Annotated in this window: 109 protein-coding genes, 1 tRNA gene, 2 pseudogenes and 1 riboswitch (1 of these 113 running past the window's edge); of the genes and pseudogenes, 40 read left to right on the top strand and 72 right to left on the bottom strand. The window is 39.6% G+C overall.

Annotated features, from left to right (window positions below; all coding sequences use genetic code 11):
* Nucleotides 1-425, top strand: partial view of a DMT family transporter gene (locus tag AC0L3Y_RS09030; RefSeq protein ID WP_473460969.1) — the final stretch only. 469 nt of this gene lie to the left of the window's left edge; the window shows 425 of its 894 coding nt (coding positions 470-894); its start codon lies off the left edge, out of view; the stop codon is at nucleotides 423-425.
* A gap of 11 nt (nucleotides 426-436) precedes the next feature.
* On the top strand, nucleotides 437-1,348 hold the full coding sequence (locus tag AC0L3Y_RS09025; RefSeq protein WP_473460965.1) for a DMT family transporter: 912 nt from the start codon (nucleotides 437-439) through the stop codon (nucleotides 1,346-1,348).
* A 40-nt stretch (nucleotides 1,349-1,388) separates the two neighbouring features.
* Here AC0L3Y_RS09025 and AC0L3Y_RS09020 read toward each other — a convergent pair whose 3' ends face one another.
* The 7 genes from AC0L3Y_RS09020 to hldE form a co-directional block, all read right to left on the bottom strand.
* The gene (locus AC0L3Y_RS09020; RefSeq protein WP_473460962.1) at nucleotides 1,389-2,087 is read right to left on the bottom strand and encodes a thiamine ABC transporter ATP-binding protein; all 699 of its coding nucleotides are present in this window, start codon (nucleotides 2,085-2,087) and stop codon (nucleotides 1,389-1,391) included.
* Complete coding sequence (locus tag AC0L3Y_RS09015) at nucleotides 2,074-2,505, bottom strand: hypothetical protein (RefSeq protein WP_473460959.1); 432 nt, start codon at nucleotides 2,503-2,505, stop codon at nucleotides 2,074-2,076. The genes AC0L3Y_RS09020 and AC0L3Y_RS09015 overlap by 14 nt, the downstream gene beginning before the upstream one ends.
* The gene (locus AC0L3Y_RS09010; RefSeq protein WP_473460956.1) at nucleotides 2,442-3,665 is read right to left on the bottom strand and encodes an ABC transporter permease subunit; all 1,224 of its coding nucleotides are present in this window, start codon (nucleotides 3,663-3,665) and stop codon (nucleotides 2,442-2,444) included. Before AC0L3Y_RS09010 ends, AC0L3Y_RS09015 begins: the two co-directional genes overlap by 64 nt.
* A gap of 11 nt (nucleotides 3,666-3,676) precedes the next feature.
* On the bottom strand, nucleotides 3,677-4,690 hold the full coding sequence (gene thiB / locus AC0L3Y_RS09005) for a thiamine ABC transporter substrate binding subunit (RefSeq protein WP_473460953.1): 1,014 nt from the start codon (nucleotides 4,688-4,690) through the stop codon (nucleotides 3,677-3,679).
* A gap of 71 nt (nucleotides 4,691-4,761) precedes the next feature.
* Nucleotides 4,762-4,880: riboswitch (TPP riboswitch) on the bottom strand.
* 22 nt (nucleotides 4,881-4,902) lie between these two features.
* The gene (locus AC0L3Y_RS09000; protein ID WP_473460950.1) at nucleotides 4,903-6,174 is read right to left on the bottom strand and encodes a 3-deoxy-D-manno-octulosonic acid transferase; all 1,272 of its coding nucleotides are present in this window, start codon (nucleotides 6,172-6,174) and stop codon (nucleotides 4,903-4,905) included.
* Nucleotides 6,131-7,915, bottom strand: coding sequence for a lipid A export permease/ATP-binding protein MsbA (gene msbA, locus AC0L3Y_RS08995; RefSeq protein ID WP_473460946.1), 1,785 nt, complete (start codon nucleotides 7,913-7,915; stop codon nucleotides 6,131-6,133). The genes AC0L3Y_RS09000 and msbA overlap by 44 nt, the downstream gene beginning before the upstream one ends.
* A complete protein-coding gene (gene hldE / locus AC0L3Y_RS08990) occupies nucleotides 7,916-9,343 on the bottom strand; it encodes a bifunctional D-glycero-beta-D-manno-heptose-7-phosphate kinase/D-glycero-beta-D-manno-heptose 1-phosphate adenylyltransferase HldE (RefSeq protein WP_473460941.1) in 1,428 nt (475 codons plus the stop codon).
* Nucleotides 9,344-9,441: 98 nt separating this feature from the next.
* On the opposite strand from hldE, the pseudogene AC0L3Y_RS08985 reads away from it, so the two are divergent.
* Nucleotides 9,442-10,574 (top strand): annotated as a pseudogene (locus AC0L3Y_RS08985) (AGE family epimerase/isomerase).
* Between the two features lie 84 nt (nucleotides 10,575-10,658).
* The gene (locus tag AC0L3Y_RS08980; RefSeq protein WP_473460937.1) at nucleotides 10,659-11,471 is read left to right on the top strand and encodes a glycosyltransferase family 2 protein; all 813 of its coding nucleotides are present in this window, start codon (nucleotides 10,659-10,661) and stop codon (nucleotides 11,469-11,471) included.
* 56 nt (nucleotides 11,472-11,527) lie between these two features.
* On the opposite strand, the gene AC0L3Y_RS08975 is transcribed toward AC0L3Y_RS08980, so the two are convergent.
* Genes AC0L3Y_RS08975 through AC0L3Y_RS08955 form a run of 5 tightly spaced genes read right to left on the bottom strand, consistent with a single transcriptional unit; the run spans nucleotide 11,528 to nucleotide 16,114 of the window.
* Complete coding sequence (locus AC0L3Y_RS08975) at nucleotides 11,528-11,941, bottom strand: FAD synthase family protein (protein ID WP_473460934.1); 414 nt, start codon at nucleotides 11,939-11,941, stop codon at nucleotides 11,528-11,530.
* A 14-nt stretch (nucleotides 11,942-11,955) separates the two neighbouring features.
* A complete protein-coding gene (locus tag AC0L3Y_RS08970) occupies nucleotides 11,956-13,023 on the bottom strand; it encodes a CDP-glycerol glycerophosphotransferase family protein (protein WP_473470556.1) in 1,068 nt (355 codons plus the stop codon).
* Between the two features lie 25 nt (nucleotides 13,024-13,048).
* A complete protein-coding gene (locus AC0L3Y_RS08965) occupies nucleotides 13,049-14,401 on the bottom strand; it encodes a sulfatase-like hydrolase/transferase (protein ID WP_473470555.1) in 1,353 nt (450 codons plus the stop codon).
* A gap of 32 nt (nucleotides 14,402-14,433) precedes the next feature.
* Nucleotides 14,434-14,889 carry a DUF3413 domain-containing protein gene (locus AC0L3Y_RS08960; RefSeq protein ID WP_473470554.1) on the bottom strand — a complete coding sequence of 152 codons (456 nt, stop codon included), beginning with the start codon at nucleotides 14,887-14,889 and terminating at the stop codon, nucleotides 14,434-14,436.
* A gap of 55 nt (nucleotides 14,890-14,944) precedes the next feature.
* The gene (locus AC0L3Y_RS08955) at nucleotides 14,945-16,114 is read right to left on the bottom strand and encodes a nucleotide sugar dehydrogenase (protein ID WP_473470553.1); all 1,170 of its coding nucleotides are present in this window, start codon (nucleotides 16,112-16,114) and stop codon (nucleotides 14,945-14,947) included.
* Between the two features lie 169 nt (nucleotides 16,115-16,283).
* Between AC0L3Y_RS08955 and AC0L3Y_RS08950 the strand changes: the two genes are divergently transcribed.
* Entirely contained in the window at nucleotides 16,284-16,601 is a 318-nt protein-coding gene (locus tag AC0L3Y_RS08950) for a hypothetical protein (protein ID WP_473470552.1), read from the top strand.
* Between the two features lie 61 nt (nucleotides 16,602-16,662).
* On the opposite strand, the gene AC0L3Y_RS08945 is transcribed toward AC0L3Y_RS08950, so the two are convergent.
* On the bottom strand, nucleotides 16,663-17,499 hold the full coding sequence (locus tag AC0L3Y_RS08945; protein WP_473470551.1) for a sulfurtransferase: 837 nt from the start codon (nucleotides 17,497-17,499) through the stop codon (nucleotides 16,663-16,665).
* Between the two features lie 147 nt (nucleotides 17,500-17,646).
* On the opposite strand from AC0L3Y_RS08945, the gene AC0L3Y_RS08940 reads away from it, so the two are divergent.
* Entirely contained in the window at nucleotides 17,647-18,411 is a 765-nt protein-coding gene (locus AC0L3Y_RS08940) for a TlyA family RNA methyltransferase (RefSeq protein ID WP_473470550.1), read from the top strand.
* Nucleotides 18,412-18,423: 12 nt separating this feature from the next.
* On the opposite strand, the gene AC0L3Y_RS08935 is transcribed toward AC0L3Y_RS08940, so the two are convergent.
* Both AC0L3Y_RS08935 and lon read right to left on the bottom strand, forming a co-directional pair.
* Nucleotides 18,424-19,803: an MATE family efflux transporter gene (locus tag AC0L3Y_RS08935; RefSeq protein ID WP_473470549.1), complete on the bottom strand. Its 1,380-nt coding sequence runs from the start codon at nucleotides 19,801-19,803 to the stop codon at nucleotides 18,424-18,426.
* Between the two features lie 129 nt (nucleotides 19,804-19,932).
* Nucleotides 19,933-22,363, bottom strand: a pseudogene (lon, locus tag AC0L3Y_RS08930) (endopeptidase La).
* 248 nt (nucleotides 22,364-22,611) lie between these two features.
* Between lon and upp the strand changes: the two are divergent.
* The gene (gene upp / locus AC0L3Y_RS08925) at nucleotides 22,612-23,268 is read left to right on the top strand and encodes a uracil phosphoribosyltransferase (protein WP_473470547.1); all 657 of its coding nucleotides are present in this window, start codon (nucleotides 22,612-22,614) and stop codon (nucleotides 23,266-23,268) included.
* Nucleotides 23,269-23,394: 126 nt separating this feature from the next.
* Here upp and AC0L3Y_RS08920 read toward each other — a convergent pair whose 3' ends face one another.
* The 3 genes from AC0L3Y_RS08920 to AC0L3Y_RS08910 all read right to left on the bottom strand — a co-directional run bounded on the left by AC0L3Y_RS08920 (nucleotide 23,395) and on the right by AC0L3Y_RS08910 (nucleotide 26,187).
* Complete coding sequence (locus tag AC0L3Y_RS08920; RefSeq protein ID WP_473470546.1) at nucleotides 23,395-24,012, bottom strand: LysE family translocator; 618 nt, start codon at nucleotides 24,010-24,012, stop codon at nucleotides 23,395-23,397.
* On the bottom strand, nucleotides 24,009-24,659 hold the full coding sequence (locus AC0L3Y_RS08915; protein ID WP_473470545.1) for a TetR family transcriptional regulator C-terminal domain-containing protein: 651 nt from the start codon (nucleotides 24,657-24,659) through the stop codon (nucleotides 24,009-24,011). The genes AC0L3Y_RS08920 and AC0L3Y_RS08915 overlap by 4 nt, the downstream gene beginning before the upstream one ends.
* 442 nt (nucleotides 24,660-25,101) lie before the next feature.
* On the bottom strand, nucleotides 25,102-26,187 hold the full coding sequence (locus AC0L3Y_RS08910) for a GGDEF domain-containing protein (protein ID WP_473470544.1): 1,086 nt from the start codon (nucleotides 26,185-26,187) through the stop codon (nucleotides 25,102-25,104).
* A 392-nt stretch (nucleotides 26,188-26,579) separates the two neighbouring features.
* Here AC0L3Y_RS08910 and AC0L3Y_RS08905 point away from each other — a divergent pair, with 392 nt between their 5' ends.
* Nucleotides 26,580-27,446: a glucosaminidase domain-containing protein gene (locus AC0L3Y_RS08905; RefSeq protein WP_473470542.1), complete on the top strand. Its 867-nt coding sequence runs from the start codon at nucleotides 26,580-26,582 to the stop codon at nucleotides 27,444-27,446.
* A gap of 150 nt (nucleotides 27,447-27,596) precedes the next feature.
* A complete protein-coding gene (locus tag AC0L3Y_RS08900) occupies nucleotides 27,597-29,513 on the top strand; it encodes a beta-ketoacyl synthase (protein ID WP_473470541.1) in 1,917 nt (638 codons plus the stop codon).
* Between the two features lie 116 nt (nucleotides 29,514-29,629).
* Here the strand turns inward: AC0L3Y_RS08900 and AC0L3Y_RS08895 are convergent, their stop codons facing one another.
* The 8 genes from AC0L3Y_RS08895 to AC0L3Y_RS08860 form a co-directional block, all read right to left on the bottom strand.
* On the bottom strand, nucleotides 29,630-30,388 hold the full coding sequence (locus AC0L3Y_RS08895) for an iron ABC transporter ATP-binding protein (protein ID WP_473470540.1): 759 nt from the start codon (nucleotides 30,386-30,388) through the stop codon (nucleotides 29,630-29,632).
* Nucleotides 30,385-31,347, bottom strand: coding sequence for an iron chelate uptake ABC transporter family permease subunit (locus AC0L3Y_RS08890; protein ID WP_473470539.1), 963 nt, complete (start codon nucleotides 31,345-31,347; stop codon nucleotides 30,385-30,387). The genes AC0L3Y_RS08895 and AC0L3Y_RS08890 overlap by 4 nt, the downstream gene beginning before the upstream one ends.
* Complete coding sequence (locus tag AC0L3Y_RS08885) at nucleotides 31,340-32,302, bottom strand: ABC transporter permease (protein ID WP_473470538.1); 963 nt, start codon at nucleotides 32,300-32,302, stop codon at nucleotides 31,340-31,342. The genes AC0L3Y_RS08890 and AC0L3Y_RS08885 overlap by 8 nt, the downstream gene beginning before the upstream one ends.
* 46 nt (nucleotides 32,303-32,348) lie before the next feature.
* Complete coding sequence (locus AC0L3Y_RS08880; RefSeq protein WP_473470537.1) at nucleotides 32,349-33,254, bottom strand: siderophore ABC transporter substrate-binding protein; 906 nt, start codon at nucleotides 33,252-33,254, stop codon at nucleotides 32,349-32,351.
* A gap of 196 nt (nucleotides 33,255-33,450) precedes the next feature.
* Nucleotides 33,451-33,876, bottom strand: a complete 426-nt coding sequence (locus AC0L3Y_RS08875; protein WP_473470536.1) for a hypothetical protein — start codon at nucleotides 33,874-33,876, stop codon at nucleotides 33,451-33,453.
* A 44-nt stretch (nucleotides 33,877-33,920) separates the two neighbouring features.
* Nucleotides 33,921-34,796 carry an SDR family oxidoreductase gene (locus tag AC0L3Y_RS08870; protein ID WP_473470534.1) on the bottom strand — a complete coding sequence of 292 codons (876 nt, stop codon included), beginning with the start codon at nucleotides 34,794-34,796 and terminating at the stop codon, nucleotides 33,921-33,923.
* A complete protein-coding gene (locus AC0L3Y_RS08865; protein ID WP_473470533.1) occupies nucleotides 34,793-35,572 on the bottom strand; it encodes a TatD family hydrolase in 780 nt (259 codons plus the stop codon). The genes AC0L3Y_RS08870 and AC0L3Y_RS08865 overlap by 4 nt, the downstream gene beginning before the upstream one ends.
* 111 nt (nucleotides 35,573-35,683) lie before the next feature.
* Nucleotides 35,684-37,240: a phosphoenolpyruvate carboxykinase gene (locus tag AC0L3Y_RS08860; protein ID WP_473470532.1), complete on the bottom strand. Its 1,557-nt coding sequence runs from the start codon at nucleotides 37,238-37,240 to the stop codon at nucleotides 35,684-35,686.
* A 518-nt stretch (nucleotides 37,241-37,758) separates the two neighbouring features.
* On the opposite strand from AC0L3Y_RS08860, the gene gndA reads away from it, so the two are divergent.
* Complete coding sequence (gene gndA, locus AC0L3Y_RS08855) at nucleotides 37,759-39,282, top strand: NADP-dependent phosphogluconate dehydrogenase (protein ID WP_473470531.1); 1,524 nt, start codon at nucleotides 37,759-37,761, stop codon at nucleotides 39,280-39,282.
* A gap of 125 nt (nucleotides 39,283-39,407) precedes the next feature.
* On the opposite strand, the gene AC0L3Y_RS08850 is transcribed toward gndA, so the two are convergent.
* Complete coding sequence (locus tag AC0L3Y_RS08850) at nucleotides 39,408-40,130, bottom strand: RNA methyltransferase (protein WP_473470530.1); 723 nt, start codon at nucleotides 40,128-40,130, stop codon at nucleotides 39,408-39,410.
* A 290-nt stretch (nucleotides 40,131-40,420) separates the two neighbouring features.
* Between AC0L3Y_RS08850 and AC0L3Y_RS08845 the strand changes: the two genes are divergently transcribed.
* Nucleotides 40,421-41,215, top strand: coding sequence for an inositol monophosphatase family protein (locus tag AC0L3Y_RS08845; protein ID WP_473470529.1), 795 nt, complete (start codon nucleotides 40,421-40,423; stop codon nucleotides 41,213-41,215).
* Between the two features lie 77 nt (nucleotides 41,216-41,292).
* Here AC0L3Y_RS08845 and AC0L3Y_RS08840 read toward each other — a convergent pair whose 3' ends face one another.
* From AC0L3Y_RS08840 to AC0L3Y_RS08820, 5 genes are all read right to left on the bottom strand, one after another.
* The gene (locus AC0L3Y_RS08840; protein WP_473470528.1) at nucleotides 41,293-42,333 is read right to left on the bottom strand and encodes a Gfo/Idh/MocA family protein; all 1,041 of its coding nucleotides are present in this window, start codon (nucleotides 42,331-42,333) and stop codon (nucleotides 41,293-41,295) included.
* 89 nt (nucleotides 42,334-42,422) lie between these two features.
* Nucleotides 42,423-43,115, bottom strand: a complete 693-nt coding sequence (locus tag AC0L3Y_RS08835; protein ID WP_473470527.1) for a YceH family protein — start codon at nucleotides 43,113-43,115, stop codon at nucleotides 42,423-42,425.
* A gap of 54 nt (nucleotides 43,116-43,169) precedes the next feature.
* Nucleotides 43,170-43,976, bottom strand: a complete 807-nt coding sequence (locus AC0L3Y_RS08830; RefSeq protein ID WP_473470526.1) for a sterol desaturase family protein — start codon at nucleotides 43,974-43,976, stop codon at nucleotides 43,170-43,172.
* A gap of 88 nt (nucleotides 43,977-44,064) precedes the next feature.
* Complete coding sequence (locus AC0L3Y_RS08825; protein WP_473470525.1) at nucleotides 44,065-44,433, bottom strand: DUF1801 domain-containing protein; 369 nt, start codon at nucleotides 44,431-44,433, stop codon at nucleotides 44,065-44,067.
* Nucleotides 44,434-44,498: 65 nt separating this feature from the next.
* Nucleotides 44,499-45,644 carry a MalY/PatB family protein gene (locus AC0L3Y_RS08820; RefSeq protein ID WP_473470524.1) on the bottom strand — a complete coding sequence of 382 codons (1,146 nt, stop codon included), beginning with the start codon at nucleotides 45,642-45,644 and terminating at the stop codon, nucleotides 44,499-44,501.
* A 346-nt stretch (nucleotides 45,645-45,990) separates the two neighbouring features.
* On the opposite strand from AC0L3Y_RS08820, the gene betI reads away from it, so the two are divergent.
* The 6 genes from betI (at nucleotide 45,991) to AC0L3Y_RS08790 (ending at nucleotide 51,352) form a co-directional block, all read left to right on the top strand.
* Nucleotides 45,991-46,578, top strand: coding sequence for a transcriptional regulator BetI (betI, locus tag AC0L3Y_RS08815; RefSeq protein WP_473470523.1), 588 nt, complete (start codon nucleotides 45,991-45,993; stop codon nucleotides 46,576-46,578).
* A gap of 126 nt (nucleotides 46,579-46,704) precedes the next feature.
* Nucleotides 46,705-47,640, top strand: coding sequence for a choline ABC transporter substrate-binding protein (locus AC0L3Y_RS08810; protein ID WP_473470522.1), 936 nt, complete (start codon nucleotides 46,705-46,707; stop codon nucleotides 47,638-47,640).
* Nucleotides 47,641-47,709: 69 nt separating this feature from the next.
* Nucleotides 47,710-48,555 carry a choline ABC transporter permease subunit gene (gene choW / locus AC0L3Y_RS08805; RefSeq protein WP_473470520.1) on the top strand — a complete coding sequence of 282 codons (846 nt, stop codon included), beginning with the start codon at nucleotides 47,710-47,712 and terminating at the stop codon, nucleotides 48,553-48,555.
* A gap of 3 nt (nucleotides 48,556-48,558) precedes the next feature.
* Nucleotides 48,559-49,749 carry a choline ABC transporter ATP-binding protein gene (gene choV, locus AC0L3Y_RS08800; protein ID WP_473470518.1) on the top strand — a complete coding sequence of 397 codons (1,191 nt, stop codon included), beginning with the start codon at nucleotides 48,559-48,561 and terminating at the stop codon, nucleotides 49,747-49,749.
* 320 nt (nucleotides 49,750-50,069) lie between these two features.
* Nucleotides 50,070-50,708, top strand: a complete 639-nt coding sequence (locus tag AC0L3Y_RS08795; RefSeq protein ID WP_473470517.1) for an MFS transporter — start codon at nucleotides 50,070-50,072, stop codon at nucleotides 50,706-50,708.
* Nucleotides 50,709-50,722: 14 nt separating this feature from the next.
* Entirely contained in the window at nucleotides 50,723-51,352 is a 630-nt protein-coding gene (locus tag AC0L3Y_RS08790) for an MFS transporter (protein WP_473470515.1), read from the top strand.
* Between the two features lie 39 nt (nucleotides 51,353-51,391).
* Here AC0L3Y_RS08790 and AC0L3Y_RS08785 read toward each other — a convergent pair whose 3' ends face one another.
* Nucleotides 51,392-52,000, bottom strand: a complete 609-nt coding sequence (locus AC0L3Y_RS08785) for a LysE/ArgO family amino acid transporter (RefSeq protein WP_473470514.1) — start codon at nucleotides 51,998-52,000, stop codon at nucleotides 51,392-51,394.
* A 95-nt stretch (nucleotides 52,001-52,095) separates the two neighbouring features.
* On the opposite strand from AC0L3Y_RS08785, the gene AC0L3Y_RS08780 reads away from it, so the two are divergent.
* Nucleotides 52,096-52,977: an ArgP/LysG family DNA-binding transcriptional regulator gene (locus AC0L3Y_RS08780; protein WP_473470513.1), complete on the top strand. Its 882-nt coding sequence runs from the start codon at nucleotides 52,096-52,098 to the stop codon at nucleotides 52,975-52,977.
* 221 nt (nucleotides 52,978-53,198) lie between these two features.
* Nucleotides 53,199-54,026 carry a UTP--glucose-1-phosphate uridylyltransferase GalU gene (gene galU, locus AC0L3Y_RS08775; protein WP_473470512.1) on the top strand — a complete coding sequence of 276 codons (828 nt, stop codon included), beginning with the start codon at nucleotides 53,199-53,201 and terminating at the stop codon, nucleotides 54,024-54,026.
* Between the two features lie 97 nt (nucleotides 54,027-54,123).
* Here galU and AC0L3Y_RS08770 read toward each other — a convergent pair whose 3' ends face one another.
* Nucleotides 54,124-55,068 (bottom strand): AEC family transporter, encoded by a 945-nt coding sequence (locus AC0L3Y_RS08770; protein ID WP_473470511.1) that lies wholly within the window; start codon nucleotides 55,066-55,068, stop codon nucleotides 54,124-54,126.
* A 78-nt stretch (nucleotides 55,069-55,146) separates the two neighbouring features.
* Nucleotides 55,147-56,055, bottom strand: coding sequence for a LysR family transcriptional regulator (locus AC0L3Y_RS08765; protein ID WP_473470510.1), 909 nt, complete (start codon nucleotides 56,053-56,055; stop codon nucleotides 55,147-55,149).
* Nucleotides 56,056-56,187: 132 nt separating this feature from the next.
* On the opposite strand from AC0L3Y_RS08765, the gene AC0L3Y_RS08760 reads away from it, so the two are divergent.
* Nucleotides 56,188-56,904 (top strand): pirin family protein, encoded by a 717-nt coding sequence (locus AC0L3Y_RS08760; protein ID WP_473470509.1) that lies wholly within the window; start codon nucleotides 56,188-56,190, stop codon nucleotides 56,902-56,904.
* A gap of 76 nt (nucleotides 56,905-56,980) precedes the next feature.
* Here the strand turns inward: AC0L3Y_RS08760 and AC0L3Y_RS08755 are convergent, their stop codons facing one another.
* On the bottom strand, nucleotides 56,981-57,790 hold the full coding sequence (locus tag AC0L3Y_RS08755) for a siderophore-interacting protein (RefSeq protein ID WP_473470508.1): 810 nt from the start codon (nucleotides 57,788-57,790) through the stop codon (nucleotides 56,981-56,983).
* Nucleotides 57,791-58,161: 371 nt separating this feature from the next.
* Here AC0L3Y_RS08755 and AC0L3Y_RS08750 point away from each other — a divergent pair, with 371 nt between their 5' ends.
* A complete protein-coding gene (locus AC0L3Y_RS08750) occupies nucleotides 58,162-59,358 on the top strand; it encodes an amino acid aminotransferase (RefSeq protein ID WP_473470507.1) in 1,197 nt (398 codons plus the stop codon).
* A 95-nt stretch (nucleotides 59,359-59,453) separates the two neighbouring features.
* Here AC0L3Y_RS08750 and AC0L3Y_RS08745 read toward each other — a convergent pair whose 3' ends face one another.
* Complete coding sequence (locus AC0L3Y_RS08745) at nucleotides 59,454-60,068, bottom strand: UPF0149 family protein (protein ID WP_473470506.1); 615 nt, start codon at nucleotides 60,066-60,068, stop codon at nucleotides 59,454-59,456.
* A gap of 618 nt (nucleotides 60,069-60,686) precedes the next feature.
* Between AC0L3Y_RS08745 and AC0L3Y_RS08740 the strand changes: the two genes are divergently transcribed.
* Complete coding sequence (locus tag AC0L3Y_RS08740) at nucleotides 60,687-62,267, top strand: methyl-accepting chemotaxis protein (RefSeq protein ID WP_473470505.1); 1,581 nt, start codon at nucleotides 60,687-60,689, stop codon at nucleotides 62,265-62,267.
* Between the two features lie 257 nt (nucleotides 62,268-62,524).
* Here AC0L3Y_RS08740 and parE read toward each other — a convergent pair whose 3' ends face one another.
* From parE to AC0L3Y_RS08715, 5 genes are all read right to left on the bottom strand, one after another.
* Complete coding sequence (gene parE, locus AC0L3Y_RS08735; protein WP_473470504.1) at nucleotides 62,525-64,423, bottom strand: DNA topoisomerase IV subunit B; 1,899 nt, start codon at nucleotides 64,421-64,423, stop codon at nucleotides 62,525-62,527.
* 130 nt (nucleotides 64,424-64,553) lie between these two features.
* Nucleotides 64,554-65,135 carry a YqiA/YcfP family alpha/beta fold hydrolase gene (locus AC0L3Y_RS08730; protein ID WP_473470503.1) on the bottom strand — a complete coding sequence of 194 codons (582 nt, stop codon included), beginning with the start codon at nucleotides 65,133-65,135 and terminating at the stop codon, nucleotides 64,554-64,556.
* A 40-nt stretch (nucleotides 65,136-65,175) separates the two neighbouring features.
* Nucleotides 65,176-65,667 carry a DUF1249 domain-containing protein gene (locus AC0L3Y_RS08725; protein WP_473470502.1) on the bottom strand — a complete coding sequence of 164 codons (492 nt, stop codon included), beginning with the start codon at nucleotides 65,665-65,667 and terminating at the stop codon, nucleotides 65,176-65,178.
* Nucleotides 65,664-66,662 (bottom strand): acetyltransferase, encoded by a 999-nt coding sequence (locus AC0L3Y_RS08720; protein ID WP_473470501.1) that lies wholly within the window; start codon nucleotides 66,660-66,662, stop codon nucleotides 65,664-65,666. The genes AC0L3Y_RS08725 and AC0L3Y_RS08720 overlap by 4 nt, the downstream gene beginning before the upstream one ends.
* 4 nt (nucleotides 66,663-66,666) lie before the next feature.
* Entirely contained in the window at nucleotides 66,667-67,287 is a 621-nt protein-coding gene (locus tag AC0L3Y_RS08715) for an NUDIX domain-containing protein (protein ID WP_473470499.1), read from the bottom strand.
* 132 nt (nucleotides 67,288-67,419) lie between these two features.
* Between AC0L3Y_RS08715 and AC0L3Y_RS08710 the strand changes: the two genes are divergently transcribed.
* Nucleotides 67,420-67,983, top strand: a complete 564-nt coding sequence (locus tag AC0L3Y_RS08710; protein ID WP_473470498.1) for a DNA-3-methyladenine glycosylase I — start codon at nucleotides 67,420-67,422, stop codon at nucleotides 67,981-67,983.
* A gap of 87 nt (nucleotides 67,984-68,070) precedes the next feature.
* Here AC0L3Y_RS08710 and AC0L3Y_RS08705 read toward each other — a convergent pair whose 3' ends face one another.
* The 21 genes from AC0L3Y_RS08705 to AC0L3Y_RS08605 all read right to left on the bottom strand — a co-directional run bounded on the left by AC0L3Y_RS08705 (nucleotide 68,071) and on the right by AC0L3Y_RS08605 (nucleotide 93,428).
* On the bottom strand, nucleotides 68,071-70,179 hold the full coding sequence (locus AC0L3Y_RS08705; protein WP_473470497.1) for a motility associated factor glycosyltransferase family protein: 2,109 nt from the start codon (nucleotides 70,177-70,179) through the stop codon (nucleotides 68,071-68,073).
* Nucleotides 70,169-70,465 carry a hypothetical protein gene (locus AC0L3Y_RS08700; RefSeq protein WP_473470496.1) on the bottom strand — a complete coding sequence of 99 codons (297 nt, stop codon included), beginning with the start codon at nucleotides 70,463-70,465 and terminating at the stop codon, nucleotides 70,169-70,171. Before AC0L3Y_RS08700 ends, AC0L3Y_RS08705 begins: the two co-directional genes overlap by 11 nt.
* Nucleotides 70,465-70,899, bottom strand: a complete 435-nt coding sequence (gene fliS, locus AC0L3Y_RS08695; protein ID WP_473470494.1) for a flagellar export chaperone FliS — start codon at nucleotides 70,897-70,899, stop codon at nucleotides 70,465-70,467. Before fliS ends, AC0L3Y_RS08700 begins: the two co-directional genes overlap by 1 nt.
* Before the next feature lie 38 nt (nucleotides 70,900-70,937).
* Entirely contained in the window at nucleotides 70,938-72,557 is a 1,620-nt protein-coding gene (fliD, locus tag AC0L3Y_RS08690) for a flagellar filament capping protein FliD (protein ID WP_473470493.1), read from the bottom strand.
* Between the two features lie 40 nt (nucleotides 72,558-72,597).
* Nucleotides 72,598-73,020 (bottom strand): flagellar protein FlaG, encoded by a 423-nt coding sequence (locus AC0L3Y_RS08685; protein WP_473470492.1) that lies wholly within the window; start codon nucleotides 73,018-73,020, stop codon nucleotides 72,598-72,600.
* Between the two features lie 69 nt (nucleotides 73,021-73,089).
* Nucleotides 73,090-73,974, bottom strand: coding sequence for a flagellin N-terminal helical domain-containing protein (locus AC0L3Y_RS08680; RefSeq protein WP_473470490.1), 885 nt, complete (start codon nucleotides 73,972-73,974; stop codon nucleotides 73,090-73,092).
* 2,915 nt (nucleotides 73,975-76,889) lie between these two features.
* Nucleotides 76,890-77,774 (bottom strand): flagellin N-terminal helical domain-containing protein, encoded by an 885-nt coding sequence (locus AC0L3Y_RS08675; protein ID WP_473470489.1) that lies wholly within the window; start codon nucleotides 77,772-77,774, stop codon nucleotides 76,890-76,892.
* A gap of 625 nt (nucleotides 77,775-78,399) precedes the next feature.
* Nucleotides 78,400-79,977 (bottom strand): HD-GYP domain-containing protein, encoded by a 1,578-nt coding sequence (locus AC0L3Y_RS08670; RefSeq protein ID WP_473470488.1) that lies wholly within the window; start codon nucleotides 79,975-79,977, stop codon nucleotides 78,400-78,402.
* A 22-nt stretch (nucleotides 79,978-79,999) separates the two neighbouring features.
* Nucleotides 80,000-81,301 carry a flagellar hook-associated protein FlgL gene (gene flgL / locus AC0L3Y_RS08665; protein ID WP_473470487.1) on the bottom strand — a complete coding sequence of 434 codons (1,302 nt, stop codon included), beginning with the start codon at nucleotides 81,299-81,301 and terminating at the stop codon, nucleotides 80,000-80,002.
* Nucleotides 81,302-81,305: 4 nt separating this feature from the next.
* A complete protein-coding gene (flgK, locus tag AC0L3Y_RS08660) occupies nucleotides 81,306-83,282 on the bottom strand; it encodes a flagellar hook-associated protein FlgK (RefSeq protein WP_473470486.1) in 1,977 nt (658 codons plus the stop codon).
* A 108-nt stretch (nucleotides 83,283-83,390) separates the two neighbouring features.
* A complete protein-coding gene (gene flgJ, locus AC0L3Y_RS08655; protein ID WP_473470485.1) occupies nucleotides 83,391-84,374 on the bottom strand; it encodes a flagellar assembly peptidoglycan hydrolase FlgJ in 984 nt (327 codons plus the stop codon).
* Nucleotides 84,375-84,382: 8 nt separating this feature from the next.
* Nucleotides 84,383-85,471 carry a flagellar basal body P-ring protein FlgI gene (locus AC0L3Y_RS08650; protein WP_473470607.1) on the bottom strand — a complete coding sequence of 363 codons (1,089 nt, stop codon included), beginning with the start codon at nucleotides 85,469-85,471 and terminating at the stop codon, nucleotides 84,383-84,385.
* Nucleotides 85,472-85,519: 48 nt separating this feature from the next.
* Nucleotides 85,520-86,368, bottom strand: coding sequence for a flagellar basal body L-ring protein FlgH (locus tag AC0L3Y_RS08645; RefSeq protein ID WP_473470484.1), 849 nt, complete (start codon nucleotides 86,366-86,368; stop codon nucleotides 85,520-85,522).
* 13 nt (nucleotides 86,369-86,381) lie between these two features.
* Nucleotides 86,382-87,167 (bottom strand): flagellar basal-body rod protein FlgG, encoded by a 786-nt coding sequence (gene flgG / locus AC0L3Y_RS08640; protein WP_473470483.1) that lies wholly within the window; start codon nucleotides 87,165-87,167, stop codon nucleotides 86,382-86,384.
* Nucleotides 87,168-87,213: 46 nt separating this feature from the next.
* Nucleotides 87,214-87,957 carry a flagellar basal-body rod protein FlgF gene (gene flgF / locus AC0L3Y_RS08635; protein WP_473470482.1) on the bottom strand — a complete coding sequence of 248 codons (744 nt, stop codon included), beginning with the start codon at nucleotides 87,955-87,957 and terminating at the stop codon, nucleotides 87,214-87,216.
* A 139-nt stretch (nucleotides 87,958-88,096) separates the two neighbouring features.
* Nucleotides 88,097-89,794 carry a flagellar hook-basal body complex protein gene (locus tag AC0L3Y_RS08630; RefSeq protein WP_473470481.1) on the bottom strand — a complete coding sequence of 566 codons (1,698 nt, stop codon included), beginning with the start codon at nucleotides 89,792-89,794 and terminating at the stop codon, nucleotides 88,097-88,099.
* Between the two features lie 13 nt (nucleotides 89,795-89,807).
* On the bottom strand, nucleotides 89,808-90,515 hold the full coding sequence (locus tag AC0L3Y_RS08625) for a flagellar hook assembly protein FlgD (RefSeq protein ID WP_473470480.1): 708 nt from the start codon (nucleotides 90,513-90,515) through the stop codon (nucleotides 89,808-89,810).
* A 10-nt stretch (nucleotides 90,516-90,525) separates the two neighbouring features.
* A complete protein-coding gene (flgC, locus tag AC0L3Y_RS08620; protein ID WP_473470479.1) occupies nucleotides 90,526-90,975 on the bottom strand; it encodes a flagellar basal body rod protein FlgC in 450 nt (149 codons plus the stop codon).
* Nucleotides 90,976-90,980: 5 nt separating this feature from the next.
* Nucleotides 90,981-91,376, bottom strand: a complete 396-nt coding sequence (gene flgB, locus AC0L3Y_RS08615) for a flagellar basal body rod protein FlgB (protein ID WP_473470478.1) — start codon at nucleotides 91,374-91,376, stop codon at nucleotides 90,981-90,983.
* 249 nt (nucleotides 91,377-91,625) lie between these two features.
* Nucleotides 91,626-92,462, bottom strand: coding sequence for a CheR family methyltransferase (locus tag AC0L3Y_RS08610; protein ID WP_473470477.1), 837 nt, complete (start codon nucleotides 92,460-92,462; stop codon nucleotides 91,626-91,628).
* 36 nt (nucleotides 92,463-92,498) lie between these two features.
* The gene (locus AC0L3Y_RS08605; RefSeq protein ID WP_473470476.1) at nucleotides 92,499-93,428 is read right to left on the bottom strand and encodes a chemotaxis protein CheV; all 930 of its coding nucleotides are present in this window, start codon (nucleotides 93,426-93,428) and stop codon (nucleotides 92,499-92,501) included.
* Nucleotides 93,429-93,567: 139 nt separating this feature from the next.
* On the opposite strand from AC0L3Y_RS08605, the gene flgA reads away from it, so the two are divergent.
* The 5 genes from flgA to aguA all read left to right on the top strand — a co-directional run bounded on the left by flgA (nucleotide 93,568) and on the right by aguA (nucleotide 96,635).
* Complete coding sequence (gene flgA, locus AC0L3Y_RS08600) at nucleotides 93,568-94,260, top strand: flagellar basal body P-ring formation chaperone FlgA (protein WP_473470475.1); 693 nt, start codon at nucleotides 93,568-93,570, stop codon at nucleotides 94,258-94,260.
* A 114-nt stretch (nucleotides 94,261-94,374) separates the two neighbouring features.
* On the top strand, nucleotides 94,375-94,689 hold the full coding sequence (flgM, locus tag AC0L3Y_RS08595; RefSeq protein WP_473470474.1) for a flagellar biosynthesis anti-sigma factor FlgM: 315 nt from the start codon (nucleotides 94,375-94,377) through the stop codon (nucleotides 94,687-94,689).
* A gap of 34 nt (nucleotides 94,690-94,723) precedes the next feature.
* Nucleotides 94,724-95,203, top strand: a complete 480-nt coding sequence (locus AC0L3Y_RS08590) for a flagella synthesis protein FlgN (protein ID WP_473470472.1) — start codon at nucleotides 94,724-94,726, stop codon at nucleotides 95,201-95,203.
* Between the two features lie 87 nt (nucleotides 95,204-95,290).
* Nucleotides 95,291-95,366 (top strand) — tRNA-Arg (locus tag AC0L3Y_RS08585).
* Nucleotides 95,367-95,528: 162 nt separating this feature from the next.
* On the top strand, nucleotides 95,529-96,635 hold the full coding sequence (gene aguA / locus AC0L3Y_RS08580) for an agmatine deiminase (RefSeq protein WP_473470471.1): 1,107 nt from the start codon (nucleotides 95,529-95,531) through the stop codon (nucleotides 96,633-96,635).
* A gap of 74 nt (nucleotides 96,636-96,709) precedes the next feature.
* Here the strand turns inward: aguA and AC0L3Y_RS08575 are convergent, their stop codons facing one another.
* From AC0L3Y_RS08575 to AC0L3Y_RS08560, 4 genes are all read right to left on the bottom strand, one after another.
* Complete coding sequence (locus AC0L3Y_RS08575; protein WP_473470470.1) at nucleotides 96,710-97,117, bottom strand: OsmC family protein; 408 nt, start codon at nucleotides 97,115-97,117, stop codon at nucleotides 96,710-96,712.
* A gap of 63 nt (nucleotides 97,118-97,180) precedes the next feature.
* Nucleotides 97,181-97,996: an indole-3-glycerol phosphate synthase TrpC gene (trpC, locus tag AC0L3Y_RS08570; protein ID WP_473470469.1), complete on the bottom strand. Its 816-nt coding sequence runs from the start codon at nucleotides 97,994-97,996 to the stop codon at nucleotides 97,181-97,183.
* Nucleotides 97,997-98,016: 20 nt separating this feature from the next.
* Nucleotides 98,017-99,057 (bottom strand): anthranilate phosphoribosyltransferase, encoded by a 1,041-nt coding sequence (trpD, locus tag AC0L3Y_RS08565; protein ID WP_473470468.1) that lies wholly within the window; start codon nucleotides 99,055-99,057, stop codon nucleotides 98,017-98,019.
* A 9-nt stretch (nucleotides 99,058-99,066) separates the two neighbouring features.
* A complete protein-coding gene (locus AC0L3Y_RS08560; RefSeq protein ID WP_473470467.1) occupies nucleotides 99,067-99,645 on the bottom strand; it encodes an aminodeoxychorismate/anthranilate synthase component II in 579 nt (192 codons plus the stop codon).
* 285 nt (nucleotides 99,646-99,930) lie between these two features.
* On the opposite strand from AC0L3Y_RS08560, the gene AC0L3Y_RS08555 reads away from it, so the two are divergent.
* Entirely contained in the window at nucleotides 99,931-101,262 is a 1,332-nt protein-coding gene (locus tag AC0L3Y_RS08555) for a magnesium transporter (protein WP_473470466.1), read from the top strand.
* Nucleotides 101,263-101,336: 74 nt separating this feature from the next.
* On the top strand, nucleotides 101,337-102,461 hold the full coding sequence (locus tag AC0L3Y_RS08550) for a mechanosensitive ion channel family protein (RefSeq protein ID WP_473470465.1): 1,125 nt from the start codon (nucleotides 101,337-101,339) through the stop codon (nucleotides 102,459-102,461).
* 78 nt (nucleotides 102,462-102,539) lie between these two features.
* Here AC0L3Y_RS08550 and AC0L3Y_RS08545 read toward each other — a convergent pair whose 3' ends face one another.
* The gene (locus AC0L3Y_RS08545; protein WP_473470464.1) at nucleotides 102,540-103,220 is read right to left on the bottom strand and encodes a phosphoglycolate phosphatase; all 681 of its coding nucleotides are present in this window, start codon (nucleotides 103,218-103,220) and stop codon (nucleotides 102,540-102,542) included.
* On the bottom strand, nucleotides 103,220-103,891 hold the full coding sequence (rpe, locus tag AC0L3Y_RS08540) for a ribulose-phosphate 3-epimerase (RefSeq protein ID WP_473470463.1): 672 nt from the start codon (nucleotides 103,889-103,891) through the stop codon (nucleotides 103,220-103,222). The genes AC0L3Y_RS08545 and rpe overlap by 1 nt, the downstream gene beginning before the upstream one ends.
* An 87-nt stretch (nucleotides 103,892-103,978) precedes the next feature.
* On the opposite strand from rpe, the gene AC0L3Y_RS08535 reads away from it, so the two are divergent.
* Complete coding sequence (locus AC0L3Y_RS08535; protein WP_473470462.1) at nucleotides 103,979-104,965, top strand: DUF3530 family protein; 987 nt, start codon at nucleotides 103,979-103,981, stop codon at nucleotides 104,963-104,965.
* Nucleotides 104,966-105,002: 37 nt separating this feature from the next.
* On the opposite strand, the gene djlA is transcribed toward AC0L3Y_RS08535, so the two are convergent.
* A complete protein-coding gene (djlA, locus tag AC0L3Y_RS08530; RefSeq protein WP_473470461.1) occupies nucleotides 105,003-105,794 on the bottom strand; it encodes a co-chaperone DjlA in 792 nt (263 codons plus the stop codon).
* Between the two features lie 126 nt (nucleotides 105,795-105,920).
* On the opposite strand from djlA, the gene AC0L3Y_RS08525 reads away from it, so the two are divergent.
* Genes AC0L3Y_RS08525 through AC0L3Y_RS08485 form a run of 9 tightly spaced genes read left to right on the top strand, consistent with a single transcriptional unit; the run spans nucleotide 105,921 to nucleotide 113,888 of the window.
* Nucleotides 105,921-106,490: a hypothetical protein gene (locus AC0L3Y_RS08525; RefSeq protein WP_473470459.1), complete on the top strand. Its 570-nt coding sequence runs from the start codon at nucleotides 105,921-105,923 to the stop codon at nucleotides 106,488-106,490.
* A 59-nt stretch (nucleotides 106,491-106,549) separates the two neighbouring features.
* Entirely contained in the window at nucleotides 106,550-108,172 is a 1,623-nt protein-coding gene (locus tag AC0L3Y_RS08520) for an LPS-assembly protein LptD (protein WP_473470458.1), read from the top strand.
* A complete protein-coding gene (locus AC0L3Y_RS08515) occupies nucleotides 108,145-109,428 on the top strand; it encodes a peptidylprolyl isomerase (protein WP_473470606.1) in 1,284 nt (427 codons plus the stop codon). The genes AC0L3Y_RS08520 and AC0L3Y_RS08515 overlap by 28 nt, the downstream gene beginning before the upstream one ends.
* Nucleotides 109,429-109,440: 12 nt before the next feature.
* A complete protein-coding gene (pdxA, locus tag AC0L3Y_RS08510; RefSeq protein WP_473470457.1) occupies nucleotides 109,441-110,460 on the top strand; it encodes a 4-hydroxythreonine-4-phosphate dehydrogenase PdxA in 1,020 nt (339 codons plus the stop codon).
* Nucleotides 110,457-111,257, top strand: coding sequence for a 16S rRNA (adenine(1518)-N(6)/adenine(1519)-N(6))-dimethyltransferase RsmA (gene rsmA / locus AC0L3Y_RS08505; protein WP_473470456.1), 801 nt, complete (start codon nucleotides 110,457-110,459; stop codon nucleotides 111,255-111,257). Before pdxA ends, rsmA begins: the two co-directional genes overlap by 4 nt.
* Complete coding sequence (gene apaG, locus AC0L3Y_RS08500; RefSeq protein ID WP_473470454.1) at nucleotides 111,258-111,632, top strand: Co2+/Mg2+ efflux protein ApaG; 375 nt, start codon at nucleotides 111,258-111,260, stop codon at nucleotides 111,630-111,632. It begins immediately after the preceding gene.
* A gap of 7 nt (nucleotides 111,633-111,639) precedes the next feature.
* Nucleotides 111,640-112,467 carry a symmetrical bis(5'-nucleosyl)-tetraphosphatase gene (locus AC0L3Y_RS08495; protein WP_473470453.1) on the top strand — a complete coding sequence of 276 codons (828 nt, stop codon included), beginning with the start codon at nucleotides 111,640-111,642 and terminating at the stop codon, nucleotides 112,465-112,467.
* Complete coding sequence (glpE, locus tag AC0L3Y_RS08490) at nucleotides 112,464-112,787, top strand: thiosulfate sulfurtransferase GlpE (RefSeq protein WP_473470452.1); 324 nt, start codon at nucleotides 112,464-112,466, stop codon at nucleotides 112,785-112,787. Before AC0L3Y_RS08495 ends, glpE begins: the two co-directional genes overlap by 4 nt.
* Before the next feature lie 3 nt (nucleotides 112,788-112,790).
* On the top strand, nucleotides 112,791-113,888 hold the full coding sequence (locus tag AC0L3Y_RS08485; protein WP_473470451.1) for a tRNA nucleotidyltransferase/poly(A) polymerase-related protein: 1,098 nt from the start codon (nucleotides 112,791-112,793) through the stop codon (nucleotides 113,886-113,888).
* Between the two features lie 28 nt (nucleotides 113,889-113,916).
* On the opposite strand, the gene folB is transcribed toward AC0L3Y_RS08485, so the two are convergent.
* Complete coding sequence (gene folB / locus AC0L3Y_RS08480; protein WP_473470450.1) at nucleotides 113,917-114,282, bottom strand: dihydroneopterin aldolase; 366 nt, start codon at nucleotides 114,280-114,282, stop codon at nucleotides 113,917-113,919.
* A gap of 1 nt (nucleotide 114,283) precedes the next feature.
* Complete coding sequence (tsaD, locus tag AC0L3Y_RS08475) at nucleotides 114,284-115,321, bottom strand: tRNA (adenosine(37)-N6)-threonylcarbamoyltransferase complex transferase subunit TsaD (RefSeq protein ID WP_473470605.1); 1,038 nt, start codon at nucleotides 115,319-115,321, stop codon at nucleotides 114,284-114,286.
* Nucleotides 115,322-115,343 lie beyond the last annotated feature (22 nt).

Below are 115,343 nucleotides of genomic sequence, written 5' to 3'. Positions count from 1 at the left end.
ATGCCGTCGGCGTTACTTTTGCTCTTTTAAGCACTGTGATATGGGCAATTTACTGGTTACTTAATACCAAAGACAAACGTCCAAGCCTTATTGGCCTAACCCTTAATTTTGCCTGCGCTTTACCATTAATTACCATCTATGCTGGCGTTACAGGTGAGCTCACTCAATGGAATAAAGAAGGTTTATGGAGTGCTATTTATATTGGTTTGTTTGAGATGGGTCTAAGTTTCGTTTTATGGAACCAAGCACTAAAACTAACTAGCAACACGAGCCAAGTCGCTAATCTAATTTTTTTATCACCTTTACTGTCGATAGTTTGGCTATCTCAATTCGCTGGGGAGCCTATTTTACAATCGACTTTAGTTGGGTTAGCGTGCATTCTCATCGGCCTGTTTGTACAAAACTGGGCTAAAAAAACAAAATAAAAGGACAATCAATGCCAGCGTTTATCTATCTACTACTACCTGTCGCTTTTTGGTCAGGAAATTATATTTTAGGACGATTAACCGTCTCCAATGGGATAGACCCTTATACAATCTCCTTTCTCCGTTGGAGTTTAGCTTGCCTCATAATGCTGCCTTTCGCCTATAAAAAACTGTGGCTAGAACGCAAGGTCATCGCAAAAAACTGGCCGCTACTCACCCTATTTGGTTGGCTAGGCATCTGTAACTACAACTTATTTTTATACATTGGCTTAACATCAACAACCGTCACAAATGCGGTGCTACTCAATTCAATTATGCCTGTGATGATCCTAATTGCCTCACGACTCCTATTAGGTAATAAAACCTCTTGGTTACAAAATATAGGGATACTCATTTCCACTATCGGTGCCATTACAATTGTTAGTCGCGGAAGTTTGGATACCTTTTTACACCTTACTATTTCACAGGGTGATTTATGGATCATTACTGCCGCCGTTAGCTGGGCTATTTATTCTGTGATGATTGTCAGAAGACCCAAAGAAATGTCTTTGATTGGCTTTTTCACTAGCACCGCCATCATAGGCACGCTATTTCAAATGCCACTATTCTTTATATTCGGCGAAACGCAATTAACGGATTTAACAACTGGAAACCTTGGAACCATTCTATACATGGCATTATTTGCTTCGATTGGTGCTTTTTTATGTTGGAATACGGGCATTCAAAAACTAGGAGCAGCCACCGCAGGACAATTTATCCACCTACTTCCTGTTTTTAGTATCAGTCTGTCTGTTATTTTTTTAGGAGAAAGCCTGTTCCGCTTCCATTACGTGGGCATTTTACTTATTTTCTCAGGAATTTTTGTGGCAACCATGCTGCATAACAAACGAGCGTTACATAACAAACAAAAACAAACGATTTGATATCCATAAGCCGTCTACAAATACAATTAGACGGCTTTATTTAATTATTAGAAATACCAAAATAATGCGAAAACAATGGATGTGCAGGCGTTTGACTTAAAACAGACACAGGCTCATGAGCCACAACCCTTCCTTTCTCAATCAAGATCACATTCCCACCAATCAGACTTGCCTCTTGTGGTAAATGCGACACCAACAGGGTTGTCAGTGAAAGCTCTTCTGTCACCTCTTTGACGAGATTCAGCATTTCTTCACGCAATGCAGGATCCAAAGCACCAAAAGGCTCATCCAACAATAATATCGGCTTATTTCTTACCAATACCCTGGCAATCGCAACACGCTGCGCTTGCCCACCAGACAAAGCCTGTGGAAAACGGCCTGATTTATCAACAAGCTGAGTTTTTTCTAGAGCCCAATCAATCCTACCTTTCTGTTCAGCATTGAGAGACAAAGAAGGCGCTACACCAATTGCCACATTTTGCCAAACCGTTAACTGAGGAAAAAGATTATCACTCTGAAATAACGTAGAAATTGGTCTTTCATAAGGCGCTAAAGGCAATAGTGATTCAGTGTTAAAATTCAATTCTCCATGCCCATCTAGAAAACCGCCAAGAAGATGCAAAAGCGTGCTTTTGCCTTCCCCACTCGCACCTAATAAAGTTGTTACACCTGGTGATATATTCACATGATAATCTGCATGAAAACTATCCCAACTGTATTGGAGTTTAATGTTTAACATTTTTTTTGCCTCCGATAAGTCGAGATGACAGATAAAATAAAACCAAACAAATAGCAATAAGCACCACAGCAACACAAGCGCCCTCTTCCAATCTATAAGAACCTATAAGCTGGAAAAGATACAAAGGCAAAGACACCAAGCCTTGGCTACCAAACAAAGCGATTACGCCCATATCACCAAGAGATAGCAACAAAGCGTACCCAAATGCCTGCGCCACAGACTGGCGAATGAGAACCCACTCCAAACGCCAGCGAGACCAATTGCGAATACCCAAACTCAAATACACATTCCGAAACCGACGCTCCTGTTGATATAAAACAGGCATCAAAGCTCTAAGTACAAACGGCAATGCCATCACAGCATTGACCCAAACAACAATCCAATAACTCGACTGAAGCCCCCAGCCAAAATCGCGCAAAAGCAAAAAAGCCCCGTCGCGATAACCAAGCCAGGAACCATCAAAATCATATTCCCGAGATGCTCAATTTTATTGGGCAAAAAAGTCAAATATTTACGCCCCACACAAAATCGAGCCAAAACACCAAAACAGACACCTAACAATAGACTTACCGCAGCAGCGGGTAAGGCAACTTGCAGCGAAACCATAACAGACTTCCACAAAGAAGAAGACAATAGAGTTTGAATAAAAACGGCAGAAAATACTGGATCAAAGATCGCGAAAAAAGGCGGAATAATTAAGACAAAAACACACAACATCGCCAAGCCATCTGTGACCTTTGCCCATAAAGAATCCTTCAAAACATATCTTTCAATGGACAGTAAACTCACATCTTGACGGTTTACAGGCGCAATACGATAAACAATAACGGCAAACAAGGTGCATATCATCACCTGCATCAATGCAAAAAAACTGGCTTGACTAAGGTCAAAATCAAATCTCAATGCCTGATAAATAGCCACCTCTAAAGTACTTGATTTTGGTCCACCACCTAAGCTTAATACCACCGCGAAGCTAGAAAAGCACAGCATAAAAATCAATACAAAAGCACCGGGCAAAGCCTTTTTAATATAATGCCATTCAATTAAACGAAAAGCGGAATAACGAGAAAAACCTAATTGGGATGCTTGGCGCCACTGACCGGAAGGAATCAAATCATAGCCTTGCAACAAAAGACGCACGGCCAAAGGCATATTAAAAAATACATGAGCAAGTAAAATTCCCGTCAGACCGTATAAGGGAATTTGAATACCAAATAACTGACTGAGCCAACCTGTACGGCCATAAACAACGACCAGACCAAGAATAGCTACTATTGTTGGAACAACCATAGACACAGAAAACAGCTGTAACAAAAACGCCCGCCCATAAAACCGTCGATGAGCAAGACATGACGCCACTGGAATCGCAATTAAGATACTGATCCCACTACTCAGCAAAGCTTGCCACAATGAAAAACGTATCACACGCCAAAGATAAGGCTGAGACAGATAGCCAAACCAGTCGGATAACTCGCTATAACGCAAAAGAGCCGCCAAACTGGCAGCCCCTATTAATAAGAAGAAACCAACGCCTAAAATAGCAGGTGCTAACCCTTGATATATACGCAAAGAAAACACGCTAACAAATCTTATCTAGTCGTTGCATTCAACCACTCATTAACCCAAGCCTTACGATTTTTTGCTACCTCTTGCGCTGACAACACCAAGTTCTTCGTTGGCTTTAAAGCACTATCGAACGCCTTGGGTAATTTTTCAGGAAGAGCAATGACTGGTAACATCCAGTTTCCAGTTGGAATAATCGATTGAAATTCTGGTTGCAGAATAAATTGCATAAAGCGCTTTGCCAAAGCTTGATTCGGTGCGCTCTTCATCATCGCAGCCACTTCAATTTGCGGATAAAGCCCTTCTGTTGCGGTTACAGCTTTGTACTTGTTATCGCCTTCAGCAATGATGTGGTACGCAGGAGAAGTCGTATAACTCAGTACCAAATCCGCCTCACCTTTTAAGAATAAACCATAAGCATCAGACCAACTTTTTGTCACTGTGACTGTGTGGCTAGCCAAGCTTTCCCAAGCATCTGAAACATCATTACCATAAACAGATTTCATCCATAACAAAAGACCTAATCCTGGCGTACTGGTTCTTGGATCTTGGTAAATCACTCTAAGGTCTTGGTTCTCGACCACTTCCTTCAAACTAGTTGGAGGATTGCTCAGTGTTTCCGAGTTATAAATAAAAGCAAAGTGCCCTTGGTCAAACGGAACAAAGGTTTTGTCGTCCCAACCACCAGCAACTGTTACTGCAGATGTGTTTACAGAGTGGTTTGCCAATAAGCCTGTCTGCTTTGCCGCTTCCATTAAATTAAGATCAAGCCCCAACAAAACATCAGCTTGAGATGATTTACCCTCTAACTGAACTCGCGACAAAATACCAACAGAAGAATCTAAAGCCACGAAGTTCAATTCACAATCACATTCTTTTTCAAAATTTTCTTTGATTTTAGGACCCGGCCCCCAATCAGACGCAAATGCATCATAGGTGTAGACATTAAGCGTTTCAGTCGCCGATGACGCAGAAGAAAAAAGCACAGCCAAAGATAACAAAAAGGCTGTAGAGGAAATTGTTAACAGGAATTTAGTCAATGTGTCGCTCCTAAAAAAAGTGAGCGGCGTACAGGAGAAACGGCAAGATGCTATTTTGTTATTAAATCAAAAAGCCTTTGCTACCTCGATTCCTACGCCAGCATGATCTGGATCAGGTTCGGTGGGTTAGCGGACAATTCCGCTTCTCAGCTTTAGTTTTTAGAAAACTAAAGCACCCCATGAGATAATGAACGCTTATTGTAAAGAGTCGATCAACGGAAGTCTATTTCAGTTAGCACTCGAGTAACAGCACCCTGATTCCTTTCAGCAAAGCGCAAAGCAGCTTGACCCATTCGATAGCATTGTGAAGACTGCCCCGCCAAAGTAATGACTGCTTCCTCCAGTTCACCTTCATCTGAACAAGATACTGCTCCCTTAACTTGCAGAAGCTGATCTGTAATTTCTAAGAAATTAAAGGTATGAGGTCCTACTAAAATGGCTTTACCTAATAAAGCAGGTTCGATTGGATTATGCCCACCACGCTTAACCAAACTTCCACCAACAAAGGCAAGATCTGAAGCCTGATAATAATGCATCAGCTCCCCCATTGAATCACCAATCACCACATCAAAATTTGACCATTGGTTTGGCGGCGTTTGACTACGTAAGGCGACCTTATCAAAATATTGTTTTGCCAATGCATAAACCACATCAAAACGTTCAGGGTGACGAGGAACCAATACAAGCAAAGCGTTAGGTTGTTTTTGTAAAAGCGCCCTATGGACGCTTAATAAAATTTCATCCTCTCCATTATGAGTACTGGCTCCAGTCCATACAAATCGAGCACCTAATTGTTGACGCCAATCATCCTGTAAAACCTCAGGAGATACTGAAAGATCAAATTTAATACTTCCTGTTACCAATACTTTTTTGGCACCCAACATCTCAAAACGCTTTGCATCATCTTTAGCATGAGCCAAAAAACAATCGGGTAATTTAAACAGAGGTCGAGAGACTATAGAAAACTTTTGATACCGTAAAAAAGAACGCTCACTTAAACGAGCGTTAACAACATCAACTCGAAGATTATGTTGTTTTGCTTGATTTAATAAATTCGGCCAAAGCTCTGTTTCGACAATAAGAAGATGCTTACAGCTAAGTTGCTTAAGTGCTCTCTTTACACTGAAACGCCAATCCATAGGTAAATACCTATGTTCGGCAAAAGGAAAGGTTTTCTCTACCTGTTCAGCCCCTGTGGGTGTCATAGTAGTGATCAAAAAACGATGATTAGGGTGTTGTTCACGCCACTGAATAATAAGTGGCCGTACGGCGAGCACCTCACCAACAGAAGCACAATGAACCCATAAGTCTACTTCTATTAAAGGCCAAAAACCTAAAGCCTCTTTAGCTCGATAATGACTATATTTTTTTGAAAACGCCGTATTTTTAATAAAATAACCGGCGTTAACAAGAACAATAAAACACGATACAACCACATAATTAATCTGCAGTTTCTGTAAACTGTTTATTGTGAAGCTGTGCATAAGCGCCGTTCATCGCTAAAAGTTCACTGTGTGAACCTTGTTCGATAATCTCTCCATGATCAATTACCGCAATAATATCGGCGTTTTCAATCGTTGAGAGACGGTGTGCAATAGCAATTGTTGTTCGATTTTCCATCAAACTATCTAATGCCGACTGTATAGCTCTTTCAGATTCGCTGTCCAAAGCAGATGTAGCTTCGTCCAAAATAAGAATTGGGGCATTTTTTAGTATAGCTCTTGCTATGGCGATTCTTTGTCGCTGACCACCAGATAGAAGCACACCATTTTCGCCGACCATTGTATCTAAACCATGATCTAATTCTTGAATAAAGTCCCAAGCATTAGCTGCTTTAGCGGCACCAATAACGTTTTCATCACTCGTGTCACGCAGGTAACCGTAGGCAATATTTTCACGAATCGTGCCATTAAAAAGCACAACCTGTTGATTCACTAAGGCAATATTTGAACGTAGATCTTTAAGGTGATAGTCCGCGATAGAATGCCCATCAATACACAACTCACCTTCATCGATATTATAGAAACGAGGTATCAGATTAGCCATAGTTGATTTACCGCCACCAGAACGCCCAACCAAGGCTAATGTTTTTCCAGCAGGTAAAGATAAATTAATCTTTTTCAACGCCAGCTTATCAGCCCCTGGATAACTAAATGACATAGAATGCCACTCAATATCACCTTTCAAGCGATCAACAGAAACCGTACCTGTATCAGGTTCTTCTTCCATATCAAGAAATTCAAAAATACTATGTGATGCAGCAATCCCTTTTTGCAAAGTACTGTTCACATCAGTTAATTGCCGAATGGGCTTACCTAACATGCCAGCAGCCGTCAAAAAAGCAATAAAGTCACCTGGAGTCATACCTGAACTAATAGAAGGACTCAGTGCAAACCAAATCAAAATTGCCATAGCAAAAGCAAGAATAAACTGCACAATAGGCACATTTAACGACTTTGTTTTTTCCATTTTTAACTGTGATCGTTTGTTTTCATGAGCTGCTTTATAAAAGCGCTCTGTCTCATACTCACTTCCACCAAATATTTTAACAACTTCATGCCCTTTGATAGCTTCAGATGCGACATCCGTCACTCCACCCATGGCATTTTGAATACGCGTACTCAGCTTACGAAAACGCTTAGAAGCATAAGAGACAACCAAGCCAATCAGTGGAATGACCAACAAAAACAGTAAAGATAAACGCCAGTTCATATAAATCATGTAACTAAGTAAACCAACGACAGTTAAGCCTTCACGCAACAACACTCGAATTGCCTGAGTAATTGAACCAATCACTTGTTCTGTATTATAAGTTAATTTGGTTAACAAACGACCAGTAGGAATAGAGTGATAATAGCTAGATGGCAATAAAACAAGTTTATCAAACATACTTGTTCGTAAGTCGAATACGACATTATTGGCAACTTTAGCCATAAAGTAGCCACCAAGAAACGTTCCTATTCCTCGAATAATAAAAATACCTAAAATAGAAAAAGGTATCAGTAAACGACTTTCGGTAATTTTCCCATCAGAAACGACATCAACAATGTGCTTAAGCAAGGCTGCTAAAGCAGGCTCCATAGCAGCATATAATATGTACCCTACGAAGCTTAATAACAAATACCCCCACGATGGGCCCACATAACTAAGCAGGCGAAAATAAATTTTCGCACCAGATGTTGGAGCCTTGTTAGTAGAGGATTCAGAAGTCACTTTATCTTGCATTTACAGGTTCGCTTTTTCAATAATTGATGTTGTCGAGTAACCGTCGACAAAAGACAACACTTTCACTTCACCACCGTTTTTTATCACATGTTCAGCACCAACGATGGTTTCTATACTGTAGTCTCCACCTTTTACAAGTACATCTGGTGACAGTAATTCTATTAATTCCTTGGGAGTATCTTCATCAAACCAAGTCACCCAATCTATGGCGCCAACGCCTTCTAAAACAGCCATACGATGTACAAGATCATTTATAGGACGTTTTTCACCTTTTAATCGCTTTACTGATGCATCGGTATTCACTGCAACTATTAATCGATCTCCAAGCCCTTTAGCTTGCTTCATATAAGCAACATGACCTGGATGTAAAATATCAAAACATCCATTGGTGAACACCACCTTTTCACCGTTTACTTGTGCAAGCTTTATTTGTTCTAGCAACTCACCAGGAGAAAGCACACCAAAATTAGTAGAATGGGAACGTTTATACATTATCCCTTCCAATTGATCCGCTGTAATAAAAGCCGTGCCTAGCTTACCAACTACATAACCAGCAGCTTGATTGGCATATTCTATGGCATCCGTAAAACGTTTGCTGGTCACATAAATCGCAGTTAAAACAGCAATAACAGTATCACCGGCACCTGTTACGTCATACACTTCTTTGGCTGAAGTCGCTAAAGAAAACGGCGTTTTATTGTCTTCAAATAAAACCAAGCCATCTTCACCACGGGTTACCAATAAAGCTCCCCAACCAAACTTATCTCTTAACGCTTCGCCCTTCTGTTGAATATCTTCATCTGAAAGACATTCACCAACAATGGTTTCAAACTCTACAAAATTTGGTTTAACTAAGGTTGCACCACGGTAAATGGAAAAATCGTCACCTTTAGGGTCAACAAAACTGGGGATATTAGCATCATTAGAAAGCTTGATGAGAGCTTGAACATCTGCTAAACAGCCCTTGTTATAGTCAGAATAAATAACCGCATCCGAACTTGGCAAACACTCTTTCACCATCGCTGCAACAGAATCATTTTGAGACAGGCAGTCTTCACGCTCTTCAAAATCCAAACGAATTAATTGTTGATGACGGCTCATCACTCGTAATTTAGTAATGGTTGGCAACCGTTCTGAACGAACAAAACGACATGTTACGCCAGAAGACTCGAGGCAACGTTCTAATGCTGCTGCATTTTCATCATTACCTACAACACCAATTAGAGTGACTGAAACACCTAATTTGGCAAGACCTAAAGCCACGTTAGCAGCACCGCCTGGGCGATCTTCTATATTAGAGACTTTCACAACTTGCACTGGCGCTTCAGGGGAAATACGAGAAGTCCCCCCATGCCAATAACGGTCTAACATAACATCCCCAACTACGAGGATGCTCTTACCTTTAAAATTCAAATACGAAGAGTTCATAGCCACATAATAATCGATTTTTGATGGCGGTCATCTTATCATACTCCCTCGTCAAGTTGGACATACTCAATATCACATGAAATAAGGCTATTTACCTCATGCTGAATTCTTCACTTTCTAACTGCCAATCTTATCTCTTCGAGCAACTTCTGCAGAACTGGGCGCGATATGGAATCAATAAAGAACAGGGCTTCAGCTATGAAAGCATGAACCATGATTGGACAGTCAACCCTACTGGTCGTATTCGACTATTAACTCAATGCCGCCAACTCTATACATTTAGTCATGCGTATCAACTTGAAGAGAAAGAAGAATGGAAAGCAAAACTCATACCGCTCTTTGATTTCATCATAGATCACTACTTTATCGACAAGCGTTGGATTTTTTCTTTAAACGACGATTTGTCTGTGCAGGACACACAGTCAGATGCTTATGCCTTAGCGTTTGTTCTCCTTTCTTTTAGTCACTACTATCAAGCTACACAAGATAAACGTGCACTGGACTACATGAAAGACACACATCATTTTTTGATTAAACACATGCAAGCCGAGCCCGGCGGTTTTTACGAAGCCTATCCCATTAACTCAGATCAAGTTCGTCGTCAAAACCCTCATATGCACTTATTGGAAGGCTACATTGCAGCTTTTAATACAACACAAGATGAAGAATACAAAGAAGTCATTACATCATTACTAACACTCGCATTTGAACGGTTTTACGACAGAAAAACAAAAACCTTACGTGAGTTTTTTCTTCGGATTGGAAGCCTCATTCGACGACAGGCAACCAAATAGAGCCGGGGCATCATTTCGAATGGATATGGTTGCTTTATAAAGCCAATAAAATAGTACCCAATACAGACTATATAGACTTAGCACAACATTTATGGTTAACCGCCACTCGCCACGGACTAGCTGCTAATGGCGGCATATATAACCAAATAGATGGCAGTACATACCAACCAATCGATAAAGAAAAACGCATTTGGCCTATTACAGAGTATTTAAAAGCCATTACCGTTATTCCCATTGGCAAAGAAGAAAAGAATCATCGAATCGAAGGTGCCCTTAGTTTTTTACAAGACTACTATTTCTTGGAAGATGGTACTTGGAATGAATACCTGAATGAAGACAATACACCAAAAGACTACCCACTACCGGGCACTAGCAGCTATCATATTTTTCTCGGCCTAGCTGAAGTGATAAGATGGGCCAATATAACTAACAAATAAAGACAGTGATTGTGAGAGGTACTTTTAAACAAAAAAGTGAGACTCCGATAACTGTAAGACTCAAATTTAATATTAGGCAAACCAATGAAAACAAGCATTGTCTTTACTACTTATAATTCACCCGCTTGGTTGGAAAAAGTTCTTTGGGGATTTTTTACTCAAACGGCAACAGATTTCGAAATTGTGATTGCGGATGATGGCTCTCGTGATGATACTCGAGAACTAATCAAGAGAATGCGAAAAGAGACACCGATTACTATCAAGCATATTTGGCAAGAAGATGATGGGTTTCAAAAATGCCGTATTATGAATAAAGCCATTCTTGCTACTGAAGGCGAATATCTAATTTTCACAGATGGCGATTGCATCCCAAGAAAAGATTTTGTTGAACAACACTTAGCTCTTTCAGAACCTAACACATACTTATCAGGTGGTTACTTCAAATTACCCATGGACATAAGTCAGGCAATTACAAAAGAAGATATTATCAGCCAGAGAATTTTTGACGTGAACTGGCTAGTTAGCATGGGACTTAAGAAAACTCACAAAACCATGAAACTCACCGCATCAGGTGTTTGGGCATCATTTTTAAATAAGATAAGCCCAGCCCGTCCTACTTGGAATGGGCACAGCGCATCTTGCTATAAAAAGCATATCTTGGCTGTAAACGGATTTGAAGAAACTATGCAATATGGTGGGCAAGATTGTGAATTTGGAGATAGACTAATTAACTACGGCCTAAAAGCAAAACGTATTAGATATTCTGCTGTTTGCGTTCACTTAGACCATAAACGTGGATATATCACGCCTGAAATGCTTGCAAATAGTCGCTCAATAAGAGAAGACACAAAGAAAAATAAAGTAATAAAAGCGAGAGTAGGATTAGAGCAATACTAGAAAAATTTAGCTCAGCCAATAAAGTACAGATATGTTCTCATATCTGTACTTTATCTTTAAATTTTGTTCAGAATCTCCCTTAATTTAGTACTAGAAGTATGAGCAGTGTATGAAAAATAATGTATAGCTACATTTAACTTCTTAAAATCTTCTTCTATTTGATTCCACTTATCTGTGCCTTTCCAATCATCACCAACAAACATCTTATCAAATTTTAGGTTATTCCAAGCTTCTTCTTTATCATAGTTAACCTGTGGAACAACCTCGTCTACAAACTTTATTGCCTCTACAATCTCCATTCGCTCCTGAAAGGGGATAATAGGTTTTTTATTCTTGGCTGACATACATAGTTCGTCACTTGTAACACCAACAATTAAGTAATCACATTCCAGTTTTGCACGTTTAAGAACATTCAAATGTCCAATATGAAATAAGTCAAAAACGCCCGTTGTATACCCAATAGTTTTCATATAGCACCTAAAAATTACATATTTTGCATTAGATAATCGACAATTCTTTTACTAGCAAAGCCATCTGTTTTTCCAGCTAATTTCTCAGACAACTCCAATCTAATAGGCTCCAGCTCTTTAGGGTTTTCCAGCTGCCTTATTACCATAGATTTGAGGTGTTTATAGCTCTTTGCATGAACAGCAACATTTGCATAGTCACCATAATCCTGATCCATTCGCCTTTTAAATTTATAGGAAAAAATCCCACGATAATTCCATCTCAGCTTCAAAAAATCACACCATATTACAGGCTTATTCAACAAAGCAAATTCAAATAGTGCTGAAGATGCATCACTTATAAGTACATCTGAGACGGCAAAAAAAGGTAATAAAGAATAATCTTCTGTTTTAGCCAAATATACGTTATCAAATTGAGACCATTTCTGAAGCAAGGCTAGCTGCTTTTTATACGTTTTTTTCGTAATAGAAAAATAATGAGGTTTTATTATAATATTGAAATTTTTAAATTCAGCAGGCCATTGAGTCGGGAAACGCTCAATACTACTAGGATAAAAAGTAGGTGCATACAGTATGGTAGGAAGATCATCATTTAGTCCATAATCCTTCGACAGTGAAAGGCTCGACACTTCGCCATTCAATATAGGATCTAACTTACAAAAGCCAACATCGATAAATGTATCATCGGGGTACCTATTAGCGAGTCTTTGCCTTCTATACTCACCCTCAACGAATCTAACTGTCATAGAGCTGTTTGATTTGCTGTAATAACTGGCTTTTGGACCTATTCCATGACCCAATTGGGCACTCTTAGAAACTTTATGAAGCTCATCCAAGTAAGCAAAAGTATTTGCAAAGAAAACCCAATCCGCTTTCTCTACTTGATAGAAATCAGCTGCCTCAAGATCATTTTTTACCCATTTAGAAGATAAACCATGATCATTTGCGATTTTTTTAATAATGTCATTATGAATACTCTCATAAAAAACAAATGTTGTAACAACGCCAAGTTTTAGTAACTCATTATGCACAGGTAAATATTGAGGTAGATAATATAAACTTTTGGTATCGAAAATAACTTTCATAGAAAATTCTCAAATAAATCTAAAATCACTTAGCTTTAAATCGGCTCAACTCTTCTAAAATGGTTTTAAGATGAGAAAAATTAGGCTCTTCGTCTTTTTTAGCGCGATTGCTTGAATCTAAGTATTGGTATTGCCCACTAGCACCTACTTCAAGAATACTGTCTCTCGTAATCATTGCATAAGCAGCATAACTAGAAGCAATTAGCCAATCGCGCTCCTTTTCATGCTCATCAAGTAAATTTATACCTGTTGTGTAATGAACCAATGGACTCTTTATACCAAGATAGTTTTGCATAATAGTAGGTACAACATCGGCATGGCTTGAAAGGTAATTATTTATGTTAGGTGTTTTTGCGTTAAGACCTGGACCAATAATAGCAAAAGGAACTTTCACCTGCGCTGATGTAAAGTTACTATTATGCCCCCAATAATTTAACTTATTGTCGTTAAACTCTTGACCATGATCTCCTGTTATAACAAGTAAGGTATTAGCTGCATCACCAGATTTCTTCAATTCATCTAAAACTGTTTTCGCCAGATCATCCACATATTTCACACTCGTTTTATAACGATTTAAAAACGGAAGTGGATCCATATCATTGTGAAAAGTTAGGTAGTTTACACTATTTAACATAGGCTGATATTGTTTCGTATAATCATCCGGGAAATCATAACCATGGGGAGCATCATAAAAAAGAAACGAAAACGCTGGCTTAGATGTATCTCTATTTTTATACCATTCAAGCCAATCTTTTGTGAGACTAGCATCTCTTTCTGAAGGCGAGTTCCCATGAGATCTTAATCGTAAATCTCCTACTTGAGAGAAAACAGTGCGATTGAATTCCGGATCCATTAAAGAAGCAGATGCAAAAACACCTATGTCATACCCTAGATTTTGAAGTCGATCCAGAAAAACCGGAGAACGCTGATTAGACAGCACACTTTGCCAATAAGTACCTGGGATACCATAAAAAAGACCAAAAATACCAGTACGTGTCGAATTCCCAGTCGACATGTGGTTATTAAAAACTAAGCCTTCTTGCGCTGCATTCCATAAGTTTGGAGTATTCTCTGCGTTAAATGTATCAAAACGCCAAGAATCTATAACTAAAAACATAATATTAACCGGCTTATCAACGGTAGAAAAAGCAAGTTTATCTACTGGATAAGCCAAGTCACTACTAATTTTCAGAGATAAAGACCGTTGCTTTGCCAGTGCCTTTTCATCAATCCAACCATGCTTTTGCATAAAGCCATTTGCCGTTGCTGGCTGGAAAAGAGGTAAGTAATTTTTAACCATCATCACAGGTTGATAAGCGTTCGCTGCAGCCCATACATGAATAAAATTACTAACAAAGAAAGAAAAAACAAATAGCATGGTTAACGGTTTATATTTATTTTTAACTTTCTCTATTTTTTTCTATTTTCTATAAAAAAACATAACTTATATTCAAATAAAATAATGAGTAAAAAAAACAAAAGGGAGAAGAACAGAGAGGAAGCAGAAAAATCAACTACATCACCAGATAAAACAAGCTTCAATACCACTTCATTGATATGAAAACGGTATTGAGAAAATACAAAGGTATCAATCACAAGTAAACATAAAGAAAATGATGCAAAAAAACTAACTAAAAAATAGAATATTCTCTTTGGCGCAATCACAAAAATGACACATAAAACACCTACAATAGTGCCTAAGAGTGACATCTGACCAACCAAACTAAATACTATAAAACTGACACCGATTACATCGGTAGGTAATTCTGGTAGAAAGAAGAAATAACGAATTGCTATTAAAATAGCAAAAACAATATTTATTTTTAAAAAAGTAAAATATATCGACAATTTATTTTTATATTCCAATTTTCAAATCCTTTTAGATTGATGTATCTGTATTTTCATAACTACGGCATGACCCCTAAGAATCCACACCAAATAAATCGCGAGTGTAAACTTTTTCTTTCACATCAATCATATCGTCAGTCATACGGTTAGCAACGATTACATCTGAAATTGCTTTAAACTCATCTAGATTCTTAATAACTCTAGAGTTAAAAAAGTTATCTTCTAGCAAAGCTGGTTCATACACAATAACTTCAACACCTTTCGCTTTGATACGCTTCATAACACCTTGAATAGCAGACGCTCTAAAATTGTCAGAACCTACTTTCATAACCAAACGATAAATACCAACGACTTTTGGGTTATTCTTAAGAATCGACTCCGCAACAAAATCTTTACGGGTAACATTAGCATCAACAATAGCTCGCACTAAATTGTTCGGCACCTTATCGTAGTTAGCAAGCAGTTGCTTTGTATCTTTAGGGAGGCAATAGCCACCGTATCCGAATGAAGGGTTGTTGTAATGACTTCCAATGCGAGGGTCCAACCCAACACCTTCGATAATTTGTCGGCTGTTTAGATCATGAGATTCGGCATAACTGTCTAACTCATTAAAAAACGCAACTCGCATTGCTAGGTAAGTGTTCGCAAATAACTTGATGGCTTCGGCTTCAGTAGAGCCAGTTAACAAAACATCAACGTCTGTTTTTTCAGCTCCTTGCACAAGAAGATCAGCAAATACCTGTGCTCTATCTGATTGCTCACCAACAATCACTCGGGAAGGATATAAATTATCATGGAGTGCTTTTCCCTCTCGTAAGAACTCAGGAGAGAACAATAAGTTATTAGTGGCGAATTTTTGACTTGCGGACTGAGTGAACCCAACAGGAACTGTGGATTTAACCACCATTATGGCATTAGGATTAATTTTAATGACGTCTTGGATAACAGATTCGACATGACTTGTATTGAAATAATTAGTCTCTGGGTCATAATCTGTTGGTGTGGCAATAATGACATAATCTGCCCCAATGAAAGCTTCTTTTTTATCGAGTGTTGCAACAAAATCAAGCTTTTCTTCCGCTAAATAACGCTCTATATCTTTGTCTTCAATTGGTGATTTTTTATTGTTAAGCATCTCTACTTTTTCAGATACGATATCCAATGCAACAACTTGGTTATATTTTGCTAACAACAGTGCATTAGAAATGCCTACATACCCTGTACCTGCCACTGCTATTTTCATTAAGCTTCACCTTATCGTATCAAACAAAAATTTATCTTTAATAAACATTATTTTACAGCCTAGCCAGAAATTAAAAATGCTTAGTTTAATTTTTTTATATATTTTTCTTAGAAAAACAGCAAAGTAAGACTACGTGAGCTACTCTAAATTTAAAAATAAGGAGTTCTATATGAAGTTTGAACTAGTTGATCGTCAAGGTTACATTCCAGATCTAAACTATGGGGAAGCGAAAAATGAGCTTGCTTGCTTTATTCCTAGTAACTACAGTTTCCGTCAAGTCAGTTACAACAATGGTGAAGGTGAAGCCATCATAGACAATCACACGTGGTATTTTTTCTTCACTCAAGAAGGAATCGGTATTCAATTAATGGATGGCATTGTTACATTAAAAGAAGCTGAACATTTTTTACTAGCAATAAAATCCCACATCTGGGGTGAGAACCATCAACAAGTACAAATATTTATGGCAGGAGTGACACCAAAATAGCTTATTAGTAAGCCCTCACTTGAGGGCTTCTTCTTTATACCAACATCACCAAAGAATTAAATTACAAAGAAGCTGCTCTCAACATCCGCTTAGCCCACTGACTCCAAGAGCCAACATAGACTTGATTTGCTTCTATTCCAGCATAGTTTAACGCCAGTACGTTATGACAAGCAGTAATGCCTGAGCCACAATAATAAACATAATCCTTACTCTCACCAGATAACCAATCTTGCCATTCCACGTGCAGTTGTTCAGCAGGTTTAAAACAACCAGTGACATCTAAGTTATCGGAGAACGGGCGATTTATAGCTCCTGGGATATGTCCAGCAACAGGATCAATAGATTCATTTTCACCGTTAAAGCGATCTGACGCTCTAGCATCAACTAACTGGAACTGGTTTGTTTCAAAGTTTTCAACAATAGCCTGTTCACTCACCTCCCAAGGAAAAGCCACATCAAACTTATAATCGACAGGTTTTGCTGTTTCAGAGGCTAATGACACTGGAAGACCCGATTTTAACCATGCGGGGAAACCACCGTTCAATACTCTGACATCAATCCCTTGTTGAATTAACATCCACCAAGCGCGAGCAGCAATGGCACCTCCCATGTCGTCGTAGACAACAACTTGGCTGTCAGGTTTTATTCCCCATTTTTGTAAGTTTTTGGAAAGGTCAGCTTCATTAGGCAAGGGATGTCTGCCCGTCAGCTCACTTTCTGGTGCAGCTAACTCATGATGAACATCCACAAAAATCGCGCCTGGAATATGCCCCTTCTCATACTCAGTTTTACCTTTACCATGATCCGTAAGATAAAATCGACAGTCCAACACGATCACGCTGGCTTTATCTGTAAGGGTATTCAATTCATTGCTATTTATTAATGTTTTTAATGACATAAGCATTCCTTAGACAATCATTAATTATGATGAAGTAGAGTTTCCCTGTTTAATCAACGTCTACCTTCCTTATGTACTATCAATATCTACTTTGATTATTCAATTTTTGTTAATATCTCACTTATTTTCCTTCAATCGGGTGTTTTTATGTTACGAATTGATTTGATACTTACTGAACAAGGTCTTGCTAAATCACGTTCGCAAGCGCAAACCTTTATCAGTGAAGGACGAGTATCATACAAACAAAACGAAACATGGCTCAAAGCCACCAAGCCCAGCCTAAAACTCCCTATCGACATTCAACTCAATATTAAAATCAATGAAGCAGATAAGTATGTATCTCGTGGGGCATTAAAGCTAGAAGGCGCATTACTGCATACTCAACTGGATATTAAAGACTTCCACGTTTTAGATATCGGCCAATCAACCGGAGGCTTTAGTGACTGCGCTATTCAACATGGGGCAGCTCATGTTGTAGGTGTTGAAGTAGGTCATGGACAATTAGATACTCGCCTGCACAACCATGAACAAATTACCTGCTTAGAAGGTATTAACGCACGCAGCCTATGTATGGATGATTTAGAAGGACACTTCCCAGAAAATGGATTTGATCTGGTTGTTATGGATGTGTCTTTTATCTCTCAAACTAAAATTCTTCCACAACTACCAGTGCTACTGCGTAAAACGGGGCATTTAATCACATTGGTCAAACCACAGTTTGAAGTAGGAAAAGCATTCATTGGTAAAGGAGGTATTGTTAAAGATAAGAAACGTGTGAGCCAGTTAACAGAAGAGATTAAAGCTTTTGTGACAGCCCTAGGGTTTGATGTGCAATGCTATATCGAAAGTCCAATCAAAGGCGGTGACGGTAACCAAGAATTTTTGCTTTGGGCTACTCGAAGCAAAGATTAAAGAGAACCTAAATCAAAGCATTTCATCGTAATTAAGGTGCTGGCTTGGGGTAATATCTCTAGCCTCTTTTTCTTCTAATTCCGTAATATAGTTTCTCGCCATATAAAAGCCTAAACATCCAAATATAACAGACCCAACTGCTTGTCCAAATAATATTCCCTCAGCGCCCATAAACAAAGAAAAAACAGTAATCAAAGGCCAAGTACCTAACGTTGCACGACCAAAATTAAGCAAGGTGCTATTAAAAGGCTTGCCTAAATTATTAAAAGCAGCGATAGCGATAAATAACAAACTTTGAAAGAAAAAGCTAAACGACACAAAGGTTGCAAAGAAACGAATAAGGTCCGCACTCTCTTGAGTTGCACTGAATACAGAAACCAACCAATCTTGCATTTGATACAAGACAATACACAAGGCCACACAATATCCAAACGCATAAATAACAGCACTGCTCATTGCCCTGTGCATTCGATCAAAACGACCAGCACCATAGTTTTGCCCTAAAATCGGCCCAACAGCACCAGACAAAGCAAACACACCAGCAAAAACAACAGGTATAACACGTCCAATAATAGCGACAGCAGCAACAGCATCATCACCAAATAAAGATGCATGCTCCATGACAATAGCATTCGCCAATGGTGAAGACATATTCGTCAACATTGCAGGAACAGCAATAACAGAGATACATTTCACATCTTTGAAGAAATCCATCAAGTCGAATTCGGCCAACATCTTATGAACATAAACCACACCGTAATACGATACAGCGACCATAGAAAAACGAGCAATGAGAGAAGCAATCGCAGCGCCTTGAACACCTAAACCAAATCCGAAAATAAAAATAGGATCAAGTACAGCATTAATTAAACCACCAATCAGCGTCGCATACATAGCACGACGAGCATCCCCTAGGGCTCTCATAATTCCTGAGCCAATCATACCAATCATAACGGCTGGCATACCAAGAATAAGAATTTGTAGATAACCGGTTGCTAAATCTAACGTCAGGCCTGTAGCACCAACAAACAGGAGAATATGAGGAATTTTTGGCCATAATAACCAAACAACAATAGAAGAAAAAACGATGCCAAATGCCAATACATTCACAGCTCGACGTTTGGCCAGCTCAATATCGCCCTCACCTACTGCTTTTGAAACTAACGCCGTCGCAGAAATAGATACAGCAATGCTTAATGAAATAGTAAAGAACATAATCGCGCTAGAAAAACCTACCGCAGCAACCGCTTCTTTTTCGCCTAGCATCGAAAGAAAAAGCATATCGATCAGATCGACAATAAACATGCACATCAGCCCAAACGCACCTGTCATCGACATGACAGCAACATGCTTAAAGGTTGAGCCTTGCGTAAGTTTTGCCGGACTTGGCATTTTATCTCCTAAAAAATACGGTCTAGAAATACAGTGCTAAAAATAAAAAACCGGACAAGCTAGCTCTTGTCCGGCTCCTTATTTTCTCATGACTCGCCTTTTGAGAGAATCATTACTTAATCGATAAGCTTAATGTATGGAGGAATTTTCACGATTAAATACGATTTTCTCCACATCAGTAAAACGCTCGGCAAAATGCACCGTCATACCTTCTTTTACCGAATCTGGTAATTCTTCAAAATCTCGACGGTTTGGCTCAGGTAAAATCACTTCATTAATCTTACTACGTTTTGCTGCAATGATTTTTTCTCGAATCCCCCCACAGCGAGCACTTGTCCTGTTAATGTTAGCTCTCCCGTCATGGCTAATCCTCGACGAACAGGCTCCCCTTTCGCCAACGACAGTAAAGCCGTCGCCATAGAAATACCCGCACTTGGGCCATCTTTCGGGGTCGCACCTTCAGGCACATGCAAATGCACCAATGACTTATCAAAGAATTCAGGGGATTTTTGGTAACTCTTCGTATGAGAGAAAACATAAGAATAAGCAATTTCAGCCGATTCCTTCATCACATCACCCAGTTTACCCGTGAGTTTTAAGCCTCGCGTTAGTTCATGCACCTTGTTTGCTTCAATCGGTAAAGTCGCCCCCCCATTGAAGTCCAAGCCAAACCGGTTACAACCCCAACCCCTTGCAAAGTTTTTTCAGGGCGGAAATAAGGCATTCCAAGCAAGACCTCTACATCTTTAACTCCGACGTTGATGTGTTCTTTTTCACCCGTTATTAATTCAACAACACATTTACGTAACACTTTTTGCAAGAGTTTATCCAAACCTCGCACACCGGCTTCACGAGCATAATGCTCAATAATATGACGCAATGCGGCATCCGTAATATTGAGTTGTTTCTTGAGTAACTTATTTTTCTTAAGCAGCTTCGGCCACAAATGCTGTTTAGCAATGGCGAGCTTTTCATCGCCAATGTAACCCGACAAACGAATTACATCCATGCGATCCAATAAAGGTGATGGAATGGTATCAAGCTGATTCGCTGTACAAATAAATAAGGCTTTCGATAAATCAATACGCATATCCAAATAATGATCAAGAAACTCACTATTTTGCTCAGGATCCAATGCTTCAAGCAAAGAGGATGCTGGATCGCCTTGAAAAGATGAACCTACTTTATCTATTTCATCTAACATAATCACAGGATTTTCAACTTCCACGTCTTTTAGTGCTTGTACAAACTTACCCGGTAATGCACCAATATAAGTACGTCGATGCCCTTTTATCTCAGCTTCATCACGCATTCCCCCTAAACTAAATCGGTAGAATTTACGATTTAAGGATTCCGCAATGGACTTACCGATTGAGGTTTTACCAACACCTGGAGGACCAACTAAAAGTAATATAGAGCCCCCCATTTCACCACGATGTGCACCTAGCGCTAAAAATTCCACGATACGATCTTTTATATCACCAAGCCCTGCATGATGAGATTCAAGTACATCCCGGGCAAGTTTAATATCGAGATTATCTTTAGAGTGAACGCCCCAAGGTAATGATGTCGCCCAATCTAAATAGTTTCGTGTCACACCATATTCTGGAGAACCTGTCTCAAGAATACTCAGTTTATGGAGTTCATCTTGTATTTTTTCACTGACAGCCTTGGTAAGAACCTTACCCTCTAGCCTGGCTTCAAAGGTTTCTACATCAGAAGTACGGTCATCTTTCGAAATACCGAGTTCTTTTTGAATTATTTTCAATTGCTCTTTAAGGAAAAAGTCACGTTGATGCTTACTAATTTTATCATTTACTTCTGCGCTTATTTCGTTTTGTAAGTGTGCAATTTCAAGTTCTTTTTTCAACAATGTAAGCGATAAACGCATACGAGCTTGAACGGGAATCGTCGCCAACACATCATACAAATCATCGGACTCAGCCGAAGTGATAGAAGCCGCGAAATCCGCTAACAAACCAGACTCATTAAACGAAAAACGACCAAGGTACTGTTTAAGGTCTTCACTAAATAAAGGATTTAAGCGAATTAACTCTTTAATCGCATCCAAAATTGCGATGGAATAGGCTTTTGACTCATCATCATTCGTTTTTAAATCACTGATATAACGAACTCGAGCTAAGTAAGGGGAAGTATCATTTAACCATTCAACTACTTCAAAGCGCTTAATTCCTTGCGCCAGAAAGGTTAATTTACCATTCTGTTTCTCAGCTTTATGCATACGCGCTACACAACCAACAGCACGAAATAAATCAACAGAAGGGTCTTTATTACCTTTTTTATCGGCATAAACTAAACCAACAACAGCCTGCGGATGTTCAGCAATACGCTCTAACGTATCTTCCCATTTATCAGCATCGACCATAACTGGTTGAATTTGTGCTGGAAAAAAAGGTCGACTGGAAATTGGTAGAATATATAAAGTTTCAGGTAACACATCATCAGGAAGCGCTAACCCTTTTGGATCATTGACAACCACCTCTTCTTCCGACACCAAATCATTCTCTTCTATAGTTGAATATTGTTCGTCATCATTCATAATTAGTTTCTCAATAAAGCTCTTTTTCAGAGAGACCAAAATCTATCTGATTATGTTTGTTATCTCTTATGTAATGACGATATCGACGAAAACAATACCTCCTCCTATTTTTCAAAATACTTGCTCACTTGATAAAACCAACCTAAGAGACAGGATTAGTTATTTGGTCGATTCTCACTTAGTGTTATCATATGAATATCGACACCTCTTCAACATCACTCTCTTTAGTTTATAAAAAGGAAAGGCCAATGACTCGCGATGAACTCCTTAGCACCTACCAAGACATCTTCGTAATAGAACACCCCTTCGTGAAACACAAACTAACTAGCCTGCGAGATAAAAACACCAGTACTCGCGAATTTCGCATGTTAGTTGAAGAACTTGGAACGCTAATCGGTTATGAAGCAACACGCGATTTAGAAACAGTTGATATTGAAATCGAAACACCGTTAGAAAAAGCCATGTGTCCGGCACTAAAAGGCAAAAAACTTTGTATCGTAACAATCATGCGAGCAGGTAATGGGTTGGCAGAAGGCGTTCTTAAACTGTCTCCTTCCGCGCGTGTTGGTCATGTAGGTTTATATCGCGATCCTAAAACAAAACAACCAGTCGAATATTACCTAAAAATGCCTCATTCAGTGAATGAACGCACTATTATCGTAGTGGATCCAATGCTTGCGACAGGCAACTCTGCCATTATGGCAATCGATAAAATGAAAGACATGGGCGCGAAAGACATACGCTTCATCTGTCTTTTTGCAGCTCCAGAAGGCATTGAAGCATTCAAAAAAGCTCATCCAGATGTTGCTATGTACATTGGATCGATCGACCGTGGGTTAGACGAACACGCTTATATTCGCCCGGGTGTTGGTGATGCTGGAGACCGCATTTACGGTACTCGCTAAACACTTATAATAACTATCTATTTAATAACTGGTTACGTAGCAAAAAGCCTCTCTTTTCTAATGAAAAAAGAGGCTTTTTTACGCAGAAAAATAATCATGTACATAGAGTGAGCACTTATTTTTCAGCTAGCTCTTTAACGCCAAAAATGCACCAGCACTTGCCATAATCCCACCAGCTGTTTTATTAAGCGTTTTCATAGAACGTTCAGATCTCATAAAACGTCTTGCTTGAGATGCGCTTACTGAAATAATGGTTAATCCAAGCATTAAGCCGGCAAAAGTAAGTGTAGCAGCCAAAATAATATCAGGACCTTTTAGTACTGTTAAATCCATAAAAGTCGGCAAAAAAGCAATATAAAACAATATAACTTTAGGATTTGACGCCGAGATCATAAAACCTTGTATAAAACTTCCAATCTCATTATGTGACTCCAGAGTATCTTCCCCTGAAGGCGCAGAAACAGATGACACCCACATTTTCCAACCTAAATACATAAGATATGCAGCGCCAACATAACGAATAACCAAGAAAACACCTTCCCAAGCTGACGCGATAGCGGCCAAGCCATAACAGGCCATTACCAAATAACCTATATCACTTAAGATCATTCCTATAGACAACGAGATGCTAGCCCTAGCTCCTTTTGTCATGCTTCTTGCCAAGATAGCAAACACACCAGGACCAGGTGTAATACCAAAAATAAAAATTGCCAGAAAAAATGTAATGCCGCTTTCTAATGTCATATTTCAACCTCTTCGATTCGACACCCAGCCAATACCATACGTGTGATAAATTGCTTTGCTTCCTCGTAGTCCGATTCTTCTAGCTCTTCTTTTTGCAACATGATTTTAACTTGAGCATCAAAATCCGCATAGGTCTGAGTCATTGCCCATATGCTAATAAAAAGGTGTTCTGTGGAAACTGGTGCCATTAACCCTTTATCTACCCATATTTGAATGGTTGCTTTTTCTCTAGCTAATTCGGTAACAAACAAACGCCTTAAATAATCTAAAACAAACTCTTCTTCACCAATCAATGCCATAGCAAAAACTTTCGATGCATTTTTATTGAGGCGAGACTGTTCTATTTTTTCACTGATATAACGCGATAAATTTCTTTGTGGCCCATCATCAACATTAAATTCGCTAACAGAGCTTAGCCAAAGATGAAGAATACGTCCCAACACTGCTTCTAATAAATCTTTTTTAGAACGGTAATAGTAATGAATATTAGCCTTAGGCAAACCAGCTTCATCAGCAATCATTTGGGTGGTGGTTTTGGCTAAACCTTGTCGAGCAAAAACACGCTCTGAAGTTTCTAAAATAAGCTCTTGGTTTTGCGCTCGTATATGAGATTTCAACTGATCTTTTGGTCGTTTAACTTCGCTCAAGGGTTAGCCTCGCTGATCAAATACCTACTAAAGGGGATACTCATATTGCATCATCATCCTTAGCAATACGCGAGAAGAATAACATTTTTTAGAATAGGCACGAAGTGATTACAGAAATTGGGCATAAAAAAAGGGAGCCGAAGCTCCCCATTTCCCCTCGTAGCAGAGACGTTAGTGACTATAGGCATTCGTCACTAGGCTAACTGCTACACCACGTTGGCGCTGTTATTGATAGAGATACTATCAATGTTCTGTTTCGATGATAAAAGATCACCGCCGGATGTTATAAAAATAACAACCGAAAAAGATAACACTCAATCGATAAGATTCACCTTAAAGAATCTTAATAAATAAAGTGCTGCCTTTTTAAAAATCTATTCGATGATTATAAACAGGTGTTTTGACAGTGCAATAGGTAGGAGAGAAAAAACTGACCGATCGATCAATTTTTAGGTGTCGGCGATTTAGATACACGATTTCGCCCCTTCTTTTTTGATAAATACAGAGCATCGTCCGCTCTTTTTAACACCGAGCTTGGCTCCTCACCCGTAGAGGCAAAAGCAAAACCAAGGCTCGCTGTTACATTAACTTTTATGTCTTTTTTCTTTTTAGGGTCAAACACTTCAACCAAAGCACCTTCGATTTCTTGGCGCACCTGTTCTAATGTATCTTCAACATGATCTGCAGCTTTGTTAGGAAATACAATCGTAAATTCTTCTCCACCATAGCGAAAAGCCCGTCCCGGTGTTGAAAATCGTTTGAGCTGAGCGGCAACACTTTTAAGCACCTTGTCACCCATATCATGACCGTAGGTATCATTGAATTTTTTGAAATGATCAATATCAACCATGGCAATAGCATATTGTTTCGATAATCCAACTAAACGTTCATTTAAGGCTCGCCGACCAGGTAACTTAGTCATATCATCCAGATAAGCCATACGATGGCTTTCCATTAATAAAAACCAAATCCACAATAGAAACTGTGCGGATAATAAGGCATCAAACTGAATATCTAAAATTGAGAAATGACTGATAATCAACAAACTTATGATACTAATCAATCCACACGCCCTGAAAGTATCACCACTCAACCACCAAGCAGCACCTATTGCAAAGGAACTAACAATAAGAACACCCCAAAGTAAGACAGTAGACCAAGTGATTGATGAATATAAAAAACTGTACTCTAAAAAAGCGAAAGAAATCCAGCTACGCTCAATGGCATAGCACCAGCTCACTAACATCAATACAAAAAGAATTCGGTTGACCGCGAAACGATTAAAAAAGCCTCTCTCAGGGACAAAGCTCAATAGAGCAATACAAAAGCAAGAAACAACAAGATAAGCAGTTAACGAAGCGTCTTGATCGGAGTCTCCATATAATTTGGGAATTAAAAGTAATAAGACAAGAATGAGTACTCGGCCTTTATTGAAGTGCCAAGCAAGTAACACAGCAACACCAGCTAATATAAGCGGTAACAGAGGAAGTAAACCAGCCCATAAAGGAGGTAACAGATTAACGTTCAAACTAGCATATACACTAAAGAGTAAGATAAAAAATGGTACAAGTAGCGAACTTAAACGTTCAGACATAAGAAAATCAGACCCATCGAACTATTCGATTAAACATAATCAACATATTGCCTTGAATAAAGCCAAACTTCATCAACAATCTTTATCCCATCTAAAGAAAGTCATACTAAAGTGGCGAACCCACTAGAAATAACTTAGACACATCTATCATGGTTGTTTTTTATACACAAAAGGAATTAAGGCAAATTAAAGAAGCCTAGTTTATAATCTATTAATGTAAGCATTTTTTAAGGATAATGACTTTCTTCTTACACAAAGTGGCATTTTAAAAATCATTTTATAAGTAAAGCCTTTGATAAAAATACATTTGGGACTCGTAGTTATTTATGGATAAGAAAATACTTTGGATCATATCGTTTTTACTAATCGCAATTTTATTGATTAAAGTTGACCCATTTAGTAATGATCAAATTGACCTAGATAAAGATCAAGTAGTGGAGTCAAATGACTCCCAAGATTCAGAAGACGCTTCTCCTTATGAGAAAAGCTACTTTTTGTCTCATCCAGTTCAAGCTACAGCACCAGATTTTGCAGCAATCACAGATGTTAAAGAGCGAAAAAAAGCATTTTTCAACTACCTAAAACCCTTTATAGATGAGAAAAACACTCTCATTCTAAAAGATCGCGAGCGTATTAATACGCTTCTTAGTAGTAAGAAAAATTTATCTAAAGATGACAAAGAATGGCTTTCTACATTACGAAAATATCACAAGCTTAAACAACTTGAGAATTACTCAAAAGAAGACATAAAGACTTTATTACACCGTTTAGACATTATTCCTGCATCTCTTGTATTAGCTCAAGCAGCAAATGAATCGGCATGGGGCACATCACGTTTTGCGACGAAAGGAAATAATTTCTTCGGCCAATGGTGCTTTCGTAAAGGTTGTGGTTTAGTACCTGAATCTAGAGACAATGATGCAGACCATGAAGTTCGCAAGTTTCATGATGCTAGAGAGTCTGTTTTTGCTTATATAGATAACTTAAATAGCAACGCAGCGTATCGTCAGTTAAGAGAATCTCGTGCCAAACTTAGACAAGAAAAATCAACAATCACAGGATTAGCTCTTGTTCATGGTTTAATACATTACTCTCAACGAGGCATTGACTACGTAAAAGAAATTGAAGGTTTAATCAATTACAACAAGTTGTGGCGATTTAATAATTCACAGGTAAAAACTGAGCAACAGTAAGCAATACCACTGTTAAAACAGCCTTATACCAACAAAAATGTAGTCAAATACAAACTTCTGTTATGAAATTACCCGTTGTGGGGTGGCGAAGCGCCCCCCTTCATTACAATACCGTAACATTTTACCCACTCATCAAACGAGGAAATTCAATTGGCCCGTTTACCTGTTATTGTTGGCTTTGGCGGAATCAATTCGGCTGGTCGTACCTCTTCCCATCAAGCATATCGCCGTATTGTCTTTGATCTTCTCCCAAGTTCAATTCAGCAAGACGTGATACTAGACCTTGCGACTCTGACCAACATGGCTGAGCACAAAAACGGTATGTGGCATACAGACACTGGAGAAGAACTAGATTCCGCTTCCCTTGTTGATCGAATTGGTGACTCTTTACTGGCGCGCACCTTAATTCGTCGAATTCACCCAAGTTTATTTGATGTTGACCATGTTGTTCTTCATAAATCAGCGACCTTGAGTGCAAACCATTCAAAAGAAAAACTAAGTTTCACGACAAAAACACGTTCTTTACCAAAAGACCGTCCGACTAATTGGCAAGTTACTGAAATATCAGACACTCTGAGCGAAGTAACAGTTGATGGAAATTTAGAGACTTTCATCAAAGATACTCGCGCCCTTTCTGTCAAATCAGCAGGTCAGCTTCCTACAGGGTTCGATCCTTCAAAATTGTATCAAAGTCGAAACCATCCACGCGGCCTACAAATGACAGTGTATGGTGCATCTGACGCAATTAAGAGCAGTGGTATTGATTGGGAAACTATTCGTAGTAAGGTGGCACCAGATCAAATGGCTGTCTATGCAGCAAATTCCATAGGCCAAATGGACGACCTTGGTTTTGGTGGAATGTTGAAGTCTGCATTAATGGGCAAACGTACTACATCAAAACACCTACCTCTTGGTTATGCTCAAATGCCAGCCGACTTCGTTAACGCTTACATTTTAGGTAGTGTTGGCAGCGTAGGAACAGCAATTGGTGCTTGTGCAACCTACTTTTTCAATCTAGAAAAAGCCATCGATGGTATCAAAAGCGGAAAATTCCGTGTTGCCATGGTGGGTGGTAGCGACGCCCCAATTACACCGGAAATCATTGAAGGCTTCCGTACCATGGGCGCATTAGCTGAAGACACAGCATTACTTGCGTTAGATCAAATAAGTAATCAAGAAGAACCTGACCACACACGTAGTTGCCGCCCGTTTGCACAAAACTGTGGTTTCACTATCGGTGAATCTAGCCAATGGACATTATTAATGGATGATGAGCTCGCCATTGAACTGGGTGCTGAAATTTTTGGTGCCATCCCAGCGGTATTCTCTCATGCAGATGGTCACAAAAAGTCTATTTCAGCACCAGGAATTGGCAATTACTTGACCATGAGTAAAGCTATGGCTTACCTAGAAAACATAATAGGTAATGAAGGTTTAACAAAACGCACTTTCATTCAGGCTCACGGAACCAGCACACCTCAGAATAGAGTGACGGAATCTCATGTATTAAGTAAAGCAGCCACCAGCTTCGGTGCATCTGATATGCCAGTTGTTGCAATAAAAGCTTTCTTAGGTCACTCTCAGGGAACAGCTGGCGGTGATCAACTTCATCTATCTTTAGGTGTTTGGAAGGACGGTATTTTACCCGGCATCACAACATCACAAGAAGTAGCGGATGATGTCTACCAAGATGGCCTTAAATTCCAACTTGAACATGAAGCCTATGGAAAAGACTATTTTGAAGCTGCTCTTTTAAACTCAAAAGGGTTTGGCGGCAATAATGCAACAGCGGTCTTGCTTTCACCAAATCAAGTAATGAAAATGCTGAGTAAGCGCTATAGCTCAGCACAAATGGATGATTATAGATCTAAAAATGTGCAGGTTGCAGAATCTGCAGAAAACTATAACCAAGCCGCGATTAAAGGCGAAGCCCTACCTATCTACAAGTTTGGCTTCAATGTACTTGGCGGAGAAGACCTAGATATTAGTAATCAAGAAATCCGTCTTCCTAGCTATGACATTCCTGTCAGCCTTAATTTAGAAAACGACTTCTCTGATCTAAAGTAATCTAGCCAGATCACAATAGTTGTATCTTACGTAAAAATGCCTCTAATCTTAAACATAAGAAAGGAGGCATTTTTTATCTATTGACTAATATTGAGCCTAACTGAATATGGCTTTGCTTATAAATGATAAAAACCAATTGAGCGATTTTGAATTTGATGTATGCTCATGTCGATATCATATAAATCACGCATTATATCAACAGTCATGAGTTTTTCAGGTGAGCAGTCATAAACTACCGCCCCCTCTTTCATTGCAATGATCCTATCGGCATAACAAGATGCGAAATTAATGTCATGTAACACCACAACAACTTGCTTTCCAAGCTCATCCGCAGCGCGTCGAATAAGTTTCATAATATCCACAGCATGCTTCATATCTAGATTATTAAGAGGCTCATCAAGCAATAGGTATTTTGTATCCTGACAAAGTACCATCGCAATACAGGCACGCTGCCTTTGACCACCAGATAACTCATCTAAATACCGATCTTTCAAATCCTGTAGATTTAGATAATAAAGCGCCTTATCAATGTGCTCAAAATCTTCTTTTGTTAACCGACCTTGGCTATATGGAAAACGTCCGAATGCCACAAAATCATAGACAGTAAGACGCAGACTCATTGAATTATCTTGGCGTAAAATGGCCATTTTTTTAGCCAAAACCGCATTATCCGTTTGATGTACATCTAAATCGTCGATAGCGACTCGCCCTGAATCTGCGGTCTGCAATCGGCTCATGATTCCTAACAATGTTGATTTACCGGCACCATTAGGACCAATCAAGGCCGTTACTCCTTGATCAGACAAGGTTAAGTTAACGTCTTTCAACACTTGCGAACTACTGTAATATTTATTTACTGACTGAACCTCAATCATCTTCGACCTTGCTTCATAACCAAAATTAGAAAAAACACTCCGCCTATAAATTCAACAACAATGCTCAAACTTGTTCCAAATTTTAGAACGTATTCTAAAATTGCCTGACCGCCAACTAAAGTAATAATAGAAAGCAAAGCCGCCATAGGTATAACAAAGCGATGCTGATGACTACCACATATGGCATAAGCAAGATTTGCGACAAGAATCCCAAAGAAAGTCACAGGTCCAACTAATGCGGTCGATACAGACACCAAAAATGCAATCGCCATAATCAGCTTTAAGGTCAAAGACCGGCGATTCAAGCCAAGATTAATCGCCGCATCATCACCCAGTTGTAACACATCCAACAAATAACGCTGTCGCCATAACCAAACAGAAACAAGCAACATTAGACTGCCAGCAATTCCTAAAAGAGAACCATCGATTCGATTAAAGCTAGCAAACATAAAATCTTGCAAAACATCAAATTCAACCGGATCCATCATGCGTCCAATCAAGCTATTTAGGCTGCGGAATAAAACACCAAGTACAATTCCAACCAAGATCAAAACGGGTAAATCGCGCTTTTGACGTAAAAACAGCCAGTAATAAAGCCCGCATAAGGCCCCAGTCATCACCAAAACTTCAACCAACCATTTAAGCTGAGGGTGCAACTGAACAAAAGCAATCCGCCCAAGCCCTAACAACATTAGGGACTGCAGCAACATATAAAAAGCGTCAAACCCCATAATACCTGGGGTCAAAATACGGTTATGGGTCAAGGTTTGAAATAACACGGTGGAAAACGCAATAGCTACCCCAACTAAAATAATGGCAACGACCTTTTCTCCACGAAAAGGCAGAGTAAAAGCCCAACTGGCACGCACGTTTAGGGTCAAAAAAGCAGTGATAGCAAGAATAGAAACAACAGTAGCGATGACTAAACGAGTTGCTGGACTCAAATTAACATTAATCATGTGTGGCTTGAGTCCGTTTCAATAGCAAATAAATAAACAAAGCGCTTCCTAAAACCCCCATTACCGTACCAATGGGTATTTCATAAGGATATCGAATGACACGGCCCACAATATCGCAAAACAAAACTAAGACAGCACCCAGCCAAGCGACCCAAGGTAAACTACGCCGTAAATTATCTCCCATTAGAATGCTAATAACATTTGGCACAATCAAACCAAGAAAAGGAACCACACCAACAGTCACCACAGTCACTGACGACATAAAAGACACAATCACTAAACCCAGCAACATAATAGAACGATAATTCAGCCCCAAATTTAACGCCTGATGACGCCCTAAACCGAGTAGAGTAAAACGATTGGCGGCAATATAACCAACAATAGTCAACACCGCGCCAAGCCATAGCAACTCATACCGACCACGTAAAACAGCAGAAAAATCACCGTTCGTCCAATTAGACAAGGCTTGCATAAGATTATAACGGTAAGCTAAAAAAAGCGTGGCTGAACCAATAACGCCACCAAACATAATTCCAACAAGAGGCACCATGACAGGAGAGCGTAAAGGAATGGCTCGTAAGAGTCCGAGGAAAAGAAAACTCCCCAGCATAGCGAATGCCGTTGCGATAAGCATTTTAACAAACACGTTTAACTCAGGAGCAAACAAAGCAATTAATAACAGGCCTAACATGGCTGATTCTAATGTACCCGTTGTCCCAGGATCAACAAAGCGGTTACGTACTAACATTTGCATTAGTAAACCCGCAACAGCAAGAGACATACCCGATAACACTAAGGCAAGTGTTCTCGGGATACGGCTAATAAACAAAATCTGTTTATCTCGCTCAGAGTCGACCCACCATGAGAAGTCAGCCACTCCAATCAGTAAACTCACTACAACCAACAGAAGCAACACCAAGGTAGCTAAAGGCCATAAATACCAAGTAGTTGTCATTTACATCACTTAAAATAAAGAAATAGTTTGCAAAAACAGCACTCTGTTAATTAGAGACACCTTTCGCTACTTCGGCAACCATTTGTTCTACCGTGCTTAACCCTGACACAACCACATACCAATTTGCTGAATCTAAATAAATAATACGATTGTTTTTATATGCCTTAGTACGCTTCACTAAATCATTATCCAATGTGGCTCTTGCCGCACCATTTGCGACATCAATAGCACCATCACGATCGACAACAAAAATAACATCCGGATCAACATCTAACAGATATTCAAAAGAAATAGGATCGCCATGAGGACCTTTTTTAAACTCAGCCACTGCAGGCTCAAAACCTAATTCAGTATGCAACCAACCAAATCGTGAACCTTTTCCGTATGCACTCAATTTACCGCCGTTGGTCATAATGATCAGGCTTTTTCCAGACGATTTTGCAAGCTTTTTCGTTCTTGCGATGTCTTGGTCTAGTACTTTAAGACGCTGCTCTACTATGTCAGACTTATCAAACAATCTGCCTAAAGTGCGAGTAATAGATTTAAATTGATCAATAAAGCCATCTCCCCAGACAGTTAAATCAATCGTTGGAGCTAAGGCACTAAGATCTTTGTAGGCTTTAGATGAGCGATTAGCAATAACAATAAGGTCAGGCTGAAGTGAAGCCACGACTTCATAGTCAGGTTCAAATAAAGAGCCAATATTAATGTATTTATCTGAGCGGTATTTCTTCAGTCTTTCAGGCAATACCGCTTGCGGCAAACCTGTAACTTGCACACCCAAAGTATCTAAGGTATCTAAAGTCGCTAAATCATAGGTCAAAACAGTATCTAACGGCGTTTTCACCTGAGTTGTTCCTTGTGAATGCTCTACTGACATATCAGCATAAGCAACTGACACCAAAGATAAAAGCGCACCGATTAGTGCAAAACGCCATACTGAAGAAAACACATCAACCCCCCATAAATCTAAATAGAAACAATTATCAAATGTATTCTAGAGATAAGAAAGTTTCTGTCAATGACAGTTTCACATATCTATAAAAACAATCAGGTACATCATTTTTCAGTGGTACAAAAAAATCGCCACTATGGACCCATATAAGAATGAGCCAATAGTAGCGATATATTGAATTAAAAAAGTAAAACTAGTCTTTAAATATAGACCGAGAAGAACGCCAAAAAGGCAATATCAATGCGGCTATTAAACAGTTAATTACTCCGTAAGACAGCAGATACACACTCTCTAACGAGCTAAGATTCAAGTATAAATTTAAAACAACATAATTTGGCACTATTATAAATAACCATATTCCTAGCACTAAAAAAAAGCGGCCAAAAGCCGAAGTTCCTTTAACTCGAACCAAAAGCCAAGCGACAAAAAGCACATGTATAAAAATAGAACAAGCAAAAAGTACTAGTACACTTATAGAAGGATACTGAGGCTTATCACCAGTATTATTAATAGCACCTTCTAAGAATGACAAAGAAGGCGCTAAAGAATACCAAGCAATGGCCGCCAGTATTTGAAACAAGAATACCAACATGATTGCTTTATAATTAAGCTTATACACAGTACCTCCTACTTTTACGTTTATATGCAGTCACCCATTGACTACTAACTTGCTTGATATAATCCTTTCACTAAGTTTCTTAACTTCGAACGCCATGGGCGCTGTTTAATACCAAAGTGATTAAATATTTTTCGGCAAGATAACGACTGTCTTCGCATCACACTTTCTTGTGTATCCGAAAATTCATCCCCAATCGCTTCAACTTCCACCTGCGCTTTTGGATCAAACTGGCCAGATGTAGCTAAAATTGCTTCAACCAAACCAATCCAACTAATCTCTTCAGCACAACAATAATGATAGACACCTTTATTTTCTGAACCATAGTGCCCTTGATTAACCATTGAAAAAATAACCCTAACTAAATCAGAAATCGGTGTAGGACTACCAATCAAGTCATCTTTATAAGCAAGATTAACGCCATCTTGAATTAAACCCAGTGTTCGACAAACAAAGTCATCACCTTGGCCACTAAATAACCACCCTGTTCGCAGAACAATATTATCAGGATGACTTAGCACAATTGATTCAGCCTCTATTAAAGCAAGAGCATAAGATTCTCTACTATCAGGCTCATCAGTTTCCGTATAAGGCGCATCTTTAGTTCCAGAAAAAACTCTGGCACTACTAATCATTATAAAAGGTGTATTTTCCCTATTGCTCAAATGACGTAAAGTCGATTGAAATTTCCCATAATCATCTTGTAGAGCATACCGCAAACTTAACGCATCAATCACCACATCAAACCGCAGAGCATCTAACTCTTCTTTTGCACCATCTCCTAACAAAACGGATTCTTCTGGACATAACCACTCAAACTCATTCTTTCCTTCAGAGAGTTGCAATAGTGACGAACCAACTTCTGTAGTACTCCCTAAAAGAAGTATACGAATTGACGCATTAATATCTTGTACTGTATTCAAAGCAACCCCTCATGCCACCTAGGAAAAATCCTATGTAGATTATCATACGTCTGCGCCGTAATCTGCTCTACCGTTTCTCCTCTTATTTGCGCAACATGTTCTGCAACAATAGGAATAGAAAGTGGCGTATTAATTTGTCCCTGAAAGCCATTAAGCGGCATATCAGGAGAATCCGTCTCTAGTACAAATGCACTACTGTCTAAAGCACTTAAAACACGATGTGCCTTTTTTGCTCTAGGATAAGTAATGGTTCCCCCTACTCCAAGAACAAAACCAAAATCAATAAAGCGTTTCGCTTGCTCTAGACTACCGTTAAACGCATGAACAATACCTCCGCATTTAAATCCAGTCTCACGTAAACACCTAAGAACAAGGTCATAACTTTTTCTAGCATGCAATATCACAGGTAAATCTAATGACTTAGCAACCACCAACTGGCGAGAAAAATAATTAATTTGGACATCCATATCAACAGAACCCGGCCAATCATCCAAACCTATTTCACCAACAGCAATAGCATGAGCTTTCTCGCATTGATCCCCAAGTAAATCTATTTCCGCTAACAATGATTCCCTCAAAAAATAAGGATGCAATCCATAGGCTGCTCGCCATTGTGGATAACGTGCGACAAGTGTCTGTAATTTAGACCAGCTTGAATAGGTTGTCGCCGGTATAAGAAAACCCAACACCCCCTCCTTCAAGCACCGTGACATCAACTCATCACGTTGATCGTCAAACACATCAAAATCAAAATGACAATGGCTATCTATTAACATATACAAAAGATTACATTATTTACGGTATGAAGCGCTAGCTTATAAAACGATCAAAAACAAAAAAGCCGTGCAAAATGCACGGCTTTTGTGAATAACCGGAAAGAAAACAGTCTATAGTGATGGGCCAGCCTTAACAATAGCCTCTGATACAGTATCGAATTTCTTAAAGTTTTCCACAAACTGAGCAATCAAATTCTTCGCTTGCTCTTCGTATGCCACTTGATCAGACCAAGTTTTTCGTGGATTAAGCAACAGGGTATCGACACCTGGCACCTCGGTTGGCACATCTAAATTCACATCATCTAAATGCTCAGTATTAGCTCCGACCAAAGCTCCAGATTGAATTGCTGTAATAACTGCACGGGTCGTTGGGATACTGAAGCGCTTACCACCTTGACCGTGTGCTCCACCCGTCCAACCAGTATTTACCAAGTAAACTTGACTACCGAACTCTTCAATACGCTTAATTAGAAGATCCGCATACACATCGGCAGCACGAGGAAAGAAAGGTGCACCAAAACAAGTAGAGAAGGTAGACTTAATACCTGTTCCCGCACCAACTTCAGTAGAGCCAACCAGTGCAGTGTAACCACTTAAGAAATGGTAAGCCGCCGCTTCTTTAGATAAAATAGAAACTGGTGGCAAGACACCAGTCAAATCACAAGTCAAAAAGATAATCGCATTCGGCTCTCCGGCGCGATTACCTGCCGCTCGTTTCTCTATATGTTCACGAGGATAACCTGCACGGCCATTTTGAGTTAATGATGTATCCGCATAATCCGCCACTCGCGTTTCAGCGTCTAATACAACATTTTCTACGATGGCCCCGAATTTAATCGCATCCCAAATGATAGGTTCATTCTTTTTAGACAAATCAATTGTTTTAGCGTAACAACCACCTTCTATATTGAAAACCGTATCTTTACCCCAACCATGCTCATCATCACCAATCAAGAAACGCTCAGGATCAGCTGATAAGGTCGTTTTCCCCGTACCTGACAAGCCAAAAAACAAAGTAACATCATCATCAGAACCTACATTTGCGGCACAATGCATTGGTAACACATCGTGTGCTGGCAATAGATAGTTTTGCACAGAGAACATCGCTTTCTTCATTTCACCCGCATAACGCATACCCGCGATCAACACTTTTCGCTCAGCAAAGTTCAAAATGACACAACCGTCCGAATTAGTTCCATCACGCTCAGGTTCACACACAAAATTTGGTGCATTTAAAATCTGCCATTCTCCTTTCATTGAAGGATTATAGGTTTCTGGGCGTATAAATAAATTACGACCAAACAGCTGATGCCATGCTGTTTCAGTGCGCATAATCACGGGTAAATAATATTCATCCCCGGCACCAACATGAAGGTTTGACTCAAACGATTCTCGATTGTCTAAATAATCCGTCACTCTATTCCACAAAGGCGCAAATTTAGCCTCAGGAAATGGTCGATTAACTGCCCCCCACTGAATATTACCCTTGCTAGACGATTCTTCCACAATAAAACGATCCATCGGAGAACGCCCTGTACGCGCGCCTGTCTCAACGACCAGAGCTCCATTATCAGCAAGAACTCCTTCATTATTCAGAAGGGCTTTTTCAACCAACTGAGGTGTTGTTAAATTTTTGTGTGTTCGAATCGCACTTGTTGGGGCATTCATGTCGCTAAATCCTCTGAGCTATAAAGATTAGTCTGGTCATTTGGGTTGTTGCAGGCATCTCTTCCTACACTTTGATACTAACAAAACAATCTAAAAAAACACATCCTTATAACAATATGTTATTTTATTACCATTATGAAAGAATAATAAAAAATATAAAGCTTTGATTTGTATGACAAAATACTAAAAAACGGAGTTTTTGATCATATTTGCGAAAGACCAATACAATTTGCCATTTTAGTGAGCAGTGATCTTGTAATTTTCTTTCTTTTTTGTCGTCTTCATACTCAAAAAGCTAATTGCTCAATAATTTATTTTATAGAAATAAAAAAAATATCTATTGCTCTAGCTCAAGAAAAGCCATTCATGATGCAACCTTTCTATTTAAAATCATCAAAAAAAAGTAATTATTTAAGCTTTTCGCACTTTCAATGTGCCCTGAACTGTCGTGCTTCATGGTAAGATTATTTCTTCAATTCCCCCCAATTGTTAATTGCTCAAAAGGTTGATCGATATTTATGTTAAAAACGAATCAGAACTGCAATATTGGATTTGTCGGCCTGGGTGTCATGGGTAAAAACTTAGCCTTAAATTTAGCCGATCATGGTTACCGAGTTGCTGGTTTTGATCTTGATGCACATAAAATTAAAGACGTTCTTGATACAGAAGTAAAAGAACGCTCTGACTTATCTTCTGAACCTAGAATTATTGGCTGCTCAAGCATGGAAGACATGCTTTCAAACTTAGTAAAACCTCGTGTTATCGTTGTTTTAGTACCCGCTGGAAGTCCTGTTGATGCAGTTTGTGACAACCTTATTAAAGCAGGTTTAGAAACCGACGACATCGTTGTAGATTGCGGCAACAGCCAATGGACAGACACTATCCGTCGCGAATCTGAATACAAAGAAAAATTCAAGTTCTTCGGCACTGCTGTATCTGGTGGCGAAGTAGGTGCACGCTTTGGTCCATCACTAATGCCAGGCGGTGATGCTGACTCCTGGAAATACCTACAACCCATGTGGGAAGCGGTTGCGGCTAAAGTAGACAAAGATGGCAAACCTATCATTAGTAACACACCAGGCAAACCTGTTACGGAAGGTGAACCTTGTACTGCTTATCTAGGACCAAACGGTGCTGGCCATTATGTAAAAATGGTACATAACGGCATCGAATATGCGGATATGCAGCTTATTTGTGAATCCTACCATCTACTGCGTTCGTTATTAGGTTATGAGCCAGAAGAGATTGGTAAGCTATTTGAAAAATGGAACCAAGGTGTTTTAAACAGTTATCTTGTTGAAATTACAGCCGACATTCTTCAACAATATGACCAAGCAACAGGTGCGCCACTTGTAGATATGATTCTTGATAGTGCTGGCCAAAAAGGTACAGGCCGCTGGACATCCATCAGCGCGACTCAAATGGGCGTTCCTGCTGGCATCATCAGTGAATCTGTTTATGCACGTGCGCTAAGTACATTAACAGGCGAACGCGAGCACGCGGCAAGTAAACTGGTTGCAGATGTAGAAAGTGGTGAAATTGAAGCAGAAGAAGTTGAAAAAGCGATTGAAGAAGCTCTCTATTGCGCGAAAATTTGTGCTTATGCTCAAGGCTTCCAACTAATGCGTGCAGCACAAAAAGAATATAATTGGACGCTTAACTTCAGCGATATTGCGAAAATTTGGCGTGGTGGTTGTATCATTCGCGCTTCTTTCTTACAAAAAATTGCTGATGCTTTTATTGAAAATCCAGAACTTGAAAATCTATTGCTTAGCGATTACTTCGCAGACGCTATGGCAAGTAAACAAGCCGGTCTTCGTAAAACAGTTGTCTTAGCTGCTCAATCAGGTATTCCAGCACCATCAATATTCTCTGCACTAGCGTATTTTGACGGCTACCGTTCTGAAGTATTACCAGCCAACCTCTTACAAGCACAACGAGATTACTTTGGCGCTCACACCTATGAGCGAGTAGATGCAGAGCCAGGTCAGAAATTCCATACTTTCTGGCAAGAAGAAGGTCGTCCAGAGCGTAAAGCCTGATTTAAAAACAGAACCTAAACCATCTACAAAAAACGCAGACTAAATAAAATTCAGTCTGCGTTTTTTTATGTACTCAACCTCTACTATTTGGCTTTAAAAAAACAAACACATCAAATATAAAAGCGCTATTTTTTCATTTGCTTTTCCATTGACGTAAGCATCCCTCTCAGCATTCCTAACTCTTGCTGATCTAACCGAGAACGTTGAAACAAACGACGAAAACGAGTCATCACCTGCATAGGCATATCAGGATCTAAAAACTCAGTTTGTACCAATACTTTTTCAAGATGCTCAAGTAGATAACCTGTTTGTTCTACAGTCGCTGCAGGTACATCCCATTTACTAGTCACAATAGGTTCGTCTTTCATCATTAGGGATTTCATGCGCAGTTCATAAGCAATTACTTGCACCGCAGCACCTAAATTCAGTGAACTGAAAGTTTCAACAGAAGGAATATGAACATGATAATTACAACGCTGTAACTCTTCGTTTGTTAATCCTCGATCTTCGCGGCCAAAAACAAACGCAGTTTCTAAACCTTCATCAAACACCAAATCTGCTGCTTGCCTTGGGTCAACCAATGGCCAAGGAATATTACGTTCACGAGCACTGGTTCCTATAACTAGCTGACAATCTGCAAGAGCCTCTTCTAATGTTTCTACCACCACCGCATTTTCTAATATGTCCGTTGCACCAGATGCACGACTTACCGCCTCGTCACTTGGATACTGTTTAGGTGCTACAAGATAAAGATCTGCTAATCCCATGTTTTTCATGGCACGCGCTGCGCCTCCGATATTTCCTGGATGCGATGTGTTAACAAGGACAATTCTTACTTTATTTTGCATTATGTGGGTACCAATAATAGCGGTCTGATAAATCCGCCTATCTTAACAGATATTTTTAACAAAGCTCCAAGTTGATCAGTTTTCCATCAAAACATCACTGGTAAATTCAGGTTTATTGGGCTAGAATTCGCGCTCTTATTTAGGCTGTCCGTTCATTTTTTATTCGATTTGATAAAAAATCACAGACTTAGCCCGCTCTTTAACACTTATTCTTAAACACTTTAAATTGGCAACGTATCGTCCTTCTGACGGTATGTGCATTTTAATGACGAAATAATCGACGGTAAATTATGCAACCTAGAATCAATGTCGCACTTAAGGCAGCTCGCTCTGCTGCAGAATATATAGTTCACTCTCAAGAGAAACTGCTTTTTGACAAAGAACAAGGCCAATCAGCTGAACATGTTTATGAAACTGTTTGCTCTGGCGCTGAACGCAGCATTGTTTATCATCTAGAAAAAGCTTACCCAGCCGACACCATTACTACTCGTTTACAAGGGACTGTACAAAAAGGTGAAGAAGGCGAATGGATCATTGATGCCATACAAGGACAGCACTTGTTTTCACGTGGTCTAGCTGGTCACGTTATTACAATGAGCTATCTAGTTGCCGGTAAAGTGGAGCACGCTCTTGTGCTCAACCCTCACACTAAAGACGAATTTTACGCAAGTAAAGGTCGTGGTGCTTATCTAAACAATTCAAGAATTCGTACAGGCACAGCTCGTGGCCTTGAGAAAACAACTGTTGCCGCACAATTCCCAGCAACAGAGCGGACTCTACCTTATCTAGAAGGCCAACTAGCCGTACTAGCTAGTATTGCAGAACATGGCAGTCGTGCTGTTATGCAAGACGCTCCTGCCCTGATGCTTTCTAACGTTGCTGCTGGTCGTCTTGATGCAGCTTGGGGATTGAAATTACAAGCTTGGGAAATGCAAGCACCTCTCTTTATTGCTCAAGAAGCAGGCTGCCTATTTGGATCATTCGATGGCTCTACCAGTGTAGAAAATGGTGACATTCTTTGCGCCAACCCACGTTTATTCAAAGTGTTATTACCACTTCTTAAAAAACATCTACATCTCGCTTAGGATCTTTTATTGATCTTAGCTTTAGTAAAAAAAAGCCTCTTTCATTTATTTGAAAGAGGCTTTTTTTACTAAATTATTTAATGTTTATGGTGATTATGTTCATGGTGATGCTCGTGCACATCCACTTCATCATGCAAATCTTCACCAGGATAAAGTAACCCCATATCTTGGCGAACTTCATCCAATGTTGCCATTAACTCAAGACTATCTTGCCAACTATAATTTGGACTTTGGATCAGTCCTTCTTCAAGACAACGATTCACTTCATCCACTTCAAATTGATAGCCATTACCTGGAAAATCAATATCAATGGCGCGTTCTTGATCGCTTGCAGTCACCATGCGACAAGATTTTGCTTTAAACCATTCAGAATCAATTTCTATATAACCTTTAGAGCCAGATAATATGGCACGATTTGGATTGCAAGAAATCAGAGACGCTTCTAATGATGCTAATTTCCCACTTTCCCAACCCAATAATATTTGCTCAAAAATATCAACATCCGTATCACCAATGACCGCTTGGTTCTGTATAAAATCAGGCTTACCGAAGAAGAGTTGTGCAAGAAAAACAGGATAAATACCAATATCCAATAGAGCACCGCCACCTAATTTAATATTCATTAGCCGATGACTAGGATCTGTCGGCGCAAGAAAACTCAAGCTCGCTTGAATACTATGCAATGTGCCGATTTCACCCTCTTCGACCCATTCAAGCACCTGTTCAATGACAGGATTGAAACGTGTCCACATGGCTTCCATAACGAAAACATTGTGCTTCAATGCCAAATCATAAAGTTCTTTGGATTGAGCTTCATTAATAGTAAAAGGCTTCTCACATAACACAGCCTTACCAGCCAAAATACAAGCCTTTACTAAATCGTAATGATAAACATGAGGTGTAGCGATATAAATCACATCAGCTTCATTACTGTTAATCAATGAAAAATAATCAACGAAGGCACACTCAATATCAAATTCAGCTGAAAAATTGTCTGCCGAAACTTTATCTCGAGAAGCAACCGCACGAAGTTCACCCGCTTTGACATGACAAAAATCACTCGCAAACAAATGCGCGATTTGACCTGTACCAATAATACCCCAGCGTACTTTCTTCATAGGATTCTCCCCATAGATATAATCAAAATATTAATACTGCCCATATAAAGCTGCATTAAAAAACGCACTAAGTTTGACGTCAAAAAAGATTATAGTCCACTGGCATTTTCTAACTGCTGAATGCGTGCATTCAACATTCGAACATGATCCTCTAATTCCAGCACTCGATTTTCTAGCTCAACAGATCGAAGTTTAAGCTGCTGGGTATATTGATCATCAGAGGCAACTGACGACCCAGCTTCAGATAGTGCGCCTGTAGATGTTTGAGACTCTGAACAAAAACACTCTTGGTAACGCTGCTCTCGCTTCCCAGCTTCTCTTGGTAGCTGCCTCACATAAGGCCCACCAGTTTTCGCTTGCAATGAAGTAAGTGCCGCCTCGACCTCCTCACGAGATGCAAAGCTATATAAACGTCCACTACGAGAGCGTAATTCCCCAGATGTTTGAGCGCCTCGTAAAAACAACAAGCACACCACTGCTGTTTCTGCTGGAGATAGCTGTAAGTCTGAAAACTCCGTATTACAAAAACGGTGTTGGTACTTACTTACGCGGCTATGGGAAGCCAGTACGTCTGTTACCAGACCACGAGCCATCAAAGCATCGATGGCATCCTGCACTTCTACTTCAGAATAATGAGTAACAGGTTCACGATTAGACTTCTGATTACAGGCATTAACGAGGGAGTTTAAACTCAAAGGATATTGATCTGGTGTAGTAATTTCTTTTTCTATAAGACAACCAACGATCCGCATTTCGATAGCACTTATTTCATGGTAGCTCATAATAGTTCTCTCAAATTAGAGGATGGCCTAGTAGCAATAGTCATTAAATGAACATTAAAAAGATCGCTTCTTGAAGTCACCTTTTTTAAAGGTTCTAAAAGGCATAACAAGAATGTCTTTTAAAGATTCAGGCTGGTAGGTTTTTGTTCCCGGAAAACCGATATTTAGGTTTTCATCTCCTTGAAGCGCTTTTTCTCTTTTACTACAAAAAATAGCATCCCAAATACTTAGAAAAAAACCATAATTACTGTTGGTTTCTTCCGACACTCTAGAATGATGTATTCGATGCATATCCGGTGTAATGATTAGGTGATGAACCATAGACTCAACTCGGTTAGGCAATCTAGCGTTAGTATGATTAAACATAGCGGATGCATTGAGTAAAACATCAAAAATTAATACCGCTTCAATAGGTATGCCAAGCAACAAAACCGCACTAGCTTTGATAACCAGAGATAATACAATTTCAATTGGATGAAAACGAATAGCTGAGCTGACATCTAATTCAGGATCAGAATGATGTACTCGATGAAGACGCCACAAGAACGGAATTCGATGGAACAACCTATGCTGCCAATAAATCACACAGTCTAATAATAAAACACTAAGTAACAGAACGCTCCAAACAGGTAATTCAAATAAGTTCAATAAACCGAAGTGTTGGCTAGATAAAGCAACCAGTGATAAAAGTATGGGCTGAGTCATACGAACACAAAGAGCCCCAAGCATTAACAGTACAATATTATGACGCCAACGCTGACGCCACTGTAAAAGAGTAGTTCTTGGACACCGCCATTGCCAAACCAGCAATGAAATAAATACCAAAATAAACACACCAATACGTAAGGTAAAATCAATCATATAATAAGCAACCTATATAGAGTATTAGTATGTCATTTCACTCTGAAAACACCAGTTCCCATTCAACAACATTTAGTTTTCTCGATTATTAATTACTGCGATCAAAATGGACTTTCATTTGACCAAGAAGTTCCACAAAAACATTGATATTGATATCACTTAACCTATGGATAATCAGACAATTATTCCCAAATTGAGCAGGACGTAATCGATAAGCAAAATCATGAAGCAGATTAGAATCAAAAAAATATACGTACAAATGATCTTCACGGGCCGCAACGCCATACAATAAAGTAGAACCTTGCTGAAAATAGGGAATCCCCAAATCACTAACCAATTCAGCCTTGGGAGAGATAGCCGCCATTATATCAACAACTTCTAACAAATCTGCCTGCATATCTACCGCAATACCTTCAACATAACTCTGTATAAAATCATTTGATGTTTTCACTAACATAGCACTCCCTGAGAACATAAAGCTTTTTATTTATGAAAATAAAAAGCTTTTATAAAACACGTAAATCAATACGCTTTTAATGCCTTTTCAATACGCAAAACAGCCTCTTCTAAGACTGATTTTGGACACCCAAAGTTTAGCCGGACATAATTAGGATTTCCAAAATCTTTACCATCAGAAACACCTACTCCAGCATCTAAGAAAAATTGATAAGGACTCTCAACAGACAATGCGGAAGCATCAATCCATGCAAGATAAGTGGCCTCTAAATGAAGCATTTTCAAAGGAGTCCCTGCTAATTTTTCAACTAAAAAATCGCGATTTTTCGAAAGATAAGTTAATAACCCCTGGTGCCATTCCTGTCCGTCTTCGTATGCTGACAAAGCCGCAGTAAGTCCAAGCATATTTGGTGAAGGAATCAAGCCCGTACGACCTTGATCAAAAGCCTGACGTAACGTTTCACTCTCAATCACGGCAAAAGCATAACCTAAGCCAGCAACATTAAAGGTTTTACTTGGCGCCATTAATGTAATGGTTCGATTTGCAGCTTCTTTGTTTAAACTAGCAAAAGGCACATGAGGTAAATCGTCGAGAATTAAATCACAGTGAATTTCATCACTAACCACAACAAGGTCATATTTTTCAGCTAAGGCATGAATCGCAAGTAATTCGGCTTTAGTATAAACAGAACCACCTGGGTTATGAGGGTTGCATAACAGAATCATTTTACTGTTTGATTTAGCACAAGCTGTTTCAAACTGATTCATATCCGGAGCCCAGCGACCATCCTGAACTATCATATCAACATGCTCAACTTTGCGTCCTGATAATAATGGCGCTTTAGTTAGGTGATAATAAACTGGGCCAGGAACAACAATACCATCGCCTTCATTAGAGAAGACACGAACACTTAAATGCAAGGCACAAACAAGTCCCGGTAAATGCACCAAACTGCCCGCTCCAATTTTCCAATCATAACGACGAACTAAGTGAGATTGAATTGCCTTAACTAAGGCTTTTGGTATATGCGTGTAACCAAAAACACCGTCATCAATTCGTTGCGCTAATGCTTCTTTAATACAGGTAGGTGAATCGAAATCCATATCTGCAACCCACATAGGTATGATGCTCTTTGGGTACCTAGACCATTTGTCACTGCTCATTTTAGATCGATCAATTAGAGTATCAAACACAGAAAAAGAAGTATTCATTCAATAAAACTCCGGCCATTAATTTACTTACTTTGATTCAACTAAATAATTAACATGATCCTAGCCTCTAACTCCAGCGCTATCCCGATAAAAACCATGAAAAGATCATAATTACTTAAGATATTAAGAGCGATTCATACACAAAAATCCTTATTTCTTATCTCAAACCGACACAAAACCTTTTAAAAAAGACAAAAATATTTTCAAAACAACATTTTTTACTTATAAATCAATAATATATATTAGTTAGAGTACTAATATTTAGAATTGTCAAGGGTTGACCTAAATTGCACAATCAGCCTAGTATAGTTTTCATTAAACGACTGTTTAATAAAAAGAGTACAAAATGCCAAAAGTTGGAATGCCTGAAATTCGTAAACCTCAGCTCATCGAGGCAGCAATAAAAGCCATAGATAAATATGGATTCTCTGGCGCGACTGTTAGCGTCATTGGTAAAAAAGCAGGGGTTTCGCCTGCCATAATAAATCACTACTTTGGCGGTAAAAACGGTCTCTATGAAGAGACAATGAAAAGCTTAATTCGTGAGTTTTTTGAAATTTTATCTAAAGAGGTCACAAAAACGAAAAATAAATCTGCTAAAACTAAAGTAATGGCCATTGTAAAAGCCAGTTTTAGCCAGTCCCAAACACACCCTCAAGTTGTCAAAGCTTGGATGGGATTTTGGGCATCAGCAATGCACACACCATCGTTATATCGGCTACAAAATGTTTATTCAAGACGATTGATAACATCGCTGGTATGCGTTTTAAAAGAAGAGTTCGAAATACAAAAAGCCCGTAACATCGCTTTAACTATGGCGGCACTCATTGATGGGATGTGGTTACGAGGCTCATTAGCCGGTGGTATTAATAAAAAGGAATCTGCACAGCAAATACAAGATTATTTGGACTTAGTATTTCAAAATAAAGTCTGAAAAAAGCCAACCAGATTATTTAAAAGAACAGCACATTTATAGGTTTCTGAAGTTTACGTTACGGCGCCCAAGTTGACGCAGTATACGTTCATTAGTTGAGTTCAATAGCATAGAGGGTAGAAAGGTATGTTCAATAAAACGAAAAAAACGGCAATAGCCATCAGTATGGCAAGTATTTCTGGCTTAACCATGGCAGCGGATTGTTCGACAGTCCGCTTTTCTGATGTTGGTTGGACTGATATTACAGCAACAACAGCAGTGACAAGTGCAATCGTTGAAGGCCTTGGCTATAAAACGAAAACACAGTTATTGTCTGTTCCAGTTACTTATACATCTCTTGCCAACGGTGACATCGACGTATTCCTTGGAAACTGGATGCCCACTATGCAAGCCGACATCGAACCTTACCTAAAAGCAGGTACAGTTGAAGATTTAGGTCCTAACCTAGTAGGTGCAAAATATACCATTGCAGTCAGCAAAAATGCTTTCGACGCAGGTGTTACTGATTTCTCAGATATCGCAAAACATCGTAAAGAATTCTCAGGTCGCATCTACGGTATCGAACCAGGTAATGATGGTAACCGTATTATCCAAGACATGATCGACTCAAATGCTTTCGGATTAGGTGACTTCCAAATCGTTGAATCAAGTGAAGCTGGCATGCTTTCACAAGTAAGCCGCAACACCCGTCGTGATAAATGGATTGCCTTCCTAGGTTGGGCTCCACATCCAATGAATGCAAATTTTGAAATGGAATACTTATCTGGTGGTGATGATTTCTTCGGCCCAGACTTTGGTGGCGCCAATGTACACACCAACATACGTAAAGGCTACGTACAAGAATGCCCTAACGTCGGAAAATTGCTAACTAACCTAACGTTCTCCCTTCCTATGGAAAATGAAATCATGGGTGCAATCCTTGATGATGGTAAGAAGCCGGATCTTGCAGCTAAAACATGGTTAAAAGCAAACCCTGAAGTACTTGATGCATGGTTAAGTGGTGTTACAACTAAATCTGGTAGTAATGGCCTTAGTGCTGTGAAATCACACTTAGGTCTTTAATACTAGAAGGCACCCTTCGTGATAAACGTCACTTAGGGTGCATTATTGCTAAATCGGGAGAACACATATATGAATTGGCTGACGGATAATAAGATCCCTCTTGGCGCTTGGATGGAAAACTTTGTCGATTGGCTAGTTACTGCGGCTTCCGGTTTTTTTGATCTAATCTCTATTGTTTTAGAAACCATGATTGTTTCCATGGTCGATACCATTGAATCAATTCATCCTCTTGTAGTTATTGGTATCGTTTTAGTGGGAGTTTGGTTTCTTCATCGCAGCATTGGCTTGTTAATTTTCATCACCGCAGCCCTGCTATTTATTATTAATATGGGTTATTGGGTAGAAACAATTCAAACCCTAGTACTTGTGGTTTCTGCCACCGCTATCAGTGTATTAATTGGCGTACCTATAGGAATCGCCGCAGCGCATCGCCCTTGGCTATACACAATATTGCGTCCGGTTTTAGATTTAATGCAAACTATTCCTACGTTCGTTTACCTTATTCCAACACTCATTCTATTTGGCTTGGGTTATGTTCCCGGACTGATATCTACCATTATTTTCGCCATTGCCGCTCCAATACGCTTAACTTACTTAGGTGTTAGCAAAGTGCCTAATGAACTACTTGAAGCGGGTTTAGCATTTGGCTGTACCAAATCAAAATTACTCTACAAAGTTGAATTGCCTGCAGCTATGCCAAACATCATGGCAGGTGTGACTCAATGTATTATGTTGTCTTTATCTATGGTGGTTATCGCTGCGCTTGTTGGCGCTGATGGCCTCGGAAAACCCGTTGTACGAGCTTTAAACACGGTAAATATTTCTCAAGGGTTTGAGGCAGGTATCGCCATTGTCTTGGTTGCCATTATGCTAGATCGTATTTGTAAATCGCCATCCGCGAAGAGTGAAGGATAATTTATGGCTGTTGTAACAATTGAAAACGTCGACATTGTCTTTGGTGACAATAAAGCCCAAACACTTCCACTTATGGATAAAGGTCACAGCCGAGATGAAATCATTGGAATGACAGGCGACGTTGTTGGTGTACAAAATGCCAGCATTGAAGTAAATGAAGGTGAAATTTGCGTCCTTATGGGTTTATCTGGATCTGGTAAATCTACCCTACTTCGCGCCGTCAATGGTTTGAATAAGATTGCTCGTGGACGTTGCCTTGTTCGGGACGGCGACAATATGGTGGATATGGCAAAATGCGATGATGCTACATTACGTCACATGCGTACCCATCGAGTGTCGATGGTGTTTCAAAGCTTTGCATTAATGCCTTGGTTAACGGTGTTAGAAAACGTAGCTTTTGGTTTAGAAATGCAAGGTATGCCAAAAACAGAACGCTTAATAAAAGCACGCGAACAGCTCAAGATGGTTAGCTTAGATCAATGGGCAGATAAGAAACCTGACGAGTTATCTGGTGGTATGCGTCAAAGAGTTGGTCTTGCTCGTGCTTTTGCCATGGACACAGATGTCTTATTAATGGATGAACCTTTCTCAGCACTGGATCCATTAATCCGAACTCAGCTACAAGATGAGTTGATTGAGCTACAGAAGCGTTTAAACAAAACCATTATTTTCGTAAGTCATGACCTGGATGAAGCACTGAAAATCGGTACTAAAATTGCCATCATGGAATCGGCAAAAATCATTCAGGAAGACACACCTGAACAAATCGTTTTAAACCCAGCAACGGAATACGTCGAGAACTTTGTGGCTCACACTAATCCATTAAATGTCTTACGTGGTAACTCACTGATGACGCCATTGTCTGAACTGGCAGTACAAGACAATAAAGTCGTTATGGAAAATAACATGTGGCTTGAGTTAAATAATGGGAAATTAGCATCAGTACAAAACCCTGAAGGTGAGGTCCCAACGGTTTCTTGGGTACCGAATATGGTTTTAGACAATATTCCAGACAACACAATTTTTATTGTGCCTGCCAATATCGCCATGCGTGATGCAGTCGAAATTCGCTACTACTCTAAACACTTTATGGTGTTGGAAGAGAATGAAAAATGCGTAGGTATCTTAAACGATCACAATTTTTACCATGCATTGCTTGGTAAGCATTTTGGACGCGATACAGAAGCAGCATAATTCTTAAACGTACCTGAGCGTTAATTCTTAAACGTACCTCAGAGTTATTCTTAATACCTAAAAGGTGAACTTATCAAAGTTCGCCTTTTTTTATATAAAATCGAGGTAAAAATAGAAATCGAATAAAGAATTAACCGCTTCGAACTATCAATTACGAGCACTCATTTCTTCTCGAAAATTGGTGTTTTTCTTTACGATCATTTAACAGGTCGATTAGTGATTGCATTCAGAATTTCAATCGGTATAGTCTGCCGAAATAATGACCAATTCGAACCTTTTCACATTTCATTTTTAATACGCAGCTAGCTCAAGGATATTGCATGTTAAAACAAACCCTATTTCCTATCTGGAGCTTGCTCTTTGGTATTGCCATCTTAACCATGGCGAGTGCTTTACAAAGCTCCTTGATCGGTATTCGAGCCTCTATCGAGAACTTTAATACGACAGCTACAGGTTTGATCATGTCGTCTTATTACCTTGGCTTCGTAATTGGTTCCTTACTGGTTCCAAATTGGGTTAAAAACGTGGGGCATATTCGAGTCTTTGCAGCAGTTGCGTCTTTAGCTTCCATTACGATTCTTATGCAATCCGTGGTCGTCAATCCATGGTTCTGGATGTTAATGCGGATGGGAACAGGCTTATGTTATGCCGGCCTATTTATTGTCACAGAAAGTTGGTTAAACGATATTGCAACGAACAAAACTCGTGGTCGTTTGTTTTCCATTTATATTATTGAAATATGGGCCAGCCAAACTCTAGGTCAGTTCTTACTGAACCTTTCTGCTCCTAGTGGCTATGGCTTGTTTATTTTAACTTCTGTTTTAATTTCATTAGCGCTCGTTCCATTACTACTAGTACGAACGCCATCGCCGACAATTAACATTCCTGAAAAGCTCAATATTCTTAGTTTGGTAAAAACAGCCCCCTCGGGGTCACAGGCGTCACCATTGCGGGTATAACCTCTGGTGCCTTATTGGGTCTTGGAGCACTTTACGCCAAAAGCATAGGAATGAACGTTGCTGAAATTTCGCTTTTCATTGGTGCCAGCTACGTAGGTGGGATGTTATTACAATGGCCAATCGGCAAACTGTCAGATAGACAAGATCGCCGAGTAACTATTCTTTGGGTTGGAATTGTTGGTGCAATATCTGCTTTTATTGTCCCACTTGGTAATAGTATAAATAGTCAACTATTGATGATGGCCGGTATGTTTGCCGTTGGCGCTTTTACTTTTCCCATGTATTCATTAGCCTCTTCCCACATCAATGATCAACTACGCCCCGAGCAAATCCTTTCTGCCAGTAGCGGCATGATATTGCTCAATGGCGTCGGTGGTATTATTGGACCACTTGCCGCGGCGGCATTCATGGATACTATTCGAGTCGATGCCTTATTCTGGTTTGTTGCTATATTAAATGCCACCGTCGCGATGGTTGCCTTGTATCGAATAAACTTCCAGCCAGCAATGATCATCGAAGATCAGGGGGATCAAATCCCTGTAGCATTAACAGTATCTTCGGTTGCAACGGCAGAAATGCTAGTGGAAGCGGACTCTTCTATCGCACCAGTTGAAGAAAGTCATGAGGTAGAAATCAAACTTTAATTCACTTCTCCGCAATGCAGCCGCACAGTTTTTGTCTGATTAAGATAAAGGCTGTGTGGCAATTTTGAAGGCAATAAACCAGATCAAAATAGCATTAATGCGATTAAACCAACGCCAAAATCTCGCACTTTCTAACCACTTTGCGCACAATCGACCAACAAAAGCCAAAGACAAAAACCAAATCAACGAAGCCAGTGCGCCACCTAATACAAACTCCCATTTATCATCTTGCCATTGGTTCGCCAAGCTACCTATTAGAATCATGGTGTCTAAATAGAAATGCGGATTAAGCCAAGTCACTGCGAACCCCATCAAGAATAAGGGCCAAATCGCGAGGCGTTTAGTGTATTGCTCTAAAACCAAATGTTCTTCTTGGAAAGAAGAGCGCCATTTCCCTAACGCAAACCAAACTAAAAAAGCCACACCACCCCAACGAGAAGCAGTTAACAACCAATCATGGCTTTGTAAAATCAATCCTAAACCGAATGCCCCTAAAGCCATAGACAGAACATCACTCAAAATAAATAGTAAAGCGATCGGGAAGGCATAATGCCGCTTTAAAGCTTGTTCTAATAGAAAACTGTTCTGCGCACCTACCGCTATGATAAGACCACCGCCAGTAATTGCACCACTAATTAACGCCAACATAATTGTCACTCCCCTTTAATTTCACTTGATCTTACGGAAAGCCACGATTAAATTAAAATTAATTAAACTATAACTACATTAGAAAAAATAATATTATGATGGACTATAAAGCTCTAATGAGTCTTCATGCCGTACTGAGATTTCAAAATTTTGATAAGGCAGCAAAGCATTTAAACCTCACTCAATCTGCCGTGTCTCAAAACATAAAACGTCTTGAGCAAGATTGTGGCCGCCCACTGTTGATTCGCTCACGCCCAGTAATAGCGACACCACTTGGCGAAAAAGTGCTCGCACACTTCAATAAAGTCACCATGCTAGAAGAAGACCTACAAGAAGAAATCCAAGATAAAATCTCTAGTTACCCCTTAAGTATTGCTGTGAATAACGATGCCTTAGCAACTTGGTTTACCCAAGTCTTGAGCAAGTTCTCTGCCGAAAACAAAACCAAACTGCACATAAAATCTGCAGACGAAGGCCATACTCGAAACTTACTTCAAACAGGCGAGGTCATTGCCTGCCTTAGTCAGACGGGTACACCTGTAGCAGGCGGTGATTCAATATTTTTAGGTTATATGACTTATGAGTTAGTAGCGACACCGAAATTTATACAAACTCATTTAAAAGAAGGCATTAGTACCGAAGCTATTTTGCAGGCCCCTTCCCTGGTCTATGATGAGAGGGATGAGCTTTGGGCCCGTTATCAAAATGAATGTCTAAATACTAAAGCCGAGATCCGTAACAGTCATTGGTACCCATCATCACACGGTTTTGTAGAGCTCGCTATGAGTGGCACAGTCTGTGCTTTAGTACCTAGTATTCAAGTAAAAAACCAACTAAAGCAAAAACAGCTGGTTTCCTTGTTTCCAAACAACCGGCTTTCATTGCCACTATATTGGCATTGGTACAAACTTAACTCTCCTGTATTGGATCGGTTAAAAAAGGTGATATTAACTGTCACAGAAGATGCTTTATACTAGGAGCATCTATCTAAAAACAGGCTGACAATGCTTTATTTTTGGACAGCCATTTTACAAAGAGGCCTTTGCACGAGGCAACGAGCGAAGTTAAGACAAAGTAAAAATAGGCGAGAACACAGAGTTTATCGATTATAAATGAGTATTTTGAGTCTGTTTTTTACAAAGTATTAGCAAGCTTAGTAGTTGTGCAAAGGTCTCACAAAGCTATTTAAGGAAAAATTATGATACGTAAATGTCTATTCCCTGTTGCTGGTTACGGTACCCGTTTTTTGCCCGCAACTAAATCCATGCCTAAAGAAATGCTTCCGATCGTGAACAAGCCTTTAGTGCAATATGGTGTAGAAGAAGCCGAAGCAGCAGGATTAAACAACGTTACCTTCGTAACAGGTCGTGGTAAACGTGCCATTGCGGATCATTTCGATATCAGCTACGAGCTAGAACACCAGATCTCTGGCACTAATAAAGAGCAATATTTAGATGGTATTCGTCATCTAATAGACAATGTTAACTTTTCTTTTACACGCCAAAACAACATGCTTGGTTTGGGTCACGCTATCCTTACTGGTGAACCACTTATCGGCGATGAAGCCTTTGGTGTCGTACTTGCTGATGACCTTTGCTTTGGTGAAGAAGATGGTGTTATGGCGCAAATGGTTAAACTATATAACCAATTCCGCTGCACCATTGTGGCCATCGAAGAAGTACCAGAAGACGAAGTGCACAAATATGGTGTGATTAAAGGTGAGTCGATGATGGACGGTTTATACCGAGTTACCGACATGGTTGAGAAACCATCTAAAGAAGAAGCACCATCAAATTTAGCAATTATTGGACGCTATATTCTAACACCAGATATTTTCGACAAGATCCGCAACACCCCACCAGGTCGTAACGGTGAAGTGCAAATCACTGACGCTATTTTACAACAAGCTCAAGAAGGCTGTGTATTAGCGTATAAATTCAAAGGTAAACGTTTTGACTGTGGTAGCGTTGATGGTTTCGTAGAAGCAACCAACTTTTGTTATGAAAACATCTACAAAAATGGCTAGGTGGTTCTAAGCCTTTTACACTTTTACTTACTCGTCACATTTTAAAAGTCATGTTCGCAATAGTTTATCTATTATCGAGCATGACTTTTTTTATTCATCACATCAAATACAATTGGCTCAGCCAAACACTCACTGGCACGGTTAATACTGATATCAAAGTCTGCATGGTAATGTAAGCCGACATTCTATCTGTGTCTCCGCCAAGCTGACGAGCTAACGCATAGGCAGATGTTGCCGTTGGCACTACACCAAACAATACCGCAACTAAAGCAGGTAAACCTCGAACGTCCAACCACCAGCACATAATACCAATCACCAGAGGAAACATAACAAAACGTGCTACTGAAGATAAAACAAACGTCATACCAACAGAACGAATCGCCTCTAACCGAACACTGGCTCCTACAGCTAATAAAACTAACGGCAAAGAAGACTGAGACAACATACCAACCACGTCGGAAATTAAAATAATTGGCGTTAGTCCTAGTAAATTCAAACCACTACCCAGCACAATAGAAACAATCAAGGGGTTTCGAATCAAGGCACCACTCAGTAATCGAGGTAAAGTCACCACCATACCATTCTTAGCCGGCGGACGATGCATTAGCACCATAGACACCACCAAGAACACATTAACCGAAGGAATTAGGACAGACGCGCCCAACGCAGCAAGCACCAAACCTTCATCGCCATATAAACTGCCAGCCAGAGCCAAAACAATAAAAGTATTAAAACGTACACCAGCTTGCAACATCGACGATGCCGTCGGTGCTTGTGCCTTCAAAAGCCATGCACTGATGAATACAAAAATCGCAGTGATAAACAAAGCGAACAGAAGAATAAAGCCATACTTTGGTAACATGGAATTTGAAAAATCAATTTGTGATGTTTTATGAAATAACAAAGCAGGAAACAGCACCCAATAAGCTAGCTTATCTACTCCAGGCCAAAATCCGTCCATGGGAAAACGAAAACGCTGACATACGGCACCAGCTACCAATAAGAGAAATACTGGCAATACAGAAAGAGAAAGAGAAAACACAAACACTCCTTATGACGTCATAAACAACGTTAAATACAAGGCTTCAAAAATTTTTGGAATACATACAAGTCAAAACCATCACACTGAAGCAGGAATAAGTTGCCAGTCTTGCTTACTCAAACGATCAACAAACCAAGATAAGCCTCGACCAGGGCTGTCTTTTCGCCATGCTAAATACGCCATAATATTAGGTCTTGGGAATTCACATTGCCTCATTACCAAACGACCCGAGTTTAATTCATTCATAATTCGATGTTTAGGTAAATACCCTACTCCTAACCCCAGACATTGCGCCTGTATTTTACTGCGCATGGTATCGACCCTAAGCACCTGACGACTTTCGAAAATACCAATATTCCGAGCGGGCAAAATTTTTGAACTATCAGCAACGACGATGGCTGGATATTGTCGTAATTGCGCTGCGGTAACGACACCTTCAACCAATGCTAAAGGATGCGTAGGAGCAACAGCAAAGACAAATTCTAACTCGCCAATCGCTCGAGTATAAAAACTTCCTTTTGGTAATTCACCCGTGGCTCCGATCACCAAGTCTACGCGATCGTCTTGTAAAGCATCCCAACCACCACCAACAGACTCTTCAGACAGTGTTAATTCCACAGGGCGATTTTGCACTAAAAAATCCCCCACCGTCTCCATTAAAGGGGATTCAAGTAGCACGGTATCACGCGCAATCCTCAGCTTAGGTTCCCAGCCCGACTCGAATTGTTTGATGGAATCTTCCAACCGTGTAGCAGCATCCAGAATCGCTCGCCCCTGCTCTAGTACCAAATGACCTGCAGGTGTTAATACGGCTTTTTGACGTGAACGATCGAATAAGGGCACCCCCAGATCGTCTTCCAACTTTTTGACCGTATAAGTCAGGGCTGATGGCACCTTAAATAAAGCATCTGCGGCAGCAGCAAAGCTGCCAAGTTTATGAATCGCTTCCAGTACTCGTAATGCTTCTAACGTAACGGCATGAGCCATGAAATAACCTTTATTCAATTTTTTTGAAATAGTATCTCAAAAGCTTCCGGTTTTCTTTCTTTTCTCAAGCTCATACACTGAATTTATCAAAAATAAATCATCAAGATTTATAGAAAAATTTGGAGACACGCCATGATTACTCTTCGCCACGCTCAAGACCGTGGACACGCAAACTTCGGCTGGTTAAACAGTCATCATAGTTTTTCATTCGGTAACTATTATGATCCTCAGCACATGGGGTTTTCACACCTACGAGTCATTAATGATGATTCAGTGTCCCCCGATGCAGGCTTTGAAACCCATGGCCACAAAGACATGGAAATTATAAGTTTAGTATTAGAAGGCAGAATCGCTCATAAAGACAGTGCCGGCAATATTAAAGAGCTACCAGTCGGTGAATATCAATTGATGTCAGCGGGTAAAGGTATTTTCCATAGTGAATTTAATGCCTCAAAAACAGATCCGCTTAAGTTTCTGCAAATCTGGATACAGCCGAATAAACTAGGTGGAGCACCTGGCTACCAACAAAAAGCCTTTGGTGAAACTCAAGGTTTCACTACTGTGATCACTCCAGATGGAAAAAATGGCACCTTGCAAATTAAGCAAGACATGCAGCTTATTCAATTAATATTAGAAAACGAAACAGAAGCCACATGGCAAGCCGATAAAAACCGTCATTATTATGTTCACGTGATAGAGGGTGAATTATCTCTAGATAATGGCGTGATATTAAAAGCAGGTGACGGGGCGAAAATAGAAGACCAAGACAAGATACATTTAAAAAAATCAGCAAATCACGAAGTAAAGCACTGCTCTTCGATCTTATCTGACACGCCTCCTAGTCGTTAACTAGTAGTCATTTTCAAAACTACACAAAGCCAATGAATATAAAGAGCTGAGCATTCAACTCTTTATATTCATCATTTCAATCATGCTTCCAATAAGAAGTCAGATCTAAATGTGCAGCATTGATCTTACTATTCTTAATCAATACACGCTTCATTTCCCTTATAGTATGGGCTTCTGCGGCAGCCCATACCCAAGTACTTTCAGACAACAAATCATCAGAAAGACCGGCTAAAACCTCAAGCTGTAAAGCACCATACGGCACGTTTTCTAAATTATCATTACGATGCAGCCAATGAACACTCACACCACTGTGTGGTGGTAAAGCTATCTCATTTTCCGCAGACTGCACCTCAACCCAAGCATCAACTTTTGCCGTTTCAGGTAAAATCTCTAACCAACGAGACAATGCTGGAAGGCTTGTTTCATCTGCAAAGAATACGTAATTAGACGCATCGAGTGGAGGTAACTTAACAGACCTTGGCCCAAATATCCCAAGGGTTTGCCCGACTTCTGCTTGTCTTGCCCACGGTCCACCAACCCCATCATCATGTAAAACAAAATCAATATCGACTGTTAGTAAATCTGCATCATAAGCACGAATAGTGTATTCACGAAACGGTGAAAAACGCCCTGTCGCCGCACCCTTCCAATCCGCTTGTCCGTTACTTAACACTGTAGGTAAACGAAGTTCATCACCAGAACATTCTGGAAAAAATAACTTTACGTGCGCTTCCGGAGCCAAAGGATGAAAGCCAAAACCTTCTAACTCCTCTCCCTGTAACTTAATTCTCCGTAGTGTTTTAGATAAATCCTTTACCTTTACAACGGTTGCAACACGCTGTTTCAGTGGCACTTCAACACGTTCGTTTTTTAAAATCGATGTCATAAACCCTCATACAAAGCATCATCCACCAAACGCGGAAAACTAAAAGTGACAAATATAAACGATAATGCTTATTGTTTAAAACAATAATTATTTGATCCTGTTTATACTGGCTAAAATTATTATGCATTTAGTTAAATGTAGAAATGTAGATTCAATTAACAATATCGCCAGTCCACAGCTAAATAGAATTTATAGGGCGATTCTTAGAGAGAAAAACACAGTGTCTTCTTTTCTTTACAGTTAGAGGAAAGTTTACCTAATACGTGCATTGTATTTTGTTGTAAATACGGCAAAATGACATGACTGTTTAACACCGTACTGTATCAATATTTACTTTAGCAACCACCTTAAAATAGGATTTCGTAACTATTATGTTTAAGCATCTTCAAGTCGTTCCTGGCGACCCTCTTTTAGCCCTAATTGTTGCTCATCAACAAGACCCAAACCCAAAGAAAATTGACCTGGGTGTGGGCGTTTATAAAGACGATAATGGTCATACGCCTATTTTAAACAGTGTGAAAAAAGCGGAAGCGATTCTACTTGAACAAGAAGACTCTAAAAGCTACTTGGGCATTTATGGTGCGACAGAATTTGAAGCTATCATTAAAGACCTTCTTTTTGGTGAAACTAATCCGTTGATTCAATCAGGTCGTGTTCGTTCTACACAGACACCTGGCGGTACTGGTGCTTTGAAAGTAGCGGCTGATTTCATTAGTGCTAACCTAAAAGACGCTCGACTATGGGTGAGTGATCCAACATGGGGTAACCACAAGTCTATTTTTGATTCTGCTGGTGTGGAGGTTGTTGATTACCCTTATTACGATCCTGCGACAAACGGTCTTCGTTTTGACGATATGATGGCAAAACTGGAAGCTGAAGCAAAACAAGGCGATGTCTTGTTAGTACACGCTTGTTGTCATAACCCAACGGGAATCGACCTACAATTTGATCATTGGAAAGTCCTCACGGAGTTTGTGAACAAACGTGGTCTTTTACCTTTAGTTGATGCCGCTTACCAAGGCTTTGGTGATGGTTTAGACGAAGATTTAGCTGGCTTACGTCATATGGCGGCGAACGTACAAGACATGTTGATTGCCAACTCTTTCTCGAAAAATTTTGGTATTTATCGTGAACGTTGTGGCGGCTTAAGCGTTATTGCAGCTTCTGCAGATGAAGCAAATGCGGCTTTTTCCATTATTGGCCAAGCGATCCGTGCAAACTACTCTATGCCACCAGCCCACGGTGCTGCGGTTGTTTATACTATTATGAGCAACCCAGAGCTAAAAGCTGAATGGGAACTTGAAGTGACGGCAATGCGTGACCGCATAAATGGTCTACGTGAAAAATTGGTTAATAAATTAGCGGCTTCAGGTGTAAATAAGAATTTTGCCTTCATCAAAGATCAGCGCGGTATGTTTTCTTACTCAGGCTTAACCCTTGAACAAGTTCGCAAACTGCGTAATGAGTATTCAATTTATATTGCCGATACAGGCCGTATGAGTATTGCAGGTGTAAGTGATAAGAACATTGATTACCTTTGCGAAAGCATTGCAAAAGTAGTTGGTTAATCACTTTTGAATAGATAATAAGAGCCGTGGGCAGTTGAATAAACAACCCACGGTTTTTTATGTCTTGGTTATTAGTAACAAGCAGTCAGCAATAATTAATGAAGTACACGAGTTTCCGTATTTTGGCTATTACCCTGTATCTCTGGATGAAAATGTTTCACCAAACGTAGCACAGAAGGCTCTAATGTTTCGCGCCAGAAAGCAACCTCCTCATCAACCATGCCTTGCATTTTATCCCAACCAGCCTCTGTACCGAATAAACGAACAGGAGCTAACACTTCATCAAAAAATTCTCGATCACCAGATAAGCCAATTCCGATAAGCTTTGCTCCTCGAATAAAGCCAACACACCATTCTTCAACGAGAATCTTGAATTCCCCCTCTACTTCTTGCTCTAAGTAAACAGGGTAAAAATCGCCAAATAATAAGCTGTTCATGGTTTCCATATACATGATCAAAATAAGGCTTAAGAACTCATCCTCTTGTTCGGCAGACTCCCACTTAGGTTGGTCTTCATCTGCCCCCCAAATAGCATTCAACCAAAGGTCTGGCTCTAATTCTTTTGAGGCACAGCCCAATGCGGTTAAGAAACCATCTAATTCAGACACACACAATAGTGATCGATCTGTGCCGTACGTCATTAAGTAGTAATCGATCTTTTCATAGAGCACTTCTTCACTGATTACATCGTCGTCTTTTTTTTCAGACATTCATTCATTTCCATTTGGGTTAGCTATTTTCAATCGAACTATACGGTATATTTTAGCGGGGCTAGGTAAAAAATGATAAATATATTTAACTTATACCTATTCAAAAGAAAGGTCTAAGGAAACCAACCCTATATAAAGTTAGTTTGAAATACTAGATAAGACGATATCAAATCTATAAACAAGCGCTCATCAAGACCTATCACCCAATAAGTTAGCATTCAAAAGGGGATGAGTAAGGCAATAAATATGTCATGTTTAAAAATAAATTTTCTTACTATCTTTTGCACTTTCAGAATTTTTAGTCTGATCAGACAGCCTATATTGTAGTACAAAAAACTAAATCAACCATAATTTTATGGCTCATGAAAACACGTAAACTTTTGTAAAACAATTAAAAAAACAAACGTATTTTTTATATAAAAAATAAAAATCCAAAAATAATTGTCATTTTAAATTTGTTAAATATAAATCTTCATAGAGATCGAGATATTGCAAGACTAATTTGAAAAATAATATAATGATCTATGTCATAGGTATGAACAGTTTCTATAAAAATCATAATTCTAACTCTTCAATATTCGATGATTACCATTTTTTTGTAATTCATATGGATCTAGAATGAAAAAAACACACGCAGTAAATGATCATGAAGTTATTTTTCCAGCAGATGCAAGACTCATCACAACAACGGATTTAAATGGCGATATTACTTATGCCAATGATGATTTTGTGACAGTTTCTGGTTATACAAGAGATGAACTAATTGGCCAACACCACAATATTATTCGGCACCCTGACATGCCAAAACAAGCCTTTGCAGATTTATGGGCAACCATTAAAGCAGGTAAATCATGGCGAGGGATGGTTAAAAATAAATGCCGAGATGGTTCATTTTATTGGGTTGATGCATACGTAACGCCTATTCTTGATCACAACGGAAAAGTAATTGAATATCAATCTGTTCGCAGTGCGCCTTCCCCTGAAGCAAAAGAGAGAGCAGAAAGTGAATATCGTAAATGGAAAGATGGAACCACGCCGATAGGCGCTAAAAAGCCACGAGTATCGTGGGAAGGCTATCTTCTGATTACAATAACACTTCCATTTTTGATTTTAGCTCTGCTAGATATAATCAATAACAGTCTATCTCAGGCTTTGATAACCATAACATTTGGCGTTATTAGTGCTGTCGCAGCTAGACTATGGCTATCTCCTTTTAGAAAACTTGCTAAAAAATATGATGCTAAATCAGGGCATTTACTTTTAACCTACCTTTTTACAGGAAGGACTGATGAACTGGGTAAAATAGATATTGCTTTAACCAGTCAGCAAGCAGAAATGAGAGCAATTATCGCAAGACTAGATAACACTTGCTTTTATATAAGACGAGCGAAAGAACGCTCTGACTCTTGTGTTAGTGATGCTAATGAAGCAGTCTCTGGTCAAGGAGCACATGTTCAAGAGATATCTCTAGCGATGACAAAAATGCTTGATAGCCAGCAACAAGTCGCATTAGCTTCCACAGATACTTTAGAGGCATCAAAAGAGTCTCAAAACTCGACTTTGAAAGGCCGAGAGCAATTAAATCAAATGGTCACCTCTATAGATCAATTAGCTAAATCTCTTGAGCAAACTCATGCTACCGTATCTACGCTAGCGGTCAGTAGTGATAACATAGGAAAAGTAATTGATGTGATTACAGCAATAGCTGATCAAACTAATCTTTTGGCATTAAATGCGGCGATAGAGGCTGCACGCGCAGGAGAAGCAGGTCGTGGTTTTGCTGTTGTTGCGGATGAAGTTAGAAATCTGGCTTCTCGTACTCAAGCTTCTACACGTGATATCCGAGATATTATTTCTGGGTTAGAAAACGATACCGCAGCGTGCGTTAAATCTATCAGTGATGGTGTGTCTGCATCAGAACAAACTGTAAAACAAGCAGAAGAAACAGATGAAGCATTTGAATTAGTACTGAACTCTGTTAAAAACATTTATAAACTAGCTACTAATGTCGATATGGCAATGCATGAACAATCAAGTATTAGTGAACAAACTAGCCGACAAATGACTGTAGTACAAGAAAGTGCAAATTTAGCAGTAGAATCTAACAACACCTTTAACAAGCACGGAGCTCAACTTAATAGGCACCTAGATAATCTCGATTTATTAACGAGCCATTTCTCAATAAGCTTAAATCGTTAACATTTAGATTATTTCCTCAAGTTAAAGAGTTAGATTTTTCTAGCTCTTTAACTTATCTAATATTCTCCTGAATTTAAGCTTATTACTCTGCTTTAAAATTAATTTTTAATACAAGACCATAAATTAAATTTATAGATACCTAAGTGTAACACCGATTTCTTCACCCTTAAGATTTTCAGTTTTTCCGCTCAGACATAAACCAATATTTTTTAATCTAATTATTAAACACCTTTATAGGATTTTTCTTAATTAATAAATTAATCAACTATCGCTAAATTTCCGTATGTTTCTAGCCAGCTCTTCCTATCCCCTGCCCGTTTTTTAGAAAGTAATTTATCAAGCAGTTCGTCTGTATCAGGTTTATCTTCCATTGTAAGCTGTATCAAACGACGTGTATCGGGTGCCATGGTCGTTTCACGTAGTTGTGATGGGTTCATCTCACCTAAGCCTTTGAAACGCTGTACATTTGGTGTTCCACGCTTATTCTCAGCGGCAATTTTATGTAAGGTAATATCTTTTTCTTCGTCATCAAGAGCGTAATACACTTCCTTACCAAGGTCTATTCGATACAAAGGAGGCATAGCCACAAACACGTGTCCGTTATTTACCAAGGCTGGGAAGTGTCGAACAAATAAAGCGCAGATCAATGTTGCGATATGCAAACCATCCGAATCGGCATCGGCTAAAATACAGACTTTGCCATAACGAAGACCACTTAAATCATCATCACCTGGATCAACTCCAATGGCGACAGAAATATCATGGATTTCTTGGGAGGCAAGCACCTGACCAGAATCCACTTCCCAAGAATTTAAAATTTTGCCTCGTAACGGCAAAATTGCTTGAAAATCTTTTTCGCGAGCCTGTTTAGCTGAGCCACCAGCGGAATCACCCTCTACTAGGAATAGTTCACTGCGAGTGGAATCTTGACCTGAACAATCTGCCAATTTACCTGGTAATGCTGGACCTTGAGTGATTTTTTTACGGACCACTTTCTTACTGGCTTTTAAACGTTTTTGCGCACTGTTGATAACAATATCAGCAATCTGCTTACCATCTTCAACATGCGAGTTAAGCCACAGACTAAATGAATCTTTAACCGTGGCAGAAATAAAAGCGACAACCTGACGAGAAGACAAACGTTCTTTGGTTTGCCCTGAAAATTGAGGCTCTTGTATTTTTGCTGATAAAACGTAGCTACAACGGTCCCAAACATCTTCCGCTGTTAACTTAATGCCGCGAGGTAATAAATTATGGAAGTCACAAAACTCACGAATCGCTTCAAGTAAGCCAGTTCGTAAGCCATTAACGTGCGTACCGCCTTGTGCTGTTGGAATCAAGTTTACATAGCTTTCAGTAATGAGTTCACCACCTTCTGGTAACCATTGCACAGCCCAGTCTACGCCTTGCGTTTTTTCAGTTAAACCTCCGATAAAAGGTGTTTCTGGTAACAACACAAAACCTTCGTTGGCTAGAGCTAAATAATCTTTAAGACCATCTTGATAAAACCATTCTTCACGAACGTCTTCACTGCCACTTTGATCAATAAAAACCACGTGTAAACCAGAACACAATACCGCTTTGGCTTTTAATAAGTGCTTAAGGCGAGATAAAGAAAATTTTGGACTATCAAAGTAGGTCACATCCGCGGTGAATTTTACTTTCGTGCCTGTATTTTTTTTACCGACGGTACCTATTTCTTTCAAATCAGAGGTTTTAAAACCATTTTCAAAACCAATATGATATTGAATACCATTACGTCTTACCCAGACTTCTAATGAAGTCGATAAAGCGTTTACAACAGAGACACCAACACCATGCAAACCACCAGAGAATTGATAGTTATCACCTGAAAATTTACCACCCGCATGGAGTTTAGTCAGAATCAATTCAACACCTGACACCCCTTCTTCTGGATGGATATCAACGGGCATGCCTCGCCCATTATCCTCTACACTCAAAGAGCCGTCTTTATAAAGAATAACTTCTATGCGATCTGCATGACCTGCCAAGGCTTCATCTACTGAGTTATCGATAACCTCTTGCCCAAGGTGATTAGGACGAGTGGTATCTGTGTACATTCCAGGACGTTTTTGTACAGGTTCTAAGCCACTAAGAACTTCTATCGATCCAGCGTTATATTCTTTTGCAGACATGGGTGTTTTTCTTCCAAATTGATCGTGCGAGACAAGATTCATTCTTTATATCGCATTCGAGAGTAAATTAGATGACTAGAGTCTATCACTGGTTTTGCCTAGTGTGAAATAGTCCAATAAAAGCAGTGGTTTAGTCGATTATTATTTCAGCAAAATGAAGAATTTCTTCGGTAAATCGTTCGAATCCAATGAAACGGTGATCTCCACCTTGTTCATGCGTTAATCGACTGACTTGAGGAAAGGCTTTCAGTGCTTCGCGATAATCCAATACTTCGTCACCTTCTTGTAACATTAACCAATAAAGCTCGGCCGTTGGCTTGGTTATGATGAGCTTCTCTAGCTCCAGCATATGAGCGAGTGTTAGTTCATATTCTTCATTGGTATAGGGGTTAGTTTGTAGACCTAAGTGGTTTTTGAGTAATATTGGGGCCTGTACCGCTGGATTCACTAAAATCGCTTTTATACGGTATTTTTCAGCAAGGTAAGCGGCATAAAAACCACCTAACGAACTGCCAATCAGTGTAATACCTTGAGACTGTTTTTCTTCAATAATGACTTCTAATTGCTTAATCGCTAATGCTGGCTGCCAAGATAAACGAGGCGAAATAATCCTATCTATCTGTCCTTTTCGCTCGGCAGCGTCACTCAGTACCGTCGCTTTATGAGACAACTCAGAACTGTTAAAACCATGGATATACAATAATGTTTTCATCGATGCTCTCAGTGGTTCGTTAACTCGTTTATTCATAGTCTTAGGCAAATTGAAAAGACAAATCACTGTTCAGTCTGTGTCCATGCTTTAAACAAAGCTCTAACAAATCTGCCAACTGCTGATTCAAACGAAATTTTTCGTCCCGATGCAACATAGCATCATTAGGATAAGGATAGGATCCTCTGTATTGTCGATGTCCATCGGTTATTTCGGCAATCTTAACATCATGATACAAACGCACTGTCATAGACAGCGTTGTTTTAAATAACAATTGCTTCGGAATTTCAGGACCAAACTCCAGCATAATTTCAGACGTGAAGCGACTTTCTTGACCAAGAGTAAGACGTAAGCGACTCTCTTGCTCACCCACCGTATGAATAGAAAAGTGCCAAGCATCTAAAGATTCTTCACCGCGCATCAGCTTACCTAGACGGCGATAATTCAACTCACCGAGCATCTGTAAGCTGACTAAATCAGGTACATATTGATTTGATCTTTTCTTTATCATCTGAGCCTTTGCTGTATGAGTCATTCTTGAACCCTACTTTCTTCTGAAAACCCAGATTCTGAATTTAAGCAACCTGCATTCGAATCTAAAGAAGGATATCTTAAGGCTTTAAGTTGGTGGTACATCCGCATATCTTTATCATGCCAGTATAGATTAAACCAATTAAAAAAGTGATCCCGATCGCTTCCTGCTGCTTGGTATGTCGATAACAGCATTGCTTCTGGCAAAGCGACTTCACGAACGCTAACTTTAACTCGTCCAATACGACCGCAAAGTAAATCCCATCCAGAAATATGAGTTTGTTCATATAGTACATTGATGTCTATTAGGCTTTTTATCGTTTGAGGCATCGTTTGCAATATAAAGCTCACACCACCCGCTTTAGGTTTAAGTAAGCACATATAAGGGGACGATTGTTGCTTATGTTTTGCTTCAGTAAAACGAGTTCCTTCAACAAAGCTCATAATGGAATTAGGTCGTTTTAAAAGTCGAATACAAGATCGCTTCGTCGTCGCTAGGTCTTTGCCAACCAAGTTGGGGTTCTTCTTTAGCTGATCCTTACTGTAGCGTTTCATGAAGGGAAACCCCATGATGTAAGTAGCTGTCCCAACAAGGGGAATCCAAAACAAGGCTTGTTTCATAAAAACACGAGGCAAAGGACGACGCCCTTTTAGTTGTGCAAAAATAACAAACACATCAACCCAAGATCGATGGTTGGCTATCATCAAATGCCAATCATCAAAATTAGTACGCATGGTTTCATCTAATTCCCAATGAACACCAAGCACATTCTTAAACCACCATTCGTTTGACGCAATCCAACCATAATAAAGGCGATTAAAGTATTGCTCTACCAAAGCTTCGTTATGCTCTCTTTTTATCAATAATAAAGGTGCAATAACATGTACCAGCAAGGTCCAAAAAAAGACGTTACCTGACATAAATAAAAAAGAGGCTATACCTATTAAGGGCTGTAAGAAAGCCATCTTTGTAGGTGCGAAATTTTTATCCTGTTTCATAAACTCATGCACACCAACGCTTTAATAAATCTGTTTTATTTAAGGCAAACCACTGCAGCCCCATAATCGTACTGGCGTTTTCTATTTCTTGTTCTAGTAAATCAATTGCTTCTTCTGAAGATACTAGATGCAGCTTAATATCTTCGTTTTCTGTATCCAAACCATGCGTTTTCGTCACATCAACCAAACTGGAATCAAATTCTCCAGCATACATTCGTAAGAACTCCACCAAACCACCAGGCGAAGGAACAAACTTAAACATATACTCAAGTCGTTTTACCACCACTCCAGCTTCTTCAAATGCTTCACGACGAGCCACGCCTTCATCACTTTCGCCTTCCTCTACCATTCCTGCTACCAACTCAAGTAACCAAGGGGAACGGTTTTTTAAAACTGCAGGACGAAATTGCTCTATTAATAAAACTTTATCCTCAACAGGATCAAATAAAAGCACGCAGACAGCATCATTACGAACCATCATTTCACGGGTCATAGGATTGCTCCATTCACCGTTAAACTTCTTATGCCTTAAGGTTAATTTGCGCATTTCAAAAAAACCTTTGTAGAGGCATTCATCTTTTAACACCTCAACATCTTGTTGTCCGTATGTTGGTTTAAATTTCATATTGTCCCGTCCTACACAAACCACTATTTCAAGCTAGGTCTGATATGATTAATTCACAAGGGTAGTATTGAATATTACTGGCACGACTATTTGCAAAATAGTGCCATAAAAATAAATATCGGAGCATTATTAATGGAATCTGTACGTTGTAACTGGTGTTTAGGATCTCCTGAATACATTCACTATCATGATAATGAGTGGGGAGTACCTGTGTATGATGACCAGATGCTCTTTGAATGTATTGTACTAGAAAGTGCTCAAGCGGGTCTAAGTTGGATTACTATTTTACGCAAACGCGAAGGCTATCGTGCCGCGTTCCATAATTTTGATCCGTTAAAAGTTGCACAAATGACACTCCTGGATGTCGATCGTTTAGTGTTAGACAAAAGTATTGTTCGCCATCGAGCAAAAATAGAGGCAACAATCAATAACGCTAAATGCTTCCTCAAGATTGTCGAAGAATTTGGTTCTTTCAGTGATTATTATTGGGCTTTCAATGATAACCAAATTATTAATAACGAGGTAAATACACTTGCAGATGTGCCAGCAGTTACAGAGCTATCAACCAAATTGGCGAAAGACTTAAAGAAGAGAGGTTTTAAGTTTCTCGGTGCAACCACTTGCTATGCATTTATACAGGCAACAGGTATGGTGAATGATCACCTTATTGATTGTATTGCACGCAAAAAAAAGTGATTCAATAGCTCTTTTAAGAGTCACAGAAGAATAGAAAAATCACGAAAAAGAAGGTAGACAAATGATTTTCCCTACCTTCAAATCTAATTAGCCATTATAAAAAGTAATTAAATGATCATTTCCTTGATCCACAAACTCTGAAGCCTGCTGAAGCATACTCGGCATCTCTTCTAAAAATTCACACCAAGGAGAAAATAAATGGCGAGCACGGGAAACTACTTCAGCTTCGTCTTGATACTTAAACAAAAACTGAACAATGAGAAATGCAGAATAAGTAAAAGAACCAATTAACAAATCAAATATATGACGATGCACACTCCCTTTCAGGAAGTATATTTGACGATGGTGAGACCAAAGTAAATCACATACCTGTTCACGTGAGACTATATCGTCTCCCCAACCTTGTTGAAGCGTTTGACTTATTTTACGGAAATCCTCGACAGAAATAATGGCTTCAGCAGATTTTCCTAATAGCGCAGCTGGAGACTCAGTAAAGAAAACATCTTCTAATATATCAATCACTTTTCCATGATCAATTTTAGGATCCATTATTAATACATCGTCAATACGTAAGGGAGTTACACCTTCTATTTTTGCGCCATCGGATAAATTGAAGCTGGCAAAATTCCGACGTTTATTCAATACTCTAGTCAATGATTCAAGTTGAACTCGAGATGTGTCCATGATACCAGCAGCATGCACAGTACCACCAAAGTTACCTTCTCTTTCCACTAATTTAGCTTCTTGAAAGCTCTGGAAACCGGATTCTTTACCATCTTTGTAATAACCACTATTAATGGAATGATGGCTTCCCTTGTCTTTAAAACCGTTATCCACACCCAAATAATAAACATTATTAAACCCAAAAAGATGAACATAAGACAGGGCTAAATTGGCAACAATAGGATTACAATAATTTAATTGAACATATTCTTTATCATCACCATGAGCACGTGCTTGGCTCAACATTAAAGAGGTAATTGCTTCACCAGGCTTCATTGCCATACCAGAGCGCTTGAAACAATCAAAAAAACCTGGATGCATAACATTGACCGACAAAGCCCAGATTTTATCCAGATAGTCTTGATCTAAAAATAAGAATTTATCTACAGTTTGCTTTAAACGCTCAATATCTACATGTATATCTGGTGTAATGCCTAACTTTTTGAGGGTATTAATAGTCGAACCACAAGAAATCAATAATACTTGATCTCTAATTTCTTTTATCAATTCAATACCCTGGTCCAAAGATGGTCCATTACCTAATATGAAAACAGGAATATTCGTCACCCATTTAGGGAGAGCTTCACGCCCTTGAAAATGCGCCACTTTTGTTTTCGGTAGTGATCTCAAACCTTGAGCAATACCAATAAGAGCATCATCAAAAAACCCCCACCCCATCACCTGACGAGCATACTGTTTTTGAAAGTGCTCAATGGCTTTACTGTTCTCAGGACTACTGTAGGCAACATGCAGATAGGTTTCTGGAGCCATAAAATAGCCATTTTCTTCTAACTGCTGCAAATATTTTTCGGTAAACTCTTCAGGGTTTGTACCTAAGAAAAAATGAATAGTGCGACCATCATTATTAAATGTTTCTAAAATATTCTCCCACTCAATCGCAAATAATGAATAATAGAAAAAGTCTAAATCACATTCATAGAGATACAGATGCTTTATATCTCGCTGAGCAAGAATCATTTCAAGCTGATAACCAAACTCGATACCAAACAATATTGTTGAGCCGACGAATTGAGGCCACTCTTTTTGCTGTTGAAGACCTTCAGACTGAAATGCAATCTGATCTAGGATTTTGTTACTGTAATAAACATGACGACTTGGATGATTTTCAGTACGATCAAGATTCAAAACTGTTTTGTTCGGTGTTTTAAATGCTTGGGTAACTTTTCTTGCGGCTTGCTCTTTGGGAGTTGAAGAAAAAAGCGGCGCACCAATATCTTCTCGATAAAGGTTAAGCTCCCCACTCTCTTCCATGTAAATATGGCGTTTCTGTGGTTGATAGTTTTGGAAAGATTCAAATATATGAGGCATGACATGAGAAAAAACCGTCATGTTTCTTAGGTATCGATCAGTAAATTCTTTATCATTCTCTCTGAGGCGCGCTGCACCTCTTTCAAACAAAGAAACAAACGCTTCCGCATGCTCAAGAGAGGGTGAGTATTCCTCATTCTGCATTTTTTACGCCTTTGTATTTATTAACACTTTTGCGGGTCTTGTTAGTTTGGTAAAGCTGCTTTTGCATTTCAAGATGTACATCACGAATAAGTCGAGTCGCAGATTGATGTACCGCAATAAAATGCTTTATGCATTCATTACCTTGCTTATCATTTTCAAGAGGCTCAATTGCTCTAATAAAGCCATCATTAATCTGGCATAATCGCTGAATCTCTTCAATATTTTTATCTATAACACTTTGCTCTAATGCTTTACTCAACGTCGTTAAGTACGACATATCAAACATTACACAGCACCTACACGAGCTTCATCTTGGCCTTCATAAGCGGCTTGTTTATCGGCAGCAGAGATTTGATCCCATGCTCCTTTGATCTGTAGAATAAGCCCCATAACTTGGTCAATAATACTTGTATCTTTACTGGCACTCGCCTCAGTAATTCGTACAGTCATATACTCATAAAGCGTTTCAAGATTGTCCACAAGTTCAGGATTAACATCTCTATCTAGAGCATCTCGCAATGCATTTATAATTTCGACAGCACGAGTTAATGCAGCTGATTTCCCTTCCCAATCAGCACGTTCAATGCAGCCTTTGCCCAAGGCGAGCTTTTCTAATGCGCCTTGCATCAAGAGCTGAATCACGCGATGAGGATCAGCTGAGGCTAAATCGGATTTTATTGAATCCTTTCTATAGGCCTGAATCCCTTTACTCTTGTACATATACAACCCCATTAATTCAAATATTCAATTTCAAACAATTACATTTTTGCCAGGACAGAATTCAAATAACTACCTTGTGCGTTCATCTCAGCCAGACGAGAGTCTAATCCGGTAAATTTGGTGCGAAGTGACTCTTCATAACGAACCATACGGTCTTCGTATGCTTCTAATGCATCTTCAGAACTATCTATTGAGTTACGCACTGAATCTTTTAAAGAATTTGTCATGCCACCAGAACCAGTATAATTATCTAAAAGGTTCTCTAATGATTTAGCCAAGCCTTTTTCACCAGATATTAAAGGTGCAACCTCGCTATAACCTCTTTTCATTGCCTCATCGAATTTAGTGCTGTTAAAGCTCAACATACCTTGATTGTCCATTTTCACACCGAGGTCAAAAATAGACGTAAAAGTACCAGTTCCAGCTTGGCTAGTCATAAGTTGACTAGACAAGGAGGACTGCAGATTACGAATCATACTGTTACCGTTTAAGGCCGCATTTTTATCCGTGCTCTCTTGGAATAAACTAACTAGATCATTATAAGAAGAGATAAATTCTTCTATTGTTTCTTGGACAGTTTTTTGATCAAAACTGACATCAACCTTCGTTGTTTTTTCTGTTAAATCAATGGCTTCAATAGTCAAACCAGCAACTGCATCTTCAAAGGTATTTGTCTTATTACGAATTTGAATACCGTCTACTGTGATAACAGCATCTTGAGCCTGCTCTCCAAGCGGAGTATACAAACCTGCAAACATTCCATCTGTAGAAACAGAGTTCAAACTTAACTCAGAACCACCATTAACAAGAGAAATATCCTCAGATTCCTCCTCATCAATTTGCTCTATGTCATCAGCTACAGCGGCTAATTCTTCAACGGGCTCTTCGACTTCATCTTCAGGAATCTCGCCATCATTGGCGAAATCAACATCATCGCCAGCTAAATCCAGCTCATCAACAAAAGCTTCTTCTTTTTCTTCAGCTGGTATGTCGCTATCATCTTCTTCGATTTCAACTGGATCGATAACATTTCCTTCGTCATCTATCTTCACAGGCAAATCATTGGTAATTCTCAATGTATTTCCAGCACCTTGAATAGAAGAAGTTACTGAAAAAAATAAATTTCCGGTTCCATCATCAACCAAATTAGCAGATACACCAAAATTATCTTCTGAGGTATTAATTTGATTACGTAACTCGGATAAGGTTGTACCAGCTCTGACATCTAGCGTAAATTCATTGTCGCCAGCTTTAAATGTAAGTGTGGAATCAACTTTACTGATAACATCATCGCCAGACGAAAAAAGTCCTGGTGACGACATAACTCGACTGCCCTTCGCCAATTGATTGACATCAATAGCGTAAGAACCATTAGAAGCGGTATTATCTGTAGAAACAGAAAGCACTTCCTCACCTTCTGCTTGAGCTACTTTTGCGTCTCGACCGGTAAAGAGCTCATCATCACCGAGAGCTTCTACAACGGACTTAAAACTATCAATGGCTGAACCCACTCGACCTAATGCAGATAGTTCTGCCTCATATCCATTGATTTTATCTTGATAAAGTCTGACTTTGGCGTCTTTTTGAGCGCTCACCATTTCCTTGACGAGGGACTCCAGATCCATACCAGACCCTGCACCTAATGAGCCAATCGACATAACTTTATCTCCTAACGCTTTACGTTATTTACTATCTAAATCAAACCTCACTGTTGACCAAGGCACCCTTGACATCACTCAGCTCGCTCATAATAGCATCAATTCTCTCAGACATTTTAAGAAAATCTTCCGTTGGAATTTGACGAACTACATCTCCAGTAGTTTGATCTAATACTTTTACTATATTTTGATTTCGATCTTCTCTCAATTCAAAGGTTAACTGCACATTCAACTGAGACATTTTTTTATTCATAGCCTCAATATCATACGCCTCCACCTTTTCAAAAGAACGAGAAGACCGGGAATTAGTACTGTCCTTATCCGTTTTACTTGTATCGGCAGTACTTTCAACAACTTTAGCATTAGCTTGGCGTAGAGCAGCAAAATCCTCTGCGACACGGGACTCAGAGCCTAAAGAATAATTAATGCTTTGCTTAGAAAAATCACTGGAATTTATTGACATAACAGAGTTCCTCCAAATAGACAAAAGCCGGAGTTAACAACTCCAGCTTTTCGCTATCACATATTGCTATTAGCCTAGTAAAGACAAAGCAGTTTGTGGACGTTGGTTCGCTTGAGCCAAAATAGATGAACTCGCTTGTTGAAGAATTTGCGTACTTGTTAGTTTTGCAGTTTCTTCTGCGAAGTCTGCATCACGTACACGAGATCGTGCAGAAGATACGTTCTCAGAAATGTTACTTAAGTTGCTGATTGAAGAACCAAAACGGTTTTGAATTGCACCTAAATCTGCACGCTTAGAGTCAACTGCAGAAATCATAGTATCCAGAATATCTATCATGCTTTGTGCGTTAGCAACAGAAGATACAGAAGCACTTGTACTACTTACCTGAGCTGTAGCTGCGTTGCTTGATAAACCTGACATGGTGAAACCACCATTAGCACTGAAATCAACAGAGTTGTTCGCGCCACCAGTTTCCATACTGAAACTGATAGTTTGGTTAGCATCCGCACCAACTTGGAAAACACCTGCAAAAGTACCATCCAGAAGATTCTCACCACCAAAAGTAGTAATTTCAGCAATACGGTTAATTTCCGTAGACAATTGCTTAACTTCTTGCTGTAGAGCAACACGGTCTTTGTCTGAGTTCGAGCCGTTTGCAGACTGAATAGACAAAGTACGCATACGCTGCAACATGTTAGTTGTTTCGTCCAATGCACCTTCAGCAGTTTGAGCCAAAGAAATACCATCGTTAGCGTTACGAACAGACTGATTCAAACCATTAACCTGAGATGTTAAACGGTTAGAAATCTGAAGACCTGCCGCATCATCCGCTGCACTATTGATACGTTTACCAGAAGACAAACGCTGAAACGATGTATCTAGTTCATTACTAGAACTCATCAACTGACGTTGTGCACTTAGAGATGAAGTATTTGTATTTACATAAAGAGCCATCACAGCCTCCTAGGGTTTTTGTTAAATCCTGCAAACAAGCAGATCGTATTAAGGTTTTCGACAAGACCTTGAAAACCTTTAACCTTTTTTGGATTTTTTTTCCTCATACCGGAAAAAACCATCCCACCAAGCGGCAAATTAATGCCTAACTAATTGTTTTAAAAGAATTAAAAAACAATTAAATTTTTTTACATTTTTTTTCAAAAAAATGCATCATCAACCTAAATTCAGTATTTATTGCTCAAAAAACGTTCAAAATTACATTCATAGACGTTAAGCCCCAAAAATACTGACAAAAATCTTTCATTCATTTCCTTGCCACTCCAACACCAACTAACAAAGCCAAATAGCAAAGGGCAAAAAAGCAATCCTCTTAGGTAAAAGAATTCCCATTCAGGGACAAAATATTCCCTCACCTAAACATTGCTCGCTATATCTTAAAACCAACATTTCTTTGTAATCTCTGACGACTAAACACAGCTCTTTTATCCACAATCCATTTCCACTAACGAATAAAAATGAAATGGCATCTATCAAAAATTTCCAACTGATATCGAGATAAACGCTCTTTTCTCTTCATCAAGAATACTTTCAGCTAACATGGATAGAACACACCTCTAAACAAAAGATGCCACTTACCTTAGAGCATTTCTTTAGCTCAAAAAGCCTTTCCAAAAAGATATCAATCTAATAGCTATGCTGGATCCTAAGTCTTAAGTAAGAGCAGGAATCTCTTTTCATTTTTACGGTTTTCCACAAAAGCGGCGTCATAACGATAACCTCTCAATAAAAAATGGACTAAAAGCACCAACCATCACCAAACCAATAGAGCTAAAGCTCGCAACACATACAACCGACACGATTCGATCTGTCTATTAGAAATCACAGTTCCTTGCCCCAAAATAAGATAAAAAATGGGCAATACTCGTTGTAAAAAGTATTTTCTAAAGATAAAAATAAATATGAATTTCCATTTTTATCTTTTTTCATAAAAACAATCTTCCAACCCGATAAATTTCTTAAATAACAATGCACAACGAAGCACTACATCATTAATAGGATTCGCCATTGAACCAATCAAAATAAAGCTCACAACAAAATACTCTTAGTAAAAAGCTTGATAAAAAATAAAGTCATGCAGGAACCTATAAGCCAAGCGTTTACCAAAAACGAATATGTCTTTTTATTGACATGCTTCCTCATAAACGTAGCCTCCACTGCGTCTTAACAAAAATAAGCTATAAAACAGCGCGCTCTCATTCGATCAACATTACTCACGCTGGATCATTTTCTGCGATTAGAGCGTCGCAACAAAAAGACAAAGCATTACCAATACTCATTAACCAAGTGTTTGCTAAAAACGAATATGTCCTTTCATCACCATTACTTCTCATACAAGTAGCCTTCCGTGCACTTAACAAAGGCAACTTATCCTAGATCGCTTATTGTGATTACGGTGTTGCCAGAAAAAAGACGAAACATTGCCAATGCTCATTGGCCAAGTATTTGCTAAAAACGAATATGTCTTTTCATTACTATGGTTTTTCATAATCACAACCTCGCTATTCCGACAAAAACTTAATAAGGAAGCTGGTTATTAATCCGCTTCATCATTGAATTGACGCAACAAAATGTTTACTGCAAAACGCTTTTAATAGAATTCTCGTTTACAATGTTTTCATATCCACACCTCAGTATTCGATAGACGTGATTTGCCCTAGAACATCGAATATGACTGTCTATCTCTTTCCTCAAAAAAGACAAAGTCGCACGAATACTCGCCAAGTGTTTGAAGAAAAAACCAAATACATCTTTACCTTTATGACTTTTCATACAGCTCCTTTTGTCTAAAAAAAGACTGTCAAAAAAACTATGGCATTGCGTATAATTCCATCTATATTGTTGTTCGAGAATGTTTGGTACGGACCAGAACGCTTTACTAAAATCACCAAATAGCTAAGCATTCACCGACAAAGCAGCTGACTAAATATTGCTATCTCATATCAAATGCTATTCACTACAAAGAAAAAGCGATAAACAAATACCACAACAGAGTATTGAGCAAGTGGTCAAAAGGCGCATTTCCACTAAACACAACACTCTATTAGTAGCTAGTAGCCAGACATAACTCGCCATAAACCATTCACTATTTCACCAAGTCGCGTGCGAAAAACTACACAACGAAACACATTGATCAAAAAAATAGATAGATACCGACCTTCTTTTCTGTCTTTAAATTTTGTATTTATTCCTAGGTCGAGCCCTATAGGCCTTCACCCTCCTTAATACAGTTACAAAAATTGAGGTCAGCAAAAAAAGATCTGTCACTCTCAACTCTCTGTAACAAAACAACTCCCTAAGAATCACATCTAGAGAATCACTTTCGATTTACTAGATAAGTGAAAAGAGTTAAATATCTTCGCTCATCCCAAGGAACGCAGACTTTAGATAAACCTTGAACTCTGAACTCTGAACTCTGAACTCTGAACTCTGAACTCTGAACTCTGAACTCTGAACTCTGAACTCTGAACTCTGAACTCTGAACTCTGAACTCTGAACTCTGAACTCTGAACTCTGAACTCTGAACTCTGAACTCTGAACTCTGAACTCTGAACTCTGAACTCTGAACTCTGAACTCTGAACTCATTAGAAAAGCCCATCTCAAAGCCGGTTAGAAATAGGAATACTGCTCATAACTAAAAACCTAATCTCTCTATAACCGTCTATGGCATAAGCCTTAAACATCTCCAAATACCTAAAAAAACCATAATTTAGGTAAAAAAAAGCCGGGTGAAAAAATCCACCCGGCCTAAGAGGCACCTCTAGGAGAGAGAAGTAGCCTATATTCCGAGAAACACTCGAATCATTTGTAAGGGCAACTATCTTGGCTGCCTCACGTCATGTTTTTATATAAATTAACTACCCAATAAAGAAAGCGCAGTTTGAGGACGCTGATTTGCTTGAGCAAGAATAGTACTACTTGCCTGTTGCAAAATTTGCGTACTTGTCAAATTCGCTGTCTCCTGTGCAAAATCTGCATCACGGACTCGCGCACGAGCCGCTGATATGTTTTCAGATATATTACTTAAGTTAGTAATAGTTGAGCTAAAACGGTTCTGTATTGCACCTAGCTCTGCTCGTTTAAAATCTACTGCTGATATCATGGAGTCAATGATTGCAATCATACTTTGTGCGTTAACTATGGTTGAAACAGACGCCGTCGTTTCACTCACCTGAAAAGAAGCCTGATTTGAAAGTCCCGACATGGTGAAGCCATTATTTGACTGATAATCGATAGAATTATTCGCACCACCAAACTCCATTGTGAAACTAATCGTCTGGTTTGCATCGGCACCAACCTGGAAAACCCCTTGATAGGTACCGTCTAGTAAATTCGCTCCACCAAATGTAGTTGTATCTGCAATCCGGTTAATCTCTTTAGACAGTTGTGCCATCTCTTGTTGTAGAGCTTCACGATCTTTATCTGAGTTTGAGCCATTTGCTGCCTGTATAGACAAGGTACGCATACGCTGCAACATGCTTGTTGTTTCGTCCAAGGCTCCCTCTGCAGTTTGTGCTAGAGAAATACCATCGTTTGCATTTCGTACAGACTGGTTCAAACCATTAATCTGAGAAGTCAAACGATCAGAAATTTGAAGACCCGCGGCATCATCTGCGGCACTGTTAATTCGACGACCAGATGATAAGCGCTGAAATGATGTATCTAGATCTCGGCTAGAGTTATTTAACATACGCTGAGCGTTCAGCGAGGACACATTAGTATTTACGTATAAAGCCATTTCTTCTCTCCTAAGAACATTTTAAAAACGAGACAACCTTTTGATTTAATTGATTATTTGGTTTTTGTCTCTTATTAAAGTTATCGACTCTGTGACGATTTCCTTTAACTTTTTTTATACTTTTTTTGAGTATTTATTTTTTATAAGCTCAAAATAAGTGGTACTCACAGTTATCGAACTGAGGACTAATAACTTTAAAAATAAAGGCAAAAAAATGCGAAAAAAGTGATAAAAAAACGATTCATTAAAAAAATTAAAAGAAATCATATAAAACACTAAAGTTTTAAAAAAAGCCGCACCAAAACAGCTTCAAAATCGTTCGTTTTTCATACTAAAAACATAAAAAATAAGTACCTAAAAAGTAGATGCTAAAAAGTAGATGCTAAAAAGTAGATGCTAAAAAGTGGATGCTAAAAAGTGGATGCTAAAAAGTGGATGCTAAAAAGTGGATGCTAAAAAGTGGATGCTAAAAAGTGGATGCTAAAAAGTGGATGCTAAAAAGTAGATGCTAAAAAGTGGATGCTAAAAAGTGGATGCTAAAAAGTGGATGCTAAAAAGTGGATGCTAAAAAGTGGATGCTAAAAAGTGGATGCTAAAGAGCCAACTTTAAAAAGCAGCTCCTAAATCAAGAAATATGATTGATAAATTGAAGACCTAAAGCTTGTGGATCCATTTCCTTCTCAATTACCACCTCTGTTCGTAAGTTAGCAGACTTATTCAACTCGATATCAGTAGCGCCTATAAAAGCTTTATTTGTAATACTGTAAACCTGTCGAACCAAAGAAGGTTGAAAAAACTTATTTAAAGTAAGAACAAAGCCTACACGACCATTAGATAATGACACACAAGAACCAACAGGAACGCTCCCTATATGCTTTAGGAACACGGCAAGTAATTCACTATCAAAAGCTAATCCAGACTCTTTCTGCATTTGTTGGCAAGCTTTAATTGGCCCCATTGAAGGTTTATGAGGCTGCTCAGACGTCATAGCATCGTAAGCATCAATAATGGCAGCCATTTTTCCATAAACTGATATTTCTGAACCTTGCTTACCAGCAGGATAACCTGAGCCATCTATTTTTTCATGATGATCCGCTAGCATCTGATACACAGCTTTTGGAACATTCCCACATTTTTGTAAGATTTGCTCACCAAACTGTATATGCTTACGGAATAAATCAAACTCTCCGGCTGTCATCTTGGTTGTTTTTGTCACCATAGAAATAGGTAAACGAAAGCGGCCTAAATCAAATAACAAAGCACCAAGAGAAATTACTTCCACATAAGCATTAGAAAGTTTCATTGCCTTAGCAAAGTGAATGGCTAGAACAGCCATGCCCATAGCATGTTGCTCTAGATAAGAAGAAGCATCTTTAATATGACGAATTGCCATTAATGAAAAGTTATTACGGGTATGAGACTCAATCAAGCGACGACAAAAACGCATCAACTCGATCATCTCTAATTGCTCTCCTCGCTTAAAACGCTCAACTTGAGTAGACAATAATAGGTGCCCGTCTTGGAAAAGTTTTAACGCAGTGGAAGTTTCATCATCAAACGAAGTCGGAATAAACTTACTTTCTAATGGTATTTTTTTAACAGCTACAGCTGGCTTAGTAGTTGTTGCTGTAGGTTCAGTCTTTTCATCAAAACTACTTTCTGTCGGAGAATTTTCGTCTCGGCCACTATTTTCCTTCCCTTCCGCTAGTTTTTTCATACGGTCTTTATAGGTCAGTATGTAATCTCTCGTATACTCGTTTAGTTCTTCCCTAAAGTAACGAAACAAACTTTGATTGCGACCATATTTACTGCGGAGTTCTTTAGTATTGAGATCAGGGTTCAGCTTTTTAAGACTTCGAACCGATCGACCATGAGCCATAGATATACACAAGATAAGAAATCGCTCTTGTGCATCATAAAGTCGCTCTCTTCGGCTACTCAATAACTTTTCATCATTTGTAAAATAGGGGTCATAAGGAAGGAATTGAGAATCTAATGTTTGACGCAGTACATCAAATGTAACTTGTCTCATAGCCACACCAACAATGCGATCTTTACGTCCGTGCATTGCTATAAGACTTTTAACTCGTTTACTGCCTAATACCTGACTCTTCAGATCTAAAATCCCGAGTATTTCATCCATATCGAAATACCCAACATTGATATCAGCCCCAAAACAAGACTCTACTTTAAATGCTGACATCTTTTACTCTATACCTCAGATCTTACATTTGATTAAACAAAGACAAATTACTAATACGAGAAAACACTTTCTGAGAGGCTGTCAATGCAGCCTCCTTCATTGCTAACTCTGTTGCCGCTGCAGCGACATCTAATCCACCTATTCTATCTTGAGCAACAGCATTTGATAATTGATTCGCTGAACTAAAATCTCCTCTATCTTGAAGAATATTCAGTCGGGCACCAACGGATGAGCGACCTTCTCGAATCATTTGCTGAGCATTATTAATACTAGTGGTTGCATCGAAGAAAGACTGCTCTCGTTCTTCATGGGTTGAATATCGATCGCCAAGAACCGTCAATGTATCATTAATTTCATTCAAGACGTTATCACGTCTTGGTTTATCTAAAGAAATATCAATGATCGCACCAGGCGCTCCCCTAGCAATAAATAACATACCACCAAGAGAAATCGGCTTTCCGGCAATATAATCACCAGAAGCCACAACCTCACCAGCATTATTCGTTATGCTGTATGTACCAGGCTCACCATCAAATGATCTACGTCTGTCTTGATCTGTTTTTGTATTGGAATCAATAAAACTTGCATCTAGAGCAAAGTTATCTACATCAATAGGAAAAGTTGATAGACGGAAAACATTCGCAGATGGATCTTCTGGATCGTAGTTTTCTTCCATGAATTGATCAAAGTCACCTTGGTTTTTCACCTTTGCTGTCACGGTTACATCACCAGCCAGTAACTCCGATGTAAAAGAACGGTTTGTCCAAATATCTTGAAATAATTTCTTACCTGAATCGGTTACAGGAATCCGCATATCTTCCGAAATTTGGGCATATTTTTGCCCTTCATTACCAACCCATTCATAACGCCCCTGGCTATTGATGGCAAAAGGTGGGCCTTGCGTGTCTGTGCCTGAAAAAACATAACTTCCATCAGCACTTCTTGTATTCATCAACTCAGCCATAGAATCTGTAATGAGCTTAATTTCTTGAATAATGGCATCAATATCTTCTTGGGTATTAATGTCATTTTGAGCTTGAATAAACAAGGTACGTACATCATCCATAAAGCCATTCAAACTATCTAATGCGACTTCTTGATACTCTAAGTTGCCTACTGCCATTTTGATAGAATCATCAAACAACTTTAGTTGATGTGTACTACCTTGGTACATTAAAACCTGACTAGCTCCAACTGGATTATCACTCGGTTTTACAATGTCAGTTTGTGACGAAATTTTTTCCTGAACATTCAGTATTTTTTCGTTCGCTTGGCCAATAGCCCTGCTAGACTGCCCATAAATTAAGTTATTGGTTACTCTCATAAACTTACCTCATAATCCCAAGCAATGTCTCAAACGTAGTACGAGCTGCAGTAACAACTTGAGCTGAAGCAGAATAAGATTGTTGATACTTCAAAAGATTAACTGCTTCTTCATCTAAACTAACCGCCGACAATCTGTCTCGTCGAGCCATACTATCATTAAAAACGACTTCACTTGATTCTGCATGACCAGCTATTTCAGCGGTTTTACTACCAACATAAGAAATGAAACCTGCAAACGATTTTGACAAACTTGTTTTACCAGCCACTAATGATTGATTCTGCAAATCCACTAACGCAATACCATTAAAGTTATCCGCCGGGCCAACTTCATCAACACTAATTGAAAACTCATCCCCTCTTTGTGGCTTCGAAGAAACGGATACATCAAAACCTGCTTCCTGTGCTAAGCCTGCTTGCTCAAGTAAATTACTATATTGTTGTACATTAGTAACATTTGCTATTTCAATACCAGATGCATCTTGAACCACATATGAACTAGGAGATGTAAAGTAGATTTTATGAGGAGCGCTTGGATAAAGCTCAGCATTGGCGGTAAAAGCTGACGTCTTAGGGTTAGTATTTGTTATCGAAGTCAAAGAGATCTTTGCATCAGATAAGTTATCAGAGTTAGTGCTCACCCCAATAGGAGCACTAAACGCCAACGCCTGCCCATTCTTAGCGTTTAAACCTAAGTTAGTCGCAGCATGCTCTGTTGGTGTAAAGCGAAAGATATCGCCTTCTTCAATATCATCTGGATCTTTTAAGCGAAGATCGATACCCAAACCTTCAATGGAATAATACCCTTCGCCGCTTGGTGTTAATGTAGAAAAATCAAAAACCGTCTGATGACCAGAAGCCTTCCCATTCACATCGTATTTGGTTATCGCAAATCGATCACTATCTGTTTTCGTAAGCTCATATGTATCTTTAGTAATATCATTTGCGCCACCCGAAGAGACTCTTACTGAAATATCAGGCAACTTATGAACATTATCCCTAGTGGTAAAAATGTCTATTTCACCTAAAGAGAATAAATCTTTACCAAAATCACCATTTCCATCAAGTCCTTTTGCATTTTGCACATTCATCGCATCGGCAATAGAAATGGCATGCTGCCCTAACGTACGGTCTGCATACGTACTAAATTGTGTACGAAAGTCAACTAAACCACCGATACTGCCACCAAGACTATCCATTTTCAAGCCAACATTATGATCACCAAAATCGACTATCAGCTTAATATTTTTAGGATCCAGCGGGTCAGTTTGCATTTTTAATTCTGTTGGGTTTTGATCCATAACCAATGGTTGACCATTCTTCAAATGAATTGTCATCAAACCCTTTTCGGTGAAGCTTGCCTTAATATCTAAATATTTGGAAAGATCTTTGGCCAATAATTCTTGCTGATCTCTTAACTCATTAGCTGGAGAAATAGATAGTCCTTCCTCTCTTAAAATACTACCGTTTAATTCAGAAATTTTTGTCGTGATTGTATTCAAGTCTGTTAAAGAAACAGACAATTGATCACTGGCTAGACGTTCTTGACGCGTCACAACATCAGAAAGGGTTTTATATTGATCAACAAGTATTTTAAGGCTGGAATGAGCAAGCTCTCGCAATGAAGAGGAAGTTGGGTCATTGTTTGCCGCTTGAAGAGCGCCAAATGCTTCATTTATATAAGCGGTTAATGAAACACTGTCTTCAGCTAATAAGTTATCAGCAACACTCATCATAGAATTATAAGTGTCGTAATAAGAAAAATTAGCGGCGTCTGCTCTAACTTGAGCACTAACGAAGTTATCAACAAGTCGCGATGTATCACGCAAAACCACACCACCAAGAGGAGAACTGGTAGTGTCGGTTCTTTGACGACTATAGCCTTCGGTGTCGACATTGGTTGTATTTTGCCCAGTCGTATTAATACGGGCATTACTAGACTGTAACCCAGTCAAACCAATTGTATATAAATTTGAGCTCATAGCTCACACCTCTAGCACGTTGTTCAAGAAATAACTTAGATAGTTTTTAACTCTATAGAAGCTACTAATGCAAGAATCTGACCAATGCTGAGATTTAATGTTTTTTTATTACAAGCCTTGAAACCACTGGCTTGAGAGGATGCTATCAATTTTTTCAGAGTACTTAGGGTCGGTGGCATAACCACCTTTTTGAAGTGAGGCGGCAAACATTGATGCGTCATCTCCTGACTGCAAGGCATCTTTATACCGCTCACTAGAACTTAGGAAATTAGCGTAATCATCAAAGCTTTGACCAAACGAATCATAGGCACGAAACGCTGCTTTTTCACGCTTAGCAACACCATCTCTAAACTCTAATGTATTCACCACAGCCCTATCACCAGACCAACGACTATCTGCTTTGATACCGAATAAATTAAAGCTTGCTGCACCATCTTCTTTGGCTATAGGATACTTTCCCCAACCCGTTTCAAGAGCCGCTTGTGCTAATATAGCCTTAGGATTCACACCTAACCTCTCTGCTGCTTGCTTAGCATGAGGCCAGAGGTTTTCAACAAACTCATCGGGTGACTCAAATACCACTGACAAAGCAGATGGAGCCGAAACGGTATCATTCTCTGAAACATTGTCAGTAAGTTGATCCGCTTCTTTTTGAGCAGCTTGAACAAACTCAATAGAAGCTCGCTGGGCAAGGGCCTGGATTCTTACCAAGTCTTGCTTTGCCACTTGATTAAGAAAGTCTGTATCTCCTCGCACTCTTGCTTCAGGTGAACTTGCCTGGCTTTGCTGTGTTTGATATTGACGAATTAAAGCTTCAGATAAACCAATACCACCAGAATTCGCGATACTTTGCGACATCTGTGAATCCATCATTTCTTGGTATTGTTTAGTTTGCGCGCTAGAAAAAAGACCACCACCAATAGACTCATTTGTACTACGCATATTTTTGAGCATCATATTGATGAAGATTGACTCAAACTGCTGGGCAACATCTTTTAAAGCGGCATCAGGGTCTTTTTGCGCTTTTGTCTTCAGTGCAGTTAGGGAAGAAAAGTCAGCAAAAAAATTTTGATTTGATGGTACTGAATTCATCTATAAACCTATATCACTACTAGATCAGCGTTAATGGCGCCCGCTTGCTTTAAACCTTCTAAAATCGCCATAACATCACCTGGCGCAGCGCCAACCTGATTCACAGCACGGACAATATCATTTAACGAGGCGCCGGGGTCAAATACAAACATATGCCCACTATTTCTACTAATCTCAATACCTTCGCGAGGAGATACGATTGTTTCACCACCAGTAATTGTGCCATCTTGACCAACAACGGGCGGGACATCTTTAATTGTTACAGTAAGACTACCATGCGTAATTGCAGCCGGTGAAACTTTAACATGCTGGCCAATAATAATAGTTCCTGTACGAGAGTTCACAACAATACGAGCTCGTTCCTCTGCAACCTCAACATCAAGATTTTCTAAAATAGATAAAAATGTTACCCGCTGACTCGGATCCCTTGGAGCGGAAACACGTATTGACGTGGCATCGAGTGTTGTTGCTACTCCAGGTCCTAAAAGATTATTAATTTTATCAGAAACTTGTTTTGCCGTTGTGAAATCAGGTCGATTAAGGTTAAAAGTAAGTGTGTCTCCGGTATTAAAACTATTCGCAACAATACGTTCAACACTTGCTCCATTCGGGATGCGTCCAACCGTTGGAACATTAACAGATGTTCTAGAACCATCCGCACCATTCGCCCCTAACCCACCAACAACCAAATTACCTTGGGCAATAGCATAAACCGCACCATCTGCACCTTTTAAAGTAGACAGTAACAATGTTCCTCCTCGTAATGCGCTTGCATTACCAATCGAAGACACTGTCACATCAATTTTTTGTCCTGGTTTAGAAAAAGCCGGTAATGTTGCCGTCAACGACACTGCTGCAACATTTTTAGATGTCGCATTTACTCCTTCTGGCAACGTCACCCCAAAACGAGAAAGCATACTTGCAAAACTTTGATTAGTAAAAGCCGTACTATCGCCCGTCCCATTTAGGCCGATAACTAGACCATAACCAAACAATTGGTTTTCTCGAACACCTTGAACACTAGCAATATCCTTCAAACGTTCTGCTTGTACAGAAAAGGATAGAAGGTACAAAACTATTAGCGCTATGTGTTTCATCGCATCACCTGTTGAGAGCATTAGATACTGCTCATTTGTTATATCAAATTAATAAGGCATATTGCTGGAGTTTAATAATCGACTCACCCAGCCTTGTTCACTTCCTGCTGCAACATCACCTGTGCCTGAATAGGTAATTCTCGCATCGGCAACACGTTCTGACTCAACAGTATTGTCTGGAGAAATATCCTGCTTACGGACAATACCTGAAAAACGTATGTATTCATCACCTTGATTTAAGCGTAACCATTTTTCACCACGTACCGCCAAAAGACCATTCGGATATGCTTTAAATACGGTTACAGAGATAGTACCACTTAAACTGTTATTTTGATTCGCTGATGCATTACCAGAAAAATCCGTCCCTTGCTGTGGAACAATTGTATCTACATTTAGCTCAGTCCCCAGCACAGTCGGATTTTCAATTGTTGCAGAGGAAGACTTAGAAACAGTTGCTGCATTCGCTTTTGTAGAAGTCGTCGTTTCATTTAAGTTAATGGTCAATATATCACCCACTTTACTGGCTTTCTGATCACCAAAAAAAACATCGCCCATGCCAACTTGATAAATACCACCAGTTGGCGCTTGAGAAGGGCCAATTCCATTCGGATAGACTGGCGTATAGTAAGGGTCATCAGACTGTATAGATTGGCTAATTTCAGGACCATTTAATGGATCATTTGCATCAGGAACAAACCCTTTGCGCTCCCCATTAGACTCAGGTTCAGCATCTGCTTCTTCATCGTCTGTTACAGCATCAATGACAGCATCAGCAACAGCACCAGCTGCTCCTGCAGCGGCAGCATTTGCAACCGCCTGCTGATCTATATCCCATGTAAGACACCCCGTCAAAGAGATACTTAACAATGCTAAGAGCGCAAATTTAATGTTCTTCATATTCCATACTTCACTATAATTGCTGTATTGCAAAACTCATCATACCATCTGCCGCAGAGATAACTTTCGAGTTCATCTCATAAGCCCTTTGTGTAGTAATCATATTGACAAGTTCTTCAATCGAATTCACATTCGACGCCTCCAGCATACCTTGCGCAAGAGTCCCTAAAGAATCTGTGCCAGGAACACCAACAAGTGGAGGCCCACTAGCATTGGTTTCTGTAAATATATTTTGCCCTTGCGCACTTAATCCAGTTGGATTAATAAAACCTGCAATATTAATAGCACCGACTTCTTGTGCATCCGTTTCACCTGACATTCGAACAGAAACAACACCATCTTCTGCAATCATTATTTCAATAGCACCAGGATCAATCTGAATACCAGGTTCTAAAACCAAACCACCAGAAGTTGAAATCTGCCCCTGACTATTTAATTGGAGGCTACCGTCACGAGTATAACCAATTGTGCCATCAGGCTGTAACACTTGTAAAAAACCTTTACCTTGGATCGCGACATCCAACTGCCTGTCTGTCATGTTGTAATCGCCATTAGAAAAATCTTTTTGTGACGCACCAACTTTTACACCTGTACCTAATTGTAGACCAGATGGCAGCTCAGCATTTTGAGCACTCAAACCACCGGGAGCTCTAACTGCTTTATACATAAGATCTTCAAATACAGCTCTGTCTTTCTTGAACGCCGTTGTTGAAACGTTGGCCAAGTTGTTGGCAACCACGTTCAACTGCTTATCCATTGCACTTAAGCCAGTCTTACTTACCCATAATGCTGAATTCATAAAAACCTCATTTAAATTCTATTATTCTTTACTGTTCAATTGGTATTTAAGCACTACGCTGTAATATTCGAGCTGAAGCGTCGGCATTATTTCGAATCGTATCCATCATCTTCACATTCATTTCAAAGCGTCTAGATAAATTCATAATATGGGTCATCTCTTCCACCGCGTTCACATTACTACTTTCTACAAAACCAGAAGCCAACTGAACATTAGGGTCTATTTCAAATTCTTGACCATCACGAGAATGAATAAGACCATCTTCCTCTTTTCGCAAATTCTGAGCATCAGGATTCACTAATTTAATTTGATTCAAAACGGCAACTTCATTACCGGCACCACCTTGAGGAATGACAGAAATAGAACCGTCAGCTGTAATATTAATACTATCAATAGGAGGCAAGAATATAGGCCCATCAACACCAGCAACAGGCAAACCTCGTCCGGTTACCAATTGTCCAGCGGCGTTAATTTGTAAATCTCCTGCACGGGTATAAGCTTCTTGACCACGCTCATCATAAACAGCAATAAAACCTTTCCCCGCAACCGCAACATCTAGATTTCGACCCGTTTGAATTAAGTCTCCTTCTGTGTATCGCGTCGCTGGATTTTCAGTCATAGCATATACTCGGCTAGGATGGTAATCACCATACACCTGCATAGAGCGAGCTTGCTCAAAATCAGAACGAAAGCCTGTTGTATTAACATTAGCTAGGTTATTAGCATGTATTGTTTGAGCATTCATGGTTTGTACACCACCACTCATTGCTAAATATAAGGCCTTATCCACTACGAGACTCCTCAGAAAATTCACATAACTCAATTAACTACTATCAAGAATCATACCAACTCGAAAACACATAAAAAAAGACAAAAAAAAGCCGGAATAGCAAAGCCATTCCGGCGTCAAATCTTCTCTCTCCAGAAAATTAACGAAGGTTAATTATCGTCTGCGTTACAGTATTTTCTGTTTCTAATGTTTTACTGTTTGCTTGGTAATTACGCTGCGCCTCAATCAGAGCAACAAGTTCAGACGTTAAATCGACATTAGACTCTTCTAATGCGCCCCCTTGAATCTTACCTAATGCCCCGCTGTTCGGACGACCGATATCAGCAGGCCCAGAACCTTTACTTGCCAACCAAGATGTATGTCCTGACGGCATAAGACCGTCATTACTATCAAACGTTGCCAAGGCAATTTGGCCAAGAATTGCCGTTTGTTGGTTGGTGTAATTAGCCACCAAGAAACCATCAGCATCAAACGACACACCCTGCAATTCACCAGCAGAATAACCATCCTGCTCAAAGCTATCAGTATTTTCTAATGCGTACTGAGTGGAGCCAGTCAAATCCAAAGGTGTTATACGACCTCGGTTTGTTGGATCTACACCCAAAATTTCTAAAGATATAGGTTGAGCAACACTAAATGGAGGCACGCCACGATAGGCCCCTAAGAGATTACCTGCAGCATCAAAGCTCACTGCAGTGTTTTTCTCCAAGTAACGTGTATCTTCTCCAGTTAAAGGATCAGGGAAAGTTTCTTCGCCATCCATTGTAACGCGCAACTCATAAGTATTATTTTCGCCCTGCTTAATAAAGTAATAACCTAGAGTATGGGACTCACCAAGGCTGTCATAAACTGTTCTTGTATTACCATAGGTGTAAGTTTCAGGCTGTAACGGATCAAAGGCTTCACGGGCAACCATTCTAGGGTTTCGGACATCATCCGCCTCAAGAGTTGACGCGATAGCCACTCCACCTAATGTACCAGCAACAGCTAAAGGGTTTTTAGTAGCCGCTTCGATATCAACAAGACTAGGCTCAACATCTCCCATATAAAGAAGCTCAAAAGCCTCTTCATTTGTACCATCACCATTATAATCCGTCCCACCTTCTGCAGAGTTATAAGTAGCATAAGTTTCACCTAAGAACGCAGCCCCAGTATCATCAGTCATACGACCATCAACCGTCGCATGAACTTTATAAGTATTAGGCAACTCACTCTTAGAATAATAGTAGGTTACTATGTGATTTTTACCATCACCATCGACGATACCTTGGGTCTGAGTATAATTATAAGTATCAGGGTCTAGCGGATCAAAATCTGCCTTGATGTAAGGCGGAACATCATCACTTTTTGAATTTAGGTTTACCTTCAACTCCATCTCTGTTGTTGACTCAGGGGGAATTCGATCCGTAGGAATCATAAGATCATCTAAATTACCACCAATAACGCCTTCTACGGCATTAAAACCTTGAACATGGCTACCCGTATTTGTCACCAAATAGCCATTTTCATCTAACTTAAAATTACCAGCTCTCGTATAAGACTGAGCAATACCAGCATCTAAAACAAAGTAACCTTGGCCATCAACGGCAACATCTAAATTATTATCAGTATAAGACAAGTTGCCAGGAGAAAACTCTTGAGCAACCTTACTTACACTCACACCAGAACCAATGCTATTACCACTACCCGCACCTAAAACACTGGTATTGTAGAGGTCATCAAATTCAATACGCGACTTTTTAAAGCCCGTTGTATCGGCGTTAGCAATATTATTACCTGTAACACTTAAATAATCGGCAGAAGCCTTAATGCCAGATAATGCAGTATTAAATCCCATAATGCTCTCCCAATTATCCTAAAATTTCTAATTCATTTGTAAGTTTAATTTTGCCGTGATTCTCAACATTCAACATAGTGCCGTTTTCACCATTAATGGTAACACCCTGAATACGGGTCGGAAGTTGTGTTGTCATAGCAGATATTTCCCCTTCAGCATCCGCTGATGAGGCGACAAAACGATATTCACCAGGCGGCAACGCTTTTCCGTCGTCGTCCAACTTATCCCATTTATAATCACCAGAATTAAGAACAGAAGTACGGACAAGGCGATTATCAGCGTCGTATATTTTCAAAGTCGCAGATTGAGAGTTCTCAGGAATGATAGTTTTCACTCGAACATCTTCCGAGCCTTCTGTAATTTTAGCTTTATCGCCATCCATTAAAATAGATTTGCCAACTAATGTAGAAGCACTTAACGCCTGATTAGAAGTCAAAGAAGTAGCCATAATCTCTAGTTGATCAGAAATTCCTGTCAATCTTTCTAGAGAACTAAACTGGGACATTTGCGCAACCATATCATTAGCATCTTGGGGAGAGGTTGGATCCTGACCTTTCAGCTGCTCAATATACAACTTCAAAAATACATTTTGATCCGCTAATGCTCCTGTCTCTTCTGCTGAGACTTCTGGTTTTTCAACACCAGCTTTTGCCTTAGCCGAGTCCGTCCCATATTGAGAGATCAGATTACCAAGACCTTTAGTATCAGATATATTTGCCATCTGTCAGCTCCTACGACTGCCCAAGCGTGAGCATTTTCTGCATCATACTTTTTGCCGAGTTCATAATTTCTACATTTGTTTGAAAAGATCGAGATGCCGACATCATATCTGCCATCTCTTCTATTGGATTCACATTCGGATAAAATACATAGCCGTCATCATTAGCCATTGGATGATCTGGTTCATATCTAGGCTGTAAAGGTGCATCTGACTCAACAATACCATCTATTTTAACACCAACACCCGCACCACTATTATCAGCACCAGCATTACTCCAGCCATAATCTCGCATGCTGTCATTCATCATTTGAGAAAAAATAGGCTTGCGTGCACGGTAAGTTTGATCTGCAGAGCTTGCAGCACTATCTACGTTCGCCATATTACTTGCGACCGTATTCAAACGTACCGTTTGAGCACTCATTGCGGATCCAGAGATGGTAAAAATATTACTTAAAGACATTGTTATTAATTCCCTGTAAGCGCTTTTCTCATGCCGCTAATTTTTCTATCTAAAAACATAAAACTCGTGTCAAATTGCAATGAGTTTTGAGCATACTCTGCCTGCTCTCTTTGCATGTCGACATTATTTCCATCCAGTGCAGGTTGACTACCATTGCGATATAACAAACCATCTTCTGATTCAAACAAAGAACCTTCAGCAGATATATGTCGAGCATTACTTCCGGCGAGCTGCAACTTATTGCGCTCATCACTCAGAAGTGAGTCAAACGAAATATCTCTCGCTTTAAAATTTGGCGTATCCGCATTGGCTATATTATTTGCAAGCACAGCAGCTCTAGCACTTCTAAACTCTAATGCCTTGTCGTGTCCTGCAAATGCACTTGCAAAAGAAATAGCCATTTAATCCTCAATGAAAAACATAATTAATTAATACAATGGATATAAAGCAATTATAATGCCAAAACAAAAAACCTATATATTTCATACAGTTATATTTCAAGCTAGACTACACGGCAAAAAGCGGCAAATTTAAAGAGGGAGTTTGAAAAACAAAAAAGCCCACCCATTCAAAAATAGGTAGGCTTTATATTTTGCTACTAATTAAAGATTAGCCAATCTAAAGAATACTAAATCAACTAATGCAAACCTTTAAAGCGCTTTCGCTTTGTAGACTATTCCAGGATGACATTGAACAATTTCAAAATAATCAGAAAGGCCGCTTAACGCCTCAGAACCACCAAGAAACAAATAACCGCCAGGCTTCAAAGACGCATGCATTCTTTTTAAAATATCGAGTTTTAAATCAACAGTAAAATAGATCAATACATTACGACAAAAAATCACATCAAACTTACCAAGCATGGTGAATGAATCAATAAGGTTGAGGTATTTAAACTCAACCCGAGAGCTCAAATGCGGCTTTATTTTCCAAGTAAGGTCATTTACTTTATCGAAATAACGACGTTGCAAATCAGGACCAAGACCTCGTGCAATAGCTAAACTATCATACTCACCCTGTTTAGCGTGCTGAAGGATATTCGTACAAATATCGGTCGCTATGATTCTTTCACCAGCTTTCAACACACCAGGTCGAGAAGATTTAAACTCTTCAATAACCATACTAATTGAATAAGGCTCCTGACCTGTTGAAGAGGCAGCAGACCAAATTCGCAAAGGTGTTGCCTTCATCTCAGGCAACACCTTATCTTTTAAAATAGTAAAAGGGTGTATATCTCGAAACCAGAGCGTTTCATTGGTTGTCATTGCATTAATGACTTCTTCTTTAAGCTTAAAGCTTCCCGATCTATCTAAAGCATCAACTAACTGCTCAATCTTAGAAAACCCTTCTCGCTCTAACACCTTTCCTAAGCGACTAGCGACCAGGTATTGCTTATTATCACTAAGTGAGATTCCACATACCTTTTGTAGATAATCTCTAAACCTAATATAGCCATTAGGCGTGATTGCATTTGTACTATTGAGCATTAAAACTCCATAAATAACAGGAATCAGAACGAAATATCATTCGGATTGAACCTGTACTGTTTCTATAGCTAATCGAGCTAATTCATCTGGCTGAAACTTGGCTAAGAAGCCATCCGCTCCTACTTTTTTCACCATGGATTCATTAAACACACCACTTAATGAAGTATGTAGCAGAATGAATAAATCTTGCAGACGACTGTCGTTACGAATTGCAGTTGTCAAAGTATAACCATCCATTTCAGGCATCTCTATATCAGAAATAACCATTGAAAACACTTCAGTAATGTCTTTTCCTTCAGCGACGATACCTTCTAGGTAATTCAGCGCTTCACGACCATCACACAATACCGTTGTCTCAAACCCAACCTGCTCCATACAACGTTTAATTTGCTTACGAGCAACAGATGAGTCATCAACGATTAATATATGATGCTTCTTAGCGTTTTCTTGAACACCATCATTCACAATACCTTCTGAAATATCCTGACGTGTAGGAGCTACTTCTGAAAGAATTTGCTCAACATCAAGTATTTCAACCATTTCTTTTTCCACCTGGCAAACAGCAGTCAGATAATTATCATTAGACAGCCCTTTCGGAGGTGGCTGAATATCACTCCAATTCATATTAACGATACGCTCAACACCACGAACCAAGAATCCCTGTATGCGTCTATTGTATTCGGTAATAATAACAAAGCACTGATCAATATTTTCCATCGGGCTTGAGCCTGTAGCCAAACCAAGATCTAAAATAGGAATCGTCCCCCCACGAATATGAGCAACACCTCTAACGACAGGTGAGCTATGTGGCATAGATGTTAGTTTAGGACACTGAAGAATTTCTTTTACTTTAAACACGTTAATGCCATAAAGGTGCTTACCATTCAATCGAAACAACAGCAATTCCAGTCGGTTTTCTCCCACTAACTGCGTACGTTGATTAACAGTATCCAAAACTCCAGCCATAAACGCCTCCAAAATGTGTAAACATCACTCTGAGGGTGGCCTCAGAATTGTTAAAATGCATCATCCAATGATAAAGTGATTTAAAATATTATACTAACTATCTTATTAATAACGTAATAATAAACAAAGAGAGCTAATCATGCGAATCATAAGGCTAACAATAGCCTTCTTTTGTTTCCAATCTGGTTCAATATATGCCACTTCTATCGAAGAACAAATCAATCGCTATATAAATAGTGTTGAAATTCCTCGCTTATCCGAAATATATACGGATGCAGCAATTAGCATTACCCCTAATAACCTCGCAGCCCTTAATTACCTTCCTGATTGCGAGCACGAAACCATTCGAATAACAAATCAAAGACCTGACGCAACAAAACGTACAAATTATGAAATTAGCTGTGATTCCCCTACTTGGAAATCCTATATACCCGTCACTCAATCTATCATGATTCCTGCTATTAAAACGATTAATCCCATTAATAGAGGGCAAGTCATTACCAGGTCCAACACTGATGTCGGTGAAGTAGATTTATCCACGTTAAGAGGGCAAGTTTTTACTCAGAAAAACCCACCTTATGGACTAATAGCATCTCGTAATTTACGTATAAATACTTTTATAACTGAGAACCTTACCAACCAACCTATGCTTGTTAAAAAAGGAGATCTTGTTTTAATAACTGCAAGCAGTGGAAGCATTATAGTTAGGATGAATGGCGTTGCTTTGGAAAATGGAACAAAAGGACAACAAATTCGTGTACAAAACATCAGTTCTGAGCGAATTATATACGCCAAAGTTGTAACTAACAGTGAGGTTCTTGTAAACTATTAGGTAGAGATTAATCGGTGGTTTATTAATTGTTTTTTTCTGGGGCTTTTTACTAAAGTTTATGTAGACCCAGCCGACAATATAGACAGGCAAATCATAAAAGGGCGGAAAAACCCAATGGCAATAAATTTTACAGGTCTATCAAACCAAGGCAGCATCAACAAAAGCGAACGCTCGCAGAAAGATGATGCAGCAAGCAATGCAACTGAAAAGCAAAATACAGTACAGAATGGCGGAGTTCTAGCTGAAGACACTGTACGACTAAGCGGAACAGCTCAAACATTGCAAAGCCAACAATCTAAAATCAACGATCTACCAAACGTTGATATGGATAAAGTTGAACAAATAAAAGCTGCGATTGCAGCAGGCGATTATAAAATAGATACACAGAAGCTAGCGAGCAATATGGCTTCTATGGACTCGTTATTTTAGACTGCGATAAAACAGTCTTGAATCGACTTATCTTATGATTCCTATTGCCCCGATTTTTATCAAAAGCAAAGAGACGCTACAAAAGCTCTCTTTGCTTCTTGACGAAGAGCGATTGGCGTATGGCGGATCAGACAGCGAAATTATTATTTCCCTATCAGAGCAGAAACAAACTCTTCTTGATGAAATGAACCAACTTAATGAAAAAAGAGTCAATATACTTATTAAGTTCGACATTTTGGACCGAAAAAAACCAACAGAGCAAGATTTCAAAGACTGGCTAGATCTTCAAGATAGCTCTATGGATGAAGTACGTCTACTCATGCAAGAGTGTGAAGCATTACTTAAAAAATGCAAAACACAAAATAATACAAATGCTCAAATCCTAAACACACTTCAAAAGCGTAATAAGCACCTTTTCGAACTCCTTCAAGGTCATAGCAGCAAAAACAAAGTTTACACTTCCCGAGGCTCTACACGCCCTATAAGCAGTAAGCAAACATTAGGTCGAGCTTAAAATACGATAAAAATCAATATGATATCTCCTGCCCATATTGCATTACTAAATCACTAACGTATAAAATAGTCATCTACCAATCATAATGTCCCCATAGGTAAACAGGATATACCTGCCGCCTCCTAAGCGGCTATTCCAGGTTCGAGTCCTGGTGGGGACACCATCATTCGATAGAATGAATTAAACTAATTTCACTCCACTTCTAAAACAACTGTTTCACCCCTCCTCTTTGTATAAAAATATAAACCTATACGATTCCTTCCTTTGAATTATAAAATAGACAAAACCACACTCAATTCAGACCAAGAAAAAGCAGGACATAAAAGTGGCCAAAATATTGAACTCCACCCCAAAAGAAGATGGCTTTCGAATGCCCGGCGAACATGAACCACAGGAACAAGTTTGGATGGCATGGCCAGTACGAGAAGACAATTGGCGTGAGAAAGGTATTCCAGCACAAAATGAATTTATCGCTGTAGCGTCTGCAATTGCACAATTCACCTCCGTTACCTTTATTGTTGGTTCTGATCATTTCCTGCAAGCTCGCCAAGCTATTCCTGAACATATCAAAGTGCTTGAAATACCTTCTGATGACAGTTGGATGCGTGATATCGGCGGTACTTATGTGGTCAATGACCAAGGCGCACGCCGGGTGAATAATTGGCAGTTTAATGCGTGGGGAGGAGAATTAGACGGACTCTACGACAACTGGGAACAAGACAATGCTGTCGCTGAAAAAATGGCTGAAGTGACTGGCGATGATGTTTACAAGACGTCACTTATTCTAGAGGGTGGTTCTATTCATGTAGATGGTGAAGGCACGCTCTATACAACCGAAGAATGCTTACTTCACCCAAGCCGAAATCCAGATCTAAGCAAAACTGAAATAGAAAACTTACTAAAAAGCCATCTCAACGTGGAAACCATCATTTGGCTCAAACGAGGCCTGTTCAACGATGAAACCAATGGCCATGTAGATAACATCATGCATGTAGTTCGACCAGGTGTTGTTGCTCTCACGTACTGCGAAGATCCAAACGACCCTCAATATGCTATCAGTCAAGAAGCTTATAAAGTATTGAGTCAGGCAAAAGATGCCAAAGGCAGAACACTAGACATTATAAAATTACCTATGCCTGGCCCTTTATTTGTTTCTGAAACAGAAGCTCAAAACATAGAAGACAGTAACTTTATGGAGCGTCAAGCTGGTGAGCGTCTTGCAGGGTCTTATGCAAATTTCTTAATTAGCAACCAGGCGGTTATTGTCCCCATGCTTGACAAAAAAAACGACAAGCATGCCAAGGCATTACTACAAGAAGCTTTCCCTAATCATCAAATTATCGGTATTCAAACACGCAACATCTTATTAGGTGGAGGTAATATCCACTGTATAACTCAACAAGTGCCAAGCAAACAAGAGCCAAACAAGTGATAATCTTCAATAAAAAAGGCCTTAGTAATATAGTACTAAGGCCAGTTTCGTAAGCTCTTTACTCTTAGGCCTGTCTATTCGGCCTCAATTACTTCAAAGCTATGAACGATTTTAACACCGCCTCGCTCTAACATTAACGAAGCAGAGCAGTACTCTTCAGCAGATAACTTTACAGCACGCGCAACCACACTTTCCTTCAATTTACGGCCAGTTACCACAAAGTGAACTCGAATCTCTGTAAAAACAGCTGGAACAGCATCTGCTCTATCCGCATCGATTTGAGCTACACAAGAGACAACGTCTTGGCGAGATTTTTTAAGAATGCCAACCACATCATAAGAAGTACAACCACCCAACCCAGCAAGCAACAACTCCATTGGTCTTGGGCCTGCTATTTGACTACCATCAATTTCCACTTTAAAGCCAGAACCTGTCTCTGCAGTAAAATGCACATCTTCTTGCCAACTTACATTCGTTTTCATCGTTCAACCCTACATTATTCTGTTGTGTCTAAAGCTGTCTCTACTAGACCTTAATATGACCCATTAAGACTGAAACAACTCAGCTAATTTTTCACCTGGATTGTCAGCACGCATAAATGCTTCACCAACCAAAAAGGCATTAATATTTTTTTCACGCATCAAGGACACATCGTCACGAGTATGAATCCCACTCTCAGTTACGATAAGGCGATCAGAAGGTACGCTATCCATCAGTTCGAATGTGTGGTCTAGACTCAATTCAAAAGTATGCAAGTCGCGATTATTGATACCAAATAACTCTGTTTCTGTGTATTCCAATGCCAATTCAAGCTCCGGACGATTATGCACTTCAACCAAGACATCCATACCAAGATCACGCGCCATATTATCCAACTGACGTAGTTTGTTCCCACTCAAGCACGCAGCTATCAACAAAATACAATCTGCACCAATGGCTCTGGCTTCTAATACTTGATATTCATCGACAATAAAGTCCTTGCGAATAACAGGCAATCCACACGCCGCACGCGCTTCTACTAAAAAGTCTTCATGGCCTTGAAAAAAATCATGATCCGTTAGAACAGACAAACATGCCGCTCCGCCTTTTTCATAAGATTGAGCAATATCAGCAGGAACAAAATTTTCACGCAAAACCCCCTTACTCGGAGAAGCTTTCTTAATTTCTGCAATGACACCCGCTTTACCAATCGCTATTTGATGCTTTAATGCATGAGCAAAACCACGAGGAGCGTTATGCACATTAGCTACCGAAGCAGCAACCTCTAAGTTGCCATAGGGAGTATGAGATTTTCGCTCATTAATTTCTTCGTATTTACGAGCAACGATATTCTTTAAAATGGTTGGGGTTTCTATTTGCATTATGCTGCCGCTCCTATTCGTTAAAGTGAGTCAGAGCTCATAAAACAACGTGTAAAACTTGCCAACTCAGACATTTTGACTTTCGCTGTACCACCACCAATCACATCTTCTGCTATGTTCACGCCTTCGGCTAAGGTATCAGCAATACCTGAAACATAAATCGCCGCACCCGCATTTAAAGCGACGATGTCACGTGCAGGATTTACTTTGCCCTTGCCTTCTAGTGCCGTTTTAATAAGTACCAAACTTTCGCTTGCATCTGTTGCTTGGATCGTATCGATAGACTGCAATGGAATGCCAAAGTCTTCTGGAGAAACCATGTATTCTGAAATAACGCCATTCTTTAGCTCTGCAACAAACGTCGGCGCAGCAATACTCATTTCATCCAAACCATCTTCAGAATGCACAACCATAACGTGTTCACTACCAAGCGCTTTTAACACTTCAGCAATCGGTCGCACCCACTTCTGATCAAATACCCCCATTACCTGACGCTTCGCATTAGCAGGATTAGTGAGTGGGCCAAGTAAATTAAAAATCGTACGCGTCGCCATTTCTTTACGAGGACCAACAGCGTGCTTCATGGCAGAATGATGATTTGGCGCAAACATAAACCCCAAACCGATTTCAGCAACACACCGAGAAACTTGTTCCGCATCTAGCCCAAGATAAATACCGGCTTGTTCTAATACATCAGCACTACCTGATTTAGACGATACAGAACGGCCACCATGTTTTGCCACTTTACCGCCAGCAGCAGCAACAACAAAAGCCGACGCCGTCGACACATTAAATAAATTACCGCCATCGCCACCTGTTCCACAGGTATCAACAATATGGTCAAAATCCAGATCAACCTTACTTGATAAATCGCGCATGACTTGAGCGGCAGCAATAATTTCTTCTACCGTTTCACCCTTCATTCTTAAACCAATTAAAAAACCACCGATTTGTGCTGGTGTGGTTTTTCCGGTCATGATGTCACTCATCACCGTACGCATTTCGTCGCCACTCAAATCTTGGCGCTCAACAACGGCAGCAATCGCTTTTTGAATATCCACCAGCTTCTCCTATCGTGTTAAAAAATTCGCTAATAAGGCATGTCCTGCCTCGGTAAGAATCGACTCAGGATGAAATTGCACCCCTTCAATAGCTAATGCCTTATGTCGAATCCCCATAATTTCTTCTTTTTCACCTGCATTATTCTGACACCAAGCCGTTATTTCAAAACAATCCGGCAAAGTATCAGCTGACACCACCAAAGAATGATAACGTGTTGCCACATGCGGGTTTGGTAATCCTGAAAATACCGATGTATTTTGATGATGTATCAATGAAGTTTTTCCATGCATAACATTTTTAGCACGAATTACTTCACCACCAAAGACCTGAGCAATACTTTGATGACCTAAGCAAATACCCAATATTGGAATTTTTCCTGCAAACGCTTCAATCGCCGCCATCGAAATACCCGCTTCATTTGGTGTACAAGGCCCAGGAGATATAACTAGATGAGAAGGAGCAAGTCGTTCAATCTCTTCTATTGATATCTCATCATTACGATACACCTGCACATCTGCGCCAAGCTCACGAAAATACTGCACAAGGTTGTAAGTAAAAGAGTCGTAGTTATCGATCATCAACAGCATGTAAAGGCTAACTCGCGAAAATGTTTTTTCAGCGCAATTTTCTCACTCAAAACACAAAAAAAGAGAATCGCATAAAATAGCCCGTGATTTTAAAGGATTTGAACCATGAAAACTATTGCTCTACACCTTTCATTACTCTCTATACAATTCCATTTCTCAACACTCTGAAAACTTTTCAATAATTTCGTGTAAAAACAAAGCCTTGTTTGATAAACAAACTGTTGTATAACACACTAGCCCGCATGCTATCTTTACTCTCAACTTTCAGTGTTTTAAGGATTACCTGTGCATAGCCAAGTTGCTGACCTCATCGAAACTCTAATCAATGACGAACACTCTCCAGAGTCTGTCAACAAAGCTATTTCAGAGCTTACTCCTGACGATGTAGCCTTGGCCCTTGAATCCATTCCACTTGTTCAACGACAACAAGCTTGGGCAAATATCAAACAAGCAAATCGTCTTGATATTTTGGTTGAGATGCGTGGTGAATCTCGTCAACTTCTTTTAAAAGAGTTAGACGATACGGAGATTGAAACCCTTTTTACCGACGTAGATGCTGAAGACCTACTAGAAATCACCGATTCCTTACCGGATCGTTTGGTTGATATCGCCCTCAACCAGATGGACAACAAACAACGTGAATATTACCAACAAGGTATTGTTTACGACGATGACGTAGTGGGTCGTTGGATTGATCATGATTTACTGATTGCATCCCAATCCATTCGCACTTCAGAAGCGCTTAGGTTACTAAAAAAAGAGACGCCAAGTTACACTGACATGGTGTATTTGGTAAACAGAACCGGACGCTGGGTTGGCTGCGTCAAATTCGATAAGTTATTTAAAGCTCAAGGTCATGAACCCATTTCCAGTCTAATTGACGAAGAATGCTCTTTTATTCACGCTAATACAGAGCTGACCAAAGCAGCCGAACAGTTGGAACGCTCTTCTTTCTCCGCACTTCCTGTCGTGGATGAAAATCTAATTTTATTAGGTCGCTTCCACGCAGGACTCGCAATGGAAACATGGCGTTTAGAGCACGAAGCACAACAAATGGCGACCGCAGGTTTAAATGAGGAATCTGACTTATTTGCACCAGTAAAACGTAGTGCTGCAACCCGTGGCATTTGGTTAGGTATTAACTTGCTAACTGCTTTTTTGGCTTCTGCTTTTATTGGTTTGTTCGAAGCCACTTTGCAAGAGGTTGTCGCCTTGGCCGTATTAATGCCTGTTGTTGCCTCTATGGGCGGTATTGCAGGAAGCCAGACTTTAACCTTAATTGTCCGAGGCTTAGCACTTGGGCAGATAACTCGAAGTAACTTAAAATCTTTATTAAGCAAAGAGCTCAAAGTTGGTGGTTTAAACGGTATTTTGTGGTCTATCGTTATTGGCGTCATCACCCTTTGGTGGTTTGAAAGTCCAATGCTTGGAGCCGTTATTGGCTTAGCCATTATTGTGAATATTTTAATGGCGGCACTATCAGGCGTATTAATTCCGGTACTATTAGACAAGTTAAAAATTGACCCCGCATTGTCTGGTTCCGTTATTTTAACCACGGTAACCGATATTGCCGGCTTTGTTGCCTTCTTAGGATTAGGCACCTTATTGTTGCTTTGATTGTTTAAAGCAAGGCTATTTTATTAAGATAAAAAACCATACATGAATAATACAACGAATGTAGAGAACACATAATGAATTGGGAAATGGCGCAAATATACCTCGGTCTAGGTGAGACAGACATGCACTGGGTGATCCGTGTATTTTTAATTGTCTCAATCACCTTAATAATTAATTTTATTGTTCACCGTATTTTAATGCGGATTGATAAACAACTAGAACGCACAAAAACTCCTTGGGATAATGTTCTTGTTAGCGCAGCTCAAAAACCTGCAGGAGCATTTGTTTGGTTAGTCGGCTTAAGTGTTGCTGCAGAAGTTTCAGGCACAGAAATAGATCCTGACTTGTCATCTTTAATTTCAGCGGTTCGTGAAGTTGGTGTAGTCGTTCTGTTAACTTGGTTTATTTTACGCTGTATTTCGGAAAGTGAAAAAGCCATTGTTAATTCAGATAAAGTTAAGACTAACGTAGACTACACAACAGCGAGTGCCATCAGTAAATTATTACGTGCATCTGTCATCATCACTTCAGCTTTAGTTATTTTACAAACGCTTGGCTACAGTATTTCAGGGGTTTTAGCTTTTGGCGGCATTGGCGGTATTGCAGTAGGTTTTGCAGCAAAAGATTTGTTAGCAAACTTTTTTGGCGGTTTAATGGTTTATTTGGATCGTCCTTTTGCCATTGGTGATTGGGTTCGCTCTCCCGATCAAGACATTGAAGGAACAGTAGAACATATTGGCTGGCGTCAAACTCGCATTCGAACCTTTGATAAGCGTCCTTTATACGTACCTAATGCAACATTCTCACTTATTTCTGTAGAAAACCCGTCTCGTATGTCCCATCGTCGCATCAATGAAACCATTGGTGTACGTTATGACGATTTCAGTCTTCTACCAGCTATTTTAGCAGATATTAAAGACATGATCGCCAAGCATGAAGATCTCGACACAGAACAAATCTACATGGTGAACTTTAATCAGTTCGGACCATCTTCTCTGGATTTCTTTATTTATACTTTTACGAAAACAGTAGATTGGCGAACTTTTCATAATGTGAAAGAAGACGTTTTGTTTAAAGCTATGAGAATCATTGAGTCCCATGGTGCCGAAGTTGCCTTCCCTACCCATACTGTTCATATGGCCGACGATGGCAACATGATGCCATCAACCAATCAAGTTAATGCTTCTCAAACAAGGTAATATTCACATCATAAAAAACGCCAAGTGGTATTCACTTGGCGTTTCCAAATAAAATCAGCTCAAACCAATTTGAAAAAATCAAATAAGTAATTCCGCCAAATCATCCATCACAGCATCAGCCCCCAACCCTGCAAGATCAACACCTTGATGATAACCGTACGTTACCAAGGCACATTTAAAACCCGCATTTTTCGCCGCATTAAAATCAGTGATTGAATCACCGACCATCAGACAATTTTCAGGTAAAGCTTCTATCGATTCGCTGCAATGCAATAGAGGAAAAGCGGAGGGCTTCTTTTCTTCTAGCGTGTCCCCTCCCAACAACCAGCCAAACTGCTCTGTTAGTTCAAAATGATCTAACATAGGTTTTACGAAGACACTCGGCTTATTGGTAATCAAGGCAACAGGCACGCCATTATGCTTTAGCGCTTTTAATAGGGCTTTCACATTCGGATAAAGGGTCGTTTTATCGGTTAAATGAGCATGATAATGCATCAGAAAAATACGATATGCTTCTTCATGCTTCGAAGCATCGAGGTTAGCCCATTGCAACGCTTGTTCGATTAATTTAGCGGAGCCAAAGCCAACCCAAGTTCGAACTAAATCTTCGCCAGCTAAAGGCGCATCGAGCTTAGATAAGAAGGCATCGACTGCACCGGCAATATCAGGAACACTGTCGACTAAAGTTCCGTCTAAATCAAGACAAACCAATTCCGGCCACCCCTCAAACCATTTTGTAAAATGTTTAGGTGTTTTCATTATCGTGCACTCGCCAATTCACGGCGCATAGAATCAATCACGGTTTTGTAATCATCTTTGCCAAAAATAGCTGAACCTGCGACAAATGTATCAGCACCTGCTTGAGCGATTTCCGCAATGTTTTTCTCGCTAACTCCACCGTCAACTTCTAAACGAATATCGTAACCACTGGCATCGATTAAAGCTCTCGCTTCACGTAGTTTATCCAATGTACCTGGAATAAATGATTGCCCACCAAAGCCTGGGTTAACCGACATTAACAAAACCATATCGACTTTATCCATCACATGTTTAAGATAATGCAAAGGTGTTGCAGGGTTAAAAACTAAGCCCGCCTTACACCCGCCATCACGAATCATCTGTAACGATCTATCTATATGTTCACTGGCCTCTGGATGAAACGTGATAATGGACGCACCCGCTTCAATAAAGTCACCTATCATACGATCAACAGGCTTCACCATAAGGTGCACATCAATATCTGCCGTCACTCCGTGTTTACGCAGGGCTTTACAGACCATAGGACCAATCGTTAAATTGGGAACATAATGATTATCCATCACATCAAAGTGTATGATGTCTGCTCCCGCTTCAAGAACCTGATCGACTTCTTCGCCTAATCGAGCAAAATCGGCAGAAAGGATCGAAGGTGCGATAATAAAATCATTCATATCTGACTCCAGCGGTGACACAATAAAAGATAATTAAAAAAGTATGTCATTATTTTAACAAGGCACACAAAAGAAGTATTGAAAACAATGAAGAAAAATACAGCGCTGCTCAACATTATTACCTCGTTTATATTATTAAGCGCTTGTAACTTATCGCTTGCGGAAGATTCCGCACCTACAAATGAGGCTACCAAAGAAAATACCACTGCGGAAAGTATCTCAGAAGAAGATAATAAAGTTTATGTAGTTCCAACACCTCAAGCATCACGTATTAGCGCTTTAGAGACCTCATTAAAAATTCGACGGCTCACCCATCAAATCGATATATTGGAAGCCAACGGAGAACCATTTCTAACTCTTTATCAACCTTCTTTAACTAGTTCAACTCAAGGTTGCGTCATTATTTTACATAGCGACAATGAGCACCCCGATTGGCCTGATGCTGTTGCACCTTTGCGTAACGCTTTACCACAACATAGCTGGTGCACTATATCTATTGAAGTACCTGATATTATCAAACGAGCAAAGCCAGTCAGCATAAAAACAATACAAGAAGAAAGTAGTGCTGAATCAACACCGTCATTGGCAAATCAAGACATTGCATTTGCACGAATTACCGCAACAATGAATAAAGCTCAAAATGAAGGTGTAGAACAGTTTGTCTTGTTGGGATACAAAACTGGAGCGGCTTACGCACTGAATTTTTTAGCCAGCACCCCAACAGCCGCGGAAGCATTAATTCTGATAGATATCGAACCTCCAACAGCGATAACCAACTACGCCCTAGCCCAACAAATTCGAAAAATCCCTCGGCCAATCCTTGATTATTATGTAAACAGCAATGCTGGAAGCAACCAGTTCGCCATATGGCGCAAACAAGCTGCGAATCAAAGAACAGAAATAAAAGGCGATTTCATCCAGTTAGATGCAGTGCCCGATAGAGCCAACGGCAAGAAAAGCAAACAGTTGTTGATTCAGCGGGTGCGCGGTTTTTTAAAACAAAATACAAACCAAATAACCCAGAGAAAGACATTGCCAAACGTAAAAAAAGGGCTTTTCTATGAAAGCCCTTAACCATTAATTAAAAACATTACCACTTGTTGTAAGTTGTTTACTTACGAGCATTTTTAACCAATTCATAAGCCGATTGAATTTCTTGTGTCTTTTCCTTTGCTAGCTCGATCATCTCCTTAGGCAAACCTTTCGCACTCAGTTTGTCTGGATGATTCTTACTCATTAATCTACGATACGCCTTTTTGATATCCGCATCATTCATATCAGCGGATACTCCGAGCACTTCATAAGCAGATTTTAATAAATCTTTTGACCCCATACTATCAGGAGAAGATTGATAACCCTGTCTAAAATGCGCCTGTTGTTTAACTTGAACATGTAATGCTTCAAACTCAGCAACTGTAATACCAAGGTTTGCACACACTTGAGAAACAAAGGATTTTTCCTCAACACTAAAATGACCATCTGCATAAGCAGAAACCAACAAAATTTCTAAAAGAGTTCGAGTTAGATCACCAGAGCTAACAACAGATTTAAAATGATTAAGCTCAGCAACAAAATCAAAATTCGCAGATTTACCTTCATTAAATAACTGCCTAGCTTGCTCTTGGGCCGCTGGTGATAAACGTAAGCGCTGCATAACGGATTGCGCTAATTGAATCTCAGCTTCTGATACTTGACCATCAGATTTAGCCAAACGTCCCATCAAAAGAAATAAAGTTCGAAAGAAGGCTTGTTGCTGTAAAGCAATATTAGCGCGATTACCAATGTTGCTAAATGCACCGCCAGTTTGCGCCCTGTCTATAACACTGCCAATAATAAACCCTATAAGACCAAGAAAAAAACCACCTAAAATATAGCCTAAAATGGCGCAAACAATTTTCCACATAAAGATATTTCTCCAGAATCGGTAGCCCCTATGGGCCTGCTTAGATTATCATTTGTCTCACAACATGGACCCGCTTATGGGCAGCATCCGATTTCGGACAATAATTTTGGTAACAAGTATACCTGCATGGCTAAGCATTTACGCACCTACGCCTTATTTTTTCAAAGTCTTTTCATCTTGCCGCTTGCACAAGCACAAGATAATCAATGGGACTGGGTTCCTAGAGAATCCCTAACGACTGAGCAACAAGCTAACCTCAGCCGTTATTGTCAAGGCACTTACATTAGTAGTTGGCAAGCAACCAACTCTCCAAACACCAATCTCTCGGCGGATTTAATTGTGCGCGATAAAAACGGCGTCATTCACCTTCAGGGTGCTGCCGAGATTATTCAGCCACAATCCACATTATCAGCAGATGAGATAGAGGGAGTTCCGAACGAATATTATAAAGCGACAGGAAACGTCACGTTACGCAACGAAAATCAGCTTATTCGCAGTTCAAGCAGCTACATATCGGAAAATGGAAACAATACAACAGAATTTACCGATGCTCGTTTTCTGAGTCATGATACTGGCGCACGAATAGAAGCAAAGTCTCTTTCGAATAACCAAAACGGTGTAGTCTTTATTGAAGAAGGCTTTTTACAACCTGCGAACCAAACGACGAAAGTTGGAAGCTTTATGGTAGTTCAATAGAGCTCAATCAAGCCAGTGGTTTTGGTACAGCAAAGCATGTTCAGATTCGTATTGCAGACGTGCCTATTTTCTATTTTCCTTGGTTACGTTTTCCAATAGATGAACGCCGTCAATCGGGCTTTTTGTTTCCTAATTTTGGCTACTCTGGAACGGATGGCTTGAGTTTTTCTGTACCTTTCTACTGGAATGTAGCCCCAGACTTTGATGCGACGATCACACCTAATTACATCCAAAATGAAGGTGAAGGTTTTGACTTAGAAATTCGTCACCTAAATTCCTATGGTAAAACCACATATGAACAATCAACATTTGAAGATAATGACGAAGGTGAGCAAACATTATTAAAATTAACATCGGAACAAAAGTTTAATAAGTACCTGCGCATAGGCGTCACATTAGAAGACAATCCAACAGAAGATCTTTATCCAGAAGCAAATACTACATCGATAGGTGAAGAGGATAACTATGAGCGTAGTGCTTATATTAGTTTAGATAATGGTAACTTCCTCAATAAAGTAACATATCTAACCTATCAAACACCTGATGAATCCGAAGACAAGCCGTTCGATTGGCTACCTCGTATAACTAGCTCCTACGGATTTAGTACAACTTATTTAGACTATGATATTGAAACACAATATACGGATTTCTATGACCCAGACGAAGATGACTTTGATGGCGAACGGGTTGCGATAAACCAAGATATTAGCCTTGATTTCAGTAATAACTGGGGAAGCATTTCGCCTGGAGTTCTAGCTCAATATAGAGATTACAATTTACATGACTATACAACAGGCTCTGATGATTCTGTCTCAATAAGTCATATAAGTAGTTATGTTGACACATCTATATCATTTGAACGTCGTTTAACTATTGAGGATAGCGCATGGCGTCAAACACTCACCCCAAGATTAAATTACCTAAATTCTCCTTATGAAGATCAAGATGATATTGAGGATTTTGATGCCAGTGATCCGACCTTGACCTACTCACAAGCATTTAGTCATGAACGATTTAACGGCAATGATAGAATAGGTGATACAGAGCAAATTACTTTTGGTTTGGAAAGTCGTCTATATGATGAAAATAACAATGAAAAGTGGTCATTCAAAGCTGGACAGGTCTTTTACTTAAAAGATCGTTATGTTGATATTGATGGAGACACGGATGAAGATACCGCCATTAATGATTCAGAACATAGTGATTTACTAACATCAGTCAGTTACAGTGGTGACCGCTATAACTTAACTAATAATTTAAATTATGATTTAGATACAAATGAAGTTAACTTAGTGCAATTTGTTGCCTCTTTAGAGCCTGCAGATGATATTAAAATTAATCTAAGCTACTTATACTCACTTGATAATACAGACTCTGATGATGATGCTAACCAAGCGAGCATTGGCACCATTTTTCCTCTTAATCAAAATTGGTCAATGTACACACAATACACTTATGATTTCTTAGAAGATGAAGCCACAAAACAAATCACTGGTTTGGGCTATGAAAACTGCTGTCTCAAAGTATCATTAAGCTATCAAGATTGGCTTAATGATGATGATGAATTTGATCGAGGCGTCTTTCTACAATTTACTTTACGTGGTTTAAGCACGGCTGGTAGCGCAAATAGTGAAACCAGTGTAGCTGATACCTACTGGAACCAAGGAAAAGTTGGATATTAACCCATGAAGTTGTTTTCTTTTTCTCTTTAATATTATTAACACTTGCACCACTTCAAACATTACAGGCTGCACAGACCAAAATTGACGGTATTGCCGCCATTGTTGACTCACAACCTATTTTAGAAAGTGACATACTCAATCGTTTTCAGATCGTTAAAGACCGTGTTCCTGGCGGTATAATGACAGACAATATTCATCGTCAGATCCTGAATCAAATGATTGATGAAATGTTGCAAGTAAACTACGCGCGAAAAATTGGCATGAGAGCATCTAATTCGGATGTAGACAACGCCATTATTGGCGTCGCTAAAAATATGAATTTAGATTTAGCAGGCTTAAAAAATGTTTTAGCGAATAAAGGTGTGAATTATTCACGCTATCGTGATCAGATTGAACAAGAAATCCTAATCAACAATGTCAAACGCGAAATAATTAGAAAGCGCATTACTATCTCAGATCAAGAAATTGATGATTACCTAAGTTCAAATACCAGCATTACAAAGGAAAAAGATCAAGTCCATCTTCGTCATATTCTAATTAGGGCAACCAACCCAGTACAAGCTGAAATGGATATCAAAAGTATTGCTCAAAAAATCTTCACGGAAAGCGATTTTATTGAACAGGCAATTGAAAAATCAGATGGTCAATTTGCCATTGAAGGTGGCGATCTAGGCTGGCGACCAATTAACCAACTCCCACCATTATTCGTACGAGCACTAGAATCAGAGAAGGGTCCACTTATTGGCCCCCTCCAAAGTAATGCTGGTTTTCATCTATTATGGCTGATTGACAAACGTACACCGTCAGTCACATTACAGCAGCAAACTAAAGCTCGACATATTTTAGTTCGTGCAAACGAAATCAGAAACGCTTCACAAACAGAAAGCCTTGCTGATGATTTATACAAACAGCTAAAAAATGGTGCTGATTTCACGGAGTTAGCCAAAGAATATAGTGAAGACCAAGGATCAACTCTACAAGGTGGAGATCTTGGCTGGGTAACGCCTGGAACCATGGTGCCAGAGTTTGAAGCTATGATGAACCAGACCAACATAGGCGATATCAGCAAACCATTTCGCACACAATTCGGTTGGCACATTCTACAAGTAGAAGGCCGAAGAGAAACAGACATCAGTGATCAATTAAAACGAAAAAATGCTGAAAGCTCTCTTATCGCGCAAAAGCAAGATATAGTGCTTGGTAACTGGTTAGACGAGCTACGTACCGATGCCTTCATTGATAGAAAATCTAAGTAAGCGAGCAAACCAATGGTAAGTGATACGATACATCCTCTTCCCATTATTGCTATTACCTCAGGAGAGCCAGCAGGCATTGGCCCAGACATTATCATCAGTGCACTAAGCGAACAGACCTTCCCTGCTAGCTTAGTTGTTCTCGCTGACCCGGAGTTATTGAAAAGCCGAGCTAAAACCCTTGGCTTAACCGTTAATATTATTTCCATAGAAAAAGCCTCTAACCTACCGCCTCATAAACAAGGCGATATCTTTGTTCTCCCTATCCAACAAAGGAAAAAAAGCACGGCTGGCGTTCTCGACATAGCAAATGCAACCTATGTATTAGAAACCCTAAAACAAGCGGGCGAAGGCTGTATTCGTGGAGAATTTGATGCCATTGTCACGCCTCCAGTCCATAAGGGAATCCTATGTGAAACAGGTGTGCATTTTTCTGGTCATACCGAATTTTTCCAAGCACAATGTCAGTCTCCCCACGTGGTTATGATGCTAGCGACAGAAGTGATGAAAGTGGCCTTAGTGACTACTCACTTACCACTCAAAGACGTTTCTGCTGCAATCACAGAGCAAAGCATTAGCCTAGTAATAAAAGCACTAAATAAAGACCTACAAGAAAAATTTGCCATCAAACAACCTAGAATTTTGGTCTGTGGTTTAAATCCACACGCAGGCGAAGATGGACATCTAGGCAAAGAAGAAATTGACGTCATTATTCCAACGTTAAATAAACTACGCCAAGAAGACTTAAATTTAATTGGCCCTTTACCAGCAGACACCCTATTTACACCCAAATATTTAGACAGTGCAGACTGTGTTTTGGCTATGTATCACGATCAAGGCCTACCTGTGTTAAAATACTCAGGCTTTGGTAACGCCGTAAACATTACATTAGGGCTACCTATCATAAGAACATCCGTCGACCACGGCACAGCGATTGATTTAGCTGGTACAGGCAAAGCAAATAACGGCAGCCTAAAAGTGGCCATTCAACATGCTATTAACATGGCAAATAACGCGAAAAAGTTTTCTAAATGAGCAAACAGCAATCCCATAAAGCGAGAAAAAGATTCGGTCAAAATTTCCTTCACGACCACGGTGTAATCCGACGTATTGTGGCCTGTATTGGCCCGAAAAAAGGACAACGCATTGTCGAAATCGGTCCAGGTAAAGGTGCATTAACAGAAGGCATTATTAGCGTTACGGAAAAAATGGATGTCGTTGAGCTTGATCGTGATTTGATCCCTATTTTAAAAGTAAATTTATTCCGTTTTCCTGAACTGACGGTTCATGAAGCGGATGCTATGAAGTTCGATTTCACATCGCTCAAAATAGATGAACAATCTATTCGTGTGGTAGGTAACCTGCCATACAACATATCAACGCCTCTTATTTTTCATTTACTTAGCCAAGCCCATGTTATTGAAGATATGCATTTCATGCTTCAAAAAGAAGTGGTTGATCGCTTAGCTGCGCGCCCAGGTGATAGTCTTTATGGTCGTTTAAGTGTCATGGCGCAATATTATTGTGCCGTAGAATCACTCTTTATTGTTGGGCCTGAATCTTTCGACCCAGCACCAAAAGTAGATTCAGCCATTGTCAGGATGACACCCCATAAAATCTTACCTTACCCCGTAGACAATATTAAAAAGCTGGAAGATATGGTTCGAGTCGGCTTTCAACAACGTCGTAAAACCCTACGTAATAACTACAAAGGAGTGCTAGATAACGACGATTTTACGGCACTCGACATTGACCCAAGCCTACGCCCTGAAAGATTAGATGTGGAAGACTTCGTAAGGATTACTAACTATGTCCTTAAAAAGGAAGAATAAATGCAAAAATACGACGTCGTGGTTTCTGTTCGTACTGAATATTTAGCAAGCCAATCGACACCGTCTGAGTCTCGCTATGTTTTTGCTTATCATATCTCAATGACAAACTGCGGAACGGAATCGGCCAAGTTAACAACTCGTCATTGGATCATCACTGATGGTAACGAGAAAGTACAAGAGATGAAAGGTAGTGGCGTAATTGGTGAATACCCCCACTTAGCATCAGGGGAATCATTTCACTACACCAGTGGAACAGTTATGAATACAATGGTTGGCAGCATGCAAGGTAGCTATCAGTTCATCGCTGACGACGGTACAGAATTCGCAGCACCTGTTCGTCCATTCACTTTATTCGTTCCAAATCAGGTGCATTGAGACGCTTATGGCAACTTATGTAATTGGCGATTTACAAGGCTGCTTAACGCCACTCATCGAGCTTCTAGAGCAAATTAATTATCAATCAGAAAAAGATAAACTCTGGTTTGCTGGTGACCTCATAAACCGAGGTCCAGAATCACTAGAAACACTACGATTTATAAAATCCCTTGGCGACAAGGCCATTGTTGTATTGGGTAACCATGATTTACATTTACTTGCCGTGGCCCATGGGCATGGCAAACTAAAACGTGGTGATACCCTAACTGAAATACTCACAGCAAGCGATCGTGATGACTTAATGGACTGGCTACGTCAAAAACCACTATTTCATTACGATGAAAAATTTAATATTGCCATGGCGCATGCTGGCATCCCACCCTGCTGGGATCTAAATACCACTCAAGCACTTTCGAAAGAAGTTGAAAATAAACTTCAATCAGACACTGTTGATGAATATTTTTCCGCCATGTATGGTAATACGCCCAGCAAATGGAATGATGACCTAAAAGGTATGGATCGTCTTAGATCTATTACAAATTATTTGACCCGTATGCGATTCTGCAACGCCAAAAGTAAACTGGATTTAAAATCAAAAGAAGGCATAAATACCGCCTCAAAAGGCTACGAGCCTTGGTTTAATTATCCACTCCAACTTCCAGAAGGTTGCCATGTTGTATTTGGACATTGGGCTGCCCTCGAAGGTAATACTGAAAAAGACCATATTCATGCGCTGGATACAGGCTGCGTTTGGGGAGGAAGTTTAACCGCTTTACGCCTAGACGATATGCAACGCTTTAGTACACCTTGCACTATTAACCGGAAAAATTCATGACCTATACTTGCATCGATATTACAGACGCCCTTCCTATCATTGAAAATAATGCCGTTATTGTCGACATTCGTGACCTAGCGAGCTTTCAAACAAGCCACGTAACCGATGCTATCAGTCTAACGAACGATAACGTTCAAAGCTTTATTGATAGCACAGACAAAACTAAACCTATTATTGTGTGCTGTTACCATGGCAACAGCAGTAAAGGGGCAGCAGAATACCTTGCCGCGGAGGGCTTTAAAGAAGTGTATTCATTAAATGGCGGTTTTAGCCAATGGAGCGCCACCTTTCCAGAACAGTGTGAAATGGGCCATTCCTAAATAATGACATCTTCTTACCAAGTCTATCTCGTTGGCGGAGCCGTGAGAGATCAGTTACTCAACATCCCAGTCGTTGACCGTGATTGGGTTGTCACCGGAGCTACACCAAAGCAACTTGAACAGCAGGGTTATCAACAAGTTGGTAAACAATTTCCAGTCTTCCTAAATCCAATAAATAAAGAAGAATACGCACTTGCCCGTAAAGAAAAAAAACAAGGTGAAGGCTACACTGGATTTATCTGCGATTTTTCCCCAGATATCAGCTTAGAAGAAGACTTAGAGCGTCGAGATTTGACCATCAATGCCATTGCACAAGACAAAGACGGCACACTGATCGATCCATTCAATGGCAAACAAGACCTAGAAAATCGCCTTTTCCGCCATGTTTCTAATGCTTTTGTCGAAGACCCTCTACGAGTATTACGTGTGGCTCGTTTTGCTGCACGCTTTCATCATCTAGGTTTCAAAATCGCACCAGAAACAATGGCCTTGATGCAAACCATCAGTGCTTCAGGTGAGCTTGCGGCACTAAGTGCTGAACGCATCTGGAAAGAGCTAGAAAAAGCATTAAACACTCAACACGCGGATATTTTTTTTGATGTCCTTGAAGAAGCAAGCGCACTAGACAAGCTCTTCCCCGAACTGATTTGGATAAGCAACACTGACCAAACAAACACACTTAATCAAGCTAAGTGGACACCAGCACAACGCTGGGCGGTTCTTGGTAGACACACACCTCAGAAAGCGCTTGGAGAATTGCATCAACGCATACGCAGTCCAAATCAATTTAAGATCCTTGCAGAGCAAGTACGTTCTTTCCTTGAGAATCAACATATCCCGATGAGCGCAGAGAACTGGGAAAATTGGCTAATGTCAGTCAATGCCATAAAAAAACCTCAACCATTTCTGTTACTGATTGAGGTTCTAAGTACTCTAACGGACACTAAAATAGAAGATTGGCAAACACTTCGTGAGACCATTGCAGCAATTAGTGCATCCGTTCTCATAAAGCAAGGCTACAACGGTGCAGAACTGGGACAGGCATTGAAACAATCAAGAATAACAGCGTTAGAAAGTAAGCTTTCGCCTTTTATTACCTAAAAAAACAAACTAAAAAAACGTTCCAACACTAGTAAGTCACTGCTGACTTTCTGTGAATTTTCACACCAACAGCCGAAGCTGCAGCAATAGCGCTAGGTTTACGCACGGTTAATGTTATAGCGTTTAGCTTAAATTGCACCATTAGCTCTTTCACTAAACACTCAGCCAAGGTTTCAATCAACTCAAATTGGCGCTCTGTACAAAATGCTAAAATAAAGTTCGAGATGGCTTCGTAATCTAATGTTTTTGAAAGATCATCCGTCGCAGCGGGAACACGATTGTCATGTTCCATTTCTAAATCGAACACCAGCTCTTGTTGGATTTTCTTTTCCCAGTCATAAACACCAATAACCGCTTGTGCTTTTAAACCTTCGATAAAAACTAAATCTTTCATCTTAAGACGCCTTTAATGGAGGTAACTCGGACAAAGGCCAGCGAGCACGGATCGATAAACTCAATCCCGAAGACTGCCCATGTAAAAGACGCTGAGCGCCAGCATAGGCAATCATGGCACCGTTATCTGTACAAAATTCAGGTCGTGCATAAAACACATTGCCTTTCATTTTCTTCAACTGATTTTCAAGCTGCTTACGCAAACGTTGATTTGCACTCACTCCACCGGCAATGATGAGTTGCTTTAACCCTTCCGCCTCCAATGCACGACGACACTTGATAACTAAGGTTTCAACCACAGCCGTTTCAAAGGCTAAAGCCGCGTCGGCTTTAAACTGCTCATCACAACGCTCTTCGTCTAATGCTGCGTGAATAGCGGTTAAAAATGCCGTTTTCAAACCACTGAAACTAAAATCTAAACCTGGTCGATCTGTCATCGGACGAGGAAATTTCAATCCAGATTTAGGATTACCCTGTTTTGCTAGAGCCGCAATTTGTGGCCCACCAGGATAAGGTAAGCCAATCATCTTAGCTGCTTTATCAAAAGCCTCGCCAGCGGCGTCATCTAATGATTGGCCTAACAATCGATACTCACCAATACCATCGACACGAACTAATTGTGTGTGTCCACCAGAAACCAATAAGGCGATAAACGGCATTGCAGGTTGCGTTTCTTCAAGCATAGGCGCCAATAAATGACCTTCCATGTGATGAACACCCAAAGCAGGAATACCCAGTGAATAAGCCAATGAGCGCCCAATTGTCGCACCGGCCATTAAAGCACCAACCAACCCAGGGCCACTTGTATAAGCAATCGCATCCAGTTCTGATTTTTTCATACCGGCCTCAACCAATACTTCATCAATCAACGGCAAGGTTTTACGAACATGGTCACGAGACGCCAATTCAGGCACCACACCACCGTATTCCGCATGCTGAGCAATTTGAGAATATATTTTATGAGCCAGTAAACCCTTTTCGGTATCATAAATCGCGATTCCGGTCTCATCACAAGAGGTTTCCAATCCCAACACTTTCATTAGAGTAATCTCATTAGTCATT

It is taken from the genome of Marinomonas sp. GJ51-14 (assembly GCF_055808695.1).
This window is presented reverse-complemented; position numbering and strand designations above follow the sequence as displayed.

Coding starts and splice junctions, on each gene's coding strand:
- flgB (WP_473470478.1), bottom strand. CDS start 91,376: ATGGCTATTTCTTTTGCAAGTGCATTTGCAGGACACGACAAGGCATTA.
- AC0L3Y_RS08840 (WP_473470528.1), bottom strand. CDS start 42,333: ATGAAGAAAGTACGCTGGGGTATTATTGGTACAGGTCAAATCGCGCAT.
- rpe (WP_473470463.1), bottom strand. CDS start 103,891: ATGAATGATTTTATTATCGCACCTTCGATCCTTTCTGCCGATTTTGCT.
- AC0L3Y_RS08560 (WP_473470467.1), bottom strand. CDS start 99,645: ATGCTGTTGATGATCGATAACTACGACTCTTTTACTTACAACCTTGTG.
- AC0L3Y_RS08835 (WP_473470527.1), bottom strand. CDS start 43,115: ATGAGCTACCATGAAATAAGTGCTATCGAAATGCGGATCGTTGGTTGT.
- AC0L3Y_RS08705 (WP_473470497.1), bottom strand. CDS start 70,179: ATGCAGAATGAGGAATACTCACCCTCTCTTGAGCATGCGGAAGCGTTT.
- flgJ (WP_473470485.1), bottom strand. CDS start 84,374: ATGAATTCAGTACCATCAAATCAAAATTTTTTTGCTGACTTTTCTTCC.
- fliD (WP_473470493.1), bottom strand. CDS start 72,557: ATGTCGATTGGCTCATTAGGTGCAGGGTCTGGTATGGATCTGGAGTCC.
- tsaD (WP_473470605.1), bottom strand. CDS start 115,321: ATGAAAGTGTTGGGATTGGAAACCTCTTGTGATGAGACCGGAATCGCG.
- msbA (WP_473460946.1), bottom strand. CDS start 7,915: ATGCAAGATAAAGTGACTTCTGAATCCTCTACTAACAAGGCTCCAACA.
- AC0L3Y_RS08730 (WP_473470503.1), bottom strand. CDS start 65,135: ATGAAAACATTATTGTATATCCATGGTTTTAACAGTTCTGAGTTGTCT.
- AC0L3Y_RS08920 (WP_473470546.1), bottom strand. CDS start 24,012: ATGACATTAGAAAGCGGCATTACATTTTTTCTGGCAATTTTTATTTTT.
- glpE (WP_473470452.1), top strand. CDS start 112,464: ATGACCTATACTTGCATCGATATTACAGACGCCCTTCCTATCATTGAA.
- AC0L3Y_RS08965 (WP_473470555.1), bottom strand. CDS start 14,401: ATGCTATTTGTTTTTTCTTTCTTTGTTAGTAATTTTATTCATGTATGG.
- AC0L3Y_RS08590 (WP_473470472.1), top strand. CDS start 94,724: ATGATTCCTATTGCCCCGATTTTTATCAAAAGCAAAGAGACGCTACAA.
- AC0L3Y_RS08545 (WP_473470464.1), bottom strand. CDS start 103,220: ATGAAAACACCTAAACATTTTACAAAATGGTTTGAGGGGTGGCCGGAA.
- AC0L3Y_RS08710 (WP_473470498.1), top strand. CDS start 67,420: ATGGAATCTGTACGTTGTAACTGGTGTTTAGGATCTCCTGAATACATT.
- AC0L3Y_RS08935 (WP_473470549.1), bottom strand. CDS start 19,803: ATGCCAAGTCCGGCAAAACTTACGCAAGGCTCAACCTTTAAGCATGTT.
- AC0L3Y_RS08715 (WP_473470499.1), bottom strand. CDS start 67,287: ATGAAATTTAAACCAACATACGGACAACAAGATGTTGAGGTGTTAAAA.
- rsmA (WP_473470456.1), top strand. CDS start 110,457: ATGAGCAAACAGCAATCCCATAAAGCGAGAAAAAGATTCGGTCAAAAT.
- parE (WP_473470504.1), bottom strand. CDS start 64,423: ATGTCTGCAAAAGAATATAACGCTGGATCGATAGAAGTTCTTAGTGGC.
- AC0L3Y_RS08950 (WP_473470552.1), top strand. CDS start 16,284: ATGAAGTTTGAACTAGTTGATCGTCAAGGTTACATTCCAGATCTAAAC.
- AC0L3Y_RS08860 (WP_473470532.1), bottom strand. CDS start 37,240: ATGAATGCCCCAACAAGTGCGATTCGAACACACAAAAATTTAACAACA.
- AC0L3Y_RS08905 (WP_473470542.1), top strand. CDS start 26,580: ATGGATAAGAAAATACTTTGGATCATATCGTTTTTACTAATCGCAATT.
- AC0L3Y_RS08955 (WP_473470553.1), bottom strand. CDS start 16,114: ATGAAAATAGCAGTGGCAGGTACAGGGTATGTAGGCATTTCTAATGCA.
- AC0L3Y_RS08745 (WP_473470506.1), bottom strand. CDS start 60,068: ATGTCTGAAAAAAAAGACGACGATGTAATCAGTGAAGAAGTGCTCTAT.
- AC0L3Y_RS09000 (WP_473460950.1), bottom strand. CDS start 6,174: ATGCACAGCTTCACAATAAACAGTTTACAGAAACTGCAGATTAATTAT.
- betI (WP_473470523.1), top strand. CDS start 45,991: ATGCCAAAAGTTGGAATGCCTGAAATTCGTAAACCTCAGCTCATCGAG.
- AC0L3Y_RS08625 (WP_473470480.1), bottom strand. CDS start 90,515: ATGGCAAATATATCTGATACTAAAGGTCTTGGTAATCTGATCTCTCAA.
- gndA (WP_473470531.1), top strand. CDS start 37,759: ATGTTAAAAACGAATCAGAACTGCAATATTGGATTTGTCGGCCTGGGT.
- AC0L3Y_RS08605 (WP_473470476.1), bottom strand. CDS start 93,428: ATGGCTGGAGTTTTGGATACTGTTAATCAACGTACGCAGTTAGTGGGA.
- AC0L3Y_RS08645 (WP_473470484.1), bottom strand. CDS start 86,368: ATGAAGAACATTAAATTTGCGCTCTTAGCATTGTTAAGTATCTCTTTG.
- AC0L3Y_RS08785 (WP_473470514.1), bottom strand. CDS start 52,000: ATGTTGGCGTTAATTAGTGGTGCAATTACTGGCGGTGGTCTTATCATA.
- AC0L3Y_RS08495 (WP_473470453.1), top strand. CDS start 111,640: ATGGCAACTTATGTAATTGGCGATTTACAAGGCTGCTTAACGCCACTC.
- apaG (WP_473470454.1), top strand. CDS start 111,258: ATGCAAAAATACGACGTCGTGGTTTCTGTTCGTACTGAATATTTAGCA.
- galU (WP_473470512.1), top strand. CDS start 53,199: ATGATACGTAAATGTCTATTCCCTGTTGCTGGTTACGGTACCCGTTTT.
- flgL (WP_473470487.1), bottom strand. CDS start 81,301: ATGAGAGTAACCAATAACTTAATTTATGGGCAGTCTAGCAGGGCTATT.
- AC0L3Y_RS08755 (WP_473470508.1), bottom strand. CDS start 57,790: ATGACATCGATTTTAAAAAACGAACGTGTTGAAGTGCCACTGAAACAG.
- AC0L3Y_RS08720 (WP_473470501.1), bottom strand. CDS start 66,662: ATGAAACAGGATAAAAATTTCGCACCTACAAAGATGGCTTTCTTACAG.
- AC0L3Y_RS08940 (WP_473470550.1), top strand. CDS start 17,647: ATGTTACGAATTGATTTGATACTTACTGAACAAGGTCTTGCTAAATCA.
- AC0L3Y_RS08980 (WP_473460937.1), top strand. CDS start 10,659: ATGAAAACAAGCATTGTCTTTACTACTTATAATTCACCCGCTTGGTTG.
- AC0L3Y_RS08810 (WP_473470522.1), top strand. CDS start 46,705: ATGTTCAATAAAACGAAAAAAACGGCAATAGCCATCAGTATGGCAAGT.
- AC0L3Y_RS08825 (WP_473470525.1), bottom strand. CDS start 44,433: ATGTTAGTGAAAACATCAAATGATTTTATACAGAGTTATGTTGAAGGT.
- AC0L3Y_RS08830 (WP_473470526.1), bottom strand. CDS start 43,976: ATGATTGATTTTACCTTACGTATTGGTGTGTTTATTTTGGTATTTATT.
- AC0L3Y_RS08795 (WP_473470517.1), top strand. CDS start 50,070: ATGTTAAAACAAACCCTATTTCCTATCTGGAGCTTGCTCTTTGGTATT.
- fliS (WP_473470494.1), bottom strand. CDS start 70,899: ATGTACAAGAGTAAAGGGATTCAGGCCTATAGAAAGGATTCAATAAAA.
- AC0L3Y_RS08845 (WP_473470529.1), top strand. CDS start 40,421: ATGCAACCTAGAATCAATGTCGCACTTAAGGCAGCTCGCTCTGCTGCA.
- AC0L3Y_RS08885 (WP_473470538.1), bottom strand. CDS start 32,302: ATGACAACTACTTGGTATTTATGGCCTTTAGCTACCTTGGTGTTGCTT.
- AC0L3Y_RS08680 (WP_473470490.1), bottom strand. CDS start 73,974: ATGGCTCTTTATGTAAATACAAATACTTCATCTCTAAGTGCACAACGT.
- choW (WP_473470520.1), top strand. CDS start 47,710: ATGAATTGGCTGACGGATAATAAGATCCCTCTTGGCGCTTGGATGGAA.
- AC0L3Y_RS08670 (WP_473470488.1), bottom strand. CDS start 79,977: ATGTCAGCATTTAAAGTAGAGTCTTGTTTTGGGGCTGATATCAATGTT.
- AC0L3Y_RS08535 (WP_473470462.1), top strand. CDS start 103,979: ATGAAGAAAAATACAGCGCTGCTCAACATTATTACCTCGTTTATATTA.
- AC0L3Y_RS08485 (WP_473470451.1), top strand. CDS start 112,791: ATGACATCTTCTTACCAAGTCTATCTCGTTGGCGGAGCCGTGAGAGAT.
- flgM (WP_473470474.1), top strand. CDS start 94,375: ATGGCAATAAATTTTACAGGTCTATCAAACCAAGGCAGCATCAACAAA.
- AC0L3Y_RS08850 (WP_473470530.1), bottom strand. CDS start 40,130: ATGCAAAATAAAGTAAGAATTGTCCTTGTTAACACATCGCATCCAGGA.
- AC0L3Y_RS08895 (WP_473470540.1), bottom strand. CDS start 30,388: ATGATTGAGGTTCAGTCAGTAAATAAATATTACAGTAGTTCGCAAGTG.
- AC0L3Y_RS08525 (WP_473470459.1), top strand. CDS start 105,921: ATGGCTAAGCATTTACGCACCTACGCCTTATTTTTTCAAAGTCTTTTC.
- AC0L3Y_RS08650 (WP_473470607.1), bottom strand. CDS start 85,471: ATGAAACACATAGCGCTAATAGTTTTGTACCTTCTATCCTTTTCTGTA.
- pdxA (WP_473470457.1), top strand. CDS start 109,441: ATGGTAAGTGATACGATACATCCTCTTCCCATTATTGCTATTACCTCA.
- flgK (WP_473470486.1), bottom strand. CDS start 83,282: ATGAGCTCAAATTTATATACAATTGGTTTGACTGGGTTACAGTCTAGT.
- AC0L3Y_RS09020 (WP_473460962.1), bottom strand. CDS start 2,087: ATGTTAAACATTAAACTCCAATACAGTTGGGATAGTTTTCATGCAGAT.
- AC0L3Y_RS08750 (WP_473470507.1), top strand. CDS start 58,162: ATGTTTAAGCATCTTCAAGTCGTTCCTGGCGACCCTCTTTTAGCCCTA.
- AC0L3Y_RS08765 (WP_473470510.1), bottom strand. CDS start 56,055: ATGGCTCATGCCGTTACGTTAGAAGCATTACGAGTACTGGAAGCGATT.
- flgC (WP_473470479.1), bottom strand. CDS start 90,975: ATGTCTTTAAGTAATATTTTTACCATCTCTGGATCCGCAATGAGTGCT.
- flgG (WP_473470483.1), bottom strand. CDS start 87,167: ATGAATTCAGCATTATGGGTAAGTAAGACTGGCTTAAGTGCAATGGAT.
- AC0L3Y_RS08550 (WP_473470465.1), top strand. CDS start 101,337: ATGAATTGGGAAATGGCGCAAATATACCTCGGTCTAGGTGAGACAGAC.
- AC0L3Y_RS08610 (WP_473470477.1), bottom strand. CDS start 92,462: ATGCTCAATAGTACAAATGCAATCACGCCTAATGGCTATATTAGGTTT.
- AC0L3Y_RS08700 (WP_473470496.1), bottom strand. CDS start 70,465: ATGTTTGATATGTCGTACTTAACGACGTTGAGTAAAGCATTAGAGCAA.
- AC0L3Y_RS08890 (WP_473470539.1), bottom strand. CDS start 31,347: ATGATTAATGTTAATTTGAGTCCAGCAACTCGTTTAGTCATCGCTACT.
- upp (WP_473470547.1), top strand. CDS start 22,612: ATGACTCGCGATGAACTCCTTAGCACCTACCAAGACATCTTCGTAATA.
- AC0L3Y_RS08760 (WP_473470509.1), top strand. CDS start 56,188: ATGATTACTCTTCGCCACGCTCAAGACCGTGGACACGCAAACTTCGGC.
- flgA (WP_473470475.1), top strand. CDS start 93,568: ATGCGAATCATAAGGCTAACAATAGCCTTCTTTTGTTTCCAATCTGGT.
- AC0L3Y_RS08740 (WP_473470505.1), top strand. CDS start 60,687: ATGAAAAAAACACACGCAGTAAATGATCATGAAGTTATTTTTCCAGCA.
- choV (WP_473470518.1), top strand. CDS start 48,559: ATGGCTGTTGTAACAATTGAAAACGTCGACATTGTCTTTGGTGACAAT.
- AC0L3Y_RS08575 (WP_473470470.1), bottom strand. CDS start 97,117: ATGAAAACGAATGTAAGTTGGCAAGAAGATGTGCATTTTACTGCAGAG.
- hldE (WP_473460941.1), bottom strand. CDS start 9,343: ATGAACTCTTCGTATTTGAATTTTAAAGGTAAGAGCATCCTCGTAGTT.
- AC0L3Y_RS08865 (WP_473470533.1), bottom strand. CDS start 35,572: ATGTTAATAGATAGCCATTGTCATTTTGATTTTGATGTGTTTGACGAT.
- AC0L3Y_RS08975 (WP_473460934.1), bottom strand. CDS start 11,941: ATGAAAACTATTGGGTATACAACGGGCGTTTTTGACTTATTTCATATT.
- AC0L3Y_RS08675 (WP_473470489.1), bottom strand. CDS start 77,774: ATGGCTTTATACGTAAATACTAATGTGTCCTCGCTGAACGCTCAGCGT.
- trpC (WP_473470469.1), bottom strand. CDS start 97,996: ATGCAAATAGAAACCCCAACCATTTTAAAGAATATCGTTGCTCGTAAA.
- AC0L3Y_RS09025 (WP_473460965.1), top strand. CDS start 437: ATGCCAGCGTTTATCTATCTACTACTACCTGTCGCTTTTTGGTCAGGA.
- AC0L3Y_RS08685 (WP_473470492.1), bottom strand. CDS start 73,020: ATGTCAATAAATTCCAGTGATTTTTCTAAGCAAAGCATTAATTATTCT.
- AC0L3Y_RS08780 (WP_473470513.1), top strand. CDS start 52,096: ATGATGGACTATAAAGCTCTAATGAGTCTTCATGCCGTACTGAGATTT.
- AC0L3Y_RS08970 (WP_473470556.1), bottom strand. CDS start 13,023: ATGAAAGTTATTTTCGATACCAAAAGTTTATATTATCTACCTCAATAT.
- AC0L3Y_RS08630 (WP_473470481.1), bottom strand. CDS start 89,794: ATGGGATTTAATACTGCATTATCTGGCATTAAGGCTTCTGCCGATTAT.
- AC0L3Y_RS08820 (WP_473470524.1), bottom strand. CDS start 45,644: ATGAATACTTCTTTTTCTGTGTTTGATACTCTAATTGATCGATCTAAA.
- AC0L3Y_RS08725 (WP_473470502.1), bottom strand. CDS start 65,667: ATGACTCATACAGCAAAGGCTCAGATGATAAAGAAAAGATCAAATCAA.
- djlA (WP_473470461.1), bottom strand. CDS start 105,794: ATGTGGAAAATTGTTTGCGCCATTTTAGGCTATATTTTAGGTGGTTTT.
- AC0L3Y_RS08945 (WP_473470551.1), bottom strand. CDS start 17,499: ATGTCATTAAAAACATTAATAAATAGCAATGAATTGAATACCCTTACA.
- folB (WP_473470450.1), bottom strand. CDS start 114,282: ATGAAAGATTTAGTTTTTATCGAAGGTTTAAAAGCACAAGCGGTTATT.